Source organism: Mucilaginibacter sp. MD40 (genome assembly GCF_002288635.1).
Lineage (GTDB): Bacteria > Bacteroidota > Bacteroidia > Sphingobacteriales > Sphingobacteriaceae > Mucilaginibacter.
Window position 1 is genome coordinate 1,453,193 of the sequence record NZ_NRSW01000001.1, and the last position, 115,343, is coordinate 1,568,535.

Sequence of the window (115,343 nt, forward strand, 5' to 3'; positions counted from 1 at the left end):
CAAAGTCATGGAATTTAACAGCGCAAACGGCACAGCCGAAAAAAACGAAAGAACAGCAATTGCAGTAAAAACTGAACCGGCTAAAAACGGTCAGGCCTCAACTAAAGTAAAAGCAGGCGAGGGCAAGAATAACAACCCTGCAACCGCAGAAGCCAAACCTGAAAAGCAGGAAGAAAAACCAATCGTAACACCCGAGCCGGTTGTATTAACGCTCGATGCCAAACTAAAAATGGTTGATGACCTGCACCGCAAAAGTGTACAGCGTTTAAATCTTTTATCCCGCCTGAACCAGTTGGAATCCTTTGAAGTGACATTGCTTCAGGAAAGTGATGAATTAGAGGATAATCCTTACCAGGGCTGCAAACTCATCATTCGCGATGACAAACACCGCGAGTTTATGACCACCACACCTGGTTTGATCCGTCTGGTGTCACAGTTTATCTACACCTCTTGCCAGGCCAAGCTGAAAGAAATTGAAGAATCCATCAATTTCCCGGCGCTTTAAGCCGGTTTCAGCCACCGCAAATGCGGTGGCTATTTGTTACATAGAAATTTTGAAAGCTGCATACCATGGTATGACTATACACATGAGATATGTTTATTTCTTTTAATTGTACTTAATATGGCTAATAAATACCATCCTATACCCATTTAATCGGATATAACGCCATTTCACCGCATGCATATTCTTGCACGCGTTTATTTACATTTCTTGAGGTGATTTTATGCAGCAAGTCGTTAATGACGACCCCTTGTTCGACCGTAAAACAGCCGCAAAGTATCTGGGATTAACTAATCCCAATACCCTTGCTGTCTGGGATTGCACGAAAAGGTATGACCTTTCCCCAATTAAGGTCGGCGGCGCAATCCGGTACCGAAAATCAGCCTTGGATCGTTTTCTGTTCGAAGGTTTGAAAAAGAAGGTGTCCCGATGAATCTGGAACAGATCAACGCGCTCCCTCTTGACCTGCTGCATCAGAAATTCGGCGATGTGGCTTTCCGATATTTTGAGACTTCAACCGTTTGTGAACGAATACAGGCCTATCTTAAAGCTACCGGTGAAGACCATACCCTTGCCGATGTAATCCGGTGGGCAAGCAATATGTTCGCTCAGCCAGCCAGCGACAGTATCGCAATTGAAGGAAATGACGTTCAGGGAAACAAGGCACAGCTTGACTGGCGAATTGTCCGCGTAGAGCCGATAGAAGATATCGCTTTATTTCGATACTTAAAGTCGCGCGGGATATCGCCAAAGCTTGGCTCTCACTACCTCAAAGAAGTTTACCTACGGCACAACTCCACCCTTGATGCCATGTACACATTGGGCATTCCCAATGAGGATGGCGGATATGGCGTTATCAACCCTTTTCTGGAAGCCAATATCGGCCCACAAGCTATTTCGTTTGTCCGGGGCCATAAACCCAAAGCAAACAAAGTCCACATCTTCCATGATTTTATGGATATGCTATCAGCCTTCATCCGTTTTCCGCAGTTACGGGATAGCGGGGATAGTATCTGCCTTAATTCCCATCATCAAATCAATGACGCATTCGCCTATATCAAAGACTTCGGTTATACCAAACTGTATGACTGGACGAGCAATACCCTTGAAGGCAAGCAAGTATCCAAAAGGCTGAGAGCAGCTTCGATAGCCGAGCCTCAACTCAGGCACTTCCTGATGCATAAGATATATGCGCGTTACCGGACATTGAATGATTGGCATGTGGCAACGCTTGGGCCTTAACACACAGCTCACTTGCTCAAAAGTAAGCGGCTGATCCTATCCTGTACGGTTCAGGATTGATGGTTTTTACAAGAGATAACCGAAGCCGCTCACTCCACCAACTATTATTTTCCCCTGCCTCCGGCATTCCTCGCGAGGCAAAATAACAGCCGGTTCGTTCTCTTGAACTTCGGTTGCCGCATCTCTTGTAACCATCAACACCTTACAGGAAAGGATCAATCATGACAACTTTATCACCAAGCGAGCAAGGCCAAACCTTCTCCGTACCACGATTAGACGTTCATGACCTGGTAACACACATTATCATTGACCAACTAGAGCAGGGGATTGTTCCCTGGGAGAGACGCTGGATCAATGAAGATATTCTACCCTTCACAATTCCGTTCAACGGTACCACGGGCAATCGCTATAATGGTATCAATATCGTATTGCTTTGGTCGTCGGTAATCAAAAACAGGTATACCACGGATGAATGGGCCAGCTTTAAACAATGGCATATAAACGGCGAAATTATCCGCAAAGGCGAGAAGGGTAGCCTTGTCGTGTATTACGACACATTCGAAAAAGAAGTTGAGGGAGAAATTCAAAAGATCCCGTTTCTAAAAACGTCCTACGTTTTTAACCGGTGTCAGTTAGTAAGCTATGATGAAACACCACCGTTCATTAAAAAATACACAGGTTTAGTACCAACGTTTGAAAAGCGACTGGACGTTCAGCAATTCGTTGAGAACACCGGAGCTATCATTAAACATCATAATGGCGGCGCAAGCTACAATCGCGCTAACGATGAGATCTCAATGCCTTTTCCTGAACAGTTCGTCGATACGTTACAATGTACCGCAACTGAAAACTATATCGCAACGCTATTCCACGAATTAGTGCATTGGTCTGGTGCACCAAAACGATTGGATCGTATCAAAAGTGAGAAATTCGGTGATCAAAATTACGCTAATGAAGAGCTTGTTGCAGAATTCGGTTCAGCGTTCTTATGTGCCGGATTTGGCTTACGAACTGCCGAAAAAGCGGCTCATTCCGCTTATATTGAGAATTGGCTAAACGTACTAAAAGAAGATAACCGATGCATCTTCCGTGTTGCCAGTGCAGCATCGAAAGCTGCCGACTATTTGAACAGCTTACAACCTTAACTAAAAATAGAGCCCCTCATGGGGCTCTATTTTCTATTATTTCATTTACGCAATAGTCATCCGTAGCCACGGGATTATAACGCTCATCCTGGCAAACGATCTTCAAAGGAGTATGGAACAGCAATTTATCATATAGCATATCCAGTTTGATGCCTTTAATCATAATTGTCGCAGACGTAAAGGCAATCTGGATCAGACCATCTGCGGGAGCGTACTCGGCTGAAACAAGATAGGCGTAATTAAAAAACTTTTTGCGTCCATCGGGCCAGATCAAACACAGGTTCCGAACGGACGACGATGTTTTATATTCGTCGGGTATGCCGTTACTTTCCGCCGCATGACTGTGATGCGCCGCGTCAAAGGAGTCAAACCCCAACTCAAAATCCTGGCTCATAGTCATCTCTTGAATTGTTTTTTACTTCCAATCTTGTTCTTTCTTCCGGCTCGTTGTCGTGATCCGGCTCTTTTCCTATTTGTTGCCGGATGTAATCGGCATGCTGATAGCCGCCAACAAGTTCAAGCGCAGATTGCCGGTCGCCTAACTGCGATGCGTATTCCAATAAAGCTTGCCGATCATCTGTATAAATATGTGCGGCATCCTTACCTCTTGAAACGGAAACGTAGAATTGTTTGGCATTGGTTGCAACAAAAGTAGCCGAAGGCTGCGAAATGAACACTTCTGAAACCGTACGTCCCTGCGCCGAATAACTTGTGGTGCAGTAAGCATGCGCAATATTGCCAAAGTCGTCGTCAAGTTCATAAGTGACCTTGCTGGATCTGTTATTAAGCAAGATTTTACCCTTTTTATTGATGCCGGTAACATCTAGCACCTGTCCATTATTGAGCCGCTTTTGGTTATTATCATAGCCATTGCGACTGATGCGCACTACATCGCCTTTAGACAAACCCATCAGGCTGTGTTCGAAAACATCAAAGCTTGACGCGCGATCCAGCGGTAATTGCTGCTCTTCACCGTCTTTGTTTTTAACAAGTACCTGATTGTTTTCAATGCGTTCAATCTTCCATACCGAACCTTTTTTTATCTGTGGTACATTTTGATTGAATTGTACCACATCTCCTTCATTCAGATTACGGTGATCAGTTTTCTCTGCTTCTGTCAGGTTACGGCTCACAAATTTGTCAACCAGTACCTGCTTCTTACCAATAAGACCGTTAGCACGCAGTTTGTCACGCAATTCCTGTGTCACGGCCTCGCCTTGCGCATGGGTGGGGGAGACAATTAACGCGGATTTGCCTTTTTTGAGCGTTCTAATGTAGTCGTTTATAAGCAAGTCATTCGGTTTTAGTGGGTCAATATCCTTGACGGCACCGATGCTGTTTAGTTTGGTAAACGCGCGGCAAATATTGCCATTGGACAGGTCTTCTACCGCTTCTCGGTAATGAACATCTTTTTGCCGCACGATCTTGCTCACATCGCTGGACTTGATTTGCCCCACAAAATTTAAAACACGAAGGGCATCACCACGTGCTACGGCAGTATGTTGGCGAGTGTCACCCCCTAAGATGAGCCGGGCGTTTTGCTGCTTTGTAATGGTCAGTAATTCGGTCATATCTTTTGTACCAAGCAAGCCAGCTTCATCCACCCACAGTACCTGTCCGGCAATTTCTTGTTGCATTTCTTTATCTTTCAACAGCCTTGCGACAGTATTCGCGTTTTCAAAGCCTTCATTTACCAATACGCCCCTTGCAGCTTGCGCCGTTGGCGCGACAACGAAAAGCTGCTTTCCTGCCGCTTCGATGTGTTTTCTCGCCTCGCTCATGATTGTGGTTTTGCCCGTACCGGCTGCACCGCGAACAATCGAGGTCTGGTCGGTGGTCGTCAGCACATCTGTAATGGCATTCCGCTGATGTTCGTTAAGAAAGGGCGAGAGTTCAGGCGCTTTGCTAAATAGTGGGAACTGGCTGTTTAAACCTTGACGCGCGAGTTTTACCATTTGCTGTTCCTCGGCGAGTACGGGCTTTGTGGTGCAAACCGTTTGATACTTTTCTTTGATCCTGATGATGCGTGAATCGTTCTTAAAGCTATCGGTTATGCCGACTATAGAAAGCTGTCTCTTTCCAATGCTCTGGCGATAGGCCGTTTCCAGTATCCGGCGTTCAGGCTTCACCGAAGCCCTTTCAAACGAATGTTTTAGCGCATGGTCGATGACATCCTCAGCGATTGTTTTATCCAATTGATTTTTTGTAGCGTAGCGGATCGGTAAAGCTTCCTCATCAACTGGTAATTGCACTTCCTGCCGGAGTTGTCGCCGCCATTCGGCTTTTAGCTCGGCCATCGTATGGCCTTTCTGCTTTTTCGCGCGGGTTTTTGCTCCAAGCTCCGCCAACTTTTTCGGATCATTTATGCCCTTTTCTTTCGCAAATTCGCCAATGGCATTGGTGCGTTTGCTGAAGTGATCGATAGCAGCCTGTGGTACATTCAGAATTTCAAAGGCCTTGTCTGTGCGGCGGATGCCATAACCCAGATCCATTAACCGGTCTGATAGCCGTTTATGAAACATGGCCTGGTAAAACGGCATTGATTTTTTGATATCCCGAAACTGTCCGGCCTTGATGGTTTTTTCTATCGGGTCATAGGTGGCATTGATAACCACATTATGCGAATGCAGGTGAACGTCCGGCAAGGAGCCGTCAACCGGCCTTGCCGTTTGATGGGTAAATTCTGCCCAAAGTAAGTTACCTGTCTGTCTGTCTTCAAGCGATTTATTGATGCGAACCCTTGTCCGGCTATCGGTTTCAATATCCTGCATCGTTTGCTGAACACTGTCCTGAAACGCTTTAAGAATATGGTCGTCATTAGAAAGGGCATGGATAATACTTACGCTTTTAGGGGCATTGAACACAATGTCATAGGCAACAGTGCGTCCTTCTTTGGTATGTCTTGTCAGCGGCTTACCGCTAACTGGATTAATATTATCACAGAGCGCAAAGAAAGATTGGCGGGTAGGTTCTATAGGCAGGCCTAAATGCGTAGCCAAACTTCCGGCGTATCTTCCTTTCAATTCCTGGCCATCCATATAGTAATCGGACTGGAGCAGGGCACCTGAAAAATATTCTTTTGCCTGTTTTGCGGATGTAGTTTGAACCATGCGTATCATAGGCGCGATTGTATATCGGTTTACTATACGGGGGCCGAAATTCCTTTTGGATTAACAACTGATAGTCTCAGTCAATTTCACGGTCGGCATCCTTATTTTTACTGGTATCGTCTGCCGCATCCTTTTCTCCACAAAACCTTTCATAAAGGCTTTGCGCCAAAAAGCCAGAGCCACCGTAGCTATACTGCCAATCCAATTGTTTTGAGTACAATTCTTCCCGCGCTTCCGAAGGCAAGTCGTCATAGTTCTGACATTCATATTGCTGCATTAACTCCTCTCTGCGGTCATTAATATGATAACGGGCTTCTTCCGCCATGCCTGCCAATTCGGCCATTGCTTCCTCATAGTCGCGCGCTTCGCCCAGCGCAGTTTTGGCAAGATCAAAAGATTCATCACGGCTTTCGCCTACGGGCTTGTTGTTATTTTCGTTATGGGTCATGATTTATTTAGAGTTTTTAATTGGTGGCAATAGTATAATGATTGTTTTGATAGCAGTGCTGGTGCCACTTTAAACGCCGTGCTAATTGCTATACTTGCTATGGTAATGTATTAAACTGGTATAATTTCTATTAACAAAAAAGTCACTGCACGGGAAGCTATTCTGAGCGGTGCTGTTTCCTTACAGACATCTTCCCGTTGCAGTGCAATGGCATTAATAAACGTCCGAAGCTTCCTCAGATTCTACAATGGTTTCTGCTAATACACGGCGAAACTTTTTGTTGTTAGGGGGAGTTCCAAAAAATTCTACCCCACGCTTATCTTCTGGTCTTGTGCCCTCCACCAGCGTTTCGGTTAGATCTTCATTACAAAGCATCTCATCAATCATATCCATAAGAAATTGATCTCCCTGATAATGAGCGCCACAATAACTTACAGAATAAATGATGCTGCAAACCATTAGGATGATGCCAACTGGTGAGTGAAATAGGGTTAGAAGCACACCTATGATGAAACCTACCAGTGGCTCATAGATCGTGGCTATTGTTTTACGCGTTGGCTCAGTACCATTGATCTTTATGTTATAAAAAAACGGAAGGATGTCACCTGAATACATGCTGAATTTTGCAAAATCAAATACGCCAGGTTCTCGTTTTATTTCTTTATAACGCATAATGCTCATGGCTAAGAAGGCGAGGGCAAACAGGGATAGCGATGGGCTTTTACTAAATATCTCCGAAGGGTCTGGGAAAGACCAGCCACCGTAATAGCTGTAGTGTGGCAAGTTACTGCCAAAGAACATCAACACAAACAGGGTAATAGATGTGGCAAGCGAGAAATAGCGTTCTCCCATTTTGCGTCTGAAAAACACTTCCAGGATCAGGCGTGGCCAAGAGGCGATTGCCAGAAAGAAACCTAAAATAGCGACTTTGATTAAGTTCACACGTTTAAATACAGTGAGGTAATAGAGGTTTTTTCTTTTCATGACTATTAGTTTTAATTACACTTTTGTTATTTATAATTCTGGTCAAATCTTACTTTACGGAAATTCTGTCCTTTAAATAATTTGTCACCCTGCACATGCAGGTAGGCTTCCACTTTATAGTTGTTCCTTTCGCCGCCGGTAATCAAGCCAACAAATTGTTCCGGCCGTACCTGTTTATGTACGCTCAGGCTGATGCTGTCCGTGCGGGAGAAGTTTTCTGCAACGGTAATTGTACTGGATGGCTCGATAAATTCTGCTTCACCGATCAGGTCAGATGCAGCTTTGTTCGTTTCCACGTCGGAATTGGCATGAAAAATTTTTGTATTGAGTGTACCCAAAAAACTGTGCACACGGTCGCGTGCTTTATCGCCACCAAGGGCGGCAAAATACTGTGGGATATTTTGAGCGATATAGACGGTAGCGACACGACTACTTCTTGACGTGTATTGGAACTCTGCATCCTTTTCATGTAGGAAGGTATAGGCCTCATCAGCGAAAAGAAAAACGGGTCGGTCATTCTCTTTGACGTTGCGTTTCTCCATTTCCCGTTGCCAAAGTACCTTGTACAAAATCTGGCAATCTCTGCCTACGTTATGGTAGAGTTTGGTCGGAATATTGAGCAGTAATATCTTGCCGTCCAAACTTGACCTCGGATTGAAGTCAGCTTTCTGTTTGCAAAACATAGAATAAAAAGGCTCCCTTAGTAAAGAATAAAGCAGGCCAGTAAAGCTGAACTCAACGATGGAACGTGTCTTGCTGGCAAGGTTCTTAAAAGTTTCCGTAAAGAACTGATCCAGCAGTTTAAGGGGCTTGTATTCCGGCACCATTTGTTCTGCATGATGGTCAAAGGTTCCCTCAAATTCGATGCGCGACTTTTCTGCCCAATGTACCTTTGAATACCATTTGTCAACATCTTTCCTTACACGCGATCTTATTTTACCGAAGGCTTTATAAAATGCCTTCTTTTGTAAGTCTTCGGGTTTTGGTGCCGGTTTCTCAATGTGAGGAGCCGTTTGTACAATTTCATAGAGTGTTTGCACATCTACTTTGTTGTACGCCATCAGCGCCAGATCAATAGCATTTGCTATCAGTTGGTCTAAGGCCTGGCTCCAGAAAGGGTCACTGTTATTTTTGCCATTATTCCTTTCCGCTCCAGCATTGATAACAACTTTTAATATCTCAAGCAAGTTGCCGGTGAGGGCATCGCCAGAATTACTAGCAGACAGATAGCTCATGAAGTCAAAGCTGTATTCGCCGCCTGGTTCCAAAATAAGCAGGTCGTCTGAACGACCTGCCAGCTTGCAGTACTCTACCCATTGGTCTTTTTCATCGGGTTTTACAGTAAGTACCAAACCACCAAATCCGGCATTAAGCATCTTCAACGCCCACAGCCTGCCTGATGCGCTTGTCTTCCCTGCACCAATGCTGCCGAAAATGGCGGTGCCTTCTACCAAATTGCGTAGGGTGTAAGGCGACTGATTCTCGCCGCCAAAAAAGATCATGGGTTGTTCAAGGTCGTAATTCATTGCTTTAGATTTTAATAATCCTCCACAGCCTTGCTGCGGAGGATTAACCTGCTTATTTCAGGCGGTTGGCCATAAACGTATCCGAGGTGTCCTTGCCATATTTATTATGGCGGCCACCGTAATCTACGATTATACCTTCCCCTGGCCTCATGGTCACCGTGCTGTTATCCTTCTTAAATTTGTAAGGATCATCAGTCGGTTTGAAGCCTGCATCACGAACGGTTTTAGACGTACTCATGATTACTGGGTGCTGATGCCGTTGCTTACTCTGTTATTGCGTTTTCAGCTATTCCGCAGCCGCTCTTTTAAGTGTTTAGGCGTTTCCACTATCGCGATACCTTTTAACTAATTCCTGCCCTGATTAATAATAAAGGGCGGGATTGATAGTATTGACTTTTGAAGTAATATGTAATACGTTTCTTGAGGTGAGGGAACAAATGCGTAAGTACAGCAAGACTAATCCACTTATATTTCAGAACATGGCGGAATCGCTTGTTGAGGAGGCTGGCCCGCGCGGTGCCAGAGAATTTCTGACAACTTTGATTGAAATCGGTTATGATCTTGATCTCGCCTGCTATGGCCGCAGAAATTGCATCAAGGGCAAAACCAAGGACCCTAAAAACTTTTTGACCGCTAAAAGTGTCAGCCATCGGATGAAAGGCTTTGTTGAAAATTACAAATGCCTTATCGAAGCGTTGAACCAGGAAATTATTAAAACAAATGAGCCGCATGATCCTGTACCATAAAATGTTAGCACAAGTTCGCCCAGATTGAACCAGATCGGTTCATTCAGAAATTTTATATTTTTTCTTATTCTTATAGTGAAATTATTTCTGAAATATTTTCAGAAATAATATATGGCATTTTAATATTTCAGAAAACACCTTTCACAAATGGATATCACTAAAATTGAACTACAAGCATTAAGGTATGAGCTTTGGAGAAAAGCCTATACACTCATTGATGATAAATATAAGAAATTTTATGAGGAGGAACTGGACGATACAATTTTAGATACAAAAGTAGAAATGTATGATGAGATAGAATTAAAGGAAACGACAGGAACAATTTTTAACCATCTATTTAAAAGATGCAATATTGGCCGCAACCATTTCAATGCAAAGATTGCGCAACTCGAGAATAATAAGGGTCAACTTTCGTCACTAAAGCCGCCTGTATTTATTTCTGCGTGCAAATTTTTGGAACTAAAATATGATGACATTATAAAATCGTATCAGTTCCCTTTTGATCTTAATGATGAGCCATCAACAATCGCTGAAGTTTACAAGAAAGCTTTTGTCGATAAGCTCAAATCTACAATTGAGGAATTTGAAGCTAAAGAAGGTAAGCCTGGTAAGATTAATAATAGCACACCGGTAACCAAGCCTATAACGCCCAACACATCAAAAACATTGATGGAATATAATATTGAAAAATTAGTGACTGAGTTTTATCAGTGCCTTTCTTCAGGCAAAATTGAAAAAGCATGGAATATGATAACCAAGAGATTCCAAAAGAGGGGATGGAAAGAGAAATATGAGGACTTTGAAATTGGCTACGTCAACTTGTTATCCATTAGTGATCTACATATATGGGATATAAAAATTGAAGGCAGCACGGCTGAATGTAAGGTGTTCTACTTGGATAAAATTACAATACATACCTCAGTAGCCTTGGGTAATTTTGATAAATTAACGGTTGCAGAATTGGACAATTATGTCGAAGACATGAGGTCGCTAATTGATAAATCGAAAACTACCGATCTAAAAGACTTTGACAAAATAGAACTGGCCAAATTTTTCGAACCAGCGGTTAGTGAATATATATGGTACAAATGTGGTGTTAATCCTGAAAGTATAATTCCGCTCTTGCCTACAGAAAGAACAACGACTATACCAAGACTTTATAACATTCTTTGCTCAGACGAAGATGGTTGGCGGATAGCGAGTATTATACCAATTAGGAATCATCTATATAGGTAAATAAATTATTCAAAAACATGGAAGTGATTTGTTTTGAGGATAAGGCATTCTATGAAATCCTCGACAGACTTTATAAACGGTATAAGTCTGAACACAATGTAAAGGAAGAAAAGTGGGTAACGGGTGAGGTGGCGATGAAACGTCTCGGCATATCCAGTAAAACCACGTTACAGAAATTCAGGGATGAGGGACGTATCAGGTTTGTTCCTATCACGCCTAAAAACTTTTTATATGATAGCGATTCTATAAAAGCATATCTGGAACAACACGCTCGTAACATTTTTTGATATGGATGACAAATTTTTGAGCGAACAAGAGTTTGCTGATTATTACAACATCGGATATGGATTGAACAAGGTTTCGCCAGAAATGGCCGATTTGATTGTGAATACAAAAACACGCAGCCCTCAACTAGATGCGCTAAAAGCAGGGATAGAGATATCTCGTGAACCGGAACGTGAGAAGGATTATTTACCCGAATGGTTGAAAGAAGACTGGTTTAAAGAAGATTCAAGAGGTATTACGCAGTCACTTCATAAGAGTATCGAACCAGACAAAGAATAATCTAGAAGATTTTCAAGATTAAGTTTGATTGGCCTTTTAGTTACTTCTTTTTCAATCAAATCCACTTTCTTTGTTCTTTTTATTATATTCTTGGCTTTCACCTTGTATTCAGCCATTTTTGTTACTCAATGGATCTAGACTCTTTACGAGCTGAATTGATGAAGGCATTTGCGGCCTTGAATAAAAGATAGGCATAGAACCCGTTTTTAGCCCATTAAAAACTGAATAAATTTCTAAAGAAATAAGTTGCTGTACAAAAAATCACACCCGGTCTTGTATAATGTAAAGTATTACTTTATTTGAATGCAAGCCTGAGTGTCGAAACTCGCAATTAGTGTCCGTAAACCAAATTATTTATTTAGCGATTGCTGCTAAGATTTTTCGTTTAAAAGTTGATGTTTTTTTAATGATGATAATTTTTTTAGTTAAAGTGTGAGTTTAAAGCTGAATAATTTGTTATAAATTAGTACTTTAAATCTTAGAAATGACTATAGGAATTGCGCACTTTACTGATATTCACTTTACAATTAAAACCGATATTGATAATAAGATTGCTTCTTGTTTAGGCGCTTTAAAAAATGATTTTTCTGGTGTTAAAGCGATCTATTTTGTATTAAGTGGAGACATCGCTTACTCAGGTAAAAAGCAAGAGTATGATCTTGCCAAAGTGTTTTTCAATAAAATAATTCAATTATTAAAAAAGCAATATCCAGACACAGGACTTAAGGTAATTATTGTGCCGGGAAATCACGATTGCAATTTTTCGGACTATGATTCACAGTTACGAAAGAATTCAATTGAAAACATTTCTTACGATTATTTGGGAGACGATAACAGCGTAATCGATACCTGCCTATCTGTTCAAGCAGATTTCTGGGATTTTTATAAAATTTATAATGATTTGCCGTCAGACAAATTATTTTATAAGGTATCGGATATTGTCGATGGTCGTACAATATGCTTTCATTGCATAAATACCAGTTGGATGTCCCAAATATACGAGCAACCTGGCAAACTGTTTTTTCCCGCAAGAAAATATGATTCTTATGATAATGAGGACTGTTATTTAAACATTGGAGTCTGGCACCACCCTTATAATTGGTTCAATCCTGGAAGCATTGAAAATAATAAAAAAGAGCTTGAACATCTCACAGAGCGAATTGCGTCTGTTCACTTGATAGGTCATGAACACGTTAATGAATTTTATACCATCAAGAACAATATTACCACTGACAAAATAAATATTGTATCAGGTAAAGTTTTTAATGAGGATAGCCTCCCTAATGAATCTGGATTTGAAACAATTATTGTAGACATTGACAAAAGAGAAGGGGGATTAAAAACATATTCTTGGGATAAAGATATCTACAAATCATCTTACAACAAAAAACTCAATTTCTTTAAGGACTCGCATAAAAAATTTGAATTCAATTCAGATTTTATTAAAAACTTAGATGAAATTAAAATTCCCTTAACTATCGGGGAACGTAGAAAAGTCAAGCTAAGTGATATTTTTATATTTCCCCATCTTGATACAATTAATTCTGACACGAAAATCCTTGAAAATTATCAAGATTCAGAAAGTATCATTGATAACAAGTTCAGCCATTGTGTCATTGCAGGTGACGACCAAATAGGTAAAAGTAGCCTTTTAAGCATGATTTACCTCAATAAATTAAAAAATGGAGTTTTTCCGTTGATGATAACAGGAAAGGATATAAAGGAGCTTGACTTTAATAAGATTTTAAAAAGAGCTTTTAGGCGGCAGTATATTAATGGTGATGAGAATTTTGATGCCTATCAACAATTAGACAAGTCTAAAAAGATATTGCTAGTTGATGACTACCATCATTGTAAATTTCCAGCAGCTGTTGTCTATAAAGTGTTGAAAGAGTTAATGCCGAAATTTGAATTTGTATTATTATCTATCGATTCTGCTCATAGCTTATTACCTGTTTTGCAAACCGAATTTAAAGATGTTGGATTTTATAAAATTAAGCCGTTCGGCTATTCCAAACGAAATAGTTTGATAGAGAGGTACAACTACCTAAAGAGAAGCAGCTATCATGATATTGATGACATAGATATACTGAAAGAATCTTTTGACAAAGTAGGGGCAGTTTTAGGAGATAAATTAATTCCGTCATATCCGATTTTCATACTTTCCATCTTACAGTCATTAGAATACAATTCTTTAAGACAGAATGAAACTTCGTTTGGATATTGCTATCAAACCTTAATCCATTTCTCATTGCATAAAGCAAAAGTTAAAAGTGATGATATCGATACATACTTCAATTTTCTTACAGAATTAGCTTTTGCCTTTGTTGATAGTGAAAAGGAAGTTTTCAGGGAGGAAGAATTACTTGAATTCTTTGCAAGCTATAAACGGCGGTTTATAACACCTTCGTACAACCAGGTGATTGAGACCTTAAAACAGTCAAAAATTTTGGTGTTTGAAGATGACGAAATTTGTTTCGGATATGACTATATTCTTTATTATTTGTCAGCAAAGAAGATTTCAGATATTATTCATACTGAAAAAGGGAAGAGTATTGTAACTAAATTGTTTAAAGATTTACAAGAAGAAAAGAATGGGAATATTTTAGTTTTTGTAACACACCATTCCAAAGATATATCATTTATCGAAGATTCTCTTCTCACTTCAATGGATATATTATCTGATTATACACCGATTACATTAGCGCTGAACGATCCATTTTATATTCATATAAAAGCTATAGCAGAGGATGTAAGTAAAGAAATTTTGGAGATTAATAGAAATCCCAGAGAAGAAAGAAAAAAACACCTTCAATCTCTAGATGAAAGTGAGTCACGAGTTGAAAAGAGATCACAATCCTCCGAAAGCTACAATGCAATAACACTGCCATTTAAAAAATCATTTCGCTCGATTGAAATAATTGGTCAAATTGTAAGAAATAGAAAAGGTTCGCTAGAGATTTCGCAATTAAAAGACATGATCAAAGAGGTGTATGATACCGGTTTTAGAACGATTAGTTACAGTAGCGAATTGCTTATTAGTGCCAAAAATCAAATCATTCTTATGTTGAATGAAGATGATATTGCTGAGACAAGTAAGAAAGAAATAGAAAAAGGAGTTACTGATTTTGTAATGATGTCAAGTTTTGAATCATGTATAGGAATTTTTAGCAAGATAATGCAATCAATGGGTTTAAAGGATTTAAAAGATTTATTTAACGAAGTTGCAATCGATATAGATACCCCAGCTGCTAAGTTGGTGTCCTTTGGTATTAATTCTTACTACGGAAGCATATCAGAAAACGAGCTAAGAACTTTGGTCACTGATTTAAAAGGTAATGCAGTGGCAATGAAAATGTTAAGAGGAAGAGTGCAAGCTTATGTTTACAGCAAAAATCTTGATATCAGAACCAAACAGAAATTTGCTAATCTATTAGGAATGACAATATCGCCAAATAGAGTGAACAAGTCTTAGATTGTAAAGATATGATAAGCCCGGAGAATGAAAATTAAGTTAACTCGAAGTGAGGACTTCTGCTTATTGCGGCATTGTATCGACAAATTCTCTTCTGGCAGTTTCTTTAATTTCAAAGGTTATTATATGTAGAAAAACATACCTTAAGTGTTGATTTTGAATTTACCCTCTACCAAGCGTATAGAAAGAACAAAATATGCGTCATTTTTGATTGTGAAAACTTCATATGTTTGTTGTACCTATGTTGTACCAATAAAAAACCTCCCACGATTTTAATCGTAAGAGGTTGGTAATCAAGTAGCGGGGAGCAGGATCGAACTGCCGACCTTAGGGTTATGAATCCTACGCTCTAACCATCTGAGCTACCCCGCCGAGTTGTTTTTGTAGCTGATAATCAATCTTTTATGATGATTGTTGGAATGGCTTTTATCAGCTTCAAAAGTTTGTTAACGGTTTTGTTAACGGTGCGCCTTTCGGTGCATGGAGCGCAAAGGTAATATATACTGCGCTTATATTATAATCTTTTTGATTTTTGTTAACGGTGATTTGGCGGTCAAACCATTTTGTATTACCGTTTAAAGTTTTTACCTTCATATAAATCCTAAACCAAGTGGAAGTAATCTGTTTTGAAGACCGCGCATTCTACGCGCTGATAGACAAGCTCGAAGCCTACATCGATAGCAAAAAGCCACAACAAACGCTTAGCGACAAATGGATATCTGGCGCAGAAGCCATGAAGATGCTGCGTATTAAAAGCAAAACAACTTTACAGAAATTACGCGATGAAGGCAAAATACGCTTTACCCAGCCTGAGAAAAAGATCGTGCTGTACGACCGCGATTCAATAAACGATTATCTTGAAGATTTTACCTACGAAACCTTTTAGCCATGCAGGAAGAACAAGACCCATCACCGGAATATATCAAAGGCTTTAATCAAATGTATAAGCTTAAAAAAGAGATGCCGGAAGTTGCACAACAAATATTATCCGCTAAGGATGAGTGTGATCGTTTCAAAGGCATGCAAGCTGGAGCAAAGCAACACGAGCTTGAACGCATTCGGGAAATCACCCTAAAAAGTCGCGATCAATCAAGATATCAGCAACGTTAATTTTTAAATGTTAGCTAAGCAGGTTAATTTGTACCAATTTATCACCTGTTGACAATATGAGGAATAGAAGTTCATTTCTGCTTTACAAATATTGAAATTTTAAACTTTTAATTTTCGTAATATCAGGGTGGTCATTGCCATCTGACTTTATATTTTAACTATATTAAAAGAAAGTATTCTGTCATAATAATTTATAATCAACCTCAAAACTTAGGTTTTTAATGAAATACTCTAAAGGCTCAACATGGAGAAAATGGGATTTACATGTCCACACTCCAGATTCAATGGTTAGTTTTTATGAAGGCAACTCAATAGAGGACAAATGGGAAAAGTTTATATCTGACTTAGAGGCTCTCCCATCTGAATTTAAAGTTCTTGGAATAAATGATTACTTATTTTTAGATGGTTACGAAAAGGTCGTTGGGTATAAACAAGCAGGTCGGTTACAAAATATTGAATGCTTATTTCCTGTTGTTGAATTCAGAATAAAGAAATTTGGCGGAAACAAAGTATTCAAACGAGTAAACTTCCATATCATTTTTTCACTCCGAGGCAAAAATCAAGCTTTGTCCTGATAGGGTTTATTGATAGCTTTAAGTGCAGCAAAAAGCATCGCTCGTGATGCAATACTTTTTGCTGGAAAACTCCTAGCCGTGCTACAAGTTTTAAATTGCAAGTGCGAATTACCGATCTACTTGTTCACTTTTAGATCAGTAAAATGCGTACTGAAATGCTGAAGAAGTATTTCAATAAATCGGCCGATAAAATAATTTTCGGCAACTGCGTCTTTTTGACGACTTTTCCATTTTGTTGTCTTGATCACAAGATTGTCTTCATCAACAATAAATTTAAGTAAAGCACGGTCAGCCCATTGTTCAGGCTTGTGCGTAAGTAAGTAGCTATCATCTGCGCTTTCTCTGATTTCCCAAGTTTTAAGGGTTTCATCTTCAACTGCTTCAAAAATCGCTTTTTTGAAAGCGTCTGCTTTTTTGGTCTGAATAGTAATATTTGGCATGATAAGTAGGTTTTATTTCTGGAAGATAGAAAATTCTATAATCAAATAAAATATTTGTTGAGACACTGAGGCCCTGCGGATATGCAACTGTCAGTTTATTAATCCAAGCACAGGAATTATTAAGCACGGATTTTTAATGTATATTAGAAACTTGAATATGTAAGTGCCTCGCATTTACATTGTGATAAAGTTTAGATAAGCGCCCGAAACAGCGAGTGCGACGGGACTTTTTTATTTGCGTTTATGTAAGTTATCCTAACCAAATCATTGTTATTCACCATAGGCTGAAAGATAGTTTTCGTCATTGAATAGAAGCAAGTCTACAATCGTTCGGGCCTTTTCGTAGTTCACGCCAAGAACACGTACTCTAAAACTTCCCCCTTCTTCAATTGCTTGTTGTAATCTGTCTGCAACAGCATCGTCTGAAACATAGTCGGCAGCAGTAAAACTGATAAAGTCCCCATTGTTCGGAACATACAGAGCATCAGCAATGTCTATAAATGTTTTACCAACATGCCCATTTGGGAAAAATTCGTATTCTTCGTTAAAATGCAGTCTTAGGGTTAAACTCATCACCTGTTTTTTAAACACAATTTAGCGTTTATTTTAAAAAACTGAATAAACGTATGCACACTAAGTTTGAAGAATTACACCATATTGTGAGATTCTTTAGGTAAATGTCTTGCAAACCAGCTCAAATCCCTTTCAGTCGTAATCTTGTGGTCATAGATGTCCCGTCCAATGACTGTAAGTTTAAGATCGGCTAATTGATGTCGAACATCGTCTATTACAGAGACCGATATGTCTTCTCCAAACTGCTTAGAAAATACTTCGAGATATTCTCCTGGCGGCACCACTTTGACCGAACCACTGATGGTGACACGCTGGTATTCTTTTGGATTAAGCTCCACACACTGTGTTATATCAGTATAGATTTTTCCGTCTTTTGTAAAAACGAGCTTTTCCAGGATAACCGGCCCAAGGCCATTGTTTTGCATGTGGACATACAATAGACCATTTTGATCGGTCAGATCGATTTGGATCAGTGGCTTTACCGACTTTTCATTATGTACCCGCTGTAAATACAATTGGTAAAAAGTTGCCAGCAAGGCAACGATTGATAACGCCAAGGCCATTGTGTCACCTTTGATACGGTAAGAATTATTGGTAGAAGTTTGTTTATTAGTAAACCATCCTCAACCTATAGACAAAAAGCCCGATTTAAGATCAACTCCTGCTTTTCAACTCCTTGCAGTACAAAGAGTTGATTTTCGACATTAAGTGATTTTCAACTAAATCTTGTTCAAATATAAACGATGGTTTAATAGTGAACAAAAAGGACAAAAGCGATGAAGCAGGCTATCGCATATTATCGAGTGTCAACAAGCAGGCAGGGTAAAAGCGGTTTAGGGCTGGAGGCGCAGCAAGATGCGGTAGAGCAGTATTGCTCGGTCAATGATTATAATCTGATCAAACAGGTGATCGAAGTTCAATCAACCAGAAAGTATCGCGCAGGATTATTCAATGCCCTTGCACTTTGCCGGAAGCGGCAAGCGACGCTAATTGTTGCAAAGCTTGACAGGCTGGGGCGTGACGTAGAACAAATCGCCGGGATAGTGAAATCAAAGGTAGAGGTAAAGGTAGTGGACAATCCGCACGCCAACCGTTTCACCATTCATATCCTGGCCGCAGTAGCAGAAGAACAACGTCAGCGCATCAGTGAGAACACTAAATCAGCACTGCTGGCCGCTAAAAGGCGTGGCGTTGAATTGGGCAAGAACAGTAAAGTGTTAGCCGTTGCCAATAGACGGGCGGCTGAAAACTTCGCAGACAAGCTGTCTCCGATAATCAGTCGCTTCCATGACAGGGGAATTGTTACAACCCGCGCCGTTTGCAAAGAACTAAATAAAAGAAAAGTGCCAACCTTCCGCATGGTCGGAAAATGGCACCCAAGTACGGTTCATACATTATTGAACCGCCTTAACAGGAACAAGAATAAGTAACAACATAAATAATCAGATCATGCTAAATACAATTCAACAAGACATTCTATTCGATGACCGTTCGGTAATGGCACTACTACACGGCAAAATTAATTCATTTACTAGCGGTAATGCACATTACAACGATTGCACCAACAATTTTAATGATTGTACGAATAATGTGTACGCAAGTAAAATCGTTGATGAAAGTCACAACGAAGTGTCGTTTAAGAAAGATAATTAGATTTTCTTATGAATGTTACAGGAGTGATGTGTTCAGTGCCTCATAAAGCGCCTGACCTGCTATTGACCACATTAGACGAAAATTACGCCTATGCGGTTAACTGTTCATTCCCAAATTCTTTCCGGTTGCTCAACCGACGCCAGTTTGAGATACTATCAGCTATTGATGGCATTGATGATATAGAAACCTTGGCGGAGAAGTTAGGAATACCTCCAGCTGTATTAGGCGAGTTTCTATCGATGCTGCAAAAAACAGAATTGATTGCCTTTGATGAGCACAGTTTTTCAAAGCCTGTTAAGCCCGCTTCTCCTGAAAAGCTCAATTTTTGGATTCACACGACTAATGCCTGTAACCTGGGATGCAGCTATTGTTATATCCAAACATTAAATACCGGCAAAGGTATGAGCGATGCGGTAAGGCGGCAGTTACTGCATAAGCTAATTGAAGCTGCAAAGCAGAAGGGCATCCGCCAAATTCGGCTTCGTCTGGCCGGAGGTGAACCGCTTGGACAGTTCAGTGTCTGGAAACAGTTTATTCCTGAAGCAAAGAAGTCTTTAGCAGAAGCCGGGTGCAACCTCGAGGCGGGATTTATAACTAACCTGACATTGCTAACCGACGATATGATTGCGTTCGCAAAAGAATATGACGTTGGCTTTGGCGTATCGCTGGACGGGATAGAAGCAACACATGATGCCACGCGCAGTTTCCGTTCCGGTTGCGGTTCATTTAGTATTGTTGATGCCAATCTGCGCAAACTGATTGATGCGGAAATATCGGTATCAGTAAATACGGTGGTAACTAATTTGAACTTGACGGGACTGCCGGATCTCACCCGTTATTTGGTCGGGCTTGACATTCCCTTTCGCTTTTCAATAGTAAAAGGTGATAACATCCATGCAGAACTCCTGGACGAATACCTGGCGGCATCCTATGCCATCATGGAGGAGGCTGTTGGTAAAGGCTGGCTGTTCTCTAAGCGCTTCCGGTTCTGTGACCTTAAACCAAATGAATTAGGGTTTCAAACCTGTGCTTCGGGTTTTTCAGGTGGTGCCATTTATGTTGACGGTACTTTTAAATACTGCCATGTGCAATTCGGGGATGATGGTGCACCAAGTACATCTATTTTCAACGAGGAACTTAGCCTTGTTGATATGATCGCAAGTGGGGAGCATCATGAAGATGATAGATCGGAAGATTGCCAAAAATGCCGCTACCGCTACGTCTGCACCAGCGGTTGCCCTGTTTATCGGGTTAATGGGAAAGACCCACAATGTAGTTTGTATCACCGGTTTATTCCTAAGTATTTTGAGTTACAGGCAAAGCAAAGTTTATATTTATTGCACTTAGATTCGCAACGGATCACTTAGAAAAGAAAAAAATACTTGCTTTGAAAATTTTATCTATATTAGCCTAACCTTACTAAAATAATAACTATCACAATTCAATGACTACTTGCTGTTCCTTTCTGCTTTTGCGATTTACAAATCTCTTGTTTGCCTACTCTTTAAAATCTTTTTTGCCCCTGCTGGCAGCTTTTGGGCAATCAAAATACATTGAACTTCAATTTCCTGTTTGCCGCATTCCATTGGCCAAATAGCCTGTTCGGTTTCGTTTGTGGGAGCCTTAAGGCTGTGGCGCTTTCCCTGCAACAACAATATTATTCAACTTTTATTCAATTAATCATCTAGAAACCTTATTAAAATGAAACATATATATCTTTTAGTGCTCATTGTTGTTTTTAGCACCCAAGTACATGCACAGGGATTCTTTTCCACTAACGCCTATAGTACCAGTGTTCCCCGAGGCGTTGGTGCCAATAGCTTATTCGGCTGGGGTGAAAACAGCAGCAGTACAATTGATGTTCGACCGAATCCGGGCAACGCTAATGGAACCATGATGATCAACTACCATACGGGGATCACTTTTTCCGCGCATTCTTATTACGGCGGTATCCGCTTTTATAATCAGGGATATCCTAATCCGTACGACAGCTCAACGGGTGCGACCATGGTGATGAGCATCACCAACAACAATGTCGGTATTGGTACGACAAACCCTGATCAAAAACTGACGGTGAATGGAATGATCCATGCAAGCAGCGTAAAGGTGGACACCAATATACCGGTTCCTGATTACGTTTTTCAAAAGGACTATAAGCTCACGAATCTATCGGCCCTGGCCGCTTACATTGATAAAAATCATCATTTGCCGGAAATCCCCTCAGCTGCGGAACTGGAAAGCAAAGGGATGGATGTCGGTAAGATGAACCTTTTGCTGTTAAAAAAAGTGGAGGAGTTGACGCTCCATCTGATTAACACCGAGAAGAAGGTCAGGAGGCTGCAACAGGCAAATGCTGTAATCAAGAAATCGCTTAAAAAGTTTAATCAGAAATAGTCAAAGTTACCTGAGTAATTTATCGCACAACTTAGACTGTGTCTTTTATCAAATTTCACTTTAACGGAATAAAAGCACTACTAATTCCTTATCATAACACTAAATCCCTAATGAAATCCAATTACTTGCTGTGCCGTGCGCTGTTGTGCATGGTGTTTGCATCACTATTTCCCAAGGCAAGCTTTGCGCAAAGCGCATCAGAAAGCCTGGAATACAATAAGGTTTCTATCGCTTCTCCTACGGCAGGAGCAATTACGAAGTTCGTGGATATCCCTGTCAGCTTACATACCGGTATCCCGCAGATCAGCATCCCGCTTTATACCGTAAAGGACGGTAGTTTATCTGTACCCATCTCGATGAGCTACCATGCGTCCGGTTTGAAAGTGGGTGAACCCGCCAGTTGGGTAGGCGCCGGATGGTCGCTTAACGCGGGTGGGGTGATCACCCGTTCAGTCAGGGGAACACCTGATGAAAAAGGAACTGTAAATAATTTTCAGAAAACGGGTTATTACAGCAATTACGGTTATCGCAGCTATGTTTTCATTAAAGACCCAGGTGGCCAGGATCCACAGGATATAAGATCTGATAGTATGTTAGTGAACCAATACGAAAAGTTCAGTAACGGAACATATGATTCGGAACCCGATGTTTTCTTTTTTAATGTAGGCGGATACAGCGGCAAGTTTTACTTTAATGATGACCGCACGCCGATGCTCTTACCGGAACAGGACATCAAAATAGAGGTTAATTATACCTACGGGTCTTCTGAAAGTATCCAGGGTTTTACGCTGACAACACCGGATGGTACCAAATACTATTTTGGGGCGACACCGTCAACCACAGACACGGATCCTGTTGAGTACTCCAAGATCATGACTGATCAGAACGGGATCGGTTGGGATAAAGTATTATCCAGCTGGTATCTCAACAGGATTGTTTCTGCTGATGGTAACAATTCAATCAATTTTGCTTATCGTCCTGTAGTCTATAGTTATTACATGGCCTCCACGAGTACGTCAAACAACAGTGGAGCTTACGTAGGTTACAAATTAATACGAAACTATATACACGGTGTTGAGCTAAGTTCGATAGCTTCTTCAAATGCCCAAGTTAACTTTGTACAAGCAGCACAACCGCGTCAAGATCTTTCAGGATCAAATCTTACAGGGGTGGAACAAGTGAACGGAGTTAATAACCCTTCAACTGCCGCTTATCCCTTAGGTCGTATTGATGTTCTACAAAAAAATGTTTCTCAGCCTCTTAAAAGTTATAAGTTTGATTACGGTTATTTTGAAGATCCCAATGGCCCGGTCGCTTTTACTTTAAGCGTATCCGTTACCGATAAAAAGCGCCTCAAATTATTGAGTATACAGGAGCAGGGCGCTTCGGGAACGCTGAACCCGCCTTATAAGTTTGACTATTTTGATGAACTTGTACCGCGCAGGTTGTCGTTTGGTCAAGACCACTGGGGATTTATCAATGGGGTAACCAATAACGGTGACACTTTTATAGGAACATTTTATAAAACCTATAATACTTCAAGCCCTACAACAGTAACCGGTGCCGATCGCGACCCGCATTGGCCGGCCATGCGCGGAGGTACTTTAAAGAAGATCACTTTTCCTACCGGTGGATATAATCTGTACGATTTTGAACCCAACGATACTTACAATTCGCAGATTATAGCCAGTAATGGAGAAAGGACACCTGTAGGCAGCAAGAGTGCCGGTTACGATGGTTGTGATTGCCCTAAATCCGATACCTTACATATTAACATGGGAACTTATAATTATGTGATCCAATTAGTGAACAAACCTGAAGGTGGTTCCGCAGAGTTGGACGTATTTGATAGTAACTGGGCGCCCCTTGATCATTTAAGCGCGCTGAAGAACGAGACCAAAGAGATCATTCGCAATTATGCGACTGGCCTATACCATATCCGCGTGACCAAGTACAACTCTTATGGTGGTAATGGGGCGGATGTAAGGGTTTACCAGATGGCAGGAACCATCGTTAATACCAACGCAATGGTAGGTGGCCTTCGCATCAAGACCATTACGCAGAGCAGCGCGAACGGCAACCCGGACATGGTGACCTCTTATGACTATACCGACAGTAGCAGTGGTCAGCAATTATCGACGGGGGTAGTATTCGGAAAGCCGACCATCGCGCAACCAGTCCGAAACCAGATCTACGCGGAATCAATCAGGCCAGTGATTAACAATGTCTACAATGATCCGATATATCCCAATGGCTGTCCAGTATCACCTGGATCTGGATTACAGTACCTGACTACCCCTGCCAGCATACGACCAATGGGCAGTACCCAAGGATCGCATATTGGTTACCGAAAAGTCACCACACGTCAGCAGGGGAACGGCTATACCGTGTCAATGTTCAATATGGATGGCGACTATCTGATCGACCGTAAAGACATTGTTAACCGGACGATTATCACTTCCCCGAATACCTGTACGATGGACATTCCTAATTTCCCGTCCGCGCCGGAGCCTAATTTCTTTAAGCGCGGACAGTTGGAATACGAAGCCAAGTACAGTGAGGCCGGTATACTTCTCCAGGATATGTCTTACACTAATCAATACCAGGAAAACCTGCTGACGACGCCAGCTATGGTTGGCACAACAGTTAACGGTGTAAATAACAATACACCTATGTATACCTGGTATGATCAAAAGACCGGCAGGAAAATAACCGAGGTAGTTCATCGCAGAACTTATAACAGCAGCGGGGTGAGTGATGTGATGGAACAATTGTTTTATGATAATGCTTATCATCACCAACTTACCAGAAAAGTTACTGTGAATTCGGCAGGCGAAACATTGGAAACGCGTTACCGCTACGTACCTGATTACACCATCACAGCGGTTGATGGCCTGGACACCAAGATACCGGCCCTTGCCTCCGACCAGGACGCGTTGACCACTAATTATAAAGCAAATTGGATCCAATGCGGAACCGATCACCGATGCAGGCGAAATCTTTGGTTAGACTATGATTTGGCGCTGTGTCATAAGCGTATGACCTTCATCGATTACCGTATTGCGAATTTCACCGGGCCGAACGCGGCGTACAGAGTGAACTTGCAAAATGCCTTAACGAACGCATCTGCGGCGCTAAAACCGTTGATCGACATGCGGATACAAAACAACTTTGCACTGGTGGAAACGGTGAACTTGAAGAACGGCAACGTGATGTCAGCTGTCTACAATACTTATGAATACAAACCAGCCTCACAAAACAAGGTCTATCTGTCAAAAGTGAGCAAGACGGATTACCTGTTACCACCGTCCAGTTTTACCTATACTCAAACCGGAACGGATAATACCTCGCTTGTCAAAGACGCCGCGTATAATGAAAAAGCAGCATTCGAATATAACACGGGCAACATTTCGCAGGTTAAATTGACGGATAATGTACCCTCTGCTTACCGGTGGGGCTACAATAATCAATATCCTGTACTGGCTGCAAAAAATGCGGCCGCTAGCGACATCTTTTTTGAGGGTTTTGAAGAAGGCGCAGGTAACGGTACAATAAATGATAGTAAGACTGGTCACTACAGTTACACTGGTAATTATACCAAAGTATTATCCGGCCTTACGAATGGTGCCTATGTGTTAAGCTATTACCAGAAAATTAATAGTGCATGGAAATGGATGAACCAGACCATGACGGTAAGCACGGGAAGTTATACGATCAATCTGAACGCACAAATAGATGATGTTCGTTTTGCTCCTGTCGGTTCGATGCTAACCAGTTATACCTATGATCCGGAGATCGGCATGACCAGTACGATGGATGTCAATGGGCTGGCTAATTACTATGACTACGATGAGTTTCAGCGATTGAATACGATCCGGGACAATAACAGGAACTTGCTAAAGAAATACTATTATAACTACAGCAATGGAACGGCAAACGACGCGCCGCCGCTGCCATATGCTTTGATCGAGCAAACGTCTTTTACAAGTGGTAACGGCGGACAGAACTACGCAACGTACGCAATCAGATTGTATACCGATAGTACCTATACAACATTGTTTACTGCAACTCAAAACATCACGGTTAAGTACAGGGTGAGTACAAGTACGTCTGTCAATGGCGGAGCGCCAACAGGTTCCGGTGCAAGTTATTCTGCAGTTATCAATTCGGGATCCAGTTCAGTCAACCTTGGTTCATTTGAGGCAGGATGTGGTACAGCGCCAGCTTTGGCGAAGCAATCCACCGCAGAAGCTTCGGCGAAACAAGAGTCCACCTCCAACGTCGCTACGGGTGGCGGAGGTTCTACAACCTGCGTAAATAACATTTTGTATGTCCTTATTGGCACTGGCTATAGGGGAGGTGTCGTGCAATAGGTCACGATGAGGTTATACAAATTCAAATAAAACGGTAACATAAAAATATACAAAATGCTCAAAAGGATTTTAGCTTTCAACCTGATCTGCCTGGCCTTAGTGGTAAAGGCGCAATACAGGACAAATGTTGTTGGCGATAACAGTGTGACTTATGTCTGTATGGCAAATTAAGCCTAACCGATACTGATTCTGAATTAAGCATATTACCCGAAACCAATATCGTTCCACTTATCACATGAAGATCAGATTAAATAAGATGCGCAAACTGCTGATTTCAGCTTGTTTTGTTGTTATTTCTACATCTGTTTACAGCCAGGTGCAACTTAGCTCTGCAAATACCTCCGGTACGTATACAGCACCCTTAAGTATTACATTATTGCCGGGCTTTTCAACGGCTGCCGGACAGACTTTCAGCGCTCTGATCATTCCGGGGCTGAATTGTGCGCCATTGACGGTACAACCGAGTGTAAACCGAAACTTTGTAATGGAGTATACGGCTCGAGACAGCAATATTACCAATCCGGACGCGACAACACTGACCAACTGTGCAATGCTGCGTACGGTGCAATATTTTGACGGCCTGGGAAGACCGCTACAAACGGTACAGATACGCGGAAGCAAGAATGGTGATCAGGATGTGGTACAACCCATGCTGTATGACCAGTATGGCAGGCAGCCCTTACAATATCTGCCGTATGTAACCGCCTCATCCGCTGCAGGTGCCTTTCATATCGAGGCATTAAATCCTCAGGGAAATTACAACACCAGCGGCCAGAAGCAGTTCTATCTTCCGGTAACCGGTCAGAATTATAAGGATATGACCACGCCATATGCAGCGAGCGTATACGAGGCCTCTCCGCTTAACCGGCTCACACAACAGGGCGCTCCCGGGGATGCCTGGCAGCCGGGCAACCGGACAGCGACCAGTGGCCGAACGGTGATATCGGAATGGGATGTGAATAATGCTGACCCAATAACAACTATTGCGACAACACGTTATGCCGCCCTTTGGAAAGCGACGGTGACCTCCACGCAAGCGATCAGCTTAAGCAGGGCGTCAGGTACAGCAGGGGTGTATGATGCCGGGCAATTAACAGTAAGTATCATTAAGGATGAGAACTGGTTGTCGGGAAGGCTCAATTCAGTAGAGGAGTTCAAAGATAAAGAAGGGCGTGTAGTACTTAAAAGGACATTTGTAGATAACTCCGGAACCACGAAAGCCTTGTCAACCTATTATGTATACGATGACAGGGGATTGCTGGCCTTTGTATTGCCACCGAAGGCCGATGCGGATAACGCAACCAGTTTAAACCAGACCCAACTGGATGAATGGTGTTACCAATACCGATACGACGAACGCGGCAGGATTACGCAAAAAAAGTTGCCGGGTAAGGGCTGGGAATTTTTCATTTATAACAGGCTCAACCAGGTCATTGCTACGCAGGATGCTGTCCAGCGAAGTAAGGCCCCACAAGAGTGGACTGTGACCAAATACGATGCCTTAGCCAGAGTGGCAATGCTCGCTATTTGGCAGCATCCATCAAGTACTACCGACGTAGATTACCGTGCTAGCCTACAAACCCAGGCTACAGGTACGGCAGCGCAATGGGAAACACCTGTAAACACTGGTACGGGATATACTGCGCTTAGCTGGCCGGCTACAACGAGCATTACGCCTCTACAGATCAACTATTACGATAATTATACGCAGATACCCGGCGGTATACCTGCAGGGTATGCGCCAGCGAGCTACATCACATTGGTCAATGGAAAGTTGACCAGCACCAAAACAAATGTATTGGGCACATCGGTCATGCTGCAATCAGTGATTTATTATGATGATATGGGGCGGGTAACCAACACCTATAGCCAGCACTACTATAACGGAACCACCAGCGTGAACAATTACGACGAGATCCGTACCGGCTATGCGTTTTCAGGCGATGTTCAAAAGACGGTGCGTACGCATTACATCAACGGCTCGGGAAATGTGAAACAAACGGGCGTGGTAGTCACCAATACCTATACCTATGATCATATCGGCCGTAAACTGGACACTAAGCAGAGAACAGGTTCGCCAACTTCCACTGAGGTACTGATCGCTCGCAACGAGTATAATGATATCGGGCAGTTGTATAAAAAGTATGTGCATTCGGAAAATGACGGAAGTACATTTTTGCAAACCACCTCATATGCTTACAACGAACGCGGGTGGTTGAAGAAGATCAATGATCCGGCAAGTGCTCCGCCGTCAGATAACAGCAAGCTGTTCAGCATGGAGTTGAAATACAACGATGGCAGCAACGCACAATTCAATGGGAATATTGCTAACCAGGTATTTGTCAATACGGGGACAAGCACCGAAGCTACGCAGACCTTCAGTTACCAATATGACGCGCTCAACAGGCTGACCAGCGGTATTTCGACAGGTGCTTCTGTAGCGGCCAATAATATGTCGGAAAACAATATCACATACGACGAATTGGGTAATATCAGGACATTGACCCGTGATGGCAATGTTTATGGCTATAGCTATGTACCGAACGGTACGGTAGAAAGCAGCAGGCTGAAGTCGGTTAGCGGCTTAACCACCGGCGATTATCAGTATGATGTAAACGGGAATATGACGACGGATGCCCGCAACGGTACTGCTTTGCAATATAACTTCCTTAACTTACCAACAAACGTTACCAAAACGGGCGTCAACCTGAACTATGTGTATGATGCAGACGGACAAAAAATACGCAAAGTGAGCAATGTAACGGGTACCACGGATTATATCGGAGGCATTGTTTACAACTCGATCAGTAATGTTTACCGGATCGACTATATCCAAACCGAAGAAGGCCGTGCGGTTAACAACAACGACGGAACGTACCGATACCAGTATGACCTGAAAGATCAGCTGGGAAACATACGTTTGACCCTGCAGAAAAACAGCACGACAGGTAAGGCTGACAGGATACAGTCGGATAATTATTACGCATTTGGTTTAAGAAAATCGATCAGCCCTATACCTTCATCACCAAATAAGTATCTTTATAACGGAAAAGAGTTACAGGAAGAAACAGGTGACTATGATTATGGCGCGAGGCACTATGACCCGGTAATTACAAGGTGGGTAGCTATGGATCCGATGGCGGAGAAATACCGTAGGTGGACGCCTTACAACTACGTAATGAGTAATCCCATAAGATTTATTGACCCAGATGGAATGGACGCTTATACCTCTAAAGCCGAAGGGGCAGACGTAGATAAGATTCGTAGGGAACTAGAGCAATGGGTAAGAAATGCAGGGCGTGGTGCAGATGGCTTAACAAACAACGAATGGATTGCAGCCAATAAATTTGGTAACTTTGGGGATGAGATAATCAATGACGTCGGGGCTGGCATATTTATGGCTCCTAATAATGGGAATGATACAACTAAAAACAGCGGCAGATCAAAACTTTCAAAAAACGAGGAATCATCTGATTACTATACACGTCGAATCCCTGGTAAAGGCAACACGTTTAGGGGGGGCAAAAAAAATGATCGTGACAATGATATGAAGAAGTATCCTGATGACTTCAGAAAATGGTATCATAATGAGACGAATAAAAAGCATTATAAATTGCCTAATCAACCCGATCCGGATTTAAGTGAACCTTATCAAGATTGGTTGGATTTAGGTAAACCCAAATCATTTACTATTCCTCATATCAATGCTCCGAAAATATCACCTGTCGCAGTTGGTACAGGGATTGGTATCGGCAGTATAATTGCCAGTTATTGGTGGTTAGGCATTTTGGTACTGTAGTCACTCAAACGGATTACAGACGAGTTTAAATAATTTTAAAAAGGCAATAAAATGGGTTGCGTACTTTCGGTCTTAGGGGCAACGTTAGATGTCGATGATTTCGTTCAGAAAACAGGTCTCTTGGGATTTAAAAAAAATACAAGGGGGAATGGATTTCAAAAAAAGAAATTCAAGGCTTAATTATTCTTTAGCGTCTCTGCTGATTATAGATGATAACTATGAGGATATAAATAATCAAATTAAAGAAGTAGAGAGTTTTCTCATTCAATATAAAAAACAATTGACTGTTATTGCAATGAATAAGGATATTGAGTATGCGACCATAGATTTTGGCGTTACTTCAACAACCCAATATCCGAATAAGGCTCAATCTTTTTATTTTCCAATTTCATTACTTACAATTTGTGCAGAACTTAAAATAGGGATTGAACTAAGTACATATTCATTTTGATTTTTAAATCTCTGAAGCGCAGGTTACGGTATTGAGCCTTAATTATAGTTTTTTTATCCGTATGGGATCAAAACTGTATCGACCTTACAGAAGAATTTAAGGTGCTATTATTAAGCCGCGATATGCGCGTAATCGGCGTTTATCATGCAGCAAGTGGCTCAACATCCGGTGTTGTGGTAGATACGAAATTGATACTTGTTTCAGCATTGAAAACGAATGCAAACAGCATCATCATGGCGCATAACCATCCTTCAGGAAATCTTAAACCAAGTCCTCAAGATGCCGAGCAAACACATAAAATGAAAATTGCCTGCAAAGCGTTAGATATAGAAATGGCAGACCATCTCATAATTACTAACGATGGTTATTACTCTTTTGGAGATGGTTTAAGCCATGAAAAGAAAAACATTAATGGCTCTATTTATTTTGAGTGCCAGCCGCCTTTTTAAAGCAAATAACTTCCTAGAAAGCCATCATTTCTTAAGGAACTTATTCCTGCTATGTAGGATTATATTGACAATGGCATGGAATCGGCATAAAAGGAGCTATGCATGGCTTTAAACCCAATTTTGATCCTCCGCAACGAGCAGGCCACAAGCAGGGGCGTTTTGTTAAAGTTGTAAACCCGCTTGGATGTCTGGAATATGCAGATGGCGCTAAGATTGACCTGCATAAAGAATTAACGGGCAATAAGCACACCGTAGAATTGATGCCCGTACACACCAATATCATGCGACCATCCGGCTTGCATCATGGTGGTATGATTATAGTCGATAAATCGTTAAAGCCAAAGCGTGGAAATATCGTTGTGGTCAGGTATAACGATGCGATAGTTATTCGCAGAATAGAAAGGTCGCTTACACATTGGGCGCTTGTTGCAGACAACCCGAGGGAAGAAAAACTTTTACTTGGCGAGTTTGCCGACTATCAATTGATTGGCGTTGTAACTCATGCTATTAAACCGTGCAGATAGCAAAGCCCGACAATAAGTCGGGCTTTGCCTTTTAAAAATCAATTACCGCTTCCAAGGCTTCATCTGCCTTTCTGTGCGAGAAATTTGACTGATAATGCATAGTTGTGAGAATACTTTCATGCCGATACATCTTTTGTAATACTTTTGGATGAATGTCTTTTTCTTCAGCGCGTTGCGCAAAGGCATGACGCGCTTTATGCGGTGAAGCATTTTTATTGATCGAAAGTAGCTTCATAATATCGACCATGTGACGGCCGATTAAGCGTGTTACCGAGTTTATCCTTCTCCGCAAGGCATAGCGGTCATTTAAATTATCTAGCTTCTTTAGGAACGGAAACACAAGATCATGAGCTTGTTCATCCATTTTATATTCATCTATAATTGCCGCGACAGCAGCAGGTATCGGCAATGATCCAGGCTCTCCGTTTTTCGACATTGTGTAATAGAACCGACCATTTTGAAAGTCAGACCATTTTAGCAACAACGCATCAGTAATACGCATTCCTGCAAAATAAAAGCATGTAAGCCAAATATTGCGGCTATGATGCAAGTGCTTTTGATCATCTGGAAACTTGTATTGCTTGAGCAGATTGATTTCGTCACTAGTTAAACCAATTTTTTCCGTTTTGCCGAATTTGATCATAATTTTTTCCCTGCCGCCGAATGGATAATTGTCCTTACTTGCTAATCCGGCAGTTATGGCGCGATTAAAAAGCGTACGGATTACCAATAAGTGGTTGGTAACTGAGCGGTCACTTAGCGGCTGTTGATCTTTCCTGTTGCGATTGTGCTGTGTTTTTAAAAATACTGTGTATTTGCGCAGGAACTCAACGTTAATTTCAAGGAACGTTACATTGTGTCCTGCATATTCGTAAAAGCGATTCAGACGGCTCTTATCGGTTTTATGAACATCGTAATTGCCCAGCGCATATTGTTCTCGCAAATGGTTATCCGCGACATTTTTAAACAAGGGCTGTTCCGGAACAGGCGGCGGCAGGGTCTGTAAAGGTTTCGGCCTGACTGACTTAACAATGTCTTCCGCCGTGTAGTGTTTTTTATTTGTTTCGAATTCTAGTATTTTCTCATTTACTTCCGAAAGCTTTTTTGTAAGAAAATTAGTCAGACGCATATGATGCGGATGAACTTTTTTTACTTGTTGTTTGCTGGCATCCCAATGATCGCGGGAAGCAAGCGCGTTCCCTTCAAATAAATAGGCAGGAATGCCATTTTGAGAAACTTTGATGCCGATAGGAAATTTTTTGTTTTTGTCTGGGCGACTCCAGGTAACGATTTTTGCGGTTGCCATGTGAAAACATTTTTAAGGTGAAAAATTGTTTCCATGCCTCTTTCAAAGGTCGCGATTTGTTAACGGTTTTGTTAACGGTTCGGCTGGTCTAACTTGTGGTGTGATAGTGTATTCTGGTTATTGTCGATGGCCTAAATAACCATTTTCAATCATTTCGAACCATTTTATTTCAATAGCCGCAAGATTATGAATCCTACGCTCTAACCATCTGAGCTACCCCGCCGTATAAAAATAAATCAGTGCTAAATTTACTTTAGCTTGCCTTTGCGGTCTAACCATTAAAGATAGGGGCCGAAAAGGTTTGCAAATATAGTAGATTTTAGTTTTCTTTAGAAAAAATGTTTAACATTTAGCCCCCGATTGATTTGTAACGGTACGAACCCTATGTCTGAAAAAAAGAAGTTCAACCTGGAATATGAGATAAAGTCTTCTCCCAGAATATTATACAGTTTCCTAAACGAGGCTAATGGCCTTACCCAGTGGTTTGCCGATGATGTTACCGTGCGCGATCAGATATACACCTTTACCTGGGATGATGAAATGCAGCGGGCCAAGCTGATCACCAATAAGGAGAATAAGCTGGTACGTTTCAAATGGCTGGACGATGAACCGCAATGCTACCTGGAAATGGAAATTATACAGGATGAGCTGACGAACGATGTGGCGCTTGCTATAACCGATTTTGCTACAGAAGAAACCATTGCCGAACGTAAACTCATCTGGGATAACCAGATCGATTACCTTATTAGCACCCTGGGCGCATAAAACTTAATTTCCGTATTTTTGCCGACCGGATATGCCGTATGCAATTATTTGTATGCATCGGCGTTTCATTGCATACTGTTAGCGCTTAATGAAGAAAATACACCTGTTACTGCTCAAATCATTCATCAGGCCATTTGTGGTAACACTGGTTATTGTAATGTTTGTGCTGCTCATGCTGTTCCTGTTCAAGTACATTGATGACCTGATAGGGAAGGGCTTTCAGTGGTATATCATTCTCGAACTCATGATGTATAACTCGGCCACTAACGTGGCCATGGCGCTGCCGCTTTCGGTGCTGTTATCTTCTATCATGACGTATGGCAGCCTTGGCGAAAACTATGAGCTGGTTGCCATTAAATCTGCCGGGATATCTTTAAGGCGCGCCATGTACCCCATGATGGTGGTAGTAGTGCTGTTGAGCATTGCTGCTTTCGCCTTTTCGGATTACATGCTGCCGGTAGCTAACCTTAAATATTACTCATTATTGTATGATGCCCGTCAGCAAAAATCAGCCGATCTGATCCCCGAAAATGTATTCAGTAACCGCTTTCCGGGATATACTATAAGGGTAAAGCATAAGGACCCTGACGGGCAAACCCTTTATGATATCATGATCTACCAGGGTTCGCCGGATAACAGCGGGGTGCAGAACGTGACCTTCGCCAAATCAGGTTTAATGTACCGTACCAAGGATAATCTTTACCTGGTACTAAAACTTAAGGACGGCATACGTTACCAGGAGGATAAAAGCGATGTAAGCTTTAATCCGCGCCAGCGTTTCACGCGTTTCAGGTTTAAAGAAACTGAACAAAAATTTGACCTCTCGGGGCTAAAAATGAAACGAACAGATGAGAGCGAGTTTCGTAGTGCTGCCCAAATGATGAATTTGAGGCAATTAAAACATTTTGTTGACTCAGCAGGGCACAGTATTGACAGTTCCCGCATCTCTAATTACAATCTGTTGTCGGCTTATTTAAAGTATACCACGGTGCCCGTATCTTCCAAAACAGTGAAGAAGCCTTTACCTGCTGATAGCACGCGTGCAAAAGAAACCAGCGCAAAAATAAACGCTCTTAATAATGCCATAAGCGAGGTTAACCAGATACAGGATGCTTTGCGCAGCCGTGTAAATACCCATGAAGAGGCATCGCGAAATATACGCCGCTACATGCTGGAGTATCAGAAAAAATTTACGCTTGGTGCGGCCTGTATAGTATTGTTCCTGATTGGGGCACCATTAGGCGCTATTATCCGTAAAGGTGGATTAGGCCTGCCCGTAGTGGTATCGGTTATCTTCTTCCTTATTTATTATATCATCGGCACCATTGGCGAAAAATCAGCTAAGGAGGGAGATTGGTCGCCTGTTACCGGGGCATGGGTCGCTATCGCGATCTTATTACCTATCGGGTTGTTCCTGTCATACAAAGCGGCTACTGATTCTACTTTGTTTGATATTGAGGCTTATAAGCGTTTCTTCGGCCGCCTCAAATTAAAGCTAACTAAACGCGCCTAAGTAACTTTTACACAATCCCGACGCTATTCATTCAAATATCAACTACATTTGTTAGCCATGAATTAGAGGCTTTGGCCTGGTTCAAATCTTAAAATAAATGCTCAATACAATACCCGAAGCCATTGAGGCCATAAAAGCAGGTAAAACCATTATAGTGGTTGATGACGAGGACCGCGAAAACGAAGGTGATTTCTTAACAGCGGCCCGCAATGCCACTCCCGAGACCATTAACTTTATGGTTAAATACGGCCGTGGCCTGGTTTGCGCGCCAATTACCGTTGAGCGCGCCCGTCAGTTAGAACTTGAGCCCATGGTAAGCCATAATACCACCTCGCACGAAACCAACTTTACGGTATCGGTTGATCTGCTGGGCCATGGCTGTACTACCGGCATCTCAGCTTCGGATCGTTCTAAAACCACAATGGCCCTAATTGACCCGACTACGAAACCTACTGATTTAGGCAGGCCCGGCCACATCTTCCCGCTTATAGCTAAGGATGGTGGCGTTCTGCGTCGGTCTGGCCATACCGAAGCAGCGGTAGACCTTTCTGTTTTAGCTGGTTTTGAACCTGCGGGTGTTATCTGCGAAATTATGCGTGAAGATGGCGAAATGGCCCGCCTGCCCGAACTGCTGTTAATGGCTAAAGAATTTGATCTCAAGATAGTTTCTATAAAAGACCTTATCGCTTACCGCCTTAATACCGAATCATTGGTGCGGAAAGAGGTTTCTGTAAAGATGCCAACCGAATGGGGCGATTTTGATATGGTTGCCTACACCCAATTGGATACCGGTGAGAACCACCTTGCGCTCATTAAAGGTGAGTGGGAGCCCGGCGAAGCGGTAATGGTACGTGTACACAGCTCATGCGTAACCGGCGATATTTTCGGCTCATGCCGTTGCGATTGCGGCCCGCAGCTACATAAGGCTATGGAGATGATCAGCAAAGAGGGTAAAGGCGTAATTGTTTACATGAACCAGGAAGGCCGTGGCATAGGCCTGGTAAATAAATTAAAAGCTTATCATTTACAGGAAAACGGCTTAGATACCGTTGAAGCGAATATTAAACTGGGCTTTAAAATGGACCAGCGCGACTACGGCGTTGGGGCGCAAATACTACGAAACCTGGGCATCTCCAAAATGCGCCTGCTTACCAATAATCCTAAAAAGCGTGCAGGGCTAATTGGCTATGGCCTTGAAGTAATAGAAAACATACCTATTGAGATTGCCGCCAATCCGCATAATGAAGCCTACCTGCGCACCAAACGCGATAAAATGGATCACGCTATTATGCGCGAACATTAATCGTTATCGTTATTGTCGTTGTTATCTTCGGCTGGTTTTGTTGGTACGGGGTTAGTTACGTTAGGCTTTTGTACCGGTGCCGGTGATACCGGAGCCCTGTTTCTACGGCTTTGCCTAAAGATGTTACGGAAAAACTCACCAAACGTGTCAAAATCCCGCTGGTAAATTAAGCCTATACCATTTACATACTGCGGTAGTAGCTGGTCGTTTAGTGTATTCAGTGTGGTAGTATTTAATGCCCTATAAGAGTATTTAGCGCGCAGGTTCCCATCCTTACGAATAAGGTATTGTATCTCAAAGTCTTTAGTAAGCGTCCTGAAATCAGTATTCAGCAGGCTTTGGCGGGTGTTAAAAAGGTCGCTTGTACCGGTAGTTGAGTATAAGTTACCGTTTATTACCAGCCTGTCATTCCAAAACCTTAACGATGCGCTGGCATCATTGAGCGACCGTATATTTAAGTCAAAGTATTTGATGTTTGACTGTGATATAAAGCTGTTCAATTTATTGAACGCAAATTCACTTACCGCTTCGCCGGCGGTACCTAACACCTGGTTGGTTAAATTAGTGCCCGTGCCCGATGCAAAGCTCCGCCTTACAATGATACTCAGCGCTTGCTGGCTGCGGTTGTTGTTATCGGCCAGGTAAGTGTTCAGGTCATCATTGATAGCAGGGTCAACAGGGAAGGTGAAGTTAAAATCGATATTAGGTTGCAGGAGCGATTTGGTTAATATCAGTTCGGCCTGTACCAATACCTGTTTTGATCCGTAAGGCGATTGCAGACCCGCTGCCGTATAAAGCGGCGCTATATTAGTACGCACTTCATAGATAGCCTTCAGGTTAATTTCGGCGTTATTCGGGTTGCCTGTCCAATGTATGGTACCACCCTGGTTTACGGTAAAGTTTTTACTGATAAAGTCCTTAGCGGTAAACTCAAATTTACCCGAAGTAATGAGGAAATCACCAAACATCTCAAAATCGCCCAGGCTGTTGATGTTAAGTTTAAGGTTACGCGCCTGTCCCGATCCTTCCAGCACACCATAATCAGTACTGATGCGTACAATGGTTGATTCATTGACCGTAAGATCGAAATTAAGGGTTACGCCATTGAAAGGATTCTTCTTTTCAACAACTTTCTGCAGCGTGTCATTATGGTTAACATACCTGATAAAGTCATATTCGCTGGCAGTGGCAGAGGTATTCAATGGAATATTGAAAACCGTTCCATCCTGCGTACTGGCCGTGATATCAATTTTCATGTTATCAATAGGCCCCGCAAATTTAAATGTACCGGTTCCGTATGCTGTTCCGTAATACAGGTGGTTGTCTTTAAAGGTGGTGTTTAATGCTTGCAGATTAGTGGCTTTAATGGTGACATCAAGTGTCGGGTTTGACAGGTTATTTAGGTCTACCTTGCCGTTCACTTCTCCCTTGCCGCCTTTTACGTCTTTTAACACCATGCCGTCAATGGTAATAATGCTATTATTTACCGTCAGCTTATCATTAATGGTGTAAGGAGTTTTAAGGTAATTTACCGTTAGCCCGGTATTATTAAGTGTTATATCTCCGTTAAGCTGCGGTTTAGACGGCACTCCCGTCATTTTAACGTTTGCCGATATGGACCCTTTTACATCAGAAACCAGATTTTTTATAAAAGGCTCAAAAATAATGGCTTCGGTATGGTCCATTTTAATATCAAAGTCGAGCTGGTCGTCTTCGCCCTTTTGGCCAATGAGGTAAGCGCCATCAACGTTCATGGTTTCCATACCACGATTGGTAATGTTAAGCTTCACATTGGCGCGGCTGTTCTCATTATCCAAAACGGATTGCAGCTTTACATCACCTACCAGTGTTTTGTTCATGGTAAGCGAGTCTATCCCCAGCTTAGCATCTACCCCCGGTTGTTTGGTAAGCGAATTAAGAATAACATCTCCGTTTAACGCGCCCTTAAGCAACACCCCGGATGGTTTGGTAAGTTGGTTAAGGGTGGCCATGCTAAATTCATCAAAAGTGACCTTGAGTTTATCGGCAGGGTTATCAGATATAAACCCATTTATCAATACCTTTTGCTTTCCGTTTGATAACTCAAAATTTTGTACCTGCGTTTTTCCATCGAGCAGGCGTATACGTACCTGTTCCTGTATCTTCCAGTTCTCGTGCTCGAGTATAACATCTGATGGTAGCAGCTTAAGTTTAGCCGTGGTGTCGCGTCCAAACTCAACCAGGCCATAAAGGTCAAGCTGGTTAATGGCCGATTTATCCGATAACTTCACGTTGAAGTTAAGACTGTCCTTCTTCAGGAAGTTGGTTATCGTGATATTTTTGATATATAAGCTATCAGTAAGATCTATCCGGTTGAGCGATAAGTTGAGCCCAAGGAAATCATCCGTCGTACTTTCATCAATAATGAAGTCATGGAAAACTATCTTACCCAATTTGATGGTTTTTATGTAACCGTTGAGTGTGGCCGTTTTATCATTAGAATTAAACTTGCCTACAAATGTGCCCTGGTCCGGAATCTGCAGGGTAGGCATAAACATAGCGGTAACCGGTTCAATATTCTTGAGCGTAAGGTTAAAATCAAAGTTCTGCGGCTTTGGTGGCGTTATGTCTGTCTTTAAAGATGGAATGTATTTTTTAGCGATGGTTTTATAGTAGGAGGGTAGGGTAGCCAGGTCATAGCTTCCTTTAATACTACCGTCGGCAATGTCTGAACGGAGCGATATTATCCTGTCGGCGCCTTTACCACTTGCGGATAGGTTTACGGTATCTACCACATAACTCTTGCGTGGGTCGTCCAACCGGATTTTAGTTAACAGTATGCTGCCATCCAGGTTGTCGAGGTTGTTGCCCGAGAAATCGGTATTGATGTCAGTAGTGAAGGTAATGGTATCTTTCAGTAGCTTCAACTGCTGCAAATGTGCATTGGTAATATTGCCTGCTATATTATAAACAGGCAGCTTGGGTTTAAGGTCAACACTGCCATTGAGGTTAAGCTTTATATTATGGTCATTTATACTCAGCTTTCCGTTAGCTTTTCTGTTTACAAAGCTGCCGCTTGATACCAGGTTATTATACGTATACCCTTTAAATTGCAGATATGCTATACGTGCATCACCACGAACATTAAGATTTTTAAGTTCATCGCCCCGACCGCTCACATTTCCGGAGAAAGAGGTGCGCCCAAGCGATTGCTCATTAATCAGCTCACCGAGATTAAAGTTGCTGGCTACAATTTTGCCGCTGTAACTCGGCATGCCGGCCTTATTTATTTTCAGGTTAATATCCGGGTCAAAACGGCCCAGTTTAGTTTTGAAGGTGCCGAACGCCACAAAATCATTTTGTAAGCCGGTAAACCTGCCGGTAAAATTAACATTGCCAAACTTGCCCACAACATCCGGTACTTTGGCGTTCGGTTTACCTGTAAAATGGCTGTACAGGTAATCCATATCCTTTTTATTGGTAGCAATCTGGTCAAAACGCAGCTGTAAAAAGGTATTGTCCCAGTCAGGTAAGCCGGTTAAGTGGAAATCACCTTGAATAAAAGTAGATTGTGCCGCGGTAACCGTAAGGCCGGTAGCGCGCAGGTTGTTTACCAGGCCGCGTACCCGGCCATCAACGCCCAGTTCAAAGCTGGTTCCGGTTTTGCTGAGCGCATCGGTAAAGTAGGCGATATCTTTTGATGACAAGTGCGAGGAGCGAAACTCGGCATCCATATTTACTTTGTTCTCAAAATCGTCCAGGTCGCTAAAGGTTTTAAACCGCATCCTGAAATAGTTTTTCAGCGTGGAGTTACCAGTTAAAATATTCAGGTTCTGGAGTAATATCTGGTTAGTATCAACTGTGGCGTTGGTGTTAAAGTTTTTTACGAAGAAACCGCTTTTTTCTTTAAGCGTGAGCCCCGTAACTCTTGCCTTAAAAAGGTGGTTACGCAAATCCATGTTGCGCACTATGGTAGAAAAGTGGTTAACATCAATGTCATTAAAGTTAACGCCCTTTACAAACTCAGTACGTAAATTATTTTTATACCTGAAGTGGAAGTTGTTTATTGTAATTTTTTCAAAATTGAGTGTCCAGGGTTTGCTCTTGGTTTTTGTAGTATCTCCGGAATTAAAGTAATCAATAACAAACTGCAGGTTGGTGGTGCTGTCCTTTAATTTTTTTAAGTAGAACGAGCCATTATCAAGCTGGATGGTCTTAAAGTCAAGACGTTTCTGTTTAATGCTGTTGAATATAGAAAAACCGGTAAGCTCAACAGCAAGTTTGGGCGTACTAAGCAAGGTATCGCGCTGTTTATCCAGAATATACAAGCCCTCAAGCACTACCGACGAGAAGGGTTTGATATAAAGGCTTTTTACATCAACCGTGGTGTTAAGCTCTTTTGAAAGATATTTGGTAGCCTTTTTTGCCGCCCAGGTTTGTACAGGCTTATATTGAAAAAGCATTAACACTATGCTAACCAGCAATAGGATGATGAGCACGATGCTTAACGCTATTTTAAGTACTTTTTTAATAACTTTGCAATTAGATAGAATACAAAAAAGTAAAATTCAAAAACACCGTAAGTGTTTTAATTTTTGAATTTATTTATAACTCTGCTCAAAAGCCGGCGGCCAATTATTTTTTGACTTTCAACTTTTGACTTTATACTTTACAAAACGTGCCTGCAATTTTAGCTATAGAATCATCATGCGACGAAACCTCAGCTGCTGTTTGTGTTGATGGTGCAATATTAAGCAATGTTATTGCTAATCAAACCATTCACGAAGCTTATGGCGGCGTTGTTCCCGAACTGGCCTCAAGGGTTCATCAGCAGAACATTGTGCCGGCCGTGCAGCAAGCATTATTTAACGCAAAAGTAAGTAAAAATGATATTGATGCGGTAGCTTTTACACGCGGGCCCGGCCTTTTAGGTTCATTATTGGTTGGGGTATCTTTTGCTAAGGCTTTTGCGCTGGCCAGGCAGATACCGCTTATTGAGGTGAACCATATGCAGGCACACATACTGGCGCATTTTATTGCTGAAAAAAAACCGGCTTTTCCTTTTATATGCTTAACTGTATCTGGCGGGCATACACAAATAGTACTGGTTAAAGATTATTTTGATATGGAGATAGTTGGCCAGACACTTGATGACGCGGCCGGCGAAGCTATGGACAAGACGAGCAAGATACTTGGCCTGCCATATCCGGGCGGCCCGCTCATTGATAAAAATGCCCGTAATGGTAACCCCGATGCCTACCAGTTCCCTGAGCCGCAGATACCAGGTTTCGATTTTAGTTTTAGCGGCCTTAAAACCTCCATCCTGTATTTTATAAGGGATAACGTAGCTGCTAACCCCAATTTTATACAGGAGCATATGAATGATATTTGCGCTTCTGTAGAGAAACGTATTGCAACTATATTGCTCAATAAATTGAAGCGTGCTGCACAGCAGTACGGCATTAAGCATGTAGCGCTTGCAGGAGGGGTATCTGCCAATACCGGTTTACGTAACCTGTTACAGCAAATGGGTGATCAAAATGGCTGGGAGGTTTTTATACCTAAGTTTGAGTACTGTACGGATAATGCCGCTATGATAGCCATAGCTGGTTACCATAAATATTTAAAAGGTGAATTTATTGGTCAGGATGTAGCTCCTTTAGCCAGGATGCCATTTTGAAGTAGTATAAAGGCTGGGAACCACAAATTTTTGAAGATCATTATGGTCTATTGACCATTGACTATTAACTAATATATGAACGCTCCTTCTTTAATTTTCTGGATCATATTTGTAGTACCATTAGTAGCCTTTTTAATTTGGCTGATGCGTCAGGATAAGCGCAAGGGCAAAACCGGCTTGATGGTATTAATTATTACCGTAGTACTTTGCATAGCTTATATGTACTGGAAAACCGGCGGCAAATAAAAAGCCTCCCTGTAAAGAGAGGCCTCATCTATTAAGAACTAAAAGTAATGGCTTGTAAACGGTTTGACAAGCTCACCATGACGGTATTATTGTGTCAGCCTGAGCATGTGTCGAAGGCCTGCGCATGCGATGATAGTTCGACAGGCTCACCATAACGCAAAAAATGACGCTTATTCTTCAACCATGGTATCGCCGGTAACGGTAGCTTTAATTTTTGCTTCCAGTTCTTCGGCAAGTTCGGGGTTATCCATTATCAGCTGTTTTACAGCGTCGCGGCCCTGGCCAAGGCGGGTATCGCCATAGCTAAACCACGAACCTGCTTTTTTGATGATGTTGTACTCCACGCCCAGGTCAATAATTTCACCTGCTTTAGAAATACCCTCGCCAAACATAATATCAAACTCGGCCACACGGAATGGAGGAGCTACTTTGTTTTTAACGATCTTTACTTTAACACGGTTACCTGATACTTCATCCGTATCTTTAATTTGCGATATACGACGAACATCTAAACGGACTGACGCGTAAAACTTTAAGGCGTTACCACCGGTGGTTGTTTCAGGGTTACCAAACATTACACCTATCTTATCACGCAACTGGTTAATAAAGATACAGCAGCATCCGGTTTTGCTGATGGTACCGGTAAGCTTACGTAATGCCTGTGACATGAGGCGTGCATGCAAGCCCATTTTAGAGTCACCCATTTCTCCTTCTATCTCTGCCTTAGGTACAAGGGCGGCAACCGAGTCAATAACTAAAATATCAATAGCGCCCGAGCGGATCAGGTTATCAGCAATTTCCAGTGCCTGCTCGCCATTGTCTGGCTGTGAGATCAGCAGGTTCTCTACATCAACACCTAATTTTTTAGCGTAAAAACGGTCAAAAGCATGCTCTGCGTCTATAAAAGCGGCAATACCACCTTTTTTCTGTGATTCTGCTATAGCATGAATGGCCAGGGTAGTTTTACCAGATGATTCAGGTCCGTATATTTCAATGATACGGCCTTTAGGCAAGCCATTAACACCTAATGCTATATCAAGGCCTAATGAACCGGTTGAGATGGTTTCAGTTTGTTCAACTACCGATTCTCCCAGCTTCATGATGGTGCCTTTGCCATATGATTTTTCCAGCTTATCTAATGTAAGCTGTAGTGCTTTCAATTTATCTGTATTGCTCATCTTAAATTAATGTGAAACAAATATAATAAAGTTTTTATAAATGCTAAATTTTTTAGTAAAATATTTTTAGTAACACATGTGTCACTGCGAGCAATAACGTGGCAACCTAACAAGTAAGTCCTATAAGATTGCCGCGTCGGCTACGCCTCCTCGCTATGACACCAATTTTAATACTTCAGGTAAACTTACCCAACCGTCCTTAATCCATCAATTATTGTTATCAACACTACGCTTCTTCAATTCTTTGCTGATGTTGTTTAGCGCGCGTTTCTTTTTAGCAGCTTCTGCTTTCTTGATACGATCGTTCTCGGCTTTCAGTAAGGCTTTTTCGGTGTTATGCTGTTGGTAGTATTTGCAAAACCACGTAAGGGGGCATATTTCACATTTAGGTGTTCGTGCAACGCATATGTATCGGCCATGCAATATCAGCCAATGGTGCGCAACAGATAAAGTATTTTGCGGCAGGTTCTCCACCAGTTGTTTTTCAACCGCTAATGGGGTGGTGGCCCTGTTAGTTAAGCCAATCCGGTTAGCTACCCTAAAAACGTGCGTATCAACGGCAATAGCAGGCGCATCAAATACTACTGAGGTAATTACATTGGCTGTTTTGCGGCCAACTCCCGGCAATTGCTGCAGTTCATCCATGCCCGAAGGTACTTCGCCATTAAACTTTTCTACCAACATCTTGCCAAGCCCGGCCAGGTGTTTGGCCTTATTATTCGGATAACTTACACTGCGGATATAATGAAATATTTCATCGGCATCAGACGCAGCCAGGGCAAAGGCATCAGGGAAGCGTTCAAATAAGGCCGGTGTTATCTGGTTAATGCGCTTATCGGTGCACTGTGCGGATAATACTACGGCAACAAGTAATTGATAAGGGTTATTGTAGTGCAGTTCGGTAACGGCATTAGGTTGATTTTTAGAGAAATATTCTACAAAGTGCTTGTAGCGTTCTTTTTTGAGCATTTGGTTAGCGGTTCATTAATGATGATAGAACACTTGCAAAAATCTTCAATTACAGGGAGAAGGGCAATAGATAGGAGAGATTTTAATTGCATAGAAGCCTCTCCCCAAACCCTCTCCAAAGGAGAAGGGCTTTTTAAAAGTTATTGCAAAAGTCTTCCCTTAAGGGGGAGACTTAGAGGGGGCTAAATAGAAAGGTTCATAGCTCAAAACCGGGTAATGCTACCACTGAGATTTGAACCATGAACCAGTAACGTGTTTGCGTACTAATTAACGCAGGCTTTTTGAATAATCCAGAATACGATGAATTGTTTGCGGTTTCGGCTCTTTCTTCAAAAGATCGAGCTCCGCCCGGATAGAGTGATAAAAAATCACATCATCCGCTTCTAAATTTTCATGTAAATCAGATTCTTTCACCTGTGCTTTATTTGTGAACGCATTAAATGTTGATGTAAAGGTTTCACCCATAAGCTGTTTGTTTGTAATTATAAAGTTAACGATAGTTTTTGATGAATATTTTAGAAAGATGAAAATTAAATGAAATTTTTTCAGGTTCAGTTTTCGCCTCTGCAGCAGTCATCAAAACTAACATCCATTAAACTAAAAAGCCCCGGATATATTATACATCCGGGGCTTTTATTTGTAAATAATTTTAGTTTAACGAAAAGTGAGCAACTAACCGTTAATGGTTTAATTTTTCAAACTCAGTTCTTTGTTCTGCATCATTTTACGCAGGTTATTTAAGGCGTAGCGCATACGGCCAAGAGCGGTGTTGATGCTTACATCAGTAACGTCAGCAATTTCTTTAAAGCTCATGTCGCCAAAGTGGCGCATAATTAAAACCTCTTTTTGCTCTGCGGGTAAAAGTTGTATAAGCGCTTTAAGGTCTTTGTGTGTTTGCTCGCGCACCATGCGGTCTTCGGCGCTTTCGTCGTAGTGGCCAAGTACTTCGAAGATGTCAAAGTCGTCACCGCCACTAACCATTGGGGCGCGCTTCTCGCGGCGAAAATGGTCTATCACCAGGTTATGCCCAATACGGGTAACCCACGGCAAAAACTTACCTTCCTCGTTATACTTTCCGGCTTTTAGGGTATTTATTACCTTAATAAACGTATCCTGGAAAATATCTTCGGCAAGGGCCTCGTCTTTAACCAATAAATAAATAGAAGTGTAAATTCTGGTTTGATAGCGTCTTATTAATTCAACAAGCCCAGCTTCTTCACCTGCAATATAGAGATGGATTAGATCCTGATCACTTTTCAATTGAAAATCCATAGAAAGCTACTTATAAACTAAATTAAAATTTTTGTCGTTATTAAAAGTAGAGTTCTATCTATAGCGTTTTCGTTTTAGGGTGAAATATCTTATCCTCAAATGTAATCAACTTAAAAAATAAAAACAAATATTTTTTAGCAGGGAGAGTTATGTTTCGCCAAATGTTGTTTGCTTGCCAATAATTAAGCCTTACAATAACTACTTAATTATCATATTCAAAAACTGAAACCTATTTGCAAAAGGCTAAAAATTTTAGGATTTTTGCAGTTCAAAAGTTCAGGGTTATAAGAACATGGTTTAATGTACAAACCCAACGTTTAGACTATTTGTTATACCTGTGGTTTAACCGGATTAAAAATAATCTGCTACCCATCTATGAACAATGAACTATATACCAAAACAATGATCAAAGAAGCAGATAAAGATCCGCAGAAACATATTATTATAAAGGGCGCAAGAGTACACAATCTCAAGAACCTGGATGTAGCCATACCCAAAAATAAACTGGTGGTAGTTACCGGTATGTCAGGGTCTGGCAAATCCTCGTTGGCGTTTGATACGCTTTACGCCGAGGGGCAGCGCCGTTATGTGGAGAGCTTATCATCATACGCCCGCCAGTTTTTGGGCCGTATGAATAAGCCTGATGTGGACTATATTAAAGGTATAGCACCAGCTATTGCCATTGAGCAAAAGGTTATTACCAGTAACCCGCGCTCAACCGTGGGGACTTCAACAGAAATATACGATTACCTGAAACTGCTTTTTTCAAGGATTGGAAAAACCATTTCCCCTGTTTCGGGCGGAGTGGTTAAAAAGGATACCGTCACCGATGTAGTGAATTTTATTTCGGCTCTGCCGGATGAAACGCAGGTAACTATTTTGTGCCCACTGCATCCGCATAACAACCGCAGCCTTAAAGAAGAATTAGCCGTGCTGATGCAAAAAGGTTTTGTGCGCGTGGAATTAGACGGACAGTTAGCCCGTATTGAAAGCTTGCTGGAAGATGAAAGCATTGCTGCCGATACAGAGGTTAAAGACAAGAAAAAGAAGAAAGCAGGAGCCGACCATGAACAGTCTGACGGTTATGATGAGCATGTGCGCATTGTGATTGACCGTGTGACCAAAAACATGGAAGATGAAACCATTAGTCGCCTGGCAGATTCTGTGCAGACAGCTTTTTTTGAAGGAAAAGGTGATTGTTACGTACGATATAAAGAACCTGAAGCTGAAAATGAAACGGAACATTTTTTCTGCGACCGCTTTGAGCTGGATGGGATGCGCTTTGAGGAGCCTACGCCAAATTTCTTTAGCTTTAACAACCCATATGGTGCTTGTAAACGTTGCGAAGGTTACGGAAAGGTGATAGGCATAGATGAAGACCTTGTTATTCCTGATAAGAGCAAAACCGTTTACGAAGGAGCGATTGCCCCCTGGCGCGGCGAAAAAATGCGGGAGTGGAATGATGTTTTGGTGAAGAACGCCATTAAGTTTGATTTTCCTATCCATCGCCAGTATAATCAGCTTACCGAAGATCAGCAACGCTTGTTATGGACAGGTAACCAATACTTTCGTGGGTTAGATGCTTTCTTCAAAGAAATGGAGGAGCAGACCTATAAGATACAATACAGGGTGCTGCTTTCGCGCTATCGCGGTAAAACTACCTGCCCTGATTGTAAAGGTAGTAGGTTACGTAAGGACGCTTCGTATGTAAAAATAGAAGGCATGTCTATCACCGACGTGGTGTTAATGCCGTTGGACAGGGCCCTTGAGTTTTTTGGCGGACTAAATTTAAGTGAGAACGACGAAAAGATAGGCAAGCGCCTATTGATGGAGATAACCAGCCGCCTGCGTTTTTTAAATGATGTAGGGTTAAGTTATCTGACGTTGAACCGCTTATCTAACACGCTTTCGGGCGGCGAATCGCAGCGTATTAACCTGGCAACTTCATTGGGAAGCAGCCTGGTGGGCTCGGTTTATGTATTGGATGAGCCAAGTATAGGCCTGCACCCGCGCGATACTGAAAGGCTGATCTCCGTTTTACGTTCACTGCGCGATGTGGGTAATACCGTGTTAGTGGTAGAGCACGAAGAAGAGATCATGAAAGCTGCCGACCACATTATTGATATTGGTCCGGAGGCCGGCACACATGGCGGTAATCTTATTTTTACCGGCACTTATGACCAGATCATTACGGACGACGATAGCCTCACCGGTAAATACCTGAGCGGTAGAGAAGAAATCGCTATCCCTAAAACCCGCCGTAAATGGCATGATTATATTGAGATAAAAGGAGCGCGTGAGAACAACTTAAAACATGCTTCTGCTAAGTTCCCGTTAGGGGTGCTTACGGTGGTTACCGGCGTATCAGGCTCTGGCAAAACCAGTTTGGTAAAACGTATTTTGGCACCTGCACTGCAAAAAACTTTAGGCAATTATACCGGCGACCAAAGCGGCGCCTTTGATAGCATAGAGGGCGACTACAATAAAATTGAACAGGTAGAGCTGGTAGACCAAAACCCCATTGGTCGCTCATCACGCTCAAACCCGGTTACTTATGTGAAAGCGTGGGACGAGATACGTAACCTTTATGCCGCACAACCGGCTTCTAAAGCAGGCGGGTTAAAGCCCTCTGCATTCTCCTTTAACGTTGAAGGTGGCCGTTGTGATGTTTGCCAGGGCGAGGGAGAGGTGAAGATAGAGATGCAATTTATGGCAGATATCTTCCTTACCTGCGAGGCCTGCGGCGGTAAGCGCTTTAAACAGCACATTCTGGATATTACTTATAATGATAAGAATGTATCGGAAGTGCTGGACATGACCATTGATGAAGCGGTTGAGTTCTTTGCCAAAGAGCCAAAGATACTTGCTAAGATAAAACCTCTGGTTGATGTTGGTTTGGGTTATGTGCAGTTAGGGCAATCGTCCAACACACTATCAGGCGGTGAGGCACAGCGTATCAAACTGGCAAGCTTCCTGGTGAAGGGTAACAACACGCATAAAACCATGTTCATTTTTGATGAACCAACTACCGGGCTGCACTTTGCCGATATCAAAAAGCTCCTTAAATCATTCGATGCGCTGATAGAGAACGGTAACACTATCCTGGTGATTGAGCACAACATGGACGTAATTAAATGTGCCGATTGGGTTATAGACATAGGCCCCGAAGGTGGAGAACGCGGCGGTAACGTAGTTTTCGAGGGTGCACCTGAAGACCTGATCAAAAAGGCAGATAGTTACACCGGGCAGTTTTTGAAAGAGCGATTCGAGTAACCTAATAACCTCTTTGAGGCAAGTAATAAAGGCGATGAGTTATCATCGCCTTTATTGTTGCTGCTATTTCTTTGAATACGGAAACGGTAATCTCATTCTGATCTCGCTGTCCTCGCCGGCTTTATTGGTGAATTTGGCTTCTTTAAGTACGCGCACAGCTTCTTCATCGCAGCCGTAGCCCAGGCCTTTTACAACGGTAATGTCTTTGGTACCGCCGGAGCCGGTTACTGTAAGCTGCACGGTCACAAAGCCGTTTACATTGGCGGCTTTGGCTTGCTCGGGGTAAACAAGCTTACTGAAAATAGCTTCATTGCCACCTATGGGTTCAATAGCCGGTAGTTCTTCCTCGGTTACTTTGTAGTAAAGGCCCGGCGGGTTTGGGTTAGCGGTGCTGCTTACGGGTTTATAATCTATTCCCCATTTTTTAAGATAAGATTGTAACGGAGGCAAACCTGCTTTTTTGCGCCTGTCGTTCACAAAAGCTTCATCGCCGATAGGAAATATTTGAAACAAGCCTTTTTTTGATTCATGTAATTGGGTGCCATAAACCTGTGGCTGGTTCTGCGCTATCCGCACGCGATCAACCATTAGTGGTATCAATGATGGCGAAAGCTCTCCCTTATCGGCTGCCTCAATAATTACAGGCAGGTATTTTTTCTGCGCTTCCAGATCATTATGCTGTATCACATTAAAAGCAACGTCGCTTAACTCGGCACCCACCAGCGTTTTGCCGGGATAACCATAATCGGTTATGATGCGTTCTATTTTGGCCAGGTTAGCCACATCAGCCGCCGACTGCCTTGCCATTAACGCTTTGTCCTCTGCCGAACCGGTGCCATGCTTTTTAGCTTCTGCAATAGCCGCTACGCGATACTGCTGATCGGCTTTACCAATGGCGGCTATGTCTCCCAGCAGTTTTTTGTTGGTTTGAGCAAAAAGGGTTGAAGTGGAAAGGCTAAGAATGATAAGGGCTTTAAGGGGTTTCATGGGTGTTTTGGGTAATTGATAGCTAAGTTAGTAAAATGTCAAGTATTGCTATGCCCTTTCCAGCGCAAAAGTCATCATGGTTCTACCCGCTTTTGCCTAAAGCTTTTTTGCTGACAGGAGAGGAAAAGAAGAGTACAGACGGAACGCCACCAACAAATGCGACATAGTGTAACGTGCGGATAGCACAGGCATTGCTTAAGCACAACCCAATGTAGCGCGTTACCAAGTCGCGACTTTTCTTTGGTAACTTTCTTTTGAGAGAAAAGAAAGTTACTTCCACTGACGATTCAATGCCTACTGCCATTCCTAACGAAGAACCGATTCTGGAGATTTGCCTTGGAGGTATTTCGTTTTTTAACACAAAAAAAGCCTCTCCAAACGGAAAGGCTTTTTGAATTTTTAATTTTGACTTTTTAATTTATTAAGAAGCCATTTGCCTGCGGATGATGTTTAACGCGCCACCTGCTTTAAACCACTCAATTTGCTGTGCATTGTAAGTATGGTTTACTGCAAAGCTTTCTGTTGAGCCATCTGCGTGGTGCAGAACAACGGTAAGTTGTTTGCCGGGTGCAAATTCGGTTAAGCCGGTGATATCGATGATATCATCTTCCTGTATTTTATCGTAATCGTTGCTATCGGCAAAGGTAATAGCCAGCATACCTTGTTTTTTAAGGTTGGTTTCGTGTATACGGGCAAATGATTTTACCAGTATGGCACGCACACCTAAGTGGCGTGGTTCCATCGCGGCATGCTCGCGTGATGAGCCTTCGCCGTAGTTCTCGTCGCCAACTACAACAGTACCTATGCCGGCGGCTTTGTAATCGCGCTGAGTAGCAGGTACCGGGCCGTATTCGCCGGTTAACTGGTTTTTAACGCTATCCGCATTGTTGTTAAAGTAGTTGATGGCACCAATTAACATGTTGTTTGAAATGTTATCCAGGTGACCACGGAACTTTAACCACGGGCCTGCCATAGAGATATGGTCGGTAGTACATTTACCTTTTGCTTTTATCAGCAGTTTCAGGCCGGTAAGGTCAGTGCCTTCCCATGCGTTAAACGGCTCCAGTAATTGCAGGCGCGCCGATGTAGGGCTAACAATAACCTGCACGTGGCTGCCATCTTCGGCTGGTGCCTGGTAACCGGCATCTTCAACCGCGTAACCGCGTACTGGCATTTCAATACCTTGCGGCTCGTCCAGTTTCACCTGTTCGCCATTTTTGTTGGTTAAAGTATCAGTAAGCGGGTTAAAGGTCAAGTCGCCTGCAATAGCAAATGCAGTAACAATCTCCGGTGAAGCCACGAAAGCGTGAGTATTAGGGTTACCATCCTGGCGTTTAGCGAAGTTACGGTTAAACGAAGTGATGATAGAGTTTTTACGTGTAGGATCATCGGTATGGCGCGCCCACTGGCCAATACATGGGCCGCAAGCGTTAGCTAACACCACACCGCCCATTTGAGCGAAGGTGTTGAGGTAACCATCGCGCTCAACCGTATAACGTACCTGCTCGGAGCCGGGGGTGATCGTAAATTCGGCTTTTGTAGCCAGGCCTTTGTCAATAGCCTGTTGTGCAATAGATGCAGAACGGGTAATGTCTTCGTAAGACGAGTTGGTACATGAACCAATCAAACCAACCTCAAGAGTTGCAGGCCAGTTGTTCTCTTTAACGGCTTGCGCGAATTTAGAGATAGGCCATGCCAAATCCGGAGTGAACGGACCGTTTACATGTGGCTCAAGCTCGCTCAGGTTAATTTCAATCACCTGGTCAAAATATTGCTCAGGGTTAGCGTAAACCGCATCATCGCCGGTTAAGTGCTCGGCAATAGCATCTGCCATATCGGCAATGTCACCGCGTTTAGTGCCGCGCAGGTAATCAGCCGCTTTTTCATCGTAACCGAAAATAGAGGTGGTAGCGCCAATTTCGGCACCCATGTTACAGATAGTAGCTTTACCCGTGGCCGACATTGAACGTGCGCCTTCGCCAAAGTACTCCACTATGAAACCGGTACCACCTTTTACGGTAAGTATACCGGCAACACGCAGAATAACGTCCTTGGCAGATGTCCAACCAGATAGCTTACCGGTTAATTTAACACCTAATAGCTTAGGGAATTTTAGCTCCCAAGGCAAACCTGCCATTACGTCGCAGGCGTCAGCACCACCAACACCAATAGCCACCATACCCAAACCACCTGCGTTAGGTGTGTGTGAGTCGGTACCGATCATCATACCACCAGGGAACGCATAGTTCTCTAACACTACCTGGTGAATAATACCAGCACCGGCTTTCCAGAAACCGATACCGTATTTATCTGATACGGATGAAAGAAAATCATAAACTTCGCGGTTGGTATCAACAGCGGTATTTAAGTCGGCAACGGCGCCTACTTTTGCTTGTATCAAGTGGTCGCAATGTACTGTTGAAGGTACGGCAACCTGCGGGCGGCCGGCCTGCATAAATTGCAACAGGGCCATTTGAGCGGTAGCATCCTGCATGGCAACGCGGTCCGGTGCAAAGTCCACATAGTCGTTACCACGCTCAAAAGCTTTTGAAGCATCACCTTCAGAAAGGTGAGCATATAATATTTTCTCTGTTAAAGTAAGAGGTTTACCGGTCGCTTTGCGGGCAGCATCCACACGGGTACTGTAGCGATCATAAACCTTTTTGATCATGTCTATATCAAAGGCCATAATAAATTGATCTTTATGAGGTAAAAGAATGTTGTAACCCGTTCTGGGCCAACAGCCGCGAATTTACAAATTATAACAGTTAATACCGCCCGGGGCTTTAGGCAATTGTTATTTGGACATGTTCTAAATAAGCCTTCATCAAAAAATAAGAAACAATTAAAACCCTGGTAATTGCCGCTTGTTGATATTGCGATGTCAATCACCATACGCCAACCCCAACTGTCAGAATATCCTTCGCTTGCTGACCTTTGGGAAGCATCCGTAAGGCAATCACATGATTTTCTGACTGATGATGATATTGCCTTCTACCGGCCTTTATTGGTCACTTACATGCCCATAATGGAAGTTTATTGTACCGAAGATGAAAACGGTATAACAGGCTTTATAGGCATTAGCGAGGGGATGATTCAGGCGCTTTTTATAGATCCAGGGGCTGTAGGCAAAGGATATGGTAAGCGCTTAATGGAGTTTGCAATTATTGATAAGCAACTAAGCCGGGTGGATGTTAACGAACAGAACATCAATGCAAGAGGGTTTTATGAACGCTTAGGCTTTAGAGTAGTAGGCCGAAGTGAAACAGACGGAGCCGGTAAGCCCTACCCGATATTGAACATGGAATTGAATTACGAGCTATCCGGTTATCCCCGGCCGGAGACGAATAATATATAACTTATTGCTTTATCCACCAGGCATAGAACGCTGCAAATGCTTTACGCCATTGCGCTTCATTATGCCTGGAATCTTTCACTATTAAAGGATCAGGCACATGTTTCCTGTCAAAACCTTTTGATAGCAGCAGGCTGTCCATCCGTGCTACGTATTCTGTTTCGTTGCCTTCCTGATCGCCGCAGGCTAAAAAGAAACGGTTTTTGGTATTGAGTTTTTCGGATGCTACTAATTCATACATTTTGGGCGCTATCCAGAACGAAGGGGAAAATACCCCTGCGGTACCAAATATCTGCGGATATTTTATGGCTGCGTACATAGATATCAAGCCACCCATTGAGCTGCCGGCAATTACGGTGTGTTTAGCGTCTTTAAGTGTACGGTATGCGCTGTCGATATGCGGCTTAAGGGTGTTTACAATGAAATCCGTATAGGCAACACCCTCTTGTTTGCCGTAATTGCTATCCCAGGCATTATATTCCATAATACGGTTTTTCCCGTTATTAATGCCCACGATTATTGCCTGTTTATTGGGTGGATAGGTCTTGAGTAAAGAATCGATATACCAGCTAAATGCAGGGTTTTTTGTACCACTGAAAAGGTTTTGGCCATCGTGTATGTAAATTACAGGATATGCCCGTTTGGAAGCAGTATAGCCCGCAGGTAGATATATGCGGATGGTTCGTTCGCGGTTAAGTTGTGGAATGTGGATATTTTCAGTTATAATTCTGGCCGTATCTTGCGCAAACGATGGGGCATAAGCCAGAGAAGTTAACAAGACGATGAAGTATAAAATAGATCTTGGCATATAGTTAATATAGGTATTTATCGTCCCCTATAAAGCTTTAAAGGTAAATCCAAGCCCGGTAAAATGCTCTAATACCAAAGGCAGCGCATACTCCATTTTATGGAAAGCCTTTATACTATCATGGAAAAGCACAATGGAGCCGTCGCCTGCGTTTTTGGTCACATTGTTCAGGGCTTCTTCCCGCTTAAGGCTCATGTCAAAGTCGCCGCTAAGCACATCCCACATAATTATCTGTATATCCGGCCGGGCCTGCTGCAGTAATTTTACCTGCGAACGTTTAATTCGGCCGTAAGGAGGGCGAAATAAGGGCGTATCTAACAACTCGTTAGCCTTGAGGTAATTTTGCAGGTAAACCTGGTCATCCGTGTTCCAGCCGCGCAGGTGGTTATAGGTATGGTTGCCAATGGTATGTCCGGCCTGTTTTACTTCTTCAAATATATCCGGGTGTTTACGTACATTATCGCCTATGCAAAAAAACGTAGCCCTGGCATCGTACTTTTTTAAAATATTTAGAACAAAAGGTGTAACAATGGGTATAGGGCCGTCGTCAAAAGTCAAAAAAATAGAACGGTTACCCGGTTCGGCATTCCAGATGAGTTGCGGATAAAGTTTTTTAAGCCACCACGGGGTCTTAACCAGGTACATGATTAAAATAAGGAGTTAATGCTTAGTTGTTTTTATTACCCTACTGTATAGGCAAGGTAATATAAGTTACTTACAATTGTACATATTTAATATGAAACTAAACTTACCGGTCACAAAAGTAACTATTGCCTGCCTCATATCACTAATGGGTTTAAGCATGCGCGTTAAGGCCCAGGAAGTGGTTACCCTGCAACGTGCCATTGATCTTGCGCTGGAGCGCAACCTTACCATTAAGCAGGCGCAATTCAGCGAGGCTTTATCTGAGGAGAATCTTAAACAATCCAAATATAACCTGCTGCCTAATTTAACTGCAGGTCCCCAGGCTTCTTTGAACTTTGGCCGTAATATCGACCCTTCAACCAACCAGTTCATTAACCAGCGTATTTCTGCGTTAAGCGGCAATATGTCCTCACAAGTTACCCTTTTTCAGGGCGGGCAGTTACGCAACCAGATCATCGAAAACAGGTTATTGCTTAATGCCGACCGCAGCTACACCGCAAAGATCAAAAATGATCTGGTCCTTAACGTTGTAACTCAATATTTGCTGGTGTTAACCAATCAGGATTTGGTTACCGCTGCAAAGCAGCAAATAGATGTAGCCAAAATTACGGTTGACCGTGCGCAGAAAAACTTCGATGTAGGTAACCAAACACTTGCTGATCTGGCACAGGCCAAGGCCCAGCAATCAACCGCCGAACTCAACTATACCACTGCCGAAAACCAGCTGGAGTTATCCATCCTTACACTAAAGCAGTATATGGAAATGCCGCCGGCTACCAATATTGTTTTTGAGAAGCCGGATATTAGTAAATTTAAAAACCTGTCTACCGTGTTTAACCCGGAGGATGTGTTAAAAACAGCCCTGGCCGTAAACCCGGATGTAAGCCTGGCCGAAGCAAGGCAGAAAGCCGCCGCGCAGGATATTAAAGTGGCACGCGGCAATTACTACCCCAGCATTGTACTGTTTGGCCAGTTGGGTACCAATTATTCAGACGCGCGCAAGCTGGTTTCAGGCGTTACGCCCAGTGGCCGTATGGATACTGTGGGTTTTGTAGGTGGTAACATGGCTACCCCGGTTACGGTGCCGGGCTTTAATCCCGTTTATTCCAATTATCCGTTTTTCAGGCAAATAGGCGATAACTTTAATCAATCGGTAGGTATTAGCTTACAGATACCCATTTTTAACCGCTTTAGTGCCCGTACATCAGTGCGCAAAGCCAAAATCACTAATGAGAATGCTTTGGTAACCGCTCAATTGGCGCGTAATAACCTAAGCAAGATCATCTATCAGGCGGTATGGGACGTACAGGCCGCTAATAAAAAATACCAAAGTTCGCTGCAAACGTATACGGCCAATAAAGAGGCGTTTAATGTAATACAGCAGCGCTATAATGTGGGGCTTGTTAACTCGCTTGATTATAATACCTCACTTACTAACTTAAACAAATCGCAGTTTGATCTCATCCAGGCACAGTATGAACTGGTTTTCAGGAGCAAGGTCATCGATTATTATCTCGGAAACCCTATAACACTGTAAATAAAAACCCGCACCATCATGGGAAAAACTACTAAATATATTCTGATAGGCCTTGTAGCTCTTGTTGCCCTGTTATTTATTCTTAAGGCAGCCGGCATTATCGGTAAACCACAGCTTACGCAGGTTGCTGTTGAAAAGGCCGAAACGCGTGATATTAACGAAACTGTATCAGCCAGTGGTAAAATAAAGCCGCATGTTGCCGTAAAGATAAGCCCCGAAGTATCCGGCGAGGTGGTAGAACTACCTATCAAGGAAGGCGATGTGGTTAAAAAAGGCCAGTTGCTATGCCGCATCCGCCCGGATATTTTAAAATCAGGTTTTGAGCGTGCTGTAGCTTCATACAATACCCAAAAAGCGAGTGTGGGTAACTCTATGCAAATGCTCAAACAATCTGAAGCTACGTTTGCCAACCAGGAGTCGGTTTATAAACGTAGCAAGGAGCTATTTGATAAAAAAGTATTAACCATTGCCGAATTTGATAAAGCCAGGGCCGATTATGCCAGTGCCAAAGCTGCGTTGGAGGCCGCCCGCCAAAATGTAGTAGGTTCAAAATATGGTTTAGAGCAATCACAGGCTTCGGTTAAGGAAGCGTCTGATAACCTGGCTAAAACCACTATTTACGCCCCGGTTGATGGTGTGGTATCTAAACTTTCTATTGAAAAAGGCGAGCGCGTGTTGGGTACACAGCAATTCGCGGGTACCGAGATCATGACGATCTCTGACCTCAGCAAAATGGATGTAAATGTTGACGTGAACGAAAATGATATTAACAGGATAACGGTTGGTAACAAGGCACAAATTGAGATCGACGCTTTCCAGGGAAAGAAATTTTCTGGTGAAGTAATTGAAATAGGTAGCTCCGCAAATGTGGTAGGTACCAACGCCGACCAGGTAACCAATTTTACCGTTAAGGTACGTATCACCGCGCAATCATACATGGATCTGCTTAGAAAGAATGCCGAAAATCATTCTCCTTTCCGTCCGGGGCTTACTGCTACCGTAGATATCAATACCAATCATGTTAGAGCCCTTTCGGTACCTATCCAATCTGTTACCACACGTGAGGAGAAGAAGGCCGATGACAAAAAGAAAAATGACGACGACGATAAAAAGACCGCTAACGATGCGCCTGCAAAAGAGTATGTGTATGTGTTGCAAGGTAACAAAGTAAAGCAGGTTGAGGTAAAGACGGGTATACAGGATGATACTTATATTCAAATACTATCCGGTCTTAAAGGTGGCGAGGAAGTAGTTTCCGCACCATTCGCGGCTATCTCCAAAACCTTGAATGACGGAATGATGGTAGAAAAAGTAGATAAGGCAAAACTGTTTACCGATACTAAGAAATAATTATTTAAGGAATTAAAGATAAAAGGACAAAGGACGAAAGACTTTGTCCTTTTATCGTTTTTAAATCTATGGTTGAATAAATTAATCCTTTAGGATCGCAAAATAATACAATCAAACTTTTTATGCTAAGACACGAAGCATCTATCTGCGAAATAATCACTGATTGACAGATTCTTCACTGTCGCTTAGAATGACAATAACTTTTCTTCTTGTCGGTAAAAGCTTCGACGAAACAATCATCCCTCCACGCAATGAGCGGACCAACGTTGATTACAGCATTATCTTATGGCTCAACTTGCTTAATGACTAACAACCTCGTATAATTTCACTAATTTGCGGCACCGGTAAAACCAACAGCCGGAAGGGACATTAATTGCATCAATGCTAAAGCAACTCAACAAAATTGCTGTAATTGGCGGTGGCAGCTGGGCCACAGCTAATATCAAAATGCTTACGGATAATACCATGCCTAAGGAGATTTCCTGGTGGATGCGTAATGCCGAGGCGGTAAACTATATCAAAAGCTTTCGTCATAATCCGCATTATTTAAGTTCAGTCGAAATAAAAATACCGGCCGAGAATATCAGCACCGATCTTAAAACAATTATCAGCCATGCCGATTTTGTATTATTGAACGTGCCTGCTGCTTTTCTAAAAGAGGCGCTTAAGGATATTACTCCTGATGATCTTAAAGAAAAATATATCGTGTCGGCCATTAAAGGTATCGTGCCCGATGAGAACAAGATCATCGGTGAGTTTCTGCACGAAAAGTACGAGGTACCTTTTCATCATATCCTCGTGTTAAGCGGCCCCTGCCATGCTGAAGAAGTGGCGCTCGAAAAACTATCGTATCTTACTATTGCCTGCAAGGATACCGCATTGGCATCGGCGTTTGCCGGTATGTTAAGTACAAGATATATCAAAACAGTGGTGTCTGACGATATTTATGGTACCGAATACGGTGCCGTACTGAAAAATATTTACGCGATAGCCAGTGGTATATGCCACGGAGTAGGCTATGGCGATAACTTCCAGTCGGTGTTGATCTCTAATGCTATTCGCGAATTGGAGCGTTTTGTGGATGTGGTACATCCAATCGACCGCGATATTAAGGAATCGGCTTACCTGGGCGACCTCCTGGTAACCGCTTATTCGCAGTTTAGCCGTAACCGTACCTTTGGTAATATGGTTGGGAAGGGCTACACTGTAAAGTCGGCCCAGTTGGAAATGAATATGATTGCCGAGGGGTATTATGCAGTAAATTGCCTACACGAGGTAAATAAACAATACAAGGTAGAAATGCCTATATGTGAGGCTGTTTACGCTATTTTGTACAAGAAAAGCCCACCTGCGCTTGAAATGCAAAAATTGGCAGAGAAATTGAGTTAGCATATACATTAATTAATATGCTACCATATCATGAAGAAACTATTTAAATCAGCCCTGTTTGCTGCCGCAGTATTCGCAGCATCATCGGCAATGGCACAAACACACAAGGATACTACTTTAGGGCAAAAAATAGGTCACACAGCAAAAAAAGGCTGGAGTGCTACCAAAAAAGCCGGTAAAGCTGTAGGTAACAAAACTGCTGAACTTGCTTCAAAAGGCGCATCAGCTGTGGCAGATAAAAAGTATGATGATAAAGTTGGCCCGCAAGGACAAACCATTTACATCGATAAGGATTCTAAATACTACTACGTAAACAAAAAAGGACATCATGTTTACGTATCAAAAGCAAGGTTAAAAAACAAACCTGCCGAAATGAAATAAAAACTCAAAAAAGCATCCGCTACCAGGCGGATGCTTTTTAATTACCTAATACCATATTGAAAAAGTTCGCGCTCATATTTGTACACCTGGCCGGCGCCTATATCTTAGGCATGAGTGCCTGCCATACCAACACCGCTAATAAAAAAGTACAAGGTAACTGGAAATCCAAAGACGGATCTATACTGCTTAAAATAACAGACAAGCAGTTTGTGATGGAAAATGATTCGCCGGTGCCCGAAGATTATTTTGTAAAAGGCGATACCATTTTTACTTCATTTGAAGGCAACCAACCTTATACCAAGTTTGTAATTAAAAAACTTGCGGACCGTGAAATGAGCCTGATCATGCCTGATGATTCGGTTGCCATTGAGTTCTCAAAATAAAAAAACCTCCCGGTGTATTACACACAGGAGGTTCAAAAACAAAACTAAAACAATACCTTACGGCTGTTAAGCCGCAGGCACACTAAAACTAAAATCTTCTGCGGCGCTCAGGGCGTTCTTCGCGGCGTTTACCACTAAAATCGCGGAAACCGCCTCCGTTGCTATTGGCACCGGCACCTGCAAAGCTTTTCTCGCGGCGTTCGCCACCTTCGCGTCTGTCGCCACGGTAACCTCCTTCGCGTTTCTGGTAGCCACCTTCTCTGCGACCACCGCCACCGCCACGGTTGCTGCTAACGCCTTCGCCTGAAATTTCTATACGAACCGGACGTCCTTTAAAGTCTATACCTTTAAAGTTGTTCATCACATTGTCAACATCAGCGTTAACTACTTCGAAGAAAGAGTAAACACCTTTAACGTCTATTTTACCAACGTTACGGCCGCTTATTTTGGCATTGTTGCAAATGTAACCCAGCAATTCGCCTCGGCTAAACTCATCTACACTGCCCAGGTTAATAAACAGACGGGTGTATTCCGAACGCATGCCATCGCGGTTAAAGCGATCGCCTTGCGCGCCTTCTCTGCTGCGGAAATCATCAGCAGGGGCGTTCAAGTCTGGTGCATTCTGGTAATATTCCAGGAAGCGGTTAAACTCAAGCGATGCAAAGCGTTTGATCACTTCTTCCTTGCTCAGTTCAGCAAATTCATCCATTATACGCGGGATGTATTGCTCAATCTGCGATTCGTTAACCTCAACATTGTGTACTTTATGTACCAGTGCAAAAAGTTGTTTTTCGCAAACATCAAAGCCTGTAGGTATTTCAGCTTTAACAAACTTTTTACCTATAACGCGCTCAATCTGGCGTATTTTGCCTAATTCTTTACTGTTAACAATAGAGATAGAAACACCGGTTTTACCTGCACGTGCCGTACGGCCGCTACGGTGGGTGTAGTTCTCAATTTCATCAGGTAAAGAATAGTTGATAACGTGTGTAACATCGTTAACATCAATACCACGTGCGGCAACGTCAGTAGCAATTAACAATTGCAGGCTGCGCTCGCGGTAGCGTTTCATTACCTTATCGCGTTGTTGTTGTGAAAGGTCGCCGTGTAAAGAGTCGGCATTGTAACCGTCTTTTATCAGCGCCTCTGCAATTTCCTGGGTTTCTATTTTGGTACGGCAGAAAACGATACCAAATATCTCAGGGTTATTGTCAACAATGCGTTTAAAGGCAGCATATTTATCACGTGCACGTACTACATAGTACTCATGCTCGATATTTTGGTTGCCTGTGTTTTTAGTACCCATGGTTAACTCAAAAGGGTTATCCATGTATTTTTTAGCAATTCTTCTTACCTCTGCAGGCATAGTGGCCGAAAACAGCCAGGTCTTTTTCTCGTCGGGAGTGGTTGATAAAATATTGTCAATATCTTCCTGGAAGCCCATGTTGAGCATCTCATCAGCCTCGTCTAAAACAACATATTTAACCTGCGAAAAGTCTATCGCCTTACGGTTAATAATGTCCAGCATACGGCCAGGTGTAGCCACAACGATCTGCACACCACGACGAATTTGACGCAGTTGATCGCTGATGCTTGCACCGCCATAAACGGCAACAACATGTACGTTGTTCATTTTTTTGGCGTAGTTGTTAATGTCGTTCGTGATCTGTAAACAAAGTTCACGAGTTGGGCATAAAACAAGCGCCTGCGGATGATTTTCTTCGAAATCTAATAGTTCTAATAACGGCAGTCCAAAAGCAGCTGTTTTACCGGTCCCGGTTTGGGCTAATCCGACAAAATCGTTGCTGCCTGTTAACAATACCGGGATTGACTGTTCCTGGATTGGAGTAGGATTTTCAAATCCTAATTCAGAGATGGCATTAACAATATCATGACGGATTCCCAGTTCAATAAATGGGTTGTTCATGAATTAAAATAACGAATTTGGCAACATCGCCAAATCGGGGGCAAAGGTACGTTTAATATTTGGTAATTCAAATATTGACCCTAATTTTATCAATGATGACTTTGCTGTGGCAGTATACGCTAATAAAATTCAGAAAATCAGTCAGATATCATCTGTATGATTAGATGACCTGCAGGTTATGCCCGGTCATGTAAAGGATGATGATGATACCACCTACCAGAATGCGGTACCAGCCAAATAGCTTAAAGCCCCGTTTTTCTAAGAAAGTGATGAATGTTTTTATGGCTAATAATGCCACTATAAAGGCTATGGCATTACCTACAGCTAACAGCTTAATTTCTTCGCCTGTAAAGCGGTGCCCTTCTTTGTAAAAGTCGTAAAGCTTTTTGCCGGTAGCAGCAAACATAGTGGGTACCGCCAGGAAAAAGGAGAACTCCGCGGCGGCTTTGCGGCTAAGCTTCTGGGCCATACCGCCAACAATAGTAGCTGCCGAGCGTGATGTACCCGGAATCATGGCCAGGCACTGGAACAGGCCTATTTTAAAGGCGGTTGGATAGTTAATGGCTTTTTCTTCTTTTACATCAGACTGGTTAAACCACTTGTCTACAAATAATAAAATAATACCCCCAATAAATAAGGTTATACCTACAGTAAGCGCGCTTTCTAACAAAGCATCTATCTTTTTGCTGAAAAGTAAACCGAAAATGGCTGCCGGTATAAAAGCAACTATAAGCTTAAAATAAAAATCGAGCGACTGAAAAAATCGTTTCCAGTATAATATAATGACCGAAAGGATGGCGCCTAATTGTATGGCAACAGTAAACAGTTTAACAAAGTCATCGGCAGCTATGCCCATAACAGATGATGCGATGATCATGTGCCCGGTAGAAGATACAGGCAAAAACTCGGTTAGTCCTTCAATTATGGCAAGGACTATTACGTGTATAATATTCATTACTTAGCGGCTGGCTTTTTCAGTATAGCATAAAAACCAATGCCGAAGCCGGTTAAAACTACGATAGGGGCTATTACAATTTTGGTAGTGCTGTAGATGTCGGTTGTGCCGCTCATTAATACAAACCCAAATGCGACCACCGCGATGGCGATGATCAGCCACATGTAATTGTCTTTGCCAAATACAAATTGCGCCGGTATAGTGTTCACAGGTGCTTCGGTGCTTTTAGCCGCAGATGTTGCCGCTTTGCCTGTTGTTTTTGTTTCTCTTAGTGCCATTTTTTAATGAGTGAATGATTAAAGGTGTAAGTGAGCGAGAGGTTGCAAGAGCTAATGACTCAATGACCCAATGACTACCTGTATAGATCGTATATTTTTAAACGTAAAAACTTGTTAACTGCCAAAAATGTACTGAAGCCTGATATAAAAATGCCGATAGCTACCACGGCCAAAAACACAAAACCGAACTCGGCAGGGCTTTGGAGTATCACCAGATCAGGTATTTGCTGGTTGGCAAAATACAGCGTACCGATAAGGATAATAATAGCGATAAGCGCCCCTAACAGACCATGCCATATGCCATACAATAGAAAAGGCTTACGTATAAAGCCCTTTGTAGCCCCAACCAACTGCATTGATTTAATGAGGAAACGCTGGGAATAAATAGCCAGCCGTATGGTATTATTGATGAGTGCTACAGACAGTATCACAAATATGCCGGCAAATACGATGATGATTAAACTAATAGAGGTGATGTTGGCATTCATTTGGTCAACCAACGACTGCTGGTATTTTACCTCTTTTACCAGTGGGTTTTTCATCAGTTCGGCCTTAAATTTATCTATACCGGCATTGTTCGCATAATCAGCTTTCAAGTAAATATCCAGCGACTGCGATAATGGGTTGTAACCAAGGAATTTAACAAAGTCCTCACCCAGGTCTTTTTGCAGGTTACGGGCTGCAAGTTCCTTGCTCACATACTGGGTTTGCTTAACCATAGGGTTGGCATCCAGTTGTTTTTGTAATTGCAGCACATCGGTCTCATGCGCCGAATCGTCCATAAAGATATTCAGTACAATGTTTTCCTTTACATAGCGCGACAGGTTGTTGGCGTGTACCAGTATCAGCCCCAGCAAGCCTATCATCAATAGAACCATAGCTATACCGAAAACGGTAGATATATATATCGTTTTGGTTTTCTTTGCCGACGCGCTTGCTTCAAATTCTTCCATGTGCACTTGTAGATATGAGTTTAGACGTAAGCCATGAGCAGGGCTCATTTAGCTTACACCAGGTTCTATAGTTTGCGAAATTAACAAACCAGCCATAAAGGTAAAAGTTTCCGCTTCAATATTAACAATAATTAACTAAGTGCTTGTTAGGCCATAGCCGTTTAATGGTTCAGATCCGCAAACTGGCACCAAAAAAGTAATTGCGTGGCGGTGCGGGGTTAAAGTAACGGTTCCCTACTGCGTTTAGGTCGTTTCCTAAACTATAGCGTTGGTTTAGCAGGTTATCGGCGCCGGTATACAGCTCCAGCATTGTGGTATGTGTAAGCCGGGTTTGCCATGACACCTTTGCCTGCAGCAAATGGTATTTTTGGGCGTAAACCGAATTGGCATCATTTAGCGGAATGCCTGATGTATAATTATGCTGCACAAAAGCAGCTAAACGGTAAGGGAGTAATACCTGTACAGATGATACAATTACCTCACGTGGCACACCTGTTAAGCGGTTCCCTGAGTAATTATTACCGGCTGCCTGGTAATTGCCGAACGTAAACCGGCTAATAGTGACAGCCGTATTTACCTGCAAACCCCGCAAAAAGCCGCTGTTTTTCTTCCTGATGAGCCAGTCGGTAAAGGCCAGCTCGAATCCCGGCTGGTTAGTGCCCCCGGCGTTAATGTAATATTCAGTTTCGTTGGGGTTGAGTTGCCGAACGATGGCATTATGCAGTTTGTAATAAAAAACAGAAGCATCAAGTATCAAGCTTTCATCAAAGTTGCGCAGCCTGAACCCGGTTTCGTAGTTCCAGCCGGTTTGTGCCTGTAAAGCGGTGTTGATAATATTATCAGTAGGGCGGACTTCGGCGGTGGTGGGCGTTGAATAACCCCTGCTAACGGAAGCCCTCCATATGAAATTATGGGCAAGTTCATAAGAAAGCGCCAGCCTGGGCATCAATACCGGGTTAAAATTGCGGTTGGTAAAGTCGGCTTCGTTAAGCGGTTGCAGGTTGCGGAATTTGTAACCGTAATAGTTTATACTGGCCGCGGCTTCGGCGTGCAGGCGTTTAAATATATCGGCGGCGTAACGCGCGAAAAAAAAATGCTGGCCGGTATTGATCTTATCTATTTTCTGAACTGCGCCTTTTTCGCCTCCGTTGTTATCGTAGTTACTGATCTGCGAATTGGTTTGCTGCCATTCCAGCCCCAGGTTTACTTTCCAGTCGAAATTTTCCCTGGCAATGGCTGATAGAGTGAAGTAACTGCGTATACCCAACGTGTTTTCGGCCCTTTGTTCATAGTTGGTTATAAAGGGGTTGGCGAAATCTACATGGTTACCATAAACAGCTAATACATTCCGTATCCTGTTGCTTAACGCAGCGTCGTTCACCAGGCCGCCCCACAGTAACTTGGTGTTGATACCAATGTGCTGATCAATGGCTCCGGGCAGAGTTGCCGTAGGCAGGCGCGCCGAGCGTGGATCGGCCAGCATTTGGTTGTAGGTTAGCCCTCCGGGTGTTTGGTAATCCAGGTCGGCATACAAGGCTGTGGCCTTTAATTCGCTGTTGCCGGCATAGCGGTAGGCATCCGATGCTTGCATATAAAGGCGGTGCATCCGGCTGTTTTGCCTGTACCCATCGTAATTCTGGTAGGATTGATTAAAGCTAAACCGATTGTTGCCTGTTACCTTTTGCAATGATACTTTTTGATGAAAAAGCCCGTAAGAGCCGCCATTGATACCGGCGTTTAAAAAGTTGCTGTCTGCACGGTTAACGGTATTTAGTAATACTACCCCGCCCGAGTTTGCCCCGAACAAGCTGCCATCCGGCCCTTTAAGTATCTCGATATGCCTGATGTTTGCGATATCTATGGCATTAAGATAAGTGTTCCCGCCGGCATCGGTAAGCGGGATGTCATCAAAATATATTTTTACGTCGCGTATGCCGAAGGGAGAGCGGAGCAGGCTGCCTCGTATACTAAGCCGGTAGCTGCCCGGTGAGCGTTCCTCTGCCCTAAGGCCGGGCAGAGTGTTGAGTGCGGTAACAAATGAATTATCGGGCTGCAGCCTGAGCTGCGGGGTACCCAATACGCTAACAGACGCAGGTATAATAATAGCTGGCCGCTGGCTCAAATAACCATGCACGGTAACCGGCGCCAGTTGGCGTGCAGTATCCGGACCGGATGATTTTACTGTTTGTGCCGATAAAGTTAGATGGGCGGCCAGAAAAAATAATATAGCCTGAACATGTTTTTTCATGTGCCGCTAAGCTAACTAAAAAAGATTTTGTTGGCAGCTATTAAATTGAGCTAACACGCCAGATGCGGTTGCTGGTATCATCAGCAATCAGTAATGCGCCATCCTTGGTAACAGCTATGCCCACTGGCCTGCCATAAACCTCCTTTTTATCCAGGTTAGCTACAAAACCGGTTAAAAAATCTTCAGGCTGGCCGCTTATCTTACCATTGGTAAAGGGTACAAATACTACTTTATAACCCGACAATACCGAACGGTTCCAGGAACCATGCTGCCCTATAAAAGCGCCGTTTTTGTAGCGGGAAGGGAATTTGTTGCCGTTATAAAATTTTAAACCCAGCGAAGCCGTATGCGTTCCAAGTGAAATATCGGGGATGATGGTTTTTTTTACCATATCCGGGCGCTTAACCTTTAGTCTGGGATCTTCATGCTGCCCGAAATAGGCCCAGGGCCATCCGTAAAAGCCGCCCGGCTTCACGTTGGTAAAGTAATCTGGTACCAGTTCATCGCCCAGATTATCCCGTTCATTCACTACAGTATAAAGGGCTCCTGTTCCCGGCTGCAGGTCTATTCCGGCAGGGTTGCGCAGGCCTGATGCATAAATACGTTCACCGCTGCCATCGGTATTGATCTCTAATATGTTGGCACGCCTTTTCTCAACTTCCAGGCCATGCTCAGCAACGTTTGTACCTGACCCTACGGCTATGAAAATTTTGCTGCCGTCAGCATTGGCAATAATATTTCTGGTCCAATGGTTGTTGTAACCACCAGCGGGTAAGGACAGTATCATCTTTCCCGGCGAAGTAATTTTAACCTGCCCGGGCTGGTAGTCGTATCTCCACAAGCCATCTGTGTTGGCTACATAAAAGTGATTGCCTATTATCAGCATTCCGTATGGCTGGTTAAGGTTTTCCAAGAACACACTGCGGTGGTCAACCTTGCCGTCGCCATTGGTATCACGTAGTAAGGTAATGCGGTTGGCGCTTTTCCCCAGGTTCTGCGATTTGGATATGCCCAGTATTTTAGCGCCCAACTTTTTAACCCCTCGTGCCTCGGTATTAGCTTCGGCAACAAAGATGTCGCCGTTGGTAGCTACATATATATTACGCGGGTTTTTCAACGTATCTGCCAGCAGGTTTACTTTAAAACCAGTCGGCGCTACAGGCATTTTGCCAGCCGGCCAGCCAATTACCTTGCAATAATTTTTAACGGCCTCGGTAGCATAGGGTGCAGGTAACTTTACCTGCTGTTCCCGGGTTTTTACAGTATCGGCTTTAGCCGGATCGGGCTTTTTCTGCTGGCAGCCAAAGGCAAGAATAGCTATAGTTATAATGGTGGAAGATAGTTTCACTTAAGACGGTTTTAATTAATAACTAACCTCAACGTTAGGCTATTGTTTGGTTATCAACCTGCTTCAAATATTAAAAAAGTACTCAATTGTTTTATATTTGAGCATCTCCATGCAATTTAAACTTAGGCTGTTAGTTTTTTTGGTTGTAGCGTTTAGCTATAAAGCATACGCGCAGGTATGTACAGGCAGCCTGGGCGACCCGGTTTTTATCTTTGATTTCGGATCGGGCAATAACCCTAAATTTCCTACTACCGATTATAAATATGTTACGGCTGTTTGTCCGCAGGATGGAGAGTATGGTATCGCGAAATCAGTAACCGGGTGTTACGGTAATACCTGGAATAGCATACTGAAAGACCATACCGGTAATGATGGTTATATGATGGTAGTAAATGCCGATAATATTGCTAACAAGGAGTTTTTTTCAAAAGCAACCACGGCTGATGGTACTAATGTTGGCGTATTGTGTGAAAATACCACCTACGAATTCTCGGCCTATATACTCAATGTGGTAAGGCCGGATTTAATCGATTATATAAAGCCTAAAATAACCTTTGTAATTACTACCCTTGCCGGTGATATCATCAAGCAATCGCCTCCAACAGAAATTCCTGAAACCAGTGACCCTGCCGGATGGCAGAAATATGGCGTATTTTTTACCACCCCGGTGGGAGTAAATGCCGTAATCGTAAAAATGATCAATAATGCACCGGGCGGTAAGGGTAATGATTTCGTAATGGATGATATCGCCTTCAGGCCATGCATCCCTGACGTTGTACAGATCAACTTTTCAACAGACGCATCAGGCGCACCCAAAAACCAGTGTGCCGATGTAGATGGAAGCTATACCATCAAGGCAGTGCCACCAGCCGGCTATGATTTTGTGTGGCAACAGAATATTAATGGCGCAGGTTGGGTAGATATCAACGAATCAACGCCTACTCTTACCAGGAAATTCCCGGCAGGTTCAGCTGTAGGTGTTTACCAGTACAGGTTAGGTGTCGCTAAAGCCGGAAATCTGTCAACACAAAATTGCAGGGTGTATTCAAACGCTGTCACCATTAATATAAATGCTGTGCCCAGCCCTGCAGCGTTACAGCCGCAAACTGTTTGCCAGGGAGATGTAATAACTTTATCTGCCAGCGGTGGTACTACTTATGAATGGACCGGTCCCAACTTACCACCAACCACTCAAAACCCATTGGTTATACCAAATACAGATATGGCCAACGCTGGTTTGTATCATGTAAAAGTGATATCGGCGGCAGGGTGTTCCACTACATTGCCGGTTACGGTAATCATTAATGCCCGGCCGGTAGTAACCGCCAGTGCTGCTGTCAGTGAAGTTTGCAAGGGGAGAAGCACACAACTCACGGCTACCTCTGCTACGGCAATCAGCTACAAATGGGTGCCGGCTGCAGGCCTCTCTGATCCGGATATTGCCAATCCAGTAGCCACGCCTTTAATAAACACACATTACACCGTTACCGTTACAAACGCGCAGGGTTGTACGGGTAACGCGGGTGTGGATATTGTTGTAAAACCCCTGCCCGAGGCTGGCGCCGGCAGCAATAAAGTTATTTTCGAAGGGCAATCGGTAAGGCTCAATGGTGCTGCCGGCGGCAGCGTTGGTAACTATAGCTGGAGCCCGGCTTCTTCGTTAGATGACCCGTATAGCCTTACACCATTGGCAAGCCCCACGGATGATGTTACCTATACACTTACCGTAAACTCCGCCAATAATTGCGATTTGGCTACCAGCCAGGTATTTGTGCGGGTGTACAAAAAGATAGTTGTACCCAATAGCTTCTCGCCCAACAATGATGGTATAAATGATCTTTGGAATATAGAGGCATTGATCACCTATCCGGAAAGTGAATTATCGGTATATGACCGTAACGGGCAGCGGATATTCTTTAGCCGTGGCTATGGTAAGCCATGGGATGGCAGGCGTAATGGTGCCGACCTGCCGGCAGGAACTTATTATTATGTGATTGATCTTAAAAACGGCACATCTCAGTTAAAGGGATGGGTGCTTATCGTACGTTAATTTCATAACCTGATAAACTTGTCCATTTGTTCGTTGGTGTACTTAATAGTGTCCTCTTTTATCAGGTCGCCTTCGGCATTCATTTCGCCGCGTATACCGGCAATATGTATTTTCAAGGGCATCACGTGCAGGTTAAGGTAGTGGCAAACGCCCGTAAAATGGTCAATTCCGCGGATGTTACCATATTTGCCGGATGAAAGCCCAACCAGCGCCGCCTTTTTATCGTAAAAGCTTTCGGGGAAACTACAGGCATCGATAAAAACTTTCAGTACGCCAGGGAAACTGCCATTATATTCAGGTATTACAAAAAGGAACTTCTCTGTAGCGGTAACCATTTGCTGTATGGTGGTAAACGCCTCGCTTCGTTTACCGTATAAGTCGGTTTGTATCAGGTTGGCCGGGAGGTCCATTAACGAAAATAAGTTAGTTTCAAGTCCCTTTGCGGCCAACTGCCGCTGGTAATATTGGGCCAGTTTAAGTGTGGAACTTCCGGGGCGGTTGGTTGATGCTATGATGGTGACCATGATATGTTAGAGAATAGAGGTTTGTGATTGGAGATTAGTTTGTGTGAGTATTAAAAGAGGCTTAAGTCTTGTAAATCAATTAGATGAAGTCCTAATCTCTGTTCTTAATCTTTAATCTCTCAACCTCACTAAATGTTTGTAAGTTGGCAAAACTGTTAATTTCTCAATTGTTTAAATCCGTATCTTTAGCGGCGGATAAAAAAACAGTACAAACATAGAAATTTCTGTTTCTGTTTTTCGTTGATAATAAACCGCAGTTACAATTTTTTGGGAGATATAGAATGAGTAAAATTATTGCTTTAGCCAATCAGAAAGGTGGCGTGGGGAAAACTACATCGTCAATTAACCTTGCAGCGAGTTTAGCCGTATTGGAATTTAAGACCCTGCTTGTTGATGCCGACCCACAAGCTAACTCCACATCGGGTATTGGTTTTGATCCACGCAATATTAAGAACAGTATATACGAGTGCATCATCAATGATATTAACCCGCATGATGCTATACAGAAGACAGATACGCCGAACCTTGACCTTTTACCCGCGCATATTGACCTGGTTGGGGCCGAGATAGAAATGATCAATCTGGAAAGCCGGGAGTATAAAATGAAGGCGGTGTTGGATAGTGTACGCGACGAGTATGATTTTATCATTATCGACTGCTCGCCATCATTGGGCCTCATCACTATTAATGCCCTTACGGCTGCGGATTCGGTGATCATACCGGTACAGTGCGAGTACTTCGCGTTAGAAGGCTTGGGTAAGCTGTTAAATACAATCAAGATTGTACAGTCGCGGCTGAATACCCAACTGGCTATAGAAGGTATACTGCTTACCATGTATGATGTAAGGCTTCGCCTGTCAAACCAGGTGGTTGATGAGGTGCGTACGCACTTTGAAGATATGGTGTTTGATACCATTATACAGCGCAATACCCGCCTAAGTGAGGCACCAAGCTTTGGTGTATCCGTAATAATGCATGATGCCAACTGTAAGGGTGCTGTAAACTATCTTAACCTGGCCCGCGAAATTATCCGCAAGAACGGTTTGGTTAAGGACGAGGAAATGGCTAACACCGTAACCGCTTAATTTAATTTATGAGTACAGAAAAAAGAAACGCTTTGGGTAAAGGCTTAAGCGCCTTATTGAACGATACCCCGAGCGTACTTCCTAATAAAAATAATGATAACAGGCCGAGCGTTCCGCGCCCGGTATCTGAGGTAGATAGCCTGGGCTCTATCAGCGAAATCAGGATCAGCGAGATAGAGGTTAACCCTTTTCAGCCCCGTACCGAGTTTGATGAACAAGCCCTGGCCGACTTATCAGCGTCTATAAAATTACAGGGCCTGATACAGCCCATCACCGTACGTAAAGTGAGCGCGCATGCTTACCAGCTCATATCAGGCGAGCGCAGGTTGCGTGCATCTAAACTGGCAGGTTTAACCCAGATACCCGCTTATGTGCGCACCGCTAACGACCAGCAAATGCTGGAAATGGCGTTGATAGAGAACATCCAGCGCGAAAACCTGAATGCAATTGAGGTTGCCCTCAGCTTTCAGCGGATGATAGATGAGTGTAGCCTGAAGCAGGAAGAATTGGGCGACAGGGTAAGTAAAAACCGGTCTACCGTAACCAACTACCTGCGGTTGTTAAAGCTGCCGCCAAGTATACAGGCATCCTTGCGTGATAACGAGATCAGCATGGGGCATGCTAAGGCCCTTTTAGCGGTTGAAGACCCTGCCGCGCAACTATATATCCACCAGCAGATCATAAAGAATGATCTGTCTGTACGCAAGGCGGAAGAACTGGTGCGCGAGATACAAAAGGCACCTGTTAAAAAGGAAGGCAAACAGCCCGAAGAGCTACCTTATCAGCTGAAAAAGATTGAAGATGACCTGGCATCGAAGTTTAGTACCAAAGTGCGCCTGAAAGTTAACGCGCAGGGCAATGGAAGTATCGAAATTCCGTTCTTATCCGAAGACGATCTGGGCCGTATACTGGAAATGCTGGATTGGTAACCAACATCATGATTAAAAAACTCTTAGCTGCTGTATTTTTCCTGGGATGGGTAACCCTGGCCATGGCACAAACACCCGATACCGTAGCAGCAAAAGTTAATGCCGATACGGTAAAGAAAGCGGCCGAAGCACCAAAGGTATTTATACCTAAAATAAAAAAGCAGCCCACTTACCATCCGGATAGTACGCATAGCCCCAGTTTAGCTGTAAAACGCTCGCTCATTATTCCCGGCTGGGGGCAGCTTTATAACAAAAAAGGGGCTTGGTGGAAAGTGCCTGCCATATACGCTGGCCTTGGCGCTTTGGGTTATTCCATAGTGGATAACCAGAAAAAATATAAGATGTTCCTGGCGCTTACCCGCATTAAAAATACAGGCGGCATACCCGAGCCCGGACAGTTATATTACAGCGACTACATTAAATATCAGAAGGAATATAACTTATATATCAATGCCAACGCTACTCAAACGCAGGAAGCTTCAAGCAATTACCAGCGTAACTTCCAGATCAGTATATTGAGCGTGTTACTGGTATGGGGTGTGCAAACCATTGAGGCTTATATTGAGGCTAAGTTTATTCAGTCTTATACGGTTGATGATAACCTGTCATTTAAAATGATGCCGGCGTTGATTAATCAGCCGGTTTTCGCTTCGTCGGGTGTGGGTTCTTATATTCCGGGGATAAAAGTTACATTTGCCCTTTAAACATACCGTAAACCGATGAAAATAGCACTTTTAGGCTACGGCAAAATGGGTAAAATGATCGAACAGATCGCCCTTGACCGCAAGCACGATATTGTCCTGAAGATTGATAGGGATAACCTGCATGAGCTTACTGCTGATAACCTGCAGCAGGCCGATGTAGCTATTGAGTTCAGCACCCCATCAACCGTGTTAAGCAATATCGAGCTTTGTTTTGAAGCAGGTGTCCCTATTGTAGTAGGCACCACAGGCTGGCACAACGAGATGGGGCAGATAAAGGAACAATGCGTTGAGCACAACGCGTCCATGATATATGGAACCAATTTTAGTGTGGGCGTAAACATATTTTTTCATGTGAACAGGTTGCTGGCCCGTATCATGAACAATTACCCGTACTACGAGGTACAGGTAGAGGAGATACACCATACGCAAAAGCTTGATTCGCCAAGTGGTACAGCCATTACCATAGCCGAGGGCATTATTGATAGCCTGGATGCCAAAAGCCAGTGGAAAAACGTTTTAGTAAGCGACAGCCAGCCCGATAACGAAACCGTTGCCCCGGGAGAAGTACTGATCGAGTCCTTACGGATAGAGAACGTTCCCGGTACCCACACTGTTATATACGATTCTGAAGTAGATACCCTGGAGTTTAAGCATACCGCCCATAACCGCAACGGTTTTGCCCTTGGCGCAGTGCTGGCCGCCGAGTGGATAAAAGACAAAAAGGGTTTCCACGCTATTGAAGAAATGTTTGATTTTAATAAATAGAAGCTTTACCGCACAACCTATATATACATGAACTGGAGATTCTGGAAAAGAAATAAGGATAAAACCAAAAAGAAAAGTACCCGCAGGGAGTGGACCGAAGCCATCATTTTCGCGGTGGTGGCCGCTACATTGATCCGTACGCTTTTTATAGAGGCCTATACCATACCCACCCCCTCAATGGAGCGCTCGCTGCTCGTTGGCGATTTCCTTTTTGTAAGTAAGGTGAACTATGGGGCACGTACGCCCATGACCCCCATTGCTTTCCCGTTTGCGCACCATACCATGCCCATTATTGGTACCAAAGCCTACTGGGATGGCATAAAACTACCTTACTACCGCCTGCCAGGTTTAAGTGAGGTAATAAAAGGCGACGTAGTGGTATTTAATTACCCTATGGAGGCCGATTCGCCGTACTATAGGCCGGTTGATAAACGGGAGAACTACATTAAACGCTGCCAGGGCGCCCCGGGCGATACCCTGCGCATCATTAACGCGCAGGTATATGTGAATGGCAAGGCCGCGCCAAACCCTCCGGGTGAACAAACCGATTACACGGTTACTACTACGGGAGTAGACCTGAACCCCGATGTACTGGCAGACCTGCAGGTATCTATCTACGATCCTTCAAACCCGGTACCTACCATGACCAAGGCCGCCGCTGCCGCTTTAAAGGGATATTCAAACGTAAAATCTATTACGCCTAATATTAAACAGCCCGGTAAAGCGGATCCGTTTAACCCGGTATTTCCCGCCGCTTACCCTAAATATAAACTGAACCCGTCCAATAAGGACTTTGACTGGAATGTTGACAACTACGGCCCTATCATCATCCCGAAAAAGGGCTGGACAGTAAAGCTTGATAGCCTTACCCTGCCGGTTTATGGCCGCGCCATTGAGGTATACGAGGGTAACAAGCTGCGTATTGAGAACGGTAAGGTGTTTATCAACGATAAGGAAGCCACCACCTATACCTTTAAAATGAACTATTACTGGATGATGGGCGATAACCGCCACGACTCATTAGACTCGCGCTATTGGGGTTTTGTACCCGAAGACCATATTGTGGGCAAAGCCCTTTTCGTGTGGATGAGCTGGGACGATAACGCATCATTCTTCCATAAGATACGCTGGAGCCGCCTGTTTATGGGTATCCATTAAGCAAGCTTAAGCGTTAAATAAAAAGGGTTGTCCGCACATAGGGCAACCCTTTTTATTTAGTTAAGAAACTGCCTCGCCGTGTATAGCCTGTAGCCCATCCATTAGTGGTTACAAACGAGCGTAAATACCGGAGTATAACACTTATAAAAAGGCTTACTTAAAATTATATAAAATTCCGTTCCGTATAAGTAATATAGTAATATAAGACAAGCGGAACAATTTAATAATCAATTACTTGCGACTGACATGATTGCGCCACCTTACTTTAATTAAAAATTGTAAGTGCCCGGTTATCAGGCGTTGTTGATTTACCCAAAAGCGTTCCGGGTGGAACGCTTTTGGAACAGCATAAACCAGCTTTATAGTACCAAAAAGCTATATGTTGTTCCGCTGCGGAACAAATAGCCAACAATAACTTTTTCGCATATTTGTTATTGCCTAAACAATTCGTTTTACCAGTGGTATCCATAAAACAATTGTCGCTATCAGGTAACTCAAAAAGACGGCTGCCGGGGCTACTACCAATAATTTTATGGCCGGATCAACATTCCAGGAGCGGAATATGATAGCCAGGGCAACCAGGGCCAGTGGGTGTAAAATGTAAACAGCAAATGCCCGCCGGGATAGAAATACGGATGTGACTGATGTTTTGTTCCAACGCTGCTTGCCAATACCTAAAAACGCGGTGATAATGCAAAACCCAATGCATTGTTCCCATAAAGAATAGAGCAAAGACAGGCCATTGAACCCGCCGGAATACCAGGTGATCGGAAACCCAAACTTTACCCTAATAACATAAAATACAGGGAAGAACAACAATAATATTAATGCGGTGCCGCGCATACGTTTTCCTGTGCGGTAGGAGAGCTGCGCCAGCCAGTTGTTTTTTGCTGCCAGCAAGCCAATAATAAACAGCATGATATACTGGGTAAAATGCCCCGGTTGAAAGCCCAAAGGCTTAAGCACCCAGCCCACCGGGAACAGGATGCGAACTAAAAAGCTGATCAATCCCGTACCTAATGCCACAAGTATAATGGCCCATGGGCCGGGGATGGCTGTTTGGCTGCTTATCTGTTTAGCAAAAAGCTTTTGGTAAGCTATATAAACGAGGGTAAATATCAGCAATGCAGCTACAAACCATAGTACACCAAAATCTATCCAGTCGTCATACAAACTCAGGTATTTTAGGTAGCTGACATGATGCCCGCGTACAAACCTGTGTATAAGGAAAGATACAAAAGGCGAGAAAATGAACGAATAAAAAAGCAATGGTAGCCCCAACCGCAGCAAGCGGTCGGTCAGGAACTTTTTAGTGCCTTTTCGCTGGTAGGAAGAGTAGCTGAAAAAAGCTGCCAACAAAAAGAAAAAGCCCATGAAAAAAGATTGATTGGTGCTGACGAATACCGTGAGCGGTATTAATGCCCCTGCGATAGCAGTAGGCTCTTTATAATACCATCCGCCCGAAGCGCCATACATTACACAGGCATGGTGCAGTATCACGAGAATAGTGAGTATTACCCTGATATGGTCAATATAATAAAGCTTTTCAGTAGCGTTCCTGGAAACTGTAGGGGATGGATGAAGTGCAGTCATGGTATAAGTTTAAGCGATCTTATTTCCGCGGCATCCAGGCCTGTTATAGCACCTTGATGTGTGGAAGAGATGGCAAACCTACGGCAGCAATACGTGCAAAAAAAGCCCATTGTGACCAATAGCAAGCTATTGTGACGAGTAACAACCTAAGCAAGGGCAATACCTGCCAGTTGCTCGTATTGATGATTAAATAACGGTAATTGCGTTCTTGATACAGGTACGCTTTGCGCTGTCATGTGCAGCAAAACAGTATACCCCTGAGCGTTGCCTGATACCTTTCTGATCTGGTGCAGGTTCACGAGGTATGCCCGGTGGCATCTGAATAAAAAGGGATATGGGGTTAATTGCGCTTCAAACTGTTTAAGTGATATCCTTTTCAGTTCTGTATGTACCTGTTCGCCGGATAGCATTGTGAGTTCAATATAATTACCGTCGGCCCTGGCGAACAGCAGCTGCGCCGGATCCATGTAAAAGTCGTCTTGCTGTACCTGGGTTTTAATATGCAGCCTGGTTGTGGTGGTATCTGTACCCGACGGCAAGGGAATGATAGCAGGTATATCCGTATCATTCGCTTTGATTGACCTGGACGAGCGGAAATGCGAGCCGGCAAACAGCAGCAAAAAATATAAGAGTACGCCGGCAAGGTAGCAGTTCCGTATTTCTTCCCACAAGTACCGCCATGACCAGTTATCCGCGTTATTGTAAATGATGCTCCTCAAAAAAAAGCTCATGATACCGGTAATCAGAAAAATAACCGCCAGGTGCATATATTCCTGCCCCGAACTCCACAAAGCTGACTTTACGGCTCTCGACCTCACATGGCCTAAGCCGGCAAAATAAACATATACGATCAGCGCGGGCGATAGCGCATGCAGGCCGCAGATGAACAGGTAATTAAATTTATGCTCAGGCTCATACACACCGAATGGCCTAAACAGGAGCAGAAAGATAAATATCAGTAAAAATTGTACGCTTACGGTTTTAAGCAAACGATCATGGTGATACCTGCATGGATAAGCTACCTCTTTACGCAGGTGTTGCTTTAAAGACACAAGTTGCATAAATAGCGCTTAGGAGGATCGGGAAATTTAAACATACAGGTATTAATGCAACAAATATAATGCATTAAAGTACTTTAATTGTTCATCTGAAAAATGGTTACACCATTGATTTTGGAGTGCTCTGAGCGTAATGCTCATTTTATCAGAATGAAATAAAGCAATAAGCTGATGCTGGTTATTTCGATACCACATCCGACGATAATGAGTGATCGCATTGGTCAACTCCTACCACCTTACCGGCTTTGGCTTTGAGCTTGCTGTAATACTGGCGCTCAAAAAGGGCCATTTTTATTTTCATGTCTTCCAGCAGTTCCAATGCTTCGCACAGGAGTTGCAGGCGCTCGTTGCTTAGTTGCTCGGTAGTGGTCATGGGCGTTACATTTATTATGCAAATATAAAACACCCTAAAACAATTTGCTAATATTTTTAGTAAATTGTTTTTTCCACTACAGGGCACGCCTGAAAAATCTTATACAGTATAGTAAATCTAAAATCTAAAATCGTCAATCTAAAATCAATTATCTAACCGGTCTTTAACCATCAGGGTGTCGGCCATCATGTCATGCAGGCATTGTTGTTTTTTGTTAAAGAAACATAGCAGGTAGCCGGTAAACAGGATAGCCACTGAAGCCAGTTTGGCCGCGTTGCGGGTGAGGGAGCGGTTGGTGGTAAGCGGGTCGCCGTACATATCGCATACTTTTATGCGCATCAACTGTTTACCAAGGGTGCCCTGTTTGGGGCCGCTTTCGGCTTTTACGCTGTATATAAATTTAGCGATGGGGGTTAGGGCTACTATGCCAATGGTAATAGCCAGGCGGAGATCACGGTGTTCATCGCCGGGAATGATCAAATAGAGCAGCAGCATCACCGCGAAGGCCGCGAAAACAAAAATCCCGAAAACCAGCAGCCAGTCAATAGCGGCTGCAATGGCGCGCTGGTCAAAACTGCCAAAATATTGCAGCGGCAGCGGCCTTCGCGCAAAGCCGAACAACGCTCTCAGCGCAGGCAGCTCATGCGCCTCCTTATAATCAACCATGCCGCTGGTCTTAACAAAGTCGGTAGGTTTTATCTGATGCCGGCGCAACTCGGCAATGGTAAAAGGGCCCTGCGGCTTGCCGTCAATCACCAGGATGTATTTATCGCTTTCAGATGGGTCAGAAGTGGTGCCGGTTTGCATGGTATCAAAATTACGTAAAAAAGCTTTGTCGTTGACCCACCCCGACATCGCATTCGCTCGCCGACCCTCTCTTCGCTGTGCGAAAAGAGGGTGAGAAACTTTCGCTTTATTACCTCTTTGTTGCCTGCAGCAAAGAGGGGTGGAATTATTAATTTTATTCTTTCGCCGGTTGAATCATCCCGACGTTGCATTCGCTTGTCGATCCTCTCTTCGCTGCACGAAAAGAGGATGAAAAAACTTTATTATCCTCTTCATTACCCTCTTTGCTGCCTGCAGCAGAGAGGGTGGTCCAGCGTAGCGCAGACCGGGTGAGTCGGCTATAAACAAAAGCGTCCCCACCAAATTGGCGGGGACGCTTCTGTAAAAAACTGTAATTAGTAACGGCTAACTTTAAAGTCTGACAGGCCGCCTTTCATAACAATGTACATTTTGTTAGGGGCGTTTTCAAAACCGGGGGTTTCATAACGGCTGTTGCCTTTATCGGTAAAGCCGGGGAAACTGTCTGATGACAGGCCGGTGCTGGTAGTGATCTGTACTGCCGCGGCATTAGGTACTTTAATATCTACCTCAGATACGCCGGTTGATACCTCTACACGGGTAGCGCTAACCGGCATACCCATTTTTACTTCAAAAGAGCCTGCGCCGCCGTTTACGGTAAGGTTGCGTACCCTAAAGGCTGATAGGTCAAAATCAACCTTGGTAGCGCCTGCCTTTACATTAATGTTCCACACAGGTTTAGTGTTAAGTTTAATGGTGGCAGAGTTGGTGTTATCGCTATCCCATTGGATGTGGCCTTTTTTATCTTTCATACGCAGCTCAAGCACCGGGGTATTGCCTTCCATGTGGTTGGTATATAAAAAGCGGTTTAAAAACTCTTTAGTGCTGGCTTCAAACAACTGCGCGGTGGTATCTTTAAGTATATACTCGGTACCGCCTCCGTTTATTTCCAGGCGTGCTTCGGCAGTGCCGGGTTTAAAGGCTTCGGTATAATTGCTGCTGCCCTGCACTTTTCTAATGGTGGTACTGTCGCTGCCGTTATCATCGTCGTCGTCATTATCGTTATCATCATTATCAAAGTTGTCGTTACGGTGCCAGCCACGGTCGTTAAAGCGCCAGTGGCGGTTAAAAGGCGAGAACCAGTTGTTTTCAAAGTGGCCGAAGATGAGCAGCCCGAAACCTAATACTACCACACCTATTTTAAGGGCGCTGGCCCAGGGCGTTTTGTTATTGGCAAATACCAGGTTTACACCTATCATGATGAGGAATATGGGCCACAGGTGCCACAGGTTACCCCAATGAAAATCAATTACATTATAATTATCTAACAGGAATATTACTCCTATGCCTACCAGGATAAGGCCCGGTACCAGTTTATCGCTTCTCATGGCTTATAGTGTTGAGGTGTTGTTATCATTATTGTGGTTATCTTCAGTGCTCTCAGGCTGTGTGGGGGCGGTAAAGTCCGCTTCCTTTTTATCCTGCTGATAAGCGTCGGGCTGTGTCCAGGGTTTCTTTTTACCGCTAAAGATAATGGTGATACCCAATAATACCAGTATAACCGGCCAAACTCTTTCAAAATCAATATCAGGGAACCAATTGAGGTTATCGATCAGGAAAATGGAGCCTAAGGCTATCAGCACCACACCGAAGATAGCGCCCGCGTTTGAGCGTTTAGGGGTAGGGTACATAAAAGGCTGGCCGGGCTGGTTTACCGGTGGTACAGTATAATCAACCTTTATATCGCCATAGGGCTGGTGGTAGCGGTTATCATAACCGGTCATAGGGTTTACACCAGGTTTAAATGGATCGCGGTAGCCGAACGGTTTTTTAGGTAAAACGATCCATAAGATAATATAGGGCACAACACCTACACCTTTTAATACCAGGGCCAAAACAAATACCAGTCTTATAATAGATACATCTACATTAAAGTACTCTGCCAGGCCTGCGCAAACCCCACCAATGGCTTTGTGTTGTTCGTCGCGATAAAGTTTCTTTTCCATTTTATTTAGTTGTTAAGTGAGCCCCCTCTAAATCTCCCCCATTAGGGGAGACTTATTACAGGGAATATATATTTTTACAGCTGGCCCGGTGCAGGTTTAATCATCACTTCGTCAACATTGGCACCGGCGCTCATACTGAGTATGTTGGTTATTACTGATGCCACATCTTCGGGGAGTACCATGTTATCGGGGTTAACCGTTATGCCTTTCCACGAATCTGTTAATGTTGAACCCGGGATGATAGCGGTGACTTTTACACCGTGCTGCTGCATTTCGAGCCTCATTACCTTATTAAGACCCAGCAAAGCGTATTTGGTTACACTGTACATACCGGCCTCTGCTATGGGGTTAATACCTGCTACAGAACATATATTGAAAATATGCCCTTTACCGACGGAAACCATCCGTTTACCGAAGAAACGGTATAGTTCATAGGCAGGCATCAGGTTGGTAGCTATCTGTTTTTCGAAGCTGTCGTCGCTGTCATTAAGTATGGAAACATGCCTGTACATACCCACATTATTTACTATAATGTCGACGAAACCCATATTTTTCTCGGTGAAAACGGCAAAATTTTTCAGTTCATCGGGCTTGCTGCAGTCGGCAACGGTGCCGTAAACCTTTATCTGTGGGTTCAGTTGTTGTAACTCAGTGGTAAAATCTGATAATTCTTGCTGGTTGCGAGAACAAATTGAGAGGTTTATTCCTTGTTTAGCAAATGCAATGGAAACGGCCCGGCCTATGCCTTTGGTAGCACCGGTAATAAGTGCGTTTTTCATACAATAATATTTAGCGATTAAGGTAAAGCAATTACCATAAGCTGTAAAGCTTAAATTAAAAAATGTATTTTTAGCAGAATTTTACACTATCTATGTTCACAAGTTTCGGAAAATATATCCTGCTGCTGCGCTTAAGCTTTAAACGGCCGGAAAAATTTAAGGTGTACTGGGCCGAAGTGATGCGCGAAATGGTATCGGTAGGGATAGGTTCATTAGGTATTATCGCCATTATCTCTGTATTTATTGGCGCGGCTACCACCATACAGGTAGCCTTTCAACTGGCCAGCCCGCTGGTGCCGCTGAGTATTGCCGGTAAAATATCCCGCGACTCCAATATCCTGGAGTTTAGCCCCACCATATCCTCATTGGTACTGGCGGGCAGGGTAGGTTCAAACTTCGCTTCGCAGATAGGTACCATGCGCGTGACCGAACAGATAGACGCCCTGGAAATTATGGGGGTAAACGCTCCCGGTTATTTAATATCGCCCAAGATTATCGCGGGCGTAAGTATGGTGCCGGTATTGGTGATCATGTCTATCTGCCTGGGTATTACCGGCGGTTATATTGCCTGCCTCGCCGGAAGTGAAATTACCCCAGCCGATTACGTTGCCGGTGTGGTTGACGGTTTCGACGGGCTTACCATACGTGTGGCGCTGGTAAAAGCGGTAGTGTTTGGTTTCCTTATCGCTTCTATATGCTCATACCAGGGTTTTTACACTTCGGGCGGCGCGCTTGAAGTTGGCCAGTCTGCCACCCGCGGTGTGGTATACAGCTGCGTAATGATCTTATTTGCCGACCTCGTTATTACCCGTTTAATGCTATGATTGAAGTTAAGGACATTTACAAAACCTTTGGCGAGAACGAGGTATTGAAAGGTATAACCGCTACATTTAAAACCGGGAAGAATAACCTGATCATCGGCGGCTCGGGCTCCGGTAAAACCACTATGCTTAAATGTATTGTGGGTTTGCATGAACCCACCAAAGGCCAGGTATTTTTTGAAGGTGAGAACTTTACCGAGATGGATTTTGAGCAGCGCGTTCCCATACGTACCCAGATCGGGATGCTTTTCCAGAATTCGGCTTTGTTTGACAGCATGACGGTTGAGGAGAACATTATGTTCCCGCTAAACCTGTTTACCAACCAAACTATACAGGAAAAACGCGACCGCGCAAACTTTTGCCTGGAACGTGTTAACCTTAAAGGCCGTAATAAACTTTACCCGTCTGAGCTATCAGGCGGTATGAAAAAACGTGTTGGTATTGCCCGGGCCATTTCAATGGAGCCTAAGTTCTTGTTTGTAGATGAGCCCAACTCAGGCCTCGACCCTAAAACATCCATCCTGATAGATGAACTGATAGCCGAGCTTACCGTTGAATATAATATGACCACCGTAGTAGTAACACATGATATGAACTCGGTGATGGGCATAGGCGACCATATTATTTTCCTGCACCAGGGCCAGAAATGGTGGGAAGGTTCCAACAAGGAAATAGCCCATACCGATAACCAGGAACTCAACGACTTTGTATTCGCCAGCAAATTTATGCAGGCCGCAAAGGAGAAGTTGTAAGTTAGAGATTGGTTAATTAGTGATTGGAGATTAGTTTTCTTTTGCGAAGAGAGGGGTTCTTAACTGATTTTGGCCCATTCTATAATTAACTAACCCCTAATCTCCCACAACTAACTATATTTGCATTTTTATTGAATGTTAATACTGATCACTGATTAACAAATCTCTGATCACTAAATAATAAACGGTTAGGCCTAATCTCTAATTAACTAACCTCTAATCACTAAGAATGATCAACCTCCTCACCCCAACGCACTGGAAAGATTACGAGCTGATAGACTGCGGCGATTTTGAAAAGCTGGAACGTTTTGGGAACCTGATACTGATTCGCCCCGAGCCGCAGGCGGTTTGGAGCAAAGCGCTTAACCAAAGCGAATGGCAGCGGCTGCACCACATCAGGTTTAAGGGCCGTTCAGCTACCGCTGGCGACTGGGTAAAGAAATCGCCCCAGATACCCGACCGCTGGCACATCGAATATCAAAACGACGATGTAGCCATTAAATTCCGCCTGGGTTTAACCTCTTTTAAACACTTAGGTATTTTCCCCGAGCAGGCCGTAAACTGGGATTACATATCCGGTAACATTAAAAAATTCACCACGCCTAACCCTAAGGTGCTTAACCTGTTTGCTTACACAGGCGGCGCGTCGCTGATAGCGCGGGCCGCGGGTGCCGATACCACGCACGTGGACTCTATAAAGCAGGTGGTTACCTGGGCCAACGAAAACCAGGAACTATCGGGCATTAAGGATATCCGCTGGATGGTGGAAGACGCCCTGAAATTTGTTAAGCGCGAGGTAAAACGCGGCAAAACCTATAACGGCATCATCCTTGACCCGCCCGCTTATGGTAACGGCCCCAACGGCGAGAAATGGAAGCTGGAGGATAACATCAACGAGATGATCTATGATGTGATCAAATTGCTCGACCCGGAGGAGCATTTCCTCATCCTCAATACTTACTCGCTCGGGTTTTCATCGGTGATCATTGAGAACCTCATTAAAAACGCCTTCCCTAAGGTGCAGAACCTTGAAATAGGCGAACTGTATTTGCAGGCTACAGAGGGCCCTAAGCTACCTTTAGGAGTTTTTGGAAAATTTTTTAAAAACAGGGGTTGTTAAACGCCGCTATTTTTATCTTTACATTGGTAAACTCAAACAATACTAAACACTAATCGAACGCACGTTCGCAATTACCTTTATGAAATTCAAAAACGTTCTATTTTCGGGCCTTGTACTCGCCCTGTCATTAATCATTTTAAGCAGCTGCGGCAATAGCGGGGGAGCAAAAGGCGGTAAAACTTCCGATACTTCCAAAAAAGCAAAAGCAGCCGGTGACTCGCCGGATACCCTGAGCGTTGTTAAATCGAGCTATCCGCCGGTTGACAAGGCCAAATACGATTCGCTTCTTAAGTTTAACGCGCATAACGATACCACCGGCCGCTGGCCTGTAAAAGGTGCGCCGTATCCATTGGGTGGTGCTATACTGCCTTTTTACCGCGTAGTAGCATTTTACGGTAACCTGTACTCTAAAAAAATGGGTATACTGGGCGAATTGCCGCCAAACCAAATGCTGGCTAAGTTAAAAACTGAAGTGAAAGCCTGGGAAAAAGCCGATCCTAAAACTCCGGTAATGCCGGCACTTCACTATATCGCGGTAGTGGCCCAGGGAGATGGTGGTAAAGATGGCAAATACCGTTACCGCATGCCGTTTAAACAGATTGACAGCGTGCTGGTACTGGCTAAAAGAGCCCATGCACTGGTGTTCCTGGATGTGCAGGTGGCGTTAAGTACCATCCATGCCGAATTGCCTTTATTGGAAAAATACCTGAAAATGCCGCAAGTACATTTTGGTATGGATCCTGAGTTTTCTATGAAGGACGGCACCAAGCCCGGTAAAAAGATAGGTACTTATGACGCGGCCGATGTAAACTATGTATCGGGCTACCTGGCTGATTTGGTAAAGAAGAACGGCCTGCCACCTAAAATATTAATTGTACACCGCTTTACCCGTAAAATGGTGACCAACTATAAAAACATTAAGCTGCGCCCCGAAGTGCAGGTAGTAATGGATATGGATGGCTGGGGCGAACCCGACCTGAAAACCGGTACTTACCGCTACTTTATTAACCAGGAGCCGGTACAGTTTACGGGCTTTAAATTGTTCTACAAAAACGATATTAAGAAAGCGCCGCACCACATGCTTACCCCGCAGGAGGTATTATCGCGCTACAGCCCTTACCCGCTGTATATTCAATATCAATAAGATCCGGCTAAAAAAATAAAGTGGTGAGTAATTCAGTTGCTGTAACGCGACCGAATAGCTCACCACTTTTTTATGGAATATTATTTTTTAAGCCCGTTACCTGTTTTTGACCAATACGTAGGTTTTGGCCCATTTATCATGCCAGGCCTGGTTGCGGCTGTCCCACAGTACGGCAAGGTAACCTACCCATAATACCAGCCCCGAAACAAATTTACCCAGGTTGCGCAGTAGCGCTCTCCCTATGGTAAGCTTGCGGCCGTCCTCGTCGCTTACTGCCAGGCGGCAAAGTATCTTGCCTAAACTACCCCGCATGGATGACGCTTCCCACAAGGTGTTGTAAACCGTTGAGAAGATAAAAACCACCACGTTAAACTTAAGGCGTATCAGTAAGGCTTCTGTAGTGATGGCGTCGCTTTTGGTTGCCTCCAGGGTTTGCATAATAAGCCCCGGCAGCAGTGCCGATATCATGAGCGATATAATGATCGCGTCGATCAAATATGCCAGCAGCCTTATCCAGAATGAGGCCAGGTTATCTTCAGTAGGGAAATAAAAACCGCGGCTTTCAAAATACTGGAACAGCTCGGGCAGGTCCGAAGCGCGCTGCCAGTCGGCGGCGTTTGGTGCCAGTATCATGGTATCCACATCGGGGTTCATTTGCATGATCTGCTGCAACGAGTAGGGGCCTTGTTCCTGTTCGTTATAAGATATATAGTACTGCTCTTCCATGTTGTTTGTATAAAGCCGCTGCCGGTAAATTGTTTGCGCGTTCAAATTTACTATTCCTGCAGGTATTTGTTTTGGTAATGGGTTTATTAGGCAAAATATTACAAAGCCGCTATCCCTCAGCCAACCCCGCAGCACTCTCCATCGTATTGTTAAAGAGTAAGCATGCGAAGATATTATACAAAGTTCCTAATGGTTGCGTTGCCGGTAATGATATTGCTGGCCGCAGGTGTATTCCTCTACATGGGGAAAGGAAACGCGACCGCTTTATCCGGCAATAATGCCGTTACGCGTGACGTTGCTTTTTGCGCGGTAGAAAAGCCCGAACAATGGCTGTTGGGTATACAAGCGCTCAGTTTAGCCATTCAACCACCGCCCTACATCAGTCCTGATGAGCGCCGGTGGCACAAGTTTAACCTATCTGTAGACGCCGGCACACAACTCGCCTGGCATATATCTACCCGGCAGCCTGTAAAATGCGCGGCCCTTGTATTTGATGATGGCAGCACTGTAAAGCTCAAAAGCTCTCCCGATGGCAAATGCTGGAATGGCGGCAAAATCATCCATTCGCCGGTAACCTACCGGGTGCGGGTGGGCCATCAATTATCGACCGCTTATTCCATAAAAGTAATTAAGGATATGCCGCCAGTTATCCATCTTAAAAATGTAGGTGTTATCCGTAACCGTGAGCGGAGCGATTCGCTTAAAGTTAATATCAGTGGCATGGCTGCCGATGATTATGGTTTAACCGGCGTCCGTGTGGTGCTTATACCATCAAGCGATGTTAAAAATTCACCGGTGAGCGGCGATACTTCTGTTGCCCCTGATAAAAGCTTAGGGCGGGGGATAACACGCCACCCATTGCAAAGAGTGGTTATATTACCGGCCGTTGCTGTCCAACCAGACAGTAAGCTGAGCTTTTACCTGCTGGCGCGTGATACTTACGGGCACTACAGTCGCTCCGCTACTTACACCATTCATCCCTAAACCCGCACAAGTTTTTTACACGGATAATTGAAAAAATTAGTCTGTGGCAAAAATAGAAATCATACATTAGGCTTACCGGCCTTCGGGCACCTGTTATAAAGCTTAAAACTATGCTGGTTATTTTTTTATGTATCGTGCTGCTCGTGCTGCTGGTAAGCTGGGGCAAGATCAACCCATTTGTGGCTTTCCTGCTGGTAGCTATTGCCGCGGGGCTGTTGCTGGGTATACCGGTTAATAAAATAACGGCCTCCATCCAAAAGGGCATAGGTGATATTTTAGGCGGACTGGTGATTGTCATCTGCCTGGGGGCTATGCTGGGCAAACTGGTGGCTACCAGCGGGGCGGCACAGCGCATAGCCGGTGTACTGGTGAGCGCGGTAGGGCAAAAGCACATCCAATGGGCGCTGGTTGCCGCCGGGTTCATTATCGGTATTCCGCTTTTTTACGGGATAGGTTTTGTGCTGATGGTGCCGCTCATTTTCTCGGTGGTAGATAAGTATAAACTGCCTGCCGTATTTATTGGCCTGCCCATGATAGCGTCATTATCAGTTACCCACGGTTTTTTACCCCCGCACCCATCACCATCGGCATTGGTGGTGCTTTTCCATGCCGATATGGGTAAAACCTTTGTTTACGGGTTGATGATAGCCATCCCCGCCATTATACTGGCCGGGCCGGTTTTCGCGACATTTCTTAAAAAGATCCCTTCGGCGCCGTTGGCTACCTTTAGGGCGGCCGAAATGACCGAAGCGGAAATGCCCGGCGCTTTCATCAGCTTTTTTACCGCTTTGCTCCCTGTATTACTGCTCATGCTCACGGCTTTTTTCCCGTACCTGCATGTGCAAAACCCGTTGATGGTAAAAGCGGTCACCTTGGTGGGCGATCCATCCATCGTTATGCTGATCGCGTTGCTGGTGGCCATTTACACCCTGGGTATCAGGCAGGGTAAAAGTATGGCCGTCATATCGGGCCAGCTTACCGATGCGGTAAAAGATATAGCACTTATCCTGTTAATTATAGCAGGCTCGGGCGCGTTTAAGGAAGTACTTACCGCCAGCGGCGTAGATAAGTTGATTGCCGCGCGCCTGGGCGAACTGCATATGCCGCCACTGTTGCTGGGCTGGTTAATTGCCGCTATTATCCGTATTAGCCTGGGCTCGGCCACGGTGGCGGGCTTAACCGCGGCAGGTATTGTTGCCGGTTTGGTGAGCAGCGGAGGCGTTAACCCCAACCTGATGGTTTTGGCCATAGGCGCGGGCAGCCTGGCCTTCTCTCACGTGAATGATTCGGGTTTCTGGTTATTTAAGGAGTATTTTAATTTAAGCATGAAGGATACCTTCCGGTCGTGGTCGGTAATGGAAAGCCTGGTATCGCTGATCGGCCTGGCCGGGGTGCTCATCCTGAATATTTTTGTTGGATAGTATGAAAAGAATATGGCTATTGATCATAGTGGGCATCATGGTTTGTTTTGCCGCCGGCGCCCGTCAAAACGAGGGTAGCTACTTTACCGCCGCCGATGGGGTAAAGATCTATTATGAGGTACAAGGAAAAGGCTCCCCGGTAATACTGGTACACGGCTTTACCAATAACTCGCAAAGCTGGAAAAAAGGTACGCTGTATCCGGCCTTACTAAAGGCAGGGTATAAGGTGATCATATTAGACCAAAGGGGCAACGGCCGCTCAGATAAGCCGCATACCGACGCTGCCTACCGCGATGATGCCGAAGCGAAGGATATTATGGGCCTTGCCACAGCACTTGGGCTAAAGCAGTATGATCTTATAGGTTATTCGCGCGGTTCCATTATCACCTCAAGGGTGATGGTGCTGGATAAGCGTGTACGTAAGGCGGTGATGGGTGGCATGGGCGCGGCCTATACCAATCCGCAATGGCCACGCCGTGTACATGCTTATCGGGCTTTAATGGGCGATACCACCCTGCACGATGTTGATGAGATGATGGCCTGGATACACAAGAACAATTTTGACAATACCTCGCTGATGCTGCAGCAAAAGTACCAGCCATCCACCAGCCCGGCCGAGCTTGCCCGTGTAAAAATACCCGTGCTATTAATTGATGGCAACCTTGACCAAACCAATGGCGACGTGCATGAGCTGCAGCGGCTCATACCCGGATCGGTATACACCGAAACGCCCGGCGACCACAATAGTGCAGGGAATACTGAACAGTTTGCCAGCGCCATACTGGCTTTTTTACGGCAATAAGCGGCTTTATAGCAAATGGCGTATTATTTGTATAGCACCTATTTATATTAAACTATACACACAATGAAAAAAGTAACCATACTATGCGGCTTAATACTTGCACTATTGACCAGCATAAATTTTAATGCCGCTGCACAAATGAGTAAACAGGGTAAAGGTGCCCTGATAGGCGGCGCAGGTGGTGCCGTAGCAGGCGCGTTAATTGGTAAAAGCGTTGGCGGTGCCGTAATTGGTGGCGCTATTGGCGCTGGTGGCGGTTACATTATAGGTAACGAAGCCCGCAGGCGCGAAGAAAAGCGCAGACGTGCCGCTTACCTGGAACGCCGCAGGGCCTGGAAAAGAGCTCACCCCGGCAAAGCATATCCTTATTAATAAATTTATATTTAATAATATGAAGCCCGCTGTTACAGCGGGCTTTTTTTATGCGTAATATCACCAAAGGCATGTTTTTAACACATAATGGTAATATAATACCTACAAATTTTAATTTTAAGAATATATATTGTTTTATGAGTATATTTGTGGCTTAGTTCGCTATTTGAAGATTCTTTTTTTGATTCTCCAAATTCCTCTTATTTTTAGTGACTATAATACTTAAATACCTTATATATTTATTTAATTTTTAAAGCACCTGCATGGTAAAGCGTATTTTAGTATTAGACGACAACCAGGACATACTTGAGGTTGTACACGAAACCCTCACTTACGAGAATTTCGAAGTGAAAAGCATAACCGAGGGTGAAGACGTGATGCCCCAGGTTGAAGCATTTAACCCCAATCTTGTGATACTGGATTACCGTGTCGCGGGTGCTAATGGCGGCGAAATATGCCGTACCATTAAATCTCATCCCCAATTTAGCAATGTGCCGGTTATTATATTTTCGGCCTATGTTAACCACTCGGCAGACCTGTTCGCTTATGGCTGCGATGCTATTATTAACAAACCATTTGATTTGAATGAACTGGTGGATAAGGTAAACAACCTGATAAATAATTAACATCACTAAAACATATGCAAACCGCCCACAACCGGCGGTTTTTTTATGCGCAAAAAAAAGCCGGAACATTTTAAAAATGTTCCGGCTTTCAATTTATCAGGAGAACCGATTACTTAACTTCTTCAAAGTCAACATCAGTTACGTTGTCGGCGTTGCCGTCCTGTTGGCCACCTTGAGCACCTGCGTCGGCGCCCGGTTGCTGGCCTGCTTCAGCAGAAGCTTTGTACATATCCTCAGAAGCTGCGGTCCATGCGGTGTTCAACTCTGTTTGCGCTGTTTCAATCTCATCTAAGTTTTTAGCTGAGTAAGCAGCTTTCAGTTTTTCTAAACCGGCTTCGATAGGTGCTTTTTTGTCAGCAGGTATCTTATCACCGTATTCTTTCAGCTGTTTCTCGGTAGAGAAGATCAGGGCATCGGCGCTGTTCAGTTTCTCTACTTCTTCTTTCGCTTTTCTGTCCGCATCAGCATTAGCTTCAGCCTCATCTTTCATTTTCTTGATCTCTGCATCAGTTAAGCCAGATGAAGCCTCGATACGGATCTTTTGCTCTTTGCCGGTAGCTTTATCTTTTGCAGATACATGTAATATACCGTTGGCATCAATATCAAAGGTTACTTCAATTTGAGGCACACCGCGTGGTGCTGGTGGTATACCATCCAGGTGGAAACGGCCTATGGTGCGGTTTTGTGCAGCCATTGGGCGCTCACCCTGTAATATATGTATCTCTACTGATGGCTGGCTGTCAGACGCAGTTGAGAACGTTTCAGACTTTTTAGTAGGGATGGTTGTGTTAGATTCGATCAGCTTGGTCATCACACCGCCCATGGTCTCAATACCTAATGAAAGCGGGGTAACGTCTAACAATAACACATCCTTAACTTCGCCGGTTAATACACCACCTTGTATGGCAGCACCAATAGCTACCACCTCGTCAGGGTTAACACCTTTTGAAGGCGCTTTACCGAAGAATTTTTGTACAGCATCCTGTATAGCAGGGATACGGGTTGAACCACCCACCAGGATGATCTCATCGATATCTGACGCGCTGTAACCCGCGTTTTTCAAAGCAGTTTTACAAGGGTCGATAGTACGTTTGATCAGGCTATCAGCCAATTGCTCAAATTTTGCACGGGTTAAAGTTTTAACCAGGTGTTTTGGGCCTTCGGCACCTGCGGTAATGTATGGCAGGTTAATTTCAGTCTGAGTAGAGCTTGATAATTCGATCTTAGCTTTTTCAGCAGCTTCTTTTAAGCGCTGTAAAGCCATAGGGTCTTTACGCAGGTCAACACCTTCGTCGCTCTTGAACTCGTCGGCCATCCAGTCAATAATCACCTGGTCAAAGTCGTCACCACCTAAGTGAGTATCACCATCGGTTGATTTTACTTCGAACACGCCATCACCCAGTTCCAGTACAGAAACGTCATGTGTACCACCACCGCAGTCAAACACAACAATTTTCATGTCCTTGTGTGCTTTGTCCAGGCCGTAGGCAAGGGCGGCCGCGGTAGGCTCGTTAATAATACGGCGAACTTTTAAACCAGCGATCTCACCGGCTTCTTTAGTAGCCTGGCGTTGCGCGTCGTTAAAATATGCAGGTACGGTAATTACCGCTTCAGTTACTTCAGATCCGATAAAGTCTTCTGCTGTTTTCTTCATTTTCTGAAGGATCATGGCAGAGATCTCTTGCGGAGTATATTTACGGTCGCCAATTTCAACACGAGGGGTGTTATTGTCGCCCTTTACCACTTTATATGGCACACGGCCTACTTCGCTGGTAACCTCGTTAAACTGGTTACCCATAAAGCGTTTTATAGAGTAGATGGTTTTGGTAGGGTTAGTGATAGCCTGGCGCTTTGCAGGATCGCCTACTTTACGTTCACCATCGTTAACAAAAGCTACAACGGATGGCGTAGTACGTTTACCCTCGCTGTTAGCAATAACTACAGGCTCATTACCTTCCATTACTGCTACGCAGGAGTTGGTTGTTCCTAAGTCAATTCCAATTATTTTAGACATATGTTGATTGATTTTTTTATTTGTTATTAGTTCTGTTTTTCTCTCAGCTATTTAACAATGCCTGTGCCAATATGTATTTGGCAGAAAAACCCATTTATGGCAGTAAAAAACAGGAATAAATAGTCAGGAAGTGCTGCCTGATAGGTGACAGGTTGGCATATTTGAGGCGCATCATACGGCCATTCCTGACCTTAAGCGGTTAAAGAGATGGTTTACTCCACCGGATCTATCCAGTTGCCGTCTTCTTTAATAATGTTGATGAGTTCGTCCAGCGCGTTGTCTGTATTCACGTTCTTTTTCACTACTTCTTTGCCACGGTAGAGGGTAATTTTATCCGGACCGGAGCCTACATAGCCGTAATCGGCATCGGCCATTTCGCCGGGACCGTTCACGATGCAGCCCATAATGCCAATTTTTAGCCCTTTAAGGTGGCTGGTGCGGCTGCGGATCATTTGCGTAGTGATCATGAGGTCGAACAAGGTACGGCCGCAGCTTGGGCAGGATATGTACTCGGTTTTGGATATGCGCGAGCGGGTGGCCTGCAATATGCCAAACGAGGTTGAGGTAATTACTTTCGCGGGTAGCAGCGGAGCGTCTATCCAGATACCATCGCCAAAGCCATCAACCAGTAAAGCGCCAAGATCGGTTGAGGCAAAGAGTTGTAACTGGGTATCAAGGTCAGTTTGTCCATTGTCCATGGTCGATGGTTCATGGTTTTTTTGACTTAAATCGTAATCACGCTTAACAATCACCGGTACATCCAGGCCCATTTCCAGCATTTTCAGGAAGAAGGAACGCTGGTCGGCCATGCCATGCAGTTCGGTTGTTTCCAGCACAAATACCAGCGAATGGTCCAAAGGGATGGCGCCAAAAGCATCGGTATCCAGATCGGTAGGAACAACGCGTACCAGGTTAAGCGCCGATGAACGGTCCACATCTGCCGCGATGTATTCTTCCAGGGTGAACAGCGGATGGCATAGCGTTTTATTAGCGAGCTTTTTCCAGGTGTTGTAATTGTACAACTGGCGCAGATTACCCGGCATGTTAAACGATGGCAGCATGTCGCCCATAAACACAAAATCAACCGACTGCTCGGCCATGTTGTATTTATCCAGCAAAGGCGAATAAATATATCCGGCAGCATCCAGCACCGCGGCGTCCTTAAGGTTGGCGTTCTCCAGGTTAAGCACTACACGCGGAACCATGTGCCCGCCTATAAACGCGTTGGCCTCGTAAGTTTCGCGCTTTTTGTATTCGTAGGGGGAGTATAAGTTAGAACGGTTAAAGGTTAAAGGCGAAAGGTTTTCTCTTTGCTTTTCATAGTCATTACCTTTTACCTTTCGCCTTTCATCCTCGGCCCTTAAAGCATAGCGCTGCACTAAAGCTATAGCCACAGGCGCTTCTGCTTCGGGTTCTTCGGTGAGCGATACGCGTACGGTATCGCCGAGGCCGTCCTCAAGCAATGTGCCAATACCCACGGCTGATTTGATACGGCCATCCTCGCCGTCGCCGGCTTCGGTAACGCCCAGGTGCAGCGGATAGTTCATACCTTCGGCCACCATGCTCTCTACCAGCAAGCGGTAAGCCTGTACCATTACCTGCGGGTTGCTGCTTTTCATAGATACCACCAGGTTATAGTAGTTCAGTTCCTCACACATGCGGATAAACTCCATGGCACTCTCTACCATGCCCTGCGGGGTATCGCCGTAACGGCTCATGATACGGTCGCTCAGCGAGCCGTGGTTGGTGCCTATGCGCATGGCAGTGCCATATTCCTTGCAAACACCCACCAAAGGTTTAAACTTCTGGAAAATGCGTTCCAACTCGGCCTTGTATTCGAGGTCGGTATAGTCTATCTGGTCAAATTTCTTTTTATCGGCATAATTGCCGGGGTTCACACGCACTTTCTCTACTATGCGCGCGGCTACCTCGGCGGCGTTGGGGGTAAAGTGAATATCAGCCACCAGCGGCACGTTACAACCCCTCATGCGGAGCTGTTTTTTGATCTCGGCCAGGTTGTTGGCCTCTTTAATGCTTGGCGCGGTAATGCGTACATATTCGCAGCCGGCGTTAACCATGCGGATGGTTTGCTCTACGGTACCAATGGTGTCCATGGTATCGGTAGTGGTCATGCTTTGTATGCGGATAGGGTTGCTGCCGCCCATAGGCACATCGCCAATAAATACCTCGCGCGTAACAAAGCGCGAATAATCTGTTAACGAATTACAATATTTACCGGGAAGCACTTTAACAGCATCAGCATTCATGCAGGCGTGGAATTAGATAAGCACAAATTTACGAAAGAAGTTTAGAAGTTAAACGTTATTAAGTAGTATGATGTTCTGGCAACATTTAGTTAAATTTGAATATGGCAACGCAATTTGTAACCGATGATTCTGAACTAACAGATGAATATAAAGAAATGATGGATGCGATGCTGCAGCAGATAGAAAATGGAACAGCAATGTATGTATCTGCGGATTATATCGAGAATAAGTTTATTCCTGAATGAGATACGGTTTAAAGTACAGGCGGCATTACAAGAGGTATTTCAAATAAACAAACAATAGTTGTAACGTTTGTGTGCATTTACACGTTTTTTGGTAGTGTAAAGGCTATATTAGGGCTTTACCAATAAGCGATGATGAAACGTTTTGTACCCCTTATTTTATTCGCCGCCTTATATTGCAGTTGTAATAACGACCAGCAAAGTACTGATAAACCTCTTAACCAGTCGGCTACTTTGATACAGCAGTTTAAACCGATCATACAGGGCGTTTGGGTAAAGAAGGATTATATAAAAAAGGTGAAAAAAAGTAAGTCGCCGCTGGAGGCCGCCGAAAGGAGCAAGGGCATTACCCTGATGCTGATAGACACCCTAAAGATGAGCGGCGAAAATATTGAGGTGCCACTTATACGCGATAACCACGAAGCAGGTAAGGAAACGCTGACCTTTGAGCCGGGACGCAATACCACCACCATTATGTTTGGGAAAGATGAGCTGAGCTATAAACTCAAAAAAGACACCACGCTTATCATCTACCATTACAATGCCGATACCCGCGAAACCGATCTGAACCAGTACATTAAAGTATCAGACAAAGCACCCGCATCCGGCTTTGCAGCCGGCATGGACGTGGCTATTAACCAGGCCATCATCGCCGGCCGTTACGAGGGTACCGATGCAAGCGGAAAAAAAATAGCGGTAACTTTTACCGACGACGGTAAAGTGAGCGGCCTGCCGGGTTTAAGCACCTATTTTGTACAGAACTACTTTGGCGCGCATCCCGAAAGCGGGCACGATGAGTTGATATTTAACCAGGGTGCCCCGGGCCAGAAAGTCTACTCGTTCATATTGCACAAAAAAGCACTGCGCTTGTATAATGATGCCGCGCAGATCAAGTCAAACAAGCCTTCATTTACGCTTAACCGTAAAAGGTAGGTAACTTAGGCCTGGCTATCCAAATATTTGTAAATGGCTATAAGGTCCTCGTCACCATGTTGCTCCGCGGCCGCTTCAAAGGTTTCCAACGCGGTTTTGCCCAGTGGGGTGGTCAAACCAATATCCCGCGATAGTTTCAGGTCTTTCAAAATATTTTTCAGGCTGAATGCCGGTTTAAAGTTGTCGTTTACAATGGCCTCGCCTTTTAATTTGGTATAGGGGTTAGCAATAGCGGCATTACCCAAAAGCTCCAGTAATACCTGTGGTTCTATCCCGTTGTTTTTTGCCAGGATAATAGCCTCTGCCAGGCCTTGTGTATAAAAGCTTAATAAGGTATTAATGGCCAGCTTTGCGGCATTACCTGCACCGGTGTCGCCAACATTTACAGCCAGTTTACCCATGGTTTCCAATACCGGTTTAACCTTTTCAAATACGCTTTGTTCGCCACCAGCCATTATTACCAGTTGTGCGGTTTCGGCCTGTTTTACACTGCCTGATACCGGCGCGTCCAAATAGCTTAAGCCATGTTGCTGGCAACTTTGCGCCATTTCTTTACTGATGGCCGGCGATACCGTACTCATGTTGATGATCACTTTTCCCTCGGCTTTAGCGGTTAGCAAACCATTCTCTCCCTCAAAAATATCACGGATGGCCTTATCATCTGTCACCATAATCACGACCACATCTGATTGTGCCAATAACTCTTTAGGGCTTGATGCGGTATTTGCGCCCTGCTCTTTTAACCCCGCCTCTTTATCTTTACTGCGGTTATATACGGTAAGCGGGTAACCTGCTTTAAGCAATTGCTGCGACATTGGTGTTCCCATCAGGCCGAGGCCTATCCAGCCGATCTTTGTTGTGTTCATAAATTATGATGTAATTACGTGGTCGTCGAAATATTTCTTAACTAACAAATTAATAAACCGTTTTAAGTGCGTTTCGTTTAAAAAAACGTTAGACCAGTTTTCAAATCTTTCGCATTGCACACCCAGGTAAAAGATATACATGCTAACGCCCAGCATCGGGATCAGGCGGCGCTCTTCGGCGTTAATAGGCGAGATGCTTTCATATCCTGCTAAAAAGCTATTCAGCTTTTCGTTACGCTCCTCTTCAACCTTTTCTGTGCTGTAAAGTTGCAGAATATAGTAGGCAATGTCTAAACAAAGCCATCCGTTACCGCAAAAGTCAAAATCAAACAGTGTTACCTTACCATCTGCGGTGATATTCATGTTATCAAACCAAATATCCATATGCACCGCGCCTTTTCGCAATTGGCTATCATTTGCGCCGGCCCATAGTTTAATCAATTCTTCCCGGGCAGAAAGCATCCATTGCATCTCGTCGGAATTTGCCGGCAGGAAATTCTTTATTTGCTCTACAGATCTTTGCAGCATTAATTCTGCCGTGTAGGTAGTTCGTTCAAGCGGTAAATGCTCCGTCAATCGATGTATCTCAGCCATGGTCCGCCCAATGGAGTAGTGGATATTTGCCGGAAAGTTCAATAGTTTCTCACCATCGGCATAAGTGAACAATACACCATAACGCATGCCCTCGGGAGCATGTATTTCCTGAATGTAAATGCCGCTGGTATCGGGAAGGGCATAAGAAGCGGGTATTTGGTTATTCTTTAGCAGATCAAGCAAGCGCAACTCTTCTTCAATCTCCAGCCTGGTGCGCCAGCCAAAACTATAAACCCTGAATATATATTTCTGCCTGTCCTGGTCATTGATCAGATAGCTGTGGTTAACGCCTGCCTTCAGCAGTTTGCAGGTGATACTCGTATTTAAACCGTACGCATCCTGTACAAATTGCGCTAAATGGTTGGGCGAAATAATAGAACTGACAACAGGGAAAGTATGCATAGCTTTAAATAATGGGGGTACAAAGAAACAAAAAACGCCACTGCTTACAGGCAGTGGCGTAAAATATTTTAATATCAGGTTTATTCCCGTGCTATTTCTTTTTGCTGGTCTCGGTCACCTTCTGCTCGGCTTGCTTTACCTCGTCCTTTTCGCTAAGCGGCATTTCGGTGTGTAGTTTTTTCTCCGATTCTGTTAGCGGTTCTGCGCTGTCTTTGCCTGTTTTTTTATCTTTTGATGATGACATAATGTTATACCTCCCTAAAGAAATAACTTTACGGCTTTACAAAAAGTTTATAAAAAGGCTAATTTTAAAGGTGTTTAAACGCGTATTAGGGCTTGATTTTTCTCAACTCGGTTTTTATTTCCTGCAATTGTTGCTGTGCCTGCCTGTTCTCCAGATAAAAATAAATAGCGCAGGCTAAAAATACTTTTCCTAAAATAAAAACCGCCGCGAATACCCATTTCCATGCTTTATGTATGCGCATGAAACTCGATTCGGCCTCTACCTCAATATATTGCTGCCCGTTGTCACGGCCAGTGCTTCGGGGATTGGCTTCTTCTTTTTCGATAAATGGCTGCACGTGTTTGTTGCGCAGCATAATTTCATCAATGCTGTCAGAAATTTTATCCCAGGTACGTGCGGGTGGTTCAACGGCCATGTGCCTGGCCAGGTGTTCCATATCGGCTTCCAGCTCCTGTAATGCCCTACTCACTTCAGGATACTCTGTTTTCATACGCATCAACTCCTCTACTTCTTTTTCAGATGCAGAGCCTGTTACGTAAGCCTCCAAAATGCCGCTGTTAATGTACTGCTGTATCATTTACGGTTACTCCTGATTATGTTGAACGATTGTTTTAAGATTTGCCTTATGGTGTATTCGTCCTTGCTTAATTCATTAGCTAATTGCGCTATGCTTTTGCCGTGATAGTGTAAACCGCAAAAAACAAGCTGCTGTTCCTCATTCATCAAACCGGTTACCCTGTTGGCAGGTTGCACGGCGCGATCGGTAATAGTATTATGCACCTGGCACAACTGTTTACGGGCATAACTCTGTAACCTGCAATAAACACTGCCATTATCCGGGTTAAAAATATCCTGGATATCATTGGCTTGTAAGCCGGTGAAAATATCGATCAGATATTTTTCCGCCACAGTTCTGTCTTTAACTACTTCAACAATATAACCGAGCAGCATGCCGCTATAGCTGGTGTAGAGCGACTGCTTTGCTTGTTTAATTGAAGGTAAAGAAGTTTCAGTGTATGTTAACTGTTCTTTCAAATTAAAACCAAGTTAGTTAGTAAGGGATAGTCAAAAATATTTAATATTATTTAAATAATATCACATCCACCTTGCTAAAAAATACAGCGATAATTATTAATGGATTGCATCCCTTATTTGCTCATGCAACGTTAAATATAGTTAAATTGGTGGTTAAAATGCAAGGATAATTTTCTTGAAACGTAAATTTACTTAATGAGATTATTGCTGGTTGTTTTAATGGTGTGTTGTACATTATATGCGGCACAAGCCCAAAGCTCTGTGCAGGGTAAAGTTATGGAATACCAAACCCGAATTGCTTTAAGAGGAGTAAGTATTGAAAACATAAACAACCACCACATAGTAGCAAATAATGCCGACGGCAGCTTTAGCATCTTGGCAAAGCCGGGTGATCTGGTAATATTTAAAGCGCCAGCCTACCAGCCTGATACTTTATTGATCACCGGCACGCGGTCCGTAGAGGTTTTTCTCCAGCCTGTTACGCATATGCTGAATGGGGTTAATGTTACCAGCACCACTACCAGCAATATGAGTACTTATTACGACCCGCAGTTTCATGGGCAGCCGGTGGTTTACGCGCGCGATAAGGATTTGAATTTAAAAGGAGGGATTGTATGGCGTATACATTACTGGAAAAAGGATCAGAAAAAGAAAGATAAAATAGCGGCCCTTGAACAGCGCTATGCATTAATGGAGCAGATAGACAGTGTGTTTCAGCCCGAGAACCTATCTCAATACATTACCCTTGGCGAAGCGGATATGAAAAACTTTATAGCCCTTTATACACCTACTCCTGAAATGGTGACATCGAAAAAGTTTGACCTGGTCACGTATCTGAATGATTGTTTAAAACAATACCGGGCGCTGCCGCCAGAAAAGCGGCAGCCGCCACCCGACTTGTTTCCAGGCGCTAACCCTTAAACAAGGCTACGCCGCTGCCAGCTTTAAAAGCTTCGCCGAAGGCGTCTTTTAATGGTGTGGTAAATTCCGGAAATTTATCTGCATGGTTTTGCATATAGCGGCTTGCTACAGAGGTAACCAGCGCGGCGAAGCCTCCTATCAGCATGCCGTTAAGCATACTTTGCCTGTTTTTGCGGAACACGGCCGCTCCCGCGAAAGCGCCCGCGGCCACGTGCATGGCTATCTTGTTCAGGCCGGGAGATTGGTTATGGTTGCGTTCGGCAACCTTAAGCACCTTTACCGCTACCGTAGTAACGGGTGCCTGTACAAATTTAAAAACGGGGTACGGCAATATCGGCGAAACACCATCATGGTAGTAGTGGCCCGCTATAGCCGGGGCCGCGCTCGCACGTATGCCGGCCAGCGCTCCTAAGCCTATGGTTTGCCAAATGGGTTTGGTGTTGTTAAGCATGGGCATGTATGTTTGCCCTAACAACAATGGCCGCGTAAGTATGGTTTCGCTAAAAGCTAAATGTTATTACAACCTTAGCATGGTTGTAAACATTAACCTGTTACATCGCCCTTTTTAAGCTATCCTGTTTGGCCTTTTCGCGTTTTTTGAAGAAGCCACGTAGCAGGAAGTTGTGCTGTACGGCCTCCAGGTCGTCGTTTAGTTTAACAGAGCTTTGCTGTAAGTAGTTAAGCGTGCTTTTTACCTGTACGGCCATTTTGGGGTCGTTTAACAGCACACCCAACGCGTTATCTGTAGTGTTAAGCTTATTGCTGGCCTTGTTCAGGTTATCAGTAAGGGTGGTGGCATTGGCGGCAGCTTCCTGCAGTTTGGTTACTGATGCGCGGATACGGTTAAACGTAATGGTATCGGTTAACACATTATCGGCGAAGCCACCCTTGGTATTCATTTTCTGGCTAAAGGCGTTTAACTGCATAGACATTCTTGTGGCGTTTTGTGTAGCAGCCGCTAAATTGCTCATGGTTTGTTTAAGCTGGTTGCCCATGGTGCTATCTGCCAGGAGCGCGCCCACTGTACCTTTACCTGCCAGTATCTGGTGGCTCAATGCCTTAAAATCGGTAGTAATGGCCAGCAGGTTCTGGTTGTTCTGTTGCAGGGTTTTCATAATGTCGTCCGTTGATAATAAACTTTCAGACTGCAGTACGTCACCATCCTGCACAATGGGGGCCTGCGGACTACCGCCGTCGATCACGATGATCTTATTACCGATAAAACCGTCGCTGCTGATACGCACACCCGCGTTGCGGTGTATGTAGGGCTGGGTAGCGGCGTCAACACTCATGATCACATCCACACGGTGCAAGCCGGTGAACTTAATGTCTTTAATGGTGCCCACCTTAACGCCCGAGAACCAAACGTTGTTACCTTTCTTTAAACCGGCAACATCGTTAAATACCGAGCTGATGTGTATGCTTTTAACAAAGGTTTTTTGCGAACCACCGAGGGTGAGTATGGCCAGCACAAAAACGGCTACGCCTAAGAACACAAATACGCCTACTATTATTGATTTTCTATTTTCTGCTGCGTCCATATCAATGGGGATACTATTTCTTATTCTATAAAATTATAATCGTAAAAAGGTTTTACACGGGCATCATCCGTAGCAAATACCTCGTCGAACGAACCTACCCGCTGGAACTGCCCGTCGAGCAGCATGGCCACCCGGTCGCCAACCATTTTGGCACAGGTAAGGTCATGCGTAATAATAATGGATGAGGTGTTATAGCTTTGCTGCACCTCGTTGATGAGTTCGTTTATCTCGATACAGGTGATGGGGTCCAACCCGGCTGTAGGTTCATCATACAGCATAATTTCGGGGTTGAGGATGAGCGTGCGTGCAATACCGATACGCTTGCGCTGCCCGCCCGACAGTTCAGACGGCATCTGGTTAATGGTTTGCGACAGGCTTACGGCATCCAGCACCTTGTGTACGGCATTATCAATTTCCTTGCGGGTAATGCCCTTGCGGTTACGTACCAGCGGGAACTCCAGGTTCTTGCGCACCGTCATACTATCATATAAGGCGCTGTTCTGGAACGAGAAGCCAATGCGGATGCGCAGTGCTTCCATCTCTTTCTCGGTAATGGTGGTGAGCTCGTTGCCCAGCACATTAATGGTGCCGGCATCCGGGTATAACATGCCCGATATCAGCTTAATGAGTACCGATTTACCTGTACCCGAGCGACCCAGCACCACCAGGTTCTCGCCCTGGTAGAGGTCCAGATCAATACCCCGCAGTACGTGGTAATCGCCGAACGACTTTTGCAGCCCCCTGATGCGGATCACCTCGTTATTCAGATCGATATTTGCCTTTTGCTTTTCCATTATCTTCTTAGCGGAACCATCCGGCTATCTGTACAATTAAAACTTCTTCAATAAACACCAGGAACATGGCCGTTACCACCGCGCCGTTGGCCGCTTTACCCACGCCCTCGGTACCTTTGGTAGAATTATAACCCTGGTAGCAGCCCACTATACCAATGGTGAAGCCAAACACCACCGCCTTGGCCAGCGATGCCCATATATCCACAAAGGTGATAGGCTCAAAAGCCTGCTCAATAAAGGTAGCGTAGCTGGTGCCCTCGTTCTGGTTAATGTTAAGGTAACCGCCCAGCAAGGCAATCAGCGCTGTATAGGTGGCCAGCAGCGGTATGGTAAAAGTGGTGGCGATAACGCGGGTACACACCAAAAATTTAAACGGTTTGGTGCCCGATACTTCCATAGCATCTATCTGTTCGGTTACGCGCATGGAACCCAGCTCGGCACCAATGCTGGAGCCTACCTTGCCTGCCGCTATCAGCGCGGTTACCAATGGGGCCAGCGCTTTAAGCACGGCAATGGAAACCAGCGACGGCAGCCACGACGTAGCGCCGAAATCTGTTAACGATGGGCGGCTTTGCTTGGTAAAAATGACCCCGATTATAAAACCCGTAAGCGTGATGAGCGTGAACGAACGCACGCCGGTCTCATAACATTGGCGTACCACTTCCCTGAACTCGTAAGGGGGTACAAATACCTCTTTAAAGAACCGGATAATGAAAGCATACACCCGGTACAACATCAGGAAGAAGCTGATCACGCTATTCTTAACTTTTGTTAGCCCCGAGGGCTCTTGTTCTGTATGAGATTCTATGCTTTCCATTAATTGGGCAAAGGTATAACTTAACTGAAATATAGATACCGGTATTGACCGTTTTGTTTTAAAAGTTAATCAGTAAAATGTAATAATTGGGGAGCACTTATAAACGCAAGTAACTTGCTTACGGTTTTTTGGTAGGGAAAGTTTGTTGGAGAGGCAGGCGGGGGAGTGGTTGACTGTATCGAGAAATAATTGGGGGAATTGGGGGGCGAAAGTGCTATGGTGCTGTTTGAGCGGCAGCACCGTAGCAAACTTAAGCTTTTGTAAACAGGACAATCGCCTCGACATGACCTTCACCAAGCGGTGTATACAGATAGATAATTAATCTTCACCTATAAACTTCCCGTCTTTAGTTCTTCTTCGTCGCTCTGCTAAAGGAATCCATGGTATACCATTATCTAATTGTCCTTTGCACCAAAGGGCTGTGATTGTCATTGTTGGAATATTATATGGAAACAATACCATTGCTTCGGCTCCGGCGTAACCTAGTTTACACGTTGCAATTTTCCCAGCTGATTTTCCTTCATTTTTTAACAACTGTTCGCCAATTTTTGTCAAGTAGTCTTTAAGTTGCGGTCGCTTCTCATGATTAAATGGAGAGTCTCCACCACTGAATATTTTTTCGGAACTTTTAAATAATTTGTTGATATGAATATGTATCTTATCAGGATCGAAGTTCAAATGCTCTTTGAGCATCATACGAATTTTTTCTTCAGTACCTTCATGCCCTACGATAAAACAGAAATGTATTTCAATTTTCTTTAGTTTTTGTTTCGCTTCTTCTGCCGCTAAGGCTGAAACGTGTCTTTCATTTAGATTCATTTCAGGCGGAAGTTCATTGAGCTTATCTAGTAATTCTGCTAATATATTTAATAGTTGTAATCCGGAATTTATATTATCGTCATATATGACGAGTACATCTGACTTAATCACTAATGTGTCGTTCAGTTCTTTCGGTTCTAGTTTATACTTCTCAAATAACTCTCTTAAATTGTAAGATATACGACCTCCACTATCCGAAACGGCACCTAAGTGTGCAATGCCTATATTTAGACTATCAGGAATCTTACTTAAGACCTTTGTCAATTCTACCTCTAACATTGGCTCATCGTATATATTAAGATTTTTAAGAAAGATTAAACCTACTTCTTGTAGTTCTTGCGGAAATTGATTTATGAAGGTGGTTATTCGATTTATAGTAATCCTTTCTTTTTTTAAGGATTCAAAACCAGTTAATTTTTCATGTATTATCTTAATGTTTTCCGCAGCGTCAGCTTTTTTAAGATAATCCGATACATCTCTAAGTTCAGGAAGTTTAGAATAATAGCCGTCGATAGTCAATTTTTTCTTGTACTCAGTTATTGTTTTGAAAGTACTGTTTGAAATATTACCTTCCTGATTAAAAACCTTTCCGCTTATTTCAAAAATAACTTTCTCTGCTGCCAGGCCCAAAACTGGAGCAAATTCACAATCCGTAAATACATAGCCCAAAGCCCGATTCTCCTCATAATAGATAATAATTTTATCGAGTGGGATGGTCCACTTTAAGGGCGACAAGGATGGCCGTTCAAAAAATAGTGATTCTTGCCCTTGTTGTATACTCTTAAAGCGGAGTCTTGGTATATCAATTATTATTTTCTCTAGTTTGTCAGGCCTGATTTCGATTTTTAGAAGATTTGCAATTATCATTACTTCCTGCTTCGTCTTCAATTCTAAATCTACCTCGTTAAATTGATCGAAGAAGTTTTCTATTTTCTCTGCGACATCGGAATCATGTGAAAGTGATTCTGAAAAACTATTTATTTGTCCGAAAGCAAACGCTCTTGAATAAAGTAAACGACTATCAATGCTTCTAAGGTCTTGATTTTGCTGATTACTTATAAAGTTTTTGGTTGCAAAGAGTCCTTCTTCGCTGAATAGATTATCTAGTAATCCAGGCTTTTCGATTATGCTCTCGGTTAATTTCAACCAATTATGCGCCTTTTGTAATTCATTTATCGACTGACCAGTTGTATTCTTTGATAAAGACTCCAAATATTTTGACAATTGACTTTCAGCAGCGCGTACCTTTTGATGTAAATAGACCTTAACATGAAGCGCGAGTCGTGCGATACAAAATTCTTCAAATACAAATTGTCCACCTTTAGAAACTCCTAAAATTTTGAATTGCTTATCTGCATCAAATTGCTTTTTCAAGTAATCAAGATTTTTAGGTAACTCGAAAGATCTAACATCAAAAACGTTTAGTTTACTTAAAATTCTGTCAAGATCAATTTCTAACTTTATACCTGTATAAAGTTGCTCCCTGGCCATATAATCAATCTTATCTGCATCTAACCCACCACTTATTAGCTGGGCTAAAAATACAGTACTAGGATCATCCTTCACAGGCATGCCTAAGATGAATAGGCAGCAGTTTTCCAGTATCTTGGCTATATCTTTTGGCTTGAAGATGTTAAGTTCGCTTATAAAATCGTGAAATGCTTTAGAGCCAATTATAGATACTGAAAACACTTCAGCAAATGGGATTTGCTTTTCACTATTTAAATGCTTTGTAAAGGCATTTTGAATGGTTTCTGCAGAAGGATAAGCATTTGTTCCAACTAAATTGTTAATTACTCTTTCAGAACAATGACTAAATAAACAATGCCCTATGTCGTGTAAAAGTGCGGCTAACCTTACTGAATCAATGTATTTTTTAGTAATAACGCTTAAGTCTAAATCCGTATTGATTCGATTATAATTTTCGATAAGTTTATTTATGATTTGATTCAGTCTGCCTACAACGCCCAAAGAATGTTCAAATCGAGAGTACCCCAGAGAAGGGAAGACTAAATACGCAAGGCCAAGCTGTTTTATCTTTCGGATTCGTTGATATAAGGTCGTATCTATTATTGCAACTTCTAATGGAGTAAGATATATGTAACCTAATAATGGGTCTGCAATAATTTTAGGGGTAAGAGTTTCACCGTCGCCGTGTCTTCCTGACTCTAAATTAGTTGACAAGAATTCAGCAATTCCCTGATAGAAGGGTACTAATTGTTCGTCCTTTGGCATCCAGCTTTGGACTAACTTGTTAATTTCCAATGTGATTTAGTTTAGTTAAAATAAGATTTTGAAAATTAAAAATTTTTAATTTAGAAATCAAAGGCTAAAATCATTTGATCAGTCAATTATAACTATGTGTAACTCTTAAGTTATTTAACCTTAAAGTCGACGATTAATTGAAAACATTATCTTAGTTCATTATAGATTTAAATATGCATAGACTGCTCAGCTTCCACACCCTCTGCCTATCGCTAATCCTTGCGGCTTTCAGCCTACCCGCTGCCGCCCAGCTATACAACCCTTCCGACGGGCAGGCTACTAACCAAACGCGGCAGTTGTATTACAGTATGCAGCGCCTGGTAGGGGCGGGCACCATCTTTGGCCATCATGATGATACGGCCTATGGCGTGGGCTGGTGCTTTGTTAAGGAGCAGTCGGACGTGAAGAGTGTTACCGGCAGCTACCCGGCACTTTACGGCTGGGACCTGGCAAAAATTGAGCACGACAGCATCAGGGATATCAACGGCATCCCCTTCAAATACCAAAAGCAACTGGTTAAGGAAGCCTACAGGCGGGGCGGTATCAATACCTTTTGCTGGCATATGGATAACCCCGCCAATGGTAAAACCGCCTGGGATACCAGCATGCGCACGGTTAAAGAGCTGCTGCCCGGCGGCACGGCGCACGCTACCTATGTGCAATGGCTGGATAAGGCCGCCGCTTACCTCAACGAACTGCGGGGCGATGATGGCGAGCCGATACCCATCCTCTTCCGTCCGTTCCATGAGCTTACGGGTAACTGGTTCTGGTGGGGCGCCAATACCTGCACGCCCGATGAGTTTAAGCAACTATGGCGCTTCACTATTGACTACCTGCGCCAAACCAAAAAGCTGCACCAACTGCTGGTGGTATTCTCGGAGGCCGACTTTAACTCGGCGGATGAATTCATGCAGCGCTATCCCGGCAGCGCCTATGTGGATTTTGTGGGCTTTGATAATTACTGCTACAAAAATGTGGATGATTATAAACGCAACCTGGATAAACGGCTGGCCATTGTAGATACCATTGCCGCGCGCGAGCATAAGCTGGCCTGCCTACCCGAAACCGGCTACGAACAAATACCCCAAGCCAATTGGTGGACCACCGTTCTGCTGCCCGTGCTGCAAAAACACAAAACCTCTTACGTAATGGCCTGGCGCAATGGCCGGCCCGATCATTACTATGTGCCTTACCCCGGCCAGGTAAGCGAGGCCGATTTTGTACGGTTCTTTAACAGCGGTGCCGTTATCTTCGAGAACCGTTTGGCGCAGCTGGGCGTTTACGGGCGGTATATTTTACGCAAGTAATTATCTGCCGCCGCCCGCGCTTGGGTCGTGCGGTAGTTGGTCGCCGCCGTTATCACGATCTTCCTTGTTTTTATCCTTCGCGAATTCCAGCTTACCAAACTTGTAGCTCAGCGTAATACCGAACGACTGGAAAGGCAACTGCCTCAGGCTCGACTGGTTAAACGTTGGCCCCTTGGTGGTAGAGTACTGGTTAATATAATTGCTGAAGGGGTTGGTAGCCGCCAGGCCTATGCTGGCATTCTTGTTCCAGAACTGTTTGCGCACGGCAAAATTGTAAAAGAAAAATTTGGGGCGGTTACCCTGCAAGGTACGGGTAGATGAATTGTAGTTCACAAAAGCCTCGGCCATAAAATTATTACCAAACTGGTAACTGGTATTGAGGTTAAGGCGGTATTGGAAAGCTTTAACATCCAGGTTGTTCTGGGCGTTATTAGGGTCGATGATGCTATTTTCGCGGTGTATCAGGAAAATGTTGGTACGCAGGTTAAGCTTCTTGGTTACCGGTACCGAGGCGAAGATATTGGTACCGATGGAGGTTTGCGTGCCCAGGTTAATGCGCTGGGTAAGCAATACGTTGGTATACTCGCGGCCGTTTACATCCAGCACGGCATAAGGCGTAGTAAACTGCGAGAGGTCGTCGATATTATGGCGGTAAAAGCCGCCGATGTTAAAATTGGCCCCGCTATCATATGATCGGCTGTAGGCCAGCTCAAAAGCGTTACTTTTCTCCGGTTTAAGGTTGGGGTTACCCGTGCTGATGTTGTTAGGGTCGCTGATGTTAAAGAACGGGTTCACATCCTGGTACTCGGGCCGCTCTATGCGGAAAGAGTAGCTCAGCTTAATGGTTTCCAAAGCATTGATTTTGTGCGATAACACTGCCGATGGCGCCAGGGTATTATAATCGGGAATAACCGTTCCGGGGAAATCTGCCGAGGTTTTGGTGTACTCGTTGCGCAGGCCCACCTTAACATCCAAAAAGTTCTTGAACAGCGAGGTAGATGCCGCCGCGTATACGGCGTAAATATTGCGTTTGTAATTAAACGCGAAGCTTTGGCCGGCATTGTTCACATAACTGCCATCGGCCAGCAGGCTATCGGTATTGGTTACGTTGGTTAATTTTTCAATGATGGCTTTGGCGCCCGTTTCTATATTAAAAGTTTTGGTTACCGGGTGGGTATAATCAATAGATATGTTGATCTGCCTGTCGTTACCCGGGTTGTTGCCGCGCGCGCCGGTGGCGGGGCTGTTCAGGTTAAGGTAATCCAGTTGCTGGGTATAGCTGTTGATGTTTTTACCGTTGCTGCTGGTAAACAATACATCCAGTTCCTGCCCTTCTTTGCTAAAACGTTTCTTGTAATCTAAACTGTAATCAACCGAGTTAGCGCTAAACTTGCTCGATGAGTTGCGCAGGCTCAGGATATCCGATACGATATTGCCCGTGGCCCCGCTCATGAGCGATTGCTCCTGGTTGGTAAGGCCGCTGCTGTTGTTACCAAAATGGTCAAACCCGATGCTGGCGGTCAGATCATCCTTAGGGGTGATGCTCCAGTTAAAGCTCAGGCCCGATTGGTAGCCGCTGCGCTTGGTATCGGCGCTTCCCTTTTGCAGCAGGTGAGTCATGTCGCCGTTGGGCAGGGTAGTGGTACGGTCGTTAGTGTTTAAGGCGGTGGTGTTCAGTTGCGCCCGCCCGCTGAAAAAGGCATTCACCCCAAAGTTACCCTTGCGGGCGTTGAGGTTAAATGAGCCGTTTTCCTGGCGGGTACCGGCAGTAAGGTTTACGCTGCCGTTTACGCCCGATACTTTGCTGTCTTTTAAAACAATGTTAATGATACCTCCGGTTCCAGCGGCATCGTACTTGGCGCCGGGGCTGGTAATTACTTCAATATTTTTGATCTGCGTGGCAGGTATGGCCTGCAGCGCGTCGGCCAGGCTGGCCCCAAAAATGCTGCTGGGCTTGCCATTAATAAGAAAGCGGATATTGGCATTGCCCTGTAACTCTACATTGCCATCAATATCAACCGTTACCTGGGGTACTTTGCGCAGTACATCAATAGCCGCGCCGCTCTGTGATGAAAGGTCGTTTTGCGCGTTGTACACCATCTTATCAATCCGGTTCTCAATTACGGGTGCGCGGGCCACAATGTTTACCCCTTTAAGCTGGTTTTGGTTAGGCTGTAAATTGATGGTGCCTAAATCAGCGGTACCACCATCTTTAACTATTACGTGTGCTATTACAAACTTTTTGTAGCCTATAAAGTCGGCGGTTACGCGGTAGTCGCCAGGGGCTATGCCGGTAAGGCTGAAATTTCCTTTTTCATCGGTGCTGATACCATTAAAAGGGCTGTCGCTGCCTTGTTTAAATACGGAAATGGTGGCGTAATCAACCGACTGCTTAGTAACGGCGTCAACCACCTTACCGGTAATCTTACCTTTGCCGCCTTGCGCGGCAACATGTAAAGCAATAAATAATAATATAAAAGATAGGAGGGATTTATACATGGCTGGCTTTGTAAACAGGGGTGCAATATTCGCAAGAAAAGTTCAGATAAATAAGGAGGTTTCGTAATTGTTACAAAGGTTAAACGCTTGCAAAGCAATAGATAACACCAGCCTTTGACTATTTGACTAAAATGAAATTTTGGTTAAATATGTTTCAGTAGTTTTAATAAAATTTCGTTTTTGAAAAATATTTTGATACTTTCCGGCCTGGAGTTTTGAAAAATATTACAATAAAAATACATTTTATGTAAGTTATTGCTATCTTCAACGTTTTATCCCTAATATGAAGAAAACAGATTTTATCTATTCGCAGGAGTCCGAGCCACACCGTATCCGAACGAAAAAAATATTAAAGCAGTTTCCGCAGCTGCGTACGCTCATCGGTAAAAACCCGAATACCATATGGGCCATTTTAGGCATCGTTTCTTTCCAGATCGTATTAGCCTGGTTACTTCGCGACCAATCATGGTGGCTGGTTTTTGGCGCAGCCTATTTATTAGGTGCCTTTGCAGACCATGCCTTGTTTGTAATGATACACGAGTGTACACACCAATTGTTGTTCAAAAACCGTAACGCCAACAGGTGGGCCGCTATACTTTCAAACCTGCCACAGGTAGTGCCAACGGCTATGTCGTTTGAAAAATATCACATCAAGCACCACTCATTCCAGGGTATTCACGAGCTGGATGCCGACCTGCCTAACCGCTGGGAAGCTAAACTCATCAATAACTCATTTCTGGGTAAGGCCGTGTGGCTGTTGTTTTTCCCGTTGTTCCAGATATTCCGTTTGTCGCGCCTGCGCGAGATCAATCCGTTTGATAAATGGATCGTGATCAACTTTGTGGTACAAATGGCCTTTAACGTGGCTATATGGTATTTTATGGGCTGGCATGCTGTAGCTTTCCTGGTAGCCAGTTTCTTTTTCTCAGTGGGCTTGCATCCGCTGGGTGCACGTTGGGTACAGGAGCATTACCTTACACATGGCGAGGAGCAGGAAACATACAGCTATTATGGCGGCCTGAATAAGGTGGCCTTTAATGTAGGTTTCCATAACGAGCACCATGATTTCCCTTCTATTCCATGGAATAAACTTCCGGAGATAAAAAGGACCGCGCCGGAGTATTACGATACACTGCACGCGCACCAATCATGGACAAAGCTTTTCTTCAGATTCTTATTTGATAAGGAGATATCTTTATTTAACCGCATATTGCGCAAAGAGAGGGGCAAGGTTACGCTAAAAGATGTATCCAAGCCCGATGCTGAAATGGTAGTTACCGAAAAACAGCATTTTGTAGTTGCTGACTAACTTAACTAAATATGAACGGCCTAAAATAATTTAGGCCGTTTTTTGTTATAGTAGCTTATGGTCAGGAAACGCGCGCTTAAAATAGTAGTGCCATTGGTGGCCTTGTTATTTGTGGCTGCTTTTGCCAAACACCGTTTAATTGACGGGAAGATACAGCAGGCCGGTACGCTTAAAAGCAAGGATATGGACGAAACATCGGGCATTGCGGCATCAGCCGTAAATCCCGGGTTGTACTACGTGCATAACGATAGTGGCGACAGCAGCCGCTTTTTCGCTATTACCGAAAGTGGGGAACTTAAATCAACTATAAAATTTAAGGGGGATGCGAAAGAACCTCTCGGTGTACGCGATTGTGAGGATATTGCCGTTGGTCCCGGTCCTGTAAAAAGGAAAAGCTATGTATACCTCGGTGATATCGGTGATAATTCGGCCAACCGTAAATTTATTACCATTTATCGCTTCGCGGAAAGTAAGCAATGGAAAAATGCCGGTAAAACAGAGGCAACACCGGCAGTAATTAATTTGCGCTACCCTGACGGTGCCTGGGATGCCGAATCACTGGCGATAGATCCCCTGGATAAATTGATCTATATTATAACCAAGCGTGGCGATAGCGTGCGGGTTTATACTTCGCCGCTGGTACCGCCCGCCGGCGATACCGTTACCTTAACTTTCCGGGCCCGGCTTTTCTTCGCGGGGCTCAAACCCTTTAAATGGATAACCGCTGCCGATATATCGCCCGATGGAAAACACTTTTTGGTGCGCAGCTATGAGAAAGTTTACTACTGGCAGCGCCGTGGAACCGAACCCTTGTGGGTTACCCTGCAACGGGTACCCGAAGAACTGCCATACAAACTGGAGCGCCAGGGCGAGGCCATAGGGTTTACGGCCAATGGTGAGGGCTACCTTACCACCAGCGAAGGCTTGTACGCGCCCATCTATTATTATAAACTACCCGCCCAATAATGTAGCTTTACGGCGTTTTATGGCAATTAGAGGAAATCTATCCTCCTTAACATCAATTTTTTACGATTTTTTTTATTAAAGGGGCAACCTTTGCGCGGTAACTGCCGTGATGTATGCAGATAAGGTAGTAATTTAATAGGAAACTGATACCCGCTTATGGGCGAAGCAGATTTACAACAACTGGTTAAAGGCTGTTTAAATAACGACAGGTTGAGTCAAAAACTGTTGTACAAAACCTTCTATGGCTTTACCATGGGGATATGCCTGCGTTATGCCAATAACCGGTACGAAGCTTCGGAGATCATGAACCAGGGTTTCTTTAAAGTATTTAAAAACCTGGAACGTTACGATAGCGACAAGCCTTTTAAAGCCTGGCTGGGCCGTATAATGGTGAACACCTGTATTGATTATTACCGTTCAAACTTAAAGGCGGCTTATACCGATGAACTGGAAAAAGCCGAGCATATAAATGATACTGATTTTGCAGATAAAAATATCAAATACAATGAACTGCTGGATATGATTGGCAGGTTGCCGCGGGCTTACCGTACCATTTTTAACCTTTTTGCTATTGAGGGCTACACGCATGAAGAAATTGGCGAGATGCTGAACATCAGTATCGGAACCTCTAAATCAAACCTGCATAAGGCGCGTGAAAAGTTAAAGGCAATGGTTTTAGAGAGCGAGCGTGTGCCGGGCTATATCAGCAAGCAGGCTAATTATAATATAACACCAACAAACCCTACAAATACCCCCAACCTTTCTATATCCTTTATTAACCAGGCAAGAAAAAAATGAAAGAGGAGAAAGAAGATAGTATTGATAAGTTGTTTAGCCGCGGTTTAAGCGACCCGGGCGACAACGCGCAGTACCGGGAGGATGACTGGGACCAGATGGAGGCTATGCTTGATGGTAAAAAGCCGCGCCGTAAAATCGGTCGAGGTGTTATTTACATCATAAGCGCCATAGCCGCTATGCTACTACTGGTAATTGGCTGGCTGCTGTACAACAATACCCCTGAAACGCAAACTAATAACACTACCACGCAGGTGGCTGCTACAAAGGAACATCCAAAAGATAATTCCGGTAATTACGGCGCGCCCGCCAGGCAAAGGAAAGATCCCAAAAGTAGTACGCTTTCGGCCGGTAACAGCGCCAGGGGTGCAGCAGAGATGGGCCGTAAAAGTAATTCGTTCTTTACCTTATCTGCCGGGAAGGGCGGCCGTACCACTACCGGAGCACCAGGAATTGTTATACCACATTATATAGCGCCTGTTAATGACGGAGCTACTGCTTCTCAAGCAGGCGATACCTTGGTATATAAAGCACAAGGGCAAAATATGGCTGTTAACACGCCTATTGATACGGTGGTTAACGCGCATATTATTCAAATGGCTGCCGTTAAAAATGCGGACAGTATTATTTATAAGGATAAGAACGGCAGGGAGCTGGTATCAGTAATGGGCGATAATGTTAAGCCCCGCAAAACTGTGGGTACCGCCGTTAGCTATGCGCCTACCTTCGCGGTAAGTGTACTGGCTTCGCCTGATGTAAATGGGGTAGGTGGTTTTAACAATACCCGTGTGGGTACCAACGCGGGCCTGCTGTTTACGCTTAACATGGCAAAATGGAGCATCAGCACCGGAGCCATCTATGCCGATAAGCCATACACGTCATCTTTTTCGCAATATACATCGTCTTATCAGTTCAGCAGTAACCCCACACAAGTAACCGCCAGTTGCACGGTTTTAGATATTCCGCTTAATGTAGGTTATCTGGTTTATCATAAAAACCGCGATAAATTCAGCATAGGTACAGGCTTGTCATCCTACTTTATGCTGCGCGAGAATTATACGTTTACCTACGCACCCAATAGTGTACAGGGGCCTGCCAGTTACAGCATCAGTAACCAAAACCGCCATCTTTTTGGGGTGCTTAATTTAAACGCCACTTACCAGCGGGCCTTGAGCCCGAGGTTTGGCATAGGGGTGCAGCCATATCTTAAACTCCCGTTAACGGGCATAGGCTACGGGCAGGTAAATCTACGGTCGGCGGGCGTGGCCGTGGGCGTCACATGGAATATCTTATCAGGTAAAACACCTTAGTAAAACATGAAATATATCGGTTTAATTTTACTCGCGTGGTTAGGGATTAACCAGGCGGGACAGGGAATCTATGTCTGTAAAAACGCGGCGGTAAGCCTTTATTCAAAGGCACCTATTGAGGATATCGACGCCCATTCTGATAAAGGCACATCTGTTTTAAACACCACTACCGGCGACGTAGCGTTCGCTGTTCCTATCCGCTCGTTCAAGTTTGAAAAATCATTAATGCAGGAGCATTTCAATGAGAATTACCTGGAGAGCGACAAGTATCCGCAGGCATCATTCAAAGGTAAGCTCAATACCATACCCGATGTTAGTAAAGATGGTACCTACCCGGTAACGGCTACCGGCGTATTTGAGGTACATGGGGTAAAGCAAAACCGAACTATTCCGGGTAAAATAACGGTAAGCAAAGGCGCTGTAAGCCTTACTTCCGAGTTTATGGTAGCCTGCAAGGACCATAAAGTAGAGATCCCGAAACTTGTGTTCCAGAATATCGCAGAAACCATCAGGATAAATGTTTCGGCTGTTTACACGCCCTACAAATAAACTTTAACACACACACACTATATGAAAAAATCTCTGATGTTTATGGGCCTGCTGCTATCTGCCGTGGTGGCAACGGCACAAACAACGCGCAAGGATACCACAAGCCATAGTAGTACCGACTCGTTAATGAATTCACTTACAGCGCCTGAAAAGGGAGAGCCGGTTATAGCTACCTTTAAAGCTACCCGCCTTATTTTTACCCAGACCACCGAAACGGTTAAAAAGAAAGAACTGAATTTTATGGTGATACACCGCTTTGGTGATATTGCCGGTTCGGCAGGCGGGGGTAAAACCTTTTTCGGGCTGGATAACTCTTCTGATATCTATATTGGCTTTGAGTATGGTTTAACCGATAACCTGAACATTGGGCTAGGGCGCAGCAAATTTGAGCAGATGATTGACCTGCAGCTAAAATACTATCTGCTACACCAAACTACTGATAATAGTATGCCGGTTGCGATAAGCGTTGTTGGTAAAACCGGGTTTAAGCCTTACCACGTTAACACCAATATTTTTGATAATACACTTAACCGCTTCTCTTACTTCACACAAGCTATTATCGCGCGTAAATTTTCGAGTGCCCTGTCTGTAGAAGTGGCGCCATCTTACGTAGCCAATAACATTGAGTACCCGTTCCTGGTGGGTAATGAGAAACGCTATTTCGCGCTCTCGGCAGCGGGCAGGCTAAAATTCAGCAAGCGTATGGGTATAGTGCTTGATTACTTTCATCCGTTCTCCAGCTATCGCGATAATAGCGTAAACCCTAAATATTACGATGGTTTGGGCGTAGGGCTGGAAATAGAGACCGGGGGCCACGTGTTTACGATCAATTTCAGTAATGCACAAGCAATCTCGGAGATCAATTACCTGAATAATACCACTTCTTCATGGGGAAAAGGGCAGTTCAGGCT

The 115,343-nt window shown here is 43.9% G+C and carries 103 protein-coding genes and 1 tRNA gene (1 of these 104 cut by a window edge); 56 read left to right on the plus strand and 48 right to left on the minus strand.

Annotated elements, in window-relative coordinates:
- Positions 1 to 7 precede the first annotated feature (7 nt).
- From CKK33_RS06465 to CKK33_RS06480, 3 genes are all read left to right on the plus strand, one after another.
- Positions 8 to 505 carry a hypothetical protein gene (locus CKK33_RS06465; RefSeq protein WP_095703322.1) on the plus strand — a complete coding sequence of 166 codons (498 nt, stop codon included), beginning with the start codon at positions 8 to 10 and terminating at the stop codon, positions 503 to 505.
- Positions 506 to 991: 486 nt separating this feature from the next.
- Complete coding sequence (locus CKK33_RS06475; protein ID WP_143822909.1) at positions 992 to 1,744, plus strand: hypothetical protein; 753 nt, start codon at positions 992 to 994, stop codon at positions 1,742 to 1,744.
- 221 nt (positions 1,745 to 1,965) lie between these two features.
- Positions 1,966 to 2,889 carry an ArdC family protein gene (locus tag CKK33_RS06480; RefSeq protein WP_095703325.1) on the plus strand — a complete coding sequence of 308 codons (924 nt, stop codon included), beginning with the start codon at positions 1,966 to 1,968 and terminating at the stop codon, positions 2,887 to 2,889.
- Between the two features lie 16 nt (positions 2,890 to 2,905).
- Here CKK33_RS06480 and CKK33_RS06485 read toward each other — a convergent pair whose 3' ends face one another.
- From CKK33_RS06485 to CKK33_RS06510, 6 genes are all read right to left on the minus strand, one after another.
- Positions 2,906 to 3,289 carry a hypothetical protein gene (locus CKK33_RS06485; RefSeq protein WP_095703326.1) on the minus strand — a complete coding sequence of 128 codons (384 nt, stop codon included), beginning with the start codon at positions 3,287 to 3,289 and terminating at the stop codon, positions 2,906 to 2,908.
- Positions 3,267 to 6,008, minus strand: coding sequence for a MobF family relaxase (gene mobF, locus CKK33_RS06490; RefSeq protein WP_095703327.1), 2,742 nt, complete (start codon positions 6,006 to 6,008; stop codon positions 3,267 to 3,269). Before mobF ends, CKK33_RS06485 begins: the two co-directional genes overlap by 23 nt.
- A gap of 67 nt (positions 6,009 to 6,075) precedes the next feature.
- On the minus strand, positions 6,076 to 6,447 hold the full coding sequence (locus tag CKK33_RS06495) for a hypothetical protein (protein WP_095703328.1): 372 nt from the start codon (positions 6,445 to 6,447) through the stop codon (positions 6,076 to 6,078).
- A gap of 213 nt (positions 6,448 to 6,660) precedes the next feature.
- Positions 6,661 to 7,431, minus strand: a complete 771-nt coding sequence (locus tag CKK33_RS06500) for a hypothetical protein (protein WP_095703329.1) — start codon at positions 7,429 to 7,431, stop codon at positions 6,661 to 6,663.
- Between the two features lie 26 nt (positions 7,432 to 7,457).
- Positions 7,458 to 8,957: a type IV secretory system conjugative DNA transfer family protein gene (locus CKK33_RS06505; RefSeq protein WP_095703330.1), complete on the minus strand. Its 1,500-nt coding sequence runs from the start codon at positions 8,955 to 8,957 to the stop codon at positions 7,458 to 7,460.
- Positions 8,958 to 9,009: 52 nt separating this feature from the next.
- Positions 9,010 to 9,195, minus strand: coding sequence for a hypothetical protein (locus tag CKK33_RS06510; RefSeq protein WP_095703331.1), 186 nt, complete (start codon positions 9,193 to 9,195; stop codon positions 9,010 to 9,012).
- 241 nt (positions 9,196 to 9,436) lie between these two features.
- Here CKK33_RS06510 and CKK33_RS06515 point away from each other — a divergent pair, with 241 nt between their 5' ends.
- From CKK33_RS06515 to CKK33_RS06535, 5 genes are all read left to right on the plus strand, one after another.
- Positions 9,437 to 9,703, plus strand: a complete 267-nt coding sequence (locus CKK33_RS06515; protein WP_095703332.1) for a hypothetical protein — start codon at positions 9,437 to 9,439, stop codon at positions 9,701 to 9,703.
- 147 nt (positions 9,704 to 9,850) lie between these two features.
- Complete coding sequence (locus tag CKK33_RS06520; RefSeq protein ID WP_095703333.1) at positions 9,851 to 10,939, plus strand: hypothetical protein; 1,089 nt, start codon at positions 9,851 to 9,853, stop codon at positions 10,937 to 10,939.
- A gap of 17 nt (positions 10,940 to 10,956) precedes the next feature.
- Positions 10,957 to 11,226: a DNA-binding protein gene (locus CKK33_RS06525; RefSeq protein WP_095703334.1), complete on the plus strand. Its 270-nt coding sequence runs from the start codon at positions 10,957 to 10,959 to the stop codon at positions 11,224 to 11,226.
- A 1-nt stretch (position 11,227) separates the two neighbouring features.
- Complete coding sequence (locus CKK33_RS06530; protein ID WP_095703335.1) at positions 11,228 to 11,503, plus strand: hypothetical protein; 276 nt, start codon at positions 11,228 to 11,230, stop codon at positions 11,501 to 11,503.
- A 484-nt stretch (positions 11,504 to 11,987) separates the two neighbouring features.
- The gene (locus CKK33_RS06535; RefSeq protein WP_095703336.1) at positions 11,988 to 14,978 is read left to right on the plus strand and encodes a metallophosphoesterase; all 2,991 of its coding nucleotides are present in this window, start codon (positions 11,988 to 11,990) and stop codon (positions 14,976 to 14,978) included.
- Positions 14,979 to 15,276: 298 nt separating this feature from the next.
- Here the strand turns inward: CKK33_RS06535 and CKK33_RS06540 are convergent.
- Positions 15,277 to 15,350: transfer RNA gene (locus CKK33_RS06540), tRNA-Met, on the minus strand.
- A 238-nt stretch (positions 15,351 to 15,588) separates the two neighbouring features.
- On the opposite strand from CKK33_RS06540, the gene CKK33_RS06545 reads away from it, so the two are divergent.
- The 3 genes from CKK33_RS06545 to CKK33_RS06555 all read left to right on the plus strand — a co-directional run bounded on the left by CKK33_RS06545 (position 15,589) and on the right by CKK33_RS06555 (position 16,663).
- Entirely contained in the window at positions 15,589 to 15,864 is a 276-nt protein-coding gene (locus CKK33_RS06545) for a helix-turn-helix domain-containing protein (RefSeq protein WP_095703337.1), read from the plus strand.
- A 2-nt stretch (positions 15,865 to 15,866) separates the two neighbouring features.
- Positions 15,867 to 16,088 carry a hypothetical protein gene (locus tag CKK33_RS06550; RefSeq protein ID WP_095703338.1) on the plus strand — a complete coding sequence of 74 codons (222 nt, stop codon included), beginning with the start codon at positions 15,867 to 15,869 and terminating at the stop codon, positions 16,086 to 16,088.
- A 221-nt stretch (positions 16,089 to 16,309) separates the two neighbouring features.
- Positions 16,310 to 16,663 (plus strand): hypothetical protein, encoded by a 354-nt coding sequence (locus tag CKK33_RS06555; RefSeq protein WP_143822910.1) that lies wholly within the window; start codon positions 16,310 to 16,312, stop codon positions 16,661 to 16,663.
- A 116-nt stretch (positions 16,664 to 16,779) separates the two neighbouring features.
- On the opposite strand, the gene CKK33_RS06560 is transcribed toward CKK33_RS06555, so the two are convergent.
- The 3 genes from CKK33_RS06560 to CKK33_RS06570 all read right to left on the minus strand — a co-directional run bounded on the left by CKK33_RS06560 (position 16,780) and on the right by CKK33_RS06570 (position 18,239).
- Positions 16,780 to 17,103 (minus strand): hypothetical protein, encoded by a 324-nt coding sequence (locus CKK33_RS06560; RefSeq protein ID WP_095703340.1) that lies wholly within the window; start codon positions 17,101 to 17,103, stop codon positions 16,780 to 16,782.
- A gap of 270 nt (positions 17,104 to 17,373) precedes the next feature.
- Positions 17,374 to 17,694, minus strand: a complete 321-nt coding sequence (locus CKK33_RS06565) for a hypothetical protein (protein ID WP_143822911.1) — start codon at positions 17,692 to 17,694, stop codon at positions 17,374 to 17,376.
- Between the two features lie 56 nt (positions 17,695 to 17,750).
- The gene (locus CKK33_RS06570; RefSeq protein ID WP_095703342.1) at positions 17,751 to 18,239 is read right to left on the minus strand and encodes a hypothetical protein; all 489 of its coding nucleotides are present in this window, start codon (positions 18,237 to 18,239) and stop codon (positions 17,751 to 17,753) included.
- Between the two features lie 213 nt (positions 18,240 to 18,452).
- On the opposite strand from CKK33_RS06570, the gene CKK33_RS06575 reads away from it, so the two are divergent.
- The 8 genes from CKK33_RS06575 to CKK33_RS06610 all read left to right on the plus strand — a co-directional run bounded on the left by CKK33_RS06575 (position 18,453) and on the right by CKK33_RS06610 (position 31,319).
- A complete protein-coding gene (locus CKK33_RS06575; RefSeq protein WP_095703343.1) occupies positions 18,453 to 19,106 on the plus strand; it encodes a recombinase family protein in 654 nt (217 codons plus the stop codon).
- Positions 19,107 to 19,337: 231 nt separating this feature from the next.
- On the plus strand, positions 19,338 to 20,696 hold the full coding sequence (locus CKK33_RS06580) for a radical SAM protein (RefSeq protein ID WP_233138158.1): 1,359 nt from the start codon (positions 19,338 to 19,340) through the stop codon (positions 20,694 to 20,696).
- 334 nt (positions 20,697 to 21,030) lie between these two features.
- Positions 21,031 to 21,723 carry a hypothetical protein gene (locus CKK33_RS06585; RefSeq protein ID WP_095703345.1) on the plus strand — a complete coding sequence of 231 codons (693 nt, stop codon included), beginning with the start codon at positions 21,031 to 21,033 and terminating at the stop codon, positions 21,721 to 21,723.
- Positions 21,724 to 21,833: 110 nt separating this feature from the next.
- Positions 21,834 to 26,096: a hypothetical protein gene (locus tag CKK33_RS06590; RefSeq protein ID WP_143822912.1), complete on the plus strand. Its 4,263-nt coding sequence runs from the start codon at positions 21,834 to 21,836 to the stop codon at positions 26,094 to 26,096.
- 235 nt (positions 26,097 to 26,331) lie between these two features.
- Positions 26,332 to 29,895 (plus strand): DUF6443 domain-containing protein, encoded by a 3,564-nt coding sequence (locus CKK33_RS06595; RefSeq protein ID WP_095703347.1) that lies wholly within the window; start codon positions 26,332 to 26,334, stop codon positions 29,893 to 29,895.
- 148 nt (positions 29,896 to 30,043) lie between these two features.
- On the plus strand, positions 30,044 to 30,346 hold the full coding sequence (locus CKK33_RS06600) for a hypothetical protein (protein ID WP_143822913.1): 303 nt from the start codon (positions 30,044 to 30,046) through the stop codon (positions 30,344 to 30,346).
- Positions 30,347 to 30,423: 77 nt separating this feature from the next.
- Positions 30,424 to 30,795 (plus strand): JAB domain-containing protein, encoded by a 372-nt coding sequence (locus CKK33_RS06605; protein ID WP_255404603.1) that lies wholly within the window; start codon positions 30,424 to 30,426, stop codon positions 30,793 to 30,795.
- Between the two features lie 98 nt (positions 30,796 to 30,893).
- Positions 30,894 to 31,319 carry a LexA family transcriptional regulator gene (locus CKK33_RS06610; RefSeq protein WP_095703350.1) on the plus strand — a complete coding sequence of 142 codons (426 nt, stop codon included), beginning with the start codon at positions 30,894 to 30,896 and terminating at the stop codon, positions 31,317 to 31,319.
- Between the two features lie 31 nt (positions 31,320 to 31,350).
- Here the strand turns inward: CKK33_RS06610 and CKK33_RS06615 are convergent, their stop codons facing one another.
- Entirely contained in the window at positions 31,351 to 32,625 is a 1,275-nt protein-coding gene (locus tag CKK33_RS06615) for a site-specific integrase (protein ID WP_095703351.1), read from the minus strand.
- A 384-nt stretch (positions 32,626 to 33,009) separates the two neighbouring features.
- Between CKK33_RS06615 and CKK33_RS06620 the strand changes: the two genes are divergently transcribed.
- The 3 genes from CKK33_RS06620 to CKK33_RS06630 all read left to right on the plus strand — a co-directional run bounded on the left by CKK33_RS06620 (position 33,010) and on the right by CKK33_RS06630 (position 36,206).
- Positions 33,010 to 33,390, plus strand: a complete 381-nt coding sequence (locus tag CKK33_RS06620) for an START-like domain-containing protein (protein WP_095703352.1) — start codon at positions 33,010 to 33,012, stop codon at positions 33,388 to 33,390.
- An 88-nt stretch (positions 33,391 to 33,478) separates the two neighbouring features.
- The gene (locus CKK33_RS06625; protein ID WP_095703353.1) at positions 33,479 to 34,903 is read left to right on the plus strand and encodes an LptF/LptG family permease; all 1,425 of its coding nucleotides are present in this window, start codon (positions 33,479 to 33,481) and stop codon (positions 34,901 to 34,903) included.
- 97 nt (positions 34,904 to 35,000) lie between these two features.
- On the plus strand, positions 35,001 to 36,206 hold the full coding sequence (locus tag CKK33_RS06630; protein WP_095703354.1) for a bifunctional 3,4-dihydroxy-2-butanone-4-phosphate synthase/GTP cyclohydrolase II: 1,206 nt from the start codon (positions 35,001 to 35,003) through the stop codon (positions 36,204 to 36,206).
- On the opposite strand, the gene CKK33_RS06635 is transcribed toward CKK33_RS06630, so the two are convergent.
- A complete protein-coding gene (locus tag CKK33_RS06635; protein ID WP_143822914.1) occupies positions 36,203 to 40,684 on the minus strand; it encodes a translocation/assembly module TamB domain-containing protein in 4,482 nt (1,493 codons plus the stop codon). The two genes, CKK33_RS06630 and CKK33_RS06635, sit on opposite strands and share 4 nt — an antisense overlap.
- Positions 40,685 to 40,863: 179 nt before the next feature.
- On the opposite strand from CKK33_RS06635, the gene tsaD reads away from it, so the two are divergent.
- Together tsaD and CKK33_RS19470 are read left to right on the plus strand one after the other, a co-directional pair.
- Positions 40,864 to 41,865: a tRNA (adenosine(37)-N6)-threonylcarbamoyltransferase complex transferase subunit TsaD gene (gene tsaD, locus CKK33_RS06640; RefSeq protein ID WP_095703356.1), complete on the plus strand. Its 1,002-nt coding sequence runs from the start codon at positions 40,864 to 40,866 to the stop codon at positions 41,863 to 41,865.
- Positions 41,866 to 41,940: 75 nt separating this feature from the next.
- A complete protein-coding gene (locus tag CKK33_RS19470) occupies positions 41,941 to 42,111 on the plus strand; it encodes a hypothetical protein (RefSeq protein WP_158223403.1) in 171 nt (56 codons plus the stop codon).
- A gap of 170 nt (positions 42,112 to 42,281) precedes the next feature.
- Here CKK33_RS19470 and recA read toward each other — a convergent pair whose 3' ends face one another.
- The 4 genes from recA to CKK33_RS06660 form a co-directional block, all read right to left on the minus strand.
- Positions 42,282 to 43,289, minus strand: coding sequence for a recombinase RecA (gene recA, locus CKK33_RS06645; RefSeq protein ID WP_095703357.1), 1,008 nt, complete (start codon positions 43,287 to 43,289; stop codon positions 42,282 to 42,284).
- 207 nt (positions 43,290 to 43,496) lie between these two features.
- Positions 43,497 to 44,258 carry an endonuclease III gene (gene nth / locus CKK33_RS06650; RefSeq protein ID WP_095703358.1) on the minus strand — a complete coding sequence of 254 codons (762 nt, stop codon included), beginning with the start codon at positions 44,256 to 44,258 and terminating at the stop codon, positions 43,497 to 43,499.
- A 267-nt stretch (positions 44,259 to 44,525) separates the two neighbouring features.
- A complete protein-coding gene (locus tag CKK33_RS06655) occupies positions 44,526 to 44,723 on the minus strand; it encodes a hypothetical protein (protein ID WP_095703359.1) in 198 nt (65 codons plus the stop codon).
- A 222-nt stretch (positions 44,724 to 44,945) separates the two neighbouring features.
- Entirely contained in the window at positions 44,946 to 45,530 is a 585-nt protein-coding gene (locus tag CKK33_RS06660; protein ID WP_095703360.1) for an RNA polymerase sigma factor, read from the minus strand.
- Between the two features lie 402 nt (positions 45,531 to 45,932).
- Here CKK33_RS06660 and uvrA point away from each other — a divergent pair, with 402 nt between their 5' ends.
- Positions 45,933 to 48,803 carry an excinuclease ABC subunit UvrA gene (gene uvrA, locus CKK33_RS06665; protein ID WP_198952449.1) on the plus strand — a complete coding sequence of 957 codons (2,871 nt, stop codon included), beginning with the start codon at positions 45,933 to 45,935 and terminating at the stop codon, positions 48,801 to 48,803.
- A 63-nt stretch (positions 48,804 to 48,866) separates the two neighbouring features.
- Here the strand turns inward: uvrA and CKK33_RS06670 are convergent, their stop codons facing one another.
- Both CKK33_RS06670 and CKK33_RS06675 read right to left on the minus strand, forming a co-directional pair.
- A complete protein-coding gene (locus CKK33_RS06670; protein WP_095703361.1) occupies positions 48,867 to 49,790 on the minus strand; it encodes an energy transducer TonB in 924 nt (307 codons plus the stop codon).
- Positions 49,791 to 50,211: 421 nt separating this feature from the next.
- Positions 50,212 to 52,479, minus strand: a complete 2,268-nt coding sequence (locus CKK33_RS06675) for an aconitate hydratase (protein ID WP_095703362.1) — start codon at positions 52,477 to 52,479, stop codon at positions 50,212 to 50,214.
- 192 nt (positions 52,480 to 52,671) lie between these two features.
- Between CKK33_RS06675 and CKK33_RS06680 the strand changes: the two genes are divergently transcribed.
- Entirely contained in the window at positions 52,672 to 53,148 is a 477-nt protein-coding gene (locus CKK33_RS06680) for a GNAT family N-acetyltransferase (protein WP_095703363.1), read from the plus strand.
- A gap of 1 nt (position 53,149) precedes the next feature.
- Here CKK33_RS06680 and CKK33_RS06685 read toward each other — a convergent pair whose 3' ends face one another.
- Together CKK33_RS06685 and CKK33_RS06690 are read right to left on the minus strand one after the other, a co-directional pair.
- Positions 53,150 to 53,953 (minus strand): alpha/beta hydrolase, encoded by an 804-nt coding sequence (locus CKK33_RS06685; protein WP_095703364.1) that lies wholly within the window; start codon positions 53,951 to 53,953, stop codon positions 53,150 to 53,152.
- Between the two features lie 27 nt (positions 53,954 to 53,980).
- On the minus strand, positions 53,981 to 54,598 hold the full coding sequence (locus CKK33_RS06690) for a polysaccharide deacetylase family protein (protein WP_095703365.1): 618 nt from the start codon (positions 54,596 to 54,598) through the stop codon (positions 53,981 to 53,983).
- Positions 54,599 to 54,689: 91 nt separating this feature from the next.
- Here CKK33_RS06690 and CKK33_RS06695 point away from each other — a divergent pair, with 91 nt between their 5' ends.
- The 5 genes from CKK33_RS06695 (at position 54,690) to CKK33_RS06715 (ending at position 59,638) form a co-directional block, all read left to right on the plus strand.
- Positions 54,690 to 56,135, plus strand: a complete 1,446-nt coding sequence (locus tag CKK33_RS06695) for a TolC family protein (RefSeq protein WP_095703366.1) — start codon at positions 54,690 to 54,692, stop codon at positions 56,133 to 56,135.
- A gap of 18 nt (positions 56,136 to 56,153) precedes the next feature.
- Complete coding sequence (locus CKK33_RS06700; protein ID WP_095703367.1) at positions 56,154 to 57,485, plus strand: efflux RND transporter periplasmic adaptor subunit; 1,332 nt, start codon at positions 56,154 to 56,156, stop codon at positions 57,483 to 57,485.
- 381 nt (positions 57,486 to 57,866) lie between these two features.
- Positions 57,867 to 58,874 (plus strand): NAD(P)H-dependent glycerol-3-phosphate dehydrogenase, encoded by a 1,008-nt coding sequence (locus tag CKK33_RS06705; RefSeq protein WP_095703368.1) that lies wholly within the window; start codon positions 57,867 to 57,869, stop codon positions 58,872 to 58,874.
- Between the two features lie 30 nt (positions 58,875 to 58,904).
- The gene (locus CKK33_RS06710; RefSeq protein ID WP_095703369.1) at positions 58,905 to 59,255 is read left to right on the plus strand and encodes a hypothetical protein; all 351 of its coding nucleotides are present in this window, start codon (positions 58,905 to 58,907) and stop codon (positions 59,253 to 59,255) included.
- 56 nt (positions 59,256 to 59,311) lie between these two features.
- Positions 59,312 to 59,638, plus strand: a complete 327-nt coding sequence (locus CKK33_RS06715; RefSeq protein WP_095703370.1) for a hypothetical protein — start codon at positions 59,312 to 59,314, stop codon at positions 59,636 to 59,638.
- Positions 59,639 to 59,726: 88 nt separating this feature from the next.
- Here CKK33_RS06715 and CKK33_RS06720 read toward each other — a convergent pair whose 3' ends face one another.
- The 6 genes from CKK33_RS06720 to CKK33_RS06745 form a co-directional block, all read right to left on the minus strand.
- Positions 59,727 to 61,565, minus strand: a complete 1,839-nt coding sequence (locus tag CKK33_RS06720; RefSeq protein ID WP_095703371.1) for a DEAD/DEAH box helicase — start codon at positions 61,563 to 61,565, stop codon at positions 59,727 to 59,729.
- 160 nt (positions 61,566 to 61,725) lie between these two features.
- A complete protein-coding gene (locus CKK33_RS06725) occupies positions 61,726 to 62,520 on the minus strand; it encodes an undecaprenyl-diphosphate phosphatase (protein WP_095703372.1) in 795 nt (264 codons plus the stop codon).
- Positions 62,520 to 62,798, minus strand: a complete 279-nt coding sequence (locus CKK33_RS06730) for a DUF3098 domain-containing protein (RefSeq protein WP_095703373.1) — start codon at positions 62,796 to 62,798, stop codon at positions 62,520 to 62,522. The genes CKK33_RS06725 and CKK33_RS06730 overlap by 1 nt, the downstream gene beginning before the upstream one ends.
- A gap of 74 nt (positions 62,799 to 62,872) precedes the next feature.
- Positions 62,873 to 63,751 (minus strand): ABC transporter permease, encoded by an 879-nt coding sequence (locus CKK33_RS06735; protein ID WP_095703374.1) that lies wholly within the window; start codon positions 63,749 to 63,751, stop codon positions 62,873 to 62,875.
- A 169-nt stretch (positions 63,752 to 63,920) separates the two neighbouring features.
- On the minus strand, positions 63,921 to 65,999 hold the full coding sequence (locus tag CKK33_RS06740; RefSeq protein WP_095703375.1) for a TonB-dependent receptor: 2,079 nt from the start codon (positions 65,997 to 65,999) through the stop codon (positions 63,921 to 63,923).
- 40 nt (positions 66,000 to 66,039) lie between these two features.
- Positions 66,040 to 67,347, minus strand: coding sequence for a sorbosone dehydrogenase family protein (locus tag CKK33_RS06745; RefSeq protein ID WP_095703376.1), 1,308 nt, complete (start codon positions 67,345 to 67,347; stop codon positions 66,040 to 66,042).
- Between the two features lie 109 nt (positions 67,348 to 67,456).
- Between CKK33_RS06745 and CKK33_RS06750 the strand changes: the two genes are divergently transcribed.
- On the plus strand, positions 67,457 to 69,397 hold the full coding sequence (locus tag CKK33_RS06750; protein WP_095703377.1) for a gliding motility-associated C-terminal domain-containing protein: 1,941 nt from the start codon (positions 67,457 to 67,459) through the stop codon (positions 69,395 to 69,397).
- A 2-nt stretch (positions 69,398 to 69,399) separates the two neighbouring features.
- Here CKK33_RS06750 and CKK33_RS06755 read toward each other — a convergent pair whose 3' ends face one another.
- Positions 69,400 to 69,921 (minus strand): NADPH-dependent FMN reductase, encoded by a 522-nt coding sequence (locus CKK33_RS06755; protein ID WP_095703378.1) that lies wholly within the window; start codon positions 69,919 to 69,921, stop codon positions 69,400 to 69,402.
- Between the two features lie 281 nt (positions 69,922 to 70,202).
- Between CKK33_RS06755 and CKK33_RS06760 the strand changes: the two genes are divergently transcribed.
- From CKK33_RS06760 to lepB, 5 genes are read left to right on the plus strand one after another with little or no spacing between them, the layout of a single operon-like run.
- Positions 70,203 to 71,006, plus strand: a complete 804-nt coding sequence (locus CKK33_RS06760) for a ParA family protein (protein WP_095703379.1) — start codon at positions 70,203 to 70,205, stop codon at positions 71,004 to 71,006.
- Positions 71,007 to 71,014: 8 nt separating this feature from the next.
- Positions 71,015 to 71,935, plus strand: a complete 921-nt coding sequence (locus CKK33_RS06765; RefSeq protein ID WP_095703380.1) for a ParB/RepB/Spo0J family partition protein — start codon at positions 71,015 to 71,017, stop codon at positions 71,933 to 71,935.
- An 8-nt stretch (positions 71,936 to 71,943) separates the two neighbouring features.
- Positions 71,944 to 72,639 (plus strand): DUF5683 domain-containing protein, encoded by a 696-nt coding sequence (locus CKK33_RS06770; RefSeq protein WP_095703381.1) that lies wholly within the window; start codon positions 71,944 to 71,946, stop codon positions 72,637 to 72,639.
- Positions 72,640 to 72,654: 15 nt separating this feature from the next.
- Entirely contained in the window at positions 72,655 to 73,404 is a 750-nt protein-coding gene (dapB, locus tag CKK33_RS06775; protein ID WP_095703382.1) for a 4-hydroxy-tetrahydrodipicolinate reductase, read from the plus strand.
- Positions 73,405 to 73,431: 27 nt separating this feature from the next.
- Positions 73,432 to 74,562, plus strand: a complete 1,131-nt coding sequence (gene lepB, locus CKK33_RS06780; RefSeq protein WP_095703383.1) for a signal peptidase I — start codon at positions 73,432 to 73,434, stop codon at positions 74,560 to 74,562.
- 438 nt (positions 74,563 to 75,000) lie between these two features.
- Here the strand turns inward: lepB and CKK33_RS06785 are convergent, their stop codons facing one another.
- The 7 genes from CKK33_RS06785 to CKK33_RS06815 form a co-directional block, all read right to left on the minus strand.
- Positions 75,001 to 76,155, minus strand: coding sequence for an acyltransferase family protein (locus CKK33_RS06785; RefSeq protein ID WP_095703384.1), 1,155 nt, complete (start codon positions 76,153 to 76,155; stop codon positions 75,001 to 75,003).
- Between the two features lie 146 nt (positions 76,156 to 76,301).
- Entirely contained in the window at positions 76,302 to 77,216 is a 915-nt protein-coding gene (locus CKK33_RS06790) for a LytTR family DNA-binding domain-containing protein (RefSeq protein ID WP_095703385.1), read from the minus strand.
- A gap of 175 nt (positions 77,217 to 77,391) precedes the next feature.
- A complete protein-coding gene (locus CKK33_RS06795; RefSeq protein WP_095703386.1) occupies positions 77,392 to 77,586 on the minus strand; it encodes a hypothetical protein in 195 nt (64 codons plus the stop codon).
- A gap of 144 nt (positions 77,587 to 77,730) precedes the next feature.
- Entirely contained in the window at positions 77,731 to 78,393 is a 663-nt protein-coding gene (locus tag CKK33_RS06800) for an RDD family protein (protein ID WP_233138159.1), read from the minus strand.
- Between the two features lie 374 nt (positions 78,394 to 78,767).
- Complete coding sequence (locus CKK33_RS06805; protein ID WP_095703388.1) at positions 78,768 to 79,778, minus strand: LiaI-LiaF-like domain-containing protein; 1,011 nt, start codon at positions 79,776 to 79,778, stop codon at positions 78,768 to 78,770.
- Positions 79,779 to 79,781: 3 nt separating this feature from the next.
- Positions 79,782 to 80,396 carry a PspC domain-containing protein gene (locus CKK33_RS06810; RefSeq protein ID WP_095703389.1) on the minus strand — a complete coding sequence of 205 codons (615 nt, stop codon included), beginning with the start codon at positions 80,394 to 80,396 and terminating at the stop codon, positions 79,782 to 79,784.
- Positions 80,397 to 80,470: 74 nt separating this feature from the next.
- On the minus strand, positions 80,471 to 81,175 hold the full coding sequence (locus tag CKK33_RS06815) for an SDR family oxidoreductase (protein ID WP_095703390.1): 705 nt from the start codon (positions 81,173 to 81,175) through the stop codon (positions 80,471 to 80,473).
- Between the two features lie 92 nt (positions 81,176 to 81,267).
- Here CKK33_RS06815 and CKK33_RS06820 point away from each other — a divergent pair, with 92 nt between their 5' ends.
- The 4 genes from CKK33_RS06820 to CKK33_RS06835 all read left to right on the plus strand — a co-directional run bounded on the left by CKK33_RS06820 (position 81,268) and on the right by CKK33_RS06835 (position 85,012).
- The gene (locus CKK33_RS06820; RefSeq protein ID WP_095703391.1) at positions 81,268 to 81,999 is read left to right on the plus strand and encodes an ABC transporter permease; all 732 of its coding nucleotides are present in this window, start codon (positions 81,268 to 81,270) and stop codon (positions 81,997 to 81,999) included.
- Positions 81,996 to 82,748, plus strand: coding sequence for an ABC transporter ATP-binding protein (locus CKK33_RS06825; protein ID WP_095703392.1), 753 nt, complete (start codon positions 81,996 to 81,998; stop codon positions 82,746 to 82,748). Before CKK33_RS06820 ends, CKK33_RS06825 begins: the two co-directional genes overlap by 4 nt.
- A 229-nt stretch (positions 82,749 to 82,977) precedes the next feature.
- A complete protein-coding gene (locus CKK33_RS06830; RefSeq protein WP_095703393.1) occupies positions 82,978 to 83,868 on the plus strand; it encodes a class I SAM-dependent methyltransferase in 891 nt (296 codons plus the stop codon).
- A gap of 79 nt (positions 83,869 to 83,947) precedes the next feature.
- Positions 83,948 to 85,012, plus strand: a complete 1,065-nt coding sequence (locus CKK33_RS06835; RefSeq protein ID WP_095703394.1) for a hypothetical protein — start codon at positions 83,948 to 83,950, stop codon at positions 85,010 to 85,012.
- Between the two features lie 96 nt (positions 85,013 to 85,108).
- Here the strand turns inward: CKK33_RS06835 and CKK33_RS06840 are convergent, their stop codons facing one another.
- Positions 85,109 to 85,738, minus strand: coding sequence for an RDD family protein (locus tag CKK33_RS06840; RefSeq protein ID WP_143822915.1), 630 nt, complete (start codon positions 85,736 to 85,738; stop codon positions 85,109 to 85,111).
- Between the two features lie 162 nt (positions 85,739 to 85,900).
- Here CKK33_RS06840 and CKK33_RS06845 point away from each other — a divergent pair, with 162 nt between their 5' ends.
- The 5 genes from CKK33_RS06845 (at position 85,901) to CKK33_RS06865 (ending at position 89,943) form a co-directional block, all read left to right on the plus strand.
- Positions 85,901 to 86,722, plus strand: a complete 822-nt coding sequence (locus tag CKK33_RS06845; RefSeq protein WP_143822916.1) for a DUF4175 family protein — start codon at positions 85,901 to 85,903, stop codon at positions 86,720 to 86,722.
- Positions 86,723 to 86,832: 110 nt separating this feature from the next.
- Positions 86,833 to 88,143, plus strand: coding sequence for a gluconate:H+ symporter (locus CKK33_RS06850; RefSeq protein WP_095703397.1), 1,311 nt, complete (start codon positions 86,833 to 86,835; stop codon positions 88,141 to 88,143).
- A gap of 1 nt (position 88,144) precedes the next feature.
- Positions 88,145 to 88,945: an alpha/beta fold hydrolase gene (locus CKK33_RS06855; protein WP_095703398.1), complete on the plus strand. Its 801-nt coding sequence runs from the start codon at positions 88,145 to 88,147 to the stop codon at positions 88,943 to 88,945.
- A gap of 63 nt (positions 88,946 to 89,008) precedes the next feature.
- Positions 89,009 to 89,317, plus strand: coding sequence for a YMGG-like glycine zipper-containing protein (locus CKK33_RS06860; protein WP_095703399.1), 309 nt, complete (start codon positions 89,009 to 89,011; stop codon positions 89,315 to 89,317).
- Positions 89,318 to 89,580: 263 nt separating this feature from the next.
- Entirely contained in the window at positions 89,581 to 89,943 is a 363-nt protein-coding gene (locus tag CKK33_RS06865; RefSeq protein WP_095703400.1) for a PleD family two-component system response regulator, read from the plus strand.
- A 109-nt stretch (positions 89,944 to 90,052) separates the two neighbouring features.
- Here CKK33_RS06865 and dnaK read toward each other — a convergent pair whose 3' ends face one another.
- Both dnaK and ispG read right to left on the minus strand, forming a co-directional pair.
- Positions 90,053 to 91,957, minus strand: coding sequence for a molecular chaperone DnaK (dnaK, locus tag CKK33_RS06870; RefSeq protein ID WP_095703401.1), 1,905 nt, complete (start codon positions 91,955 to 91,957; stop codon positions 90,053 to 90,055).
- Positions 91,958 to 92,169: 212 nt separating this feature from the next.
- Complete coding sequence (ispG, locus tag CKK33_RS06875) at positions 92,170 to 94,224, minus strand: (E)-4-hydroxy-3-methylbut-2-enyl-diphosphate synthase (RefSeq protein ID WP_095703402.1); 2,055 nt, start codon at positions 94,222 to 94,224, stop codon at positions 92,170 to 92,172.
- A gap of 101 nt (positions 94,225 to 94,325) precedes the next feature.
- Here ispG and CKK33_RS19475 point away from each other — a divergent pair, with 101 nt between their 5' ends.
- Both CKK33_RS19475 and CKK33_RS06880 read left to right on the plus strand, forming a co-directional pair.
- Positions 94,326 to 94,469, plus strand: coding sequence for a hypothetical protein (locus CKK33_RS19475; RefSeq protein WP_158223405.1), 144 nt, complete (start codon positions 94,326 to 94,328; stop codon positions 94,467 to 94,469).
- Between the two features lie 129 nt (positions 94,470 to 94,598).
- Positions 94,599 to 95,399, plus strand: coding sequence for a hypothetical protein (locus tag CKK33_RS06880; RefSeq protein WP_143822917.1), 801 nt, complete (start codon positions 94,599 to 94,601; stop codon positions 95,397 to 95,399).
- 5 nt (positions 95,400 to 95,404) lie between these two features.
- On the opposite strand, the gene CKK33_RS06885 is transcribed toward CKK33_RS06880, so the two are convergent.
- The 5 genes from CKK33_RS06885 to CKK33_RS06900 all read right to left on the minus strand — a co-directional run bounded on the left by CKK33_RS06885 (position 95,405) and on the right by CKK33_RS06900 (position 98,540).
- Complete coding sequence (locus CKK33_RS06885) at positions 95,405 to 96,265, minus strand: NAD(P)-dependent oxidoreductase (protein ID WP_095703404.1); 861 nt, start codon at positions 96,263 to 96,265, stop codon at positions 95,405 to 95,407.
- Positions 96,266 to 96,268: 3 nt separating this feature from the next.
- Positions 96,269 to 97,261, minus strand: a complete 993-nt coding sequence (locus tag CKK33_RS06890) for a phosphotransferase enzyme family protein (RefSeq protein ID WP_095703405.1) — start codon at positions 97,259 to 97,261, stop codon at positions 96,269 to 96,271.
- 91 nt (positions 97,262 to 97,352) lie between these two features.
- The gene (locus CKK33_RS19480; RefSeq protein ID WP_158223406.1) at positions 97,353 to 97,505 is read right to left on the minus strand and encodes a hypothetical protein; all 153 of its coding nucleotides are present in this window, start codon (positions 97,503 to 97,505) and stop codon (positions 97,353 to 97,355) included.
- Between the two features lie 85 nt (positions 97,506 to 97,590).
- A complete protein-coding gene (locus tag CKK33_RS06895) occupies positions 97,591 to 98,082 on the minus strand; it encodes a hypothetical protein (RefSeq protein ID WP_095703406.1) in 492 nt (163 codons plus the stop codon).
- The gene (locus tag CKK33_RS06900) at positions 98,079 to 98,540 is read right to left on the minus strand and encodes a sigma-70 family RNA polymerase sigma factor (protein WP_095703407.1); all 462 of its coding nucleotides are present in this window, start codon (positions 98,538 to 98,540) and stop codon (positions 98,079 to 98,081) included. Before CKK33_RS06900 ends, CKK33_RS06895 begins: the two co-directional genes overlap by 4 nt.
- Positions 98,541 to 98,735: 195 nt before the next feature.
- Between CKK33_RS06900 and CKK33_RS06905 the strand changes: the two genes are divergently transcribed.
- Positions 98,736 to 99,461, plus strand: a complete 726-nt coding sequence (locus CKK33_RS06905) for a hypothetical protein (protein WP_095703408.1) — start codon at positions 98,736 to 98,738, stop codon at positions 99,459 to 99,461.
- Here CKK33_RS06905 and CKK33_RS06910 read toward each other — a convergent pair.
- The 5 genes from CKK33_RS06910 to CKK33_RS06930 all read right to left on the minus strand — a co-directional run bounded on the left by CKK33_RS06910 (position 99,451) and on the right by CKK33_RS06930 (position 105,697).
- On the minus strand, positions 99,451 to 99,918 hold the full coding sequence (locus tag CKK33_RS06910; RefSeq protein WP_143822918.1) for a DUF4126 family protein: 468 nt from the start codon (positions 99,916 to 99,918) through the stop codon (positions 99,451 to 99,453). The genes CKK33_RS06905 and CKK33_RS06910 overlap by 11 nt on opposite strands.
- Before the next feature lie 94 nt (positions 99,919 to 100,012).
- Positions 100,013 to 101,002, minus strand: a complete 990-nt coding sequence (locus CKK33_RS06915) for an MlaD family protein (protein WP_095703410.1) — start codon at positions 101,000 to 101,002, stop codon at positions 100,013 to 100,015.
- 20 nt (positions 101,003 to 101,022) lie between these two features.
- Positions 101,023 to 101,796 (minus strand): ABC transporter ATP-binding protein, encoded by a 774-nt coding sequence (locus CKK33_RS06920; RefSeq protein ID WP_095703411.1) that lies wholly within the window; start codon positions 101,794 to 101,796, stop codon positions 101,023 to 101,025.
- 7 nt (positions 101,797 to 101,803) lie between these two features.
- On the minus strand, positions 101,804 to 102,613 hold the full coding sequence (locus CKK33_RS06925) for an ABC transporter permease (protein WP_095703412.1): 810 nt from the start codon (positions 102,611 to 102,613) through the stop codon (positions 101,804 to 101,806).
- A gap of 318 nt (positions 102,614 to 102,931) precedes the next feature.
- Positions 102,932 to 105,697, minus strand: coding sequence for an HD domain-containing protein (locus CKK33_RS06930; protein ID WP_095703413.1), 2,766 nt, complete (start codon positions 105,695 to 105,697; stop codon positions 102,932 to 102,934).
- Positions 105,698 to 105,870: 173 nt separating this feature from the next.
- Between CKK33_RS06930 and CKK33_RS06935 the strand changes: the two genes are divergently transcribed.
- Entirely contained in the window at positions 105,871 to 107,004 is a 1,134-nt protein-coding gene (locus CKK33_RS06935; protein ID WP_095703414.1) for a glycoside hydrolase family 26 protein, read from the plus strand.
- Here the strand turns inward: CKK33_RS06935 and CKK33_RS06940 are convergent, their stop codons facing one another.
- On the minus strand, positions 107,005 to 109,503 hold the full coding sequence (locus tag CKK33_RS06940; RefSeq protein WP_095703415.1) for a TonB-dependent receptor domain-containing protein: 2,499 nt from the start codon (positions 109,501 to 109,503) through the stop codon (positions 107,005 to 107,007).
- A 283-nt stretch (positions 109,504 to 109,786) separates the two neighbouring features.
- On the opposite strand from CKK33_RS06940, the gene CKK33_RS06945 reads away from it, so the two are divergent.
- The 6 genes from CKK33_RS06945 to CKK33_RS06970 all read left to right on the plus strand — a co-directional run.
- Positions 109,787 to 110,812 carry a fatty acid desaturase gene (locus CKK33_RS06945; RefSeq protein ID WP_095703416.1) on the plus strand — a complete coding sequence of 342 codons (1,026 nt, stop codon included), beginning with the start codon at positions 109,787 to 109,789 and terminating at the stop codon, positions 110,810 to 110,812.
- Positions 110,813 to 110,869: 57 nt separating this feature from the next.
- On the plus strand, positions 110,870 to 111,778 hold the full coding sequence (locus CKK33_RS06950; protein WP_095703417.1) for a hypothetical protein: 909 nt from the start codon (positions 110,870 to 110,872) through the stop codon (positions 111,776 to 111,778).
- A 156-nt stretch (positions 111,779 to 111,934) separates the two neighbouring features.
- The gene (locus tag CKK33_RS06955) at positions 111,935 to 112,576 is read left to right on the plus strand and encodes an RNA polymerase sigma factor (RefSeq protein ID WP_095703418.1); all 642 of its coding nucleotides are present in this window, start codon (positions 111,935 to 111,937) and stop codon (positions 112,574 to 112,576) included.
- Positions 112,573 to 113,883 carry a hypothetical protein gene (locus CKK33_RS06960; RefSeq protein WP_095703419.1) on the plus strand — a complete coding sequence of 437 codons (1,311 nt, stop codon included), beginning with the start codon at positions 112,573 to 112,575 and terminating at the stop codon, positions 113,881 to 113,883. Before CKK33_RS06955 ends, CKK33_RS06960 begins: the two co-directional genes overlap by 4 nt.
- 6 nt (positions 113,884 to 113,889) lie before the next feature.
- A complete protein-coding gene (locus CKK33_RS06965) occupies positions 113,890 to 114,432 on the plus strand; it encodes a YceI family protein (protein ID WP_095703420.1) in 543 nt (180 codons plus the stop codon).
- Between the two features lie 21 nt (positions 114,433 to 114,453).
- Positions 114,454 to 115,343: the 5' portion of a DUF5777 family beta-barrel protein gene (locus tag CKK33_RS06970; protein WP_095703421.1), read on the plus strand. Its footprint extends 58 nt past the window's final position; only the first 890 of its 948 coding nucleotides appear in the window; it begins with the start codon at positions 114,454 to 114,456; its stop codon lies beyond the right edge, outside the window.

Excerpts from the sequence above, each read along its gene's own strand:
- CKK33_RS06465 (WP_095703322.1), top strand. The coding sequence starts at position 8 with ATGGAATTTAACAGCGCAAACGGCACAGCCGAAAAAAACGAAAGAACA.
- CKK33_RS06480 (WP_095703325.1), top strand. The coding sequence starts at position 1,966 with ATGACAACTTTATCACCAAGCGAGCAAGGCCAAACCTTCTCCGTACCA.
- CKK33_RS06485 (WP_095703326.1), bottom strand. The coding sequence starts at position 3,289 with ATGACTATGAGCCAGGATTTTGAGTTGGGGTTTGACTCCTTTGACGCG.
- mobF (WP_095703327.1), bottom strand. The coding sequence starts at position 6,008 with ATGATACGCATGGTTCAAACTACATCCGCAAAACAGGCAAAAGAATAT.
- CKK33_RS06495 (WP_095703328.1), bottom strand. The coding sequence starts at position 6,447 with ATGACCCATAACGAAAATAACAACAAGCCCGTAGGCGAAAGCCGTGAT.
- CKK33_RS06500 (WP_095703329.1), bottom strand. The coding sequence starts at position 7,431 with ATGAAAAGAAAAAACCTCTATTACCTCACTGTATTTAAACGTGTGAAC.
- CKK33_RS06505 (WP_095703330.1), bottom strand. The coding sequence starts at position 8,957 with ATGAATTACGACCTTGAACAACCCATGATCTTTTTTGGCGGCGAGAAT.
- CKK33_RS06510 (WP_095703331.1), bottom strand. The coding sequence starts at position 9,195 with ATGAGTACGTCTAAAACCGTTCGTGATGCAGGCTTCAAACCGACTGAT.
- CKK33_RS06515 (WP_095703332.1), top strand. The coding sequence starts at position 9,437 with ATGGCGGAATCGCTTGTTGAGGAGGCTGGCCCGCGCGGTGCCAGAGAA.
- CKK33_RS06520 (WP_095703333.1), top strand. The coding sequence starts at position 9,851 with ATGGATATCACTAAAATTGAACTACAAGCATTAAGGTATGAGCTTTGG.
- CKK33_RS06525 (WP_095703334.1), top strand. The coding sequence starts at position 10,957 with ATGGAAGTGATTTGTTTTGAGGATAAGGCATTCTATGAAATCCTCGAC.
- CKK33_RS06530 (WP_095703335.1), top strand. The coding sequence starts at position 11,228 with ATGGATGACAAATTTTTGAGCGAACAAGAGTTTGCTGATTATTACAAC.
- CKK33_RS06535 (WP_095703336.1), top strand. The coding sequence starts at position 11,988 with ATGACTATAGGAATTGCGCACTTTACTGATATTCACTTTACAATTAAA.
- CKK33_RS06550 (WP_095703338.1), top strand. The coding sequence starts at position 15,867 with ATGCAGGAAGAACAAGACCCATCACCGGAATATATCAAAGGCTTTAAT.
- CKK33_RS06555 (WP_143822910.1), top strand. The coding sequence starts at position 16,310 with ATGAAATACTCTAAAGGCTCAACATGGAGAAAATGGGATTTACATGTC.
- CKK33_RS06560 (WP_095703340.1), bottom strand. The coding sequence starts at position 17,103 with ATGCCAAATATTACTATTCAGACCAAAAAAGCAGACGCTTTCAAAAAA.
- CKK33_RS06570 (WP_095703342.1), bottom strand. The coding sequence starts at position 18,239 with ATGGCCTTGGCGTTATCAATCGTTGCCTTGCTGGCAACTTTTTACCAA.
- CKK33_RS06575 (WP_095703343.1), top strand. The coding sequence starts at position 18,453 with ATGAAGCAGGCTATCGCATATTATCGAGTGTCAACAAGCAGGCAGGGT.
- CKK33_RS06580 (WP_233138158.1), top strand. The coding sequence starts at position 19,338 with ATGAATGTTACAGGAGTGATGTGTTCAGTGCCTCATAAAGCGCCTGAC.
- CKK33_RS06585 (WP_095703345.1), top strand. The coding sequence starts at position 21,031 with ATGAAACATATATATCTTTTAGTGCTCATTGTTGTTTTTAGCACCCAA.
- CKK33_RS06590 (WP_143822912.1), top strand. The coding sequence starts at position 21,834 with ATGAAATCCAATTACTTGCTGTGCCGTGCGCTGTTGTGCATGGTGTTT.
- CKK33_RS06595 (WP_095703347.1), top strand. The coding sequence starts at position 26,332 with ATGAAGATCAGATTAAATAAGATGCGCAAACTGCTGATTTCAGCTTGT.
- CKK33_RS06600 (WP_143822913.1), top strand. The coding sequence starts at position 30,044 with ATGGATTTCAAAAAAAGAAATTCAAGGCTTAATTATTCTTTAGCGTCT.
- CKK33_RS06610 (WP_095703350.1), top strand. The coding sequence starts at position 30,894 with ATGCATGGCTTTAAACCCAATTTTGATCCTCCGCAACGAGCAGGCCAC.
- CKK33_RS06615 (WP_095703351.1), bottom strand. The coding sequence starts at position 32,625 with ATGGCAACCGCAAAAATCGTTACCTGGAGTCGCCCAGACAAAAACAAA.
- CKK33_RS06620 (WP_095703352.1), top strand. The coding sequence starts at position 33,010 with ATGTCTGAAAAAAAGAAGTTCAACCTGGAATATGAGATAAAGTCTTCT.
- CKK33_RS06625 (WP_095703353.1), top strand. The coding sequence starts at position 33,479 with ATGAAGAAAATACACCTGTTACTGCTCAAATCATTCATCAGGCCATTT.
- CKK33_RS06630 (WP_095703354.1), top strand. The coding sequence starts at position 35,001 with ATGCTCAATACAATACCCGAAGCCATTGAGGCCATAAAAGCAGGTAAA.
- CKK33_RS19470 (WP_158223403.1), top strand. The coding sequence starts at position 41,941 with ATGAACGCTCCTTCTTTAATTTTCTGGATCATATTTGTAGTACCATTA.
- recA (WP_095703357.1), bottom strand. The coding sequence starts at position 43,289 with ATGAGCAATACAGATAAATTGAAAGCACTACAGCTTACATTAGATAAG.
- nth (WP_095703358.1), bottom strand. The coding sequence starts at position 44,258 with ATGCTCAAAAAAGAACGCTACAAGCACTTTGTAGAATATTTCTCTAAA.
- CKK33_RS06655 (WP_095703359.1), bottom strand. The coding sequence starts at position 44,723 with ATGGGTGAAACCTTTACATCAACATTTAATGCGTTCACAAATAAAGCA.
- CKK33_RS06660 (WP_095703360.1), bottom strand. The coding sequence starts at position 45,530 with ATGGATTTTCAATTGAAAAGTGATCAGGATCTAATCCATCTCTATATT.
- uvrA (WP_198952449.1), top strand. The coding sequence starts at position 45,933 with ATGATCAAAGAAGCAGATAAAGATCCGCAGAAACATATTATTATAAAG.
- CKK33_RS06670 (WP_095703361.1), bottom strand. The coding sequence starts at position 49,790 with ATGAAACCCCTTAAAGCCCTTATCATTCTTAGCCTTTCCACTTCAACC.
- CKK33_RS06675 (WP_095703362.1), bottom strand. The coding sequence starts at position 52,479 with ATGGCCTTTGATATAGACATGATCAAAAAGGTTTATGATCGCTACAGT.
- CKK33_RS06680 (WP_095703363.1), top strand. The coding sequence starts at position 52,672 with ATGTCAATCACCATACGCCAACCCCAACTGTCAGAATATCCTTCGCTT.
- CKK33_RS06685 (WP_095703364.1), bottom strand. The coding sequence starts at position 53,953 with ATGCCAAGATCTATTTTATACTTCATCGTCTTGTTAACTTCTCTGGCT.
- CKK33_RS06690 (WP_095703365.1), bottom strand. The coding sequence starts at position 54,598 with ATGTACCTGGTTAAGACCCCGTGGTGGCTTAAAAAACTTTATCCGCAA.
- CKK33_RS06695 (WP_095703366.1), top strand. The coding sequence starts at position 54,690 with ATGAAACTAAACTTACCGGTCACAAAAGTAACTATTGCCTGCCTCATA.
- CKK33_RS06700 (WP_095703367.1), top strand. The coding sequence starts at position 56,154 with ATGGGAAAAACTACTAAATATATTCTGATAGGCCTTGTAGCTCTTGTT.
- CKK33_RS06705 (WP_095703368.1), top strand. The coding sequence starts at position 57,867 with ATGCTAAAGCAACTCAACAAAATTGCTGTAATTGGCGGTGGCAGCTGG.
- CKK33_RS06710 (WP_095703369.1), top strand. The coding sequence starts at position 58,905 with ATGAAGAAACTATTTAAATCAGCCCTGTTTGCTGCCGCAGTATTCGCA.
- CKK33_RS06720 (WP_095703371.1), bottom strand. The coding sequence starts at position 61,565 with ATGAACAACCCATTTATTGAACTGGGAATCCGTCATGATATTGTTAAT.
- CKK33_RS06725 (WP_095703372.1), bottom strand. The coding sequence starts at position 62,520 with ATGAATATTATACACGTAATAGTCCTTGCCATAATTGAAGGACTAACC.
- CKK33_RS06730 (WP_095703373.1), bottom strand. The coding sequence starts at position 62,798 with ATGGCACTAAGAGAAACAAAAACAACAGGCAAAGCGGCAACATCTGCG.
- CKK33_RS06735 (WP_095703374.1), bottom strand. The coding sequence starts at position 63,751 with ATGGAAGAATTTGAAGCAAGCGCGTCGGCAAAGAAAACCAAAACGATA.
- CKK33_RS06740 (WP_095703375.1), bottom strand. The coding sequence starts at position 65,999 with ATGAAAAAACATGTTCAGGCTATATTATTTTTTCTGGCCGCCCATCTA.
- CKK33_RS06750 (WP_095703377.1), top strand. The coding sequence starts at position 67,457 with ATGCAATTTAAACTTAGGCTGTTAGTTTTTTTGGTTGTAGCGTTTAGC.
- CKK33_RS06755 (WP_095703378.1), bottom strand. The coding sequence starts at position 69,921 with ATGGTCACCATCATAGCATCAACCAACCGCCCCGGAAGTTCCACACTT.
- CKK33_RS06760 (WP_095703379.1), top strand. The coding sequence starts at position 70,203 with ATGAGTAAAATTATTGCTTTAGCCAATCAGAAAGGTGGCGTGGGGAAA.
- CKK33_RS06765 (WP_095703380.1), top strand. The coding sequence starts at position 71,015 with ATGAGTACAGAAAAAAGAAACGCTTTGGGTAAAGGCTTAAGCGCCTTA.
- CKK33_RS06770 (WP_095703381.1), top strand. The coding sequence starts at position 71,944 with ATGATTAAAAAACTCTTAGCTGCTGTATTTTTCCTGGGATGGGTAACC.
- dapB (WP_095703382.1), top strand. The coding sequence starts at position 72,655 with ATGAAAATAGCACTTTTAGGCTACGGCAAAATGGGTAAAATGATCGAA.
- lepB (WP_095703383.1), top strand. The coding sequence starts at position 73,432 with ATGAACTGGAGATTCTGGAAAAGAAATAAGGATAAAACCAAAAAGAAA.
- CKK33_RS06785 (WP_095703384.1), bottom strand. The coding sequence starts at position 76,155 with ATGACTGCACTTCATCCATCCCCTACAGTTTCCAGGAACGCTACTGAA.
- CKK33_RS06790 (WP_095703385.1), bottom strand. The coding sequence starts at position 77,216 with ATGCAACTTGTGTCTTTAAAGCAACACCTGCGTAAAGAGGTAGCTTAT.
- CKK33_RS06795 (WP_095703386.1), bottom strand. The coding sequence starts at position 77,586 with ATGACCACTACCGAGCAACTAAGCAACGAGCGCCTGCAACTCCTGTGC.
- CKK33_RS06800 (WP_233138159.1), bottom strand. The coding sequence starts at position 78,393 with ATGCAAACCGGCACCACTTCTGACCCATCTGAAAGCGATAAATACATC.
- CKK33_RS06805 (WP_095703388.1), bottom strand. The coding sequence starts at position 79,778 with ATGAGAAGCGATAAACTGGTACCGGGCCTTATCCTGGTAGGCATAGGA.
- CKK33_RS06810 (WP_095703389.1), bottom strand. The coding sequence starts at position 80,396 with ATGGAAAAGAAACTTTATCGCGACGAACAACACAAAGCCATTGGTGGG.
- CKK33_RS06815 (WP_095703390.1), bottom strand. The coding sequence starts at position 81,175 with ATGAAAAACGCACTTATTACCGGTGCTACCAAAGGCATAGGCCGGGCC.
- CKK33_RS06820 (WP_095703391.1), top strand. The coding sequence starts at position 81,268 with ATGTTCACAAGTTTCGGAAAATATATCCTGCTGCTGCGCTTAAGCTTT.
- CKK33_RS06825 (WP_095703392.1), top strand. The coding sequence starts at position 81,996 with ATGATTGAAGTTAAGGACATTTACAAAACCTTTGGCGAGAACGAGGTA.
- CKK33_RS06830 (WP_095703393.1), top strand. The coding sequence starts at position 82,978 with ATGATCAACCTCCTCACCCCAACGCACTGGAAAGATTACGAGCTGATA.
- CKK33_RS06835 (WP_095703394.1), top strand. The coding sequence starts at position 83,948 with ATGAAATTCAAAAACGTTCTATTTTCGGGCCTTGTACTCGCCCTGTCA.
- CKK33_RS06840 (WP_143822915.1), bottom strand. The coding sequence starts at position 85,738 with ATGGAAGAGCAGTACTATATATCTTATAACGAACAGGAACAAGGCCCC.
- CKK33_RS06845 (WP_143822916.1), top strand. The coding sequence starts at position 85,901 with ATGCGAAGATATTATACAAAGTTCCTAATGGTTGCGTTGCCGGTAATG.
- CKK33_RS06850 (WP_095703397.1), top strand. The coding sequence starts at position 86,833 with ATGCTGGTTATTTTTTTATGTATCGTGCTGCTCGTGCTGCTGGTAAGC.
- CKK33_RS06855 (WP_095703398.1), top strand. The coding sequence starts at position 88,145 with ATGAAAAGAATATGGCTATTGATCATAGTGGGCATCATGGTTTGTTTT.
- CKK33_RS06860 (WP_095703399.1), top strand. The coding sequence starts at position 89,009 with ATGAAAAAAGTAACCATACTATGCGGCTTAATACTTGCACTATTGACC.
- CKK33_RS06865 (WP_095703400.1), top strand. The coding sequence starts at position 89,581 with ATGGTAAAGCGTATTTTAGTATTAGACGACAACCAGGACATACTTGAG.
- dnaK (WP_095703401.1), bottom strand. The coding sequence starts at position 91,957 with ATGTCTAAAATAATTGGAATTGACTTAGGAACAACCAACTCCTGCGTA.
- ispG (WP_095703402.1), bottom strand. The coding sequence starts at position 94,224 with ATGAATGCTGATGCTGTTAAAGTGCTTCCCGGTAAATATTGTAATTCG.
- CKK33_RS19475 (WP_158223405.1), top strand. The coding sequence starts at position 94,326 with ATGGCAACGCAATTTGTAACCGATGATTCTGAACTAACAGATGAATAT.
- CKK33_RS06880 (WP_143822917.1), top strand. The coding sequence starts at position 94,599 with ATGATGAAACGTTTTGTACCCCTTATTTTATTCGCCGCCTTATATTGC.
- CKK33_RS06885 (WP_095703404.1), bottom strand. The coding sequence starts at position 96,265 with ATGAACACAACAAAGATCGGCTGGATAGGCCTCGGCCTGATGGGAACA.
- CKK33_RS06890 (WP_095703405.1), bottom strand. The coding sequence starts at position 97,261 with ATGCATACTTTCCCTGTTGTCAGTTCTATTATTTCGCCCAACCATTTA.
- CKK33_RS19480 (WP_158223406.1), bottom strand. The coding sequence starts at position 97,505 with ATGTCATCATCAAAAGATAAAAAAACAGGCAAAGACAGCGCAGAACCG.
- CKK33_RS06895 (WP_095703406.1), bottom strand. The coding sequence starts at position 98,082 with ATGATACAGCAGTACATTAACAGCGGCATTTTGGAGGCTTACGTAACA.
- CKK33_RS06905 (WP_095703408.1), top strand. The coding sequence starts at position 98,736 with ATGAGATTATTGCTGGTTGTTTTAATGGTGTGTTGTACATTATATGCG.
- CKK33_RS06910 (WP_143822918.1), bottom strand. The coding sequence starts at position 99,918 with ATGCCCATGCTTAACAACACCAAACCCATTTGGCAAACCATAGGCTTA.
- CKK33_RS06915 (WP_095703410.1), bottom strand. The coding sequence starts at position 101,002 with ATGGACGCAGCAGAAAATAGAAAATCAATAATAGTAGGCGTATTTGTG.
- CKK33_RS06920 (WP_095703411.1), bottom strand. The coding sequence starts at position 101,796 with ATGGAAAAGCAAAAGGCAAATATCGATCTGAATAACGAGGTGATCCGC.
- CKK33_RS06925 (WP_095703412.1), bottom strand. The coding sequence starts at position 102,613 with ATGGAAAGCATAGAATCTCATACAGAACAAGAGCCCTCGGGGCTAACA.
- CKK33_RS06935 (WP_095703414.1), top strand. The coding sequence starts at position 105,871 with ATGCATAGACTGCTCAGCTTCCACACCCTCTGCCTATCGCTAATCCTT.
- CKK33_RS06940 (WP_095703415.1), bottom strand. The coding sequence starts at position 109,503 with ATGTATAAATCCCTCCTATCTTTTATATTATTATTTATTGCTTTACAT.
- CKK33_RS06945 (WP_095703416.1), top strand. The coding sequence starts at position 109,787 with ATGAAGAAAACAGATTTTATCTATTCGCAGGAGTCCGAGCCACACCGT.
- CKK33_RS06950 (WP_095703417.1), top strand. The coding sequence starts at position 110,870 with ATGGTCAGGAAACGCGCGCTTAAAATAGTAGTGCCATTGGTGGCCTTG.
- CKK33_RS06955 (WP_095703418.1), top strand. The coding sequence starts at position 111,935 with ATGGGCGAAGCAGATTTACAACAACTGGTTAAAGGCTGTTTAAATAAC.
- CKK33_RS06960 (WP_095703419.1), top strand. The coding sequence starts at position 112,573 with ATGAAAGAGGAGAAAGAAGATAGTATTGATAAGTTGTTTAGCCGCGGT.
- CKK33_RS06965 (WP_095703420.1), top strand. The coding sequence starts at position 113,890 with ATGAAATATATCGGTTTAATTTTACTCGCGTGGTTAGGGATTAACCAG.